The organism is Humibacter ginsengisoli (genome assembly GCF_054780095.1).
Window position 1 is genome coordinate 1 of record NZ_BAAGWZ010000006.1, and the last position, 114,483, is coordinate 114,483.

General features: G+C 67.2%; 105 protein-coding genes, 7 tRNA genes and 1 other RNA gene (1 of these 113 only partly in view). 49 read left to right on the forward strand and 64 right to left on the reverse strand.

The annotated features are described in order from the left end of the window. The first annotated feature begins 250 nt into the window (after positions 1-250). Together ACYVI5_RS08290 and pdxY are read left to right on the forward strand one after the other, a co-directional pair. Positions 251-1,516 (forward strand): IS110 family RNA-guided transposase, encoded by a 1,266-nt coding sequence (locus ACYVI5_RS08290; RefSeq protein WP_460579798.1) that lies wholly within the window; start codon positions 251-253, stop codon positions 1,514-1,516. A 218-nt stretch (positions 1,517-1,734) separates the two neighbouring features. Next, positions 1,735-2,586 carry a pyridoxal kinase PdxY gene (gene pdxY / locus ACYVI5_RS08295; protein WP_460579799.1) on the forward strand — a complete coding sequence of 284 codons (852 nt, stop codon included), beginning with the start codon at positions 1,735-1,737 and terminating at the stop codon, positions 2,584-2,586. Positions 2,587-2,602: 16 nt separating this feature from the next. Here the strand turns inward: pdxY and ACYVI5_RS08300 are convergent, their stop codons facing one another. The 6 genes from ACYVI5_RS08300 to ACYVI5_RS08325 form a co-directional block, all read right to left on the reverse strand. After that, positions 2,603-3,217 carry an HIT family protein gene (locus ACYVI5_RS08300; RefSeq protein ID WP_460579800.1) on the reverse strand — a complete coding sequence of 205 codons (615 nt, stop codon included), beginning with the start codon at positions 3,215-3,217 and terminating at the stop codon, positions 2,603-2,605. Then, the gene (thrS, locus tag ACYVI5_RS08305) at positions 3,205-5,139 is read right to left on the reverse strand and encodes a threonine--tRNA ligase (protein ID WP_460580564.1); all 1,935 of its coding nucleotides are present in this window, start codon (positions 5,137-5,139) and stop codon (positions 3,205-3,207) included. The genes ACYVI5_RS08300 and thrS overlap by 13 nt, the downstream gene beginning before the upstream one ends. 107 nt (positions 5,140-5,246) lie before the next feature. Next, complete coding sequence (locus ACYVI5_RS08310) at positions 5,247-6,566, reverse strand: alpha/beta hydrolase (protein ID WP_460579801.1); 1,320 nt, start codon at positions 6,564-6,566, stop codon at positions 5,247-5,249. A gap of 642 nt (positions 6,567-7,208) precedes the next feature. Next, a tRNA-Val gene (locus tag ACYVI5_RS08315) sits at positions 7,209-7,280 on the reverse strand. Between the two features lie 38 nt (positions 7,281-7,318). Next, positions 7,319-7,392: transfer RNA gene (locus tag ACYVI5_RS08320), tRNA-Cys, on the reverse strand. A gap of 62 nt (positions 7,393-7,454) precedes the next feature. Beyond that, a tRNA-Gly gene (locus ACYVI5_RS08325) sits at positions 7,455-7,527 on the reverse strand. A gap of 191 nt (positions 7,528-7,718) precedes the next feature. Between ACYVI5_RS08325 and ACYVI5_RS08330 the strand changes: the two genes are divergently transcribed. Continuing rightward, a tRNA-Val gene (locus ACYVI5_RS08330) sits at positions 7,719-7,791 on the forward strand. 75 nt (positions 7,792-7,866) lie between these two features. On the opposite strand, the gene ACYVI5_RS08335 is transcribed toward ACYVI5_RS08330, so the two are convergent. Together ACYVI5_RS08335 and zapE are read right to left on the reverse strand one after the other, a co-directional pair. Beyond that, on the reverse strand, positions 7,867-9,141 hold the full coding sequence (locus ACYVI5_RS08335; protein ID WP_460529334.1) for an ammonium transporter: 1,275 nt from the start codon (positions 9,139-9,141) through the stop codon (positions 7,867-7,869). Positions 9,142-9,328: 187 nt separating this feature from the next. Next, positions 9,329-10,381: a cell division protein ZapE gene (gene zapE / locus ACYVI5_RS08340; protein WP_460529337.1), complete on the reverse strand. Its 1,053-nt coding sequence runs from the start codon at positions 10,379-10,381 to the stop codon at positions 9,329-9,331. A 223-nt stretch (positions 10,382-10,604) separates the two neighbouring features. On the opposite strand from zapE, the gene ACYVI5_RS08345 reads away from it, so the two are divergent. Both ACYVI5_RS08345 and ACYVI5_RS08350 read left to right on the forward strand, forming a co-directional pair. Further along, a complete protein-coding gene (locus ACYVI5_RS08345) occupies positions 10,605-11,507 on the forward strand; it encodes a sulfurtransferase (protein WP_460579802.1) in 903 nt (300 codons plus the stop codon). A gap of 43 nt (positions 11,508-11,550) precedes the next feature. After that, positions 11,551-11,991, forward strand: a complete 441-nt coding sequence (locus ACYVI5_RS08350) for a SufE family protein (RefSeq protein WP_460529343.1) — start codon at positions 11,551-11,553, stop codon at positions 11,989-11,991. Positions 11,992-12,006: 15 nt separating this feature from the next. Here ACYVI5_RS08350 and ACYVI5_RS08355 read toward each other — a convergent pair whose 3' ends face one another. After that, on the reverse strand, positions 12,007-13,254 hold the full coding sequence (locus tag ACYVI5_RS08355; RefSeq protein WP_460579803.1) for an alpha/beta hydrolase family protein: 1,248 nt from the start codon (positions 13,252-13,254) through the stop codon (positions 12,007-12,009). Positions 13,255-13,283: 29 nt separating this feature from the next. Between ACYVI5_RS08355 and ACYVI5_RS08360 the strand changes: the two genes are divergently transcribed. The 5 genes from ACYVI5_RS08360 (at position 13,284) to ACYVI5_RS08380 (ending at position 19,147) form a co-directional block, all read left to right on the forward strand. Further along, on the forward strand, positions 13,284-13,880 hold the full coding sequence (locus ACYVI5_RS08360; RefSeq protein ID WP_460529349.1) for a DUF3000 domain-containing protein: 597 nt from the start codon (positions 13,284-13,286) through the stop codon (positions 13,878-13,880). Further along, complete coding sequence (locus ACYVI5_RS08365; protein WP_460579804.1) at positions 13,873-15,069, forward strand: ribonuclease D; 1,197 nt, start codon at positions 13,873-13,875, stop codon at positions 15,067-15,069. The genes ACYVI5_RS08360 and ACYVI5_RS08365 overlap by 8 nt, the downstream gene beginning before the upstream one ends. Positions 15,070-15,184: 115 nt before the next feature. Beyond that, positions 15,185-16,384 (forward strand): thiolase family protein, encoded by a 1,200-nt coding sequence (locus ACYVI5_RS08370; RefSeq protein WP_460579805.1) that lies wholly within the window; start codon positions 15,185-15,187, stop codon positions 16,382-16,384. Positions 16,385-16,392: 8 nt separating this feature from the next. Beyond that, a complete protein-coding gene (locus ACYVI5_RS08375; protein ID WP_460580565.1) occupies positions 16,393-18,534 on the forward strand; it encodes a 3-hydroxyacyl-CoA dehydrogenase NAD-binding domain-containing protein in 2,142 nt (713 codons plus the stop codon). A gap of 79 nt (positions 18,535-18,613) precedes the next feature. Beyond that, positions 18,614-19,147, forward strand: coding sequence for a dihydrofolate reductase family protein (locus ACYVI5_RS08380; protein WP_460579806.1), 534 nt, complete (start codon positions 18,614-18,616; stop codon positions 19,145-19,147). Between the two features lie 18 nt (positions 19,148-19,165). On the opposite strand, the gene dxs is transcribed toward ACYVI5_RS08380, so the two are convergent. The 5 genes from dxs to dut form a co-directional block, all read right to left on the reverse strand. Then, on the reverse strand, positions 19,166-21,112 hold the full coding sequence (gene dxs / locus ACYVI5_RS08385; protein ID WP_460579807.1) for a 1-deoxy-D-xylulose-5-phosphate synthase: 1,947 nt from the start codon (positions 21,110-21,112) through the stop codon (positions 19,166-19,168). A gap of 119 nt (positions 21,113-21,231) precedes the next feature. Next, positions 21,232-24,054: an aconitate hydratase gene (gene acnA / locus ACYVI5_RS08390; RefSeq protein WP_460579808.1), complete on the reverse strand. Its 2,823-nt coding sequence runs from the start codon at positions 24,052-24,054 to the stop codon at positions 21,232-21,234. 113 nt (positions 24,055-24,167) lie between these two features. Beyond that, complete coding sequence (locus tag ACYVI5_RS08395) at positions 24,168-24,932, reverse strand: DUF3159 domain-containing protein (RefSeq protein WP_460579809.1); 765 nt, start codon at positions 24,930-24,932, stop codon at positions 24,168-24,170. 2 nt (positions 24,933-24,934) lie between these two features. Then, positions 24,935-25,537, reverse strand: coding sequence for a DUF3710 domain-containing protein (locus ACYVI5_RS08400; protein ID WP_460579810.1), 603 nt, complete (start codon positions 25,535-25,537; stop codon positions 24,935-24,937). After that, positions 25,534-25,992 carry a dUTP diphosphatase gene (gene dut, locus ACYVI5_RS08405; RefSeq protein WP_460579811.1) on the reverse strand — a complete coding sequence of 153 codons (459 nt, stop codon included), beginning with the start codon at positions 25,990-25,992 and terminating at the stop codon, positions 25,534-25,536. The genes ACYVI5_RS08400 and dut overlap by 4 nt, the downstream gene beginning before the upstream one ends. 38 nt (positions 25,993-26,030) lie before the next feature. Here dut and ACYVI5_RS08410 point away from each other — a divergent pair, with 38 nt between their 5' ends. Continuing rightward, positions 26,031-26,498: a DUF3093 domain-containing protein gene (locus ACYVI5_RS08410; protein ID WP_460579812.1), complete on the forward strand. Its 468-nt coding sequence runs from the start codon at positions 26,031-26,033 to the stop codon at positions 26,496-26,498. Between the two features lie 7 nt (positions 26,499-26,505). Here ACYVI5_RS08410 and ACYVI5_RS08415 read toward each other — a convergent pair whose 3' ends face one another. After that, positions 26,506-26,799: a DUF4193 domain-containing protein gene (locus ACYVI5_RS08415; RefSeq protein ID WP_146322659.1), complete on the reverse strand. Its 294-nt coding sequence runs from the start codon at positions 26,797-26,799 to the stop codon at positions 26,506-26,508. A gap of 213 nt (positions 26,800-27,012) precedes the next feature. Here ACYVI5_RS08415 and sepH point away from each other — a divergent pair, with 213 nt between their 5' ends. Further along, entirely contained in the window at positions 27,013-28,059 is a 1,047-nt protein-coding gene (sepH, locus tag ACYVI5_RS08420; protein ID WP_460529379.1) for a septation protein SepH, read from the forward strand. Between the two features lie 5 nt (positions 28,060-28,064). Here the strand turns inward: sepH and ACYVI5_RS08425 are convergent, their stop codons facing one another. Continuing rightward, positions 28,065-29,201 carry an alkaline phosphatase family protein gene (locus tag ACYVI5_RS08425; RefSeq protein ID WP_460580566.1) on the reverse strand — a complete coding sequence of 379 codons (1,137 nt, stop codon included), beginning with the start codon at positions 29,199-29,201 and terminating at the stop codon, positions 28,065-28,067. A 99-nt stretch (positions 29,202-29,300) separates the two neighbouring features. On the opposite strand from ACYVI5_RS08425, the gene ACYVI5_RS08430 reads away from it, so the two are divergent. Continuing rightward, positions 29,301-31,793 (forward strand): DNA gyrase/topoisomerase IV subunit A, encoded by a 2,493-nt coding sequence (locus ACYVI5_RS08430; RefSeq protein WP_460579813.1) that lies wholly within the window; start codon positions 29,301-29,303, stop codon positions 31,791-31,793. A gap of 6 nt (positions 31,794-31,799) precedes the next feature. Here ACYVI5_RS08430 and ACYVI5_RS08435 read toward each other — a convergent pair whose 3' ends face one another. Then, entirely contained in the window at positions 31,800-33,884 is a 2,085-nt protein-coding gene (locus ACYVI5_RS08435; RefSeq protein ID WP_460579814.1) for a DNA gyrase/topoisomerase IV subunit B, read from the reverse strand. 237 nt (positions 33,885-34,121) lie between these two features. On the opposite strand from ACYVI5_RS08435, the gene ACYVI5_RS08440 reads away from it, so the two are divergent. Then, on the forward strand, positions 34,122-34,364 hold the full coding sequence (locus ACYVI5_RS08440) for a DUF7455 domain-containing protein (protein WP_440293372.1): 243 nt from the start codon (positions 34,122-34,124) through the stop codon (positions 34,362-34,364). Positions 34,365-34,423: 59 nt separating this feature from the next. On the opposite strand, the gene ACYVI5_RS08445 is transcribed toward ACYVI5_RS08440, so the two are convergent. The 7 genes from ACYVI5_RS08445 to ACYVI5_RS08475 all read right to left on the reverse strand — a co-directional run bounded on the left by ACYVI5_RS08445 (position 34,424) and on the right by ACYVI5_RS08475 (position 42,680). Further along, positions 34,424-35,524, reverse strand: a complete 1,101-nt coding sequence (locus ACYVI5_RS08445) for an alanine racemase (RefSeq protein ID WP_460579815.1) — start codon at positions 35,522-35,524, stop codon at positions 34,424-34,426. After that, positions 35,521-36,552, reverse strand: a complete 1,032-nt coding sequence (locus ACYVI5_RS08450; protein WP_460579816.1) for an alanine racemase — start codon at positions 36,550-36,552, stop codon at positions 35,521-35,523. The genes ACYVI5_RS08445 and ACYVI5_RS08450 overlap by 4 nt, the downstream gene beginning before the upstream one ends. Positions 36,553-36,622: 70 nt before the next feature. Beyond that, positions 36,623-37,378, reverse strand: a complete 756-nt coding sequence (locus ACYVI5_RS08455; protein ID WP_460579817.1) for a hypothetical protein — start codon at positions 37,376-37,378, stop codon at positions 36,623-36,625. Next, positions 37,375-38,649 carry a MurT ligase domain-containing protein gene (locus ACYVI5_RS08460; RefSeq protein WP_460579818.1) on the reverse strand — a complete coding sequence of 425 codons (1,275 nt, stop codon included), beginning with the start codon at positions 38,647-38,649 and terminating at the stop codon, positions 37,375-37,377. The genes ACYVI5_RS08455 and ACYVI5_RS08460 overlap by 4 nt, the downstream gene beginning before the upstream one ends. Positions 38,650-38,656: 7 nt before the next feature. Continuing rightward, entirely contained in the window at positions 38,657-40,042 is a 1,386-nt protein-coding gene (locus tag ACYVI5_RS08465; protein WP_460579819.1) for an RNA polymerase sigma factor, read from the reverse strand. A gap of 331 nt (positions 40,043-40,373) precedes the next feature. Next, positions 40,374-41,624, reverse strand: coding sequence for an MFS transporter (locus tag ACYVI5_RS08470; protein WP_460580567.1), 1,251 nt, complete (start codon positions 41,622-41,624; stop codon positions 40,374-40,376). A 138-nt stretch (positions 41,625-41,762) separates the two neighbouring features. Then, the gene (locus ACYVI5_RS08475) at positions 41,763-42,680 is read right to left on the reverse strand and encodes a proteasome assembly chaperone family protein (RefSeq protein ID WP_460579820.1); all 918 of its coding nucleotides are present in this window, start codon (positions 42,678-42,680) and stop codon (positions 41,763-41,765) included. Between the two features lie 95 nt (positions 42,681-42,775). Between ACYVI5_RS08475 and ACYVI5_RS08480 the strand changes: the two genes are divergently transcribed. From ACYVI5_RS08480 to sucB, 3 genes are all read left to right on the forward strand, one after another. After that, the gene (locus tag ACYVI5_RS08480; RefSeq protein WP_460579821.1) at positions 42,776-44,359 is read left to right on the forward strand and encodes a leucyl aminopeptidase; all 1,584 of its coding nucleotides are present in this window, start codon (positions 42,776-42,778) and stop codon (positions 44,357-44,359) included. 102 nt (positions 44,360-44,461) lie between these two features. Next, a complete protein-coding gene (gene lpdA, locus ACYVI5_RS08485; RefSeq protein WP_460579822.1) occupies positions 44,462-45,835 on the forward strand; it encodes a dihydrolipoyl dehydrogenase in 1,374 nt (457 codons plus the stop codon). Between the two features lie 147 nt (positions 45,836-45,982). Then, complete coding sequence (sucB, locus tag ACYVI5_RS08490; RefSeq protein WP_460579823.1) at positions 45,983-47,560, forward strand: 2-oxo acid dehydrogenase subunit E2; 1,578 nt, start codon at positions 45,983-45,985, stop codon at positions 47,558-47,560. Positions 47,561-47,569: 9 nt separating this feature from the next. Here sucB and ACYVI5_RS08495 read toward each other — a convergent pair whose 3' ends face one another. Further along, complete coding sequence (locus ACYVI5_RS08495) at positions 47,570-49,123, reverse strand: protein kinase domain-containing protein (protein WP_460579824.1); 1,554 nt, start codon at positions 49,121-49,123, stop codon at positions 47,570-47,572. Positions 49,124-49,192: 69 nt separating this feature from the next. On the opposite strand from ACYVI5_RS08495, the gene lipB reads away from it, so the two are divergent. From lipB to ACYVI5_RS08510, 3 genes are all read left to right on the forward strand, one after another. Beyond that, positions 49,193-49,828 carry a lipoate-protein ligase B gene (lipB, locus tag ACYVI5_RS08500; protein WP_460579825.1) on the forward strand — a complete coding sequence of 212 codons (636 nt, stop codon included), beginning with the start codon at positions 49,193-49,195 and terminating at the stop codon, positions 49,826-49,828. Then, complete coding sequence (gene lipA / locus ACYVI5_RS08505) at positions 49,825-50,814, forward strand: lipoyl synthase (protein ID WP_460579826.1); 990 nt, start codon at positions 49,825-49,827, stop codon at positions 50,812-50,814. Before lipB ends, lipA begins: the two co-directional genes overlap by 4 nt. Positions 50,815-50,876: 62 nt before the next feature. Continuing rightward, on the forward strand, positions 50,877-51,578 hold the full coding sequence (locus ACYVI5_RS08510) for a DUF4191 domain-containing protein (RefSeq protein ID WP_460529425.1): 702 nt from the start codon (positions 50,877-50,879) through the stop codon (positions 51,576-51,578). A 52-nt stretch (positions 51,579-51,630) separates the two neighbouring features. Here ACYVI5_RS08510 and ACYVI5_RS08515 read toward each other — a convergent pair whose 3' ends face one another. Beyond that, positions 51,631-52,056 carry an RDD family protein gene (locus ACYVI5_RS08515; protein WP_460579827.1) on the reverse strand — a complete coding sequence of 142 codons (426 nt, stop codon included), beginning with the start codon at positions 52,054-52,056 and terminating at the stop codon, positions 51,631-51,633. A 137-nt stretch (positions 52,057-52,193) separates the two neighbouring features. Between ACYVI5_RS08515 and glnA (ACYVI5_RS08520) the strand changes: the two genes are divergently transcribed. Beyond that, positions 52,194-53,618, forward strand: coding sequence for a type I glutamate--ammonia ligase (gene glnA / locus ACYVI5_RS08520; protein WP_460529431.1), 1,425 nt, complete (start codon positions 52,194-52,196; stop codon positions 53,616-53,618). A 124-nt stretch (positions 53,619-53,742) separates the two neighbouring features. Here glnA (ACYVI5_RS08520) and ACYVI5_RS08525 read toward each other — a convergent pair whose 3' ends face one another. After that, a complete protein-coding gene (locus tag ACYVI5_RS08525) occupies positions 53,743-56,733 on the reverse strand; it encodes a bifunctional glutamine-synthetase adenylyltransferase/deadenyltransferase (RefSeq protein WP_460579828.1) in 2,991 nt (996 codons plus the stop codon). 2 nt (positions 56,734-56,735) lie between these two features. Continuing rightward, entirely contained in the window at positions 56,736-58,073 is a 1,338-nt protein-coding gene (glnA, locus tag ACYVI5_RS08530) for a glutamine synthetase family protein (protein ID WP_460529437.1), read from the reverse strand. 167 nt (positions 58,074-58,240) lie between these two features. Between glnA (ACYVI5_RS08530) and panB the strand changes: the two genes are divergently transcribed. After that, complete coding sequence (panB, locus tag ACYVI5_RS08535) at positions 58,241-59,113, forward strand: 3-methyl-2-oxobutanoate hydroxymethyltransferase (protein ID WP_460579829.1); 873 nt, start codon at positions 58,241-58,243, stop codon at positions 59,111-59,113. Positions 59,114-59,157: 44 nt separating this feature from the next. Here the strand turns inward: panB and ACYVI5_RS08540 are convergent, their stop codons facing one another. After that, a complete protein-coding gene (locus ACYVI5_RS08540) occupies positions 59,158-59,358 on the reverse strand; it encodes an SPOR domain-containing protein (RefSeq protein ID WP_440293556.1) in 201 nt (66 codons plus the stop codon). Between the two features lie 12 nt (positions 59,359-59,370). Between ACYVI5_RS08540 and map the strand changes: the two genes are divergently transcribed. Together map and ppgK are read left to right on the forward strand one after the other, a co-directional pair. Continuing rightward, positions 59,371-60,237: a type I methionyl aminopeptidase gene (gene map / locus ACYVI5_RS08545; protein WP_460579830.1), complete on the forward strand. Its 867-nt coding sequence runs from the start codon at positions 59,371-59,373 to the stop codon at positions 60,235-60,237. A 17-nt stretch (positions 60,238-60,254) separates the two neighbouring features. After that, on the forward strand, positions 60,255-61,034 hold the full coding sequence (ppgK, locus tag ACYVI5_RS08550) for a polyphosphate--glucose phosphotransferase (protein ID WP_460579831.1): 780 nt from the start codon (positions 60,255-60,257) through the stop codon (positions 61,032-61,034). A 13-nt stretch (positions 61,035-61,047) separates the two neighbouring features. Here the strand turns inward: ppgK and rnpB are convergent. The 4 genes from rnpB to ACYVI5_RS08570 form a co-directional block, all read right to left on the reverse strand. Continuing rightward, positions 61,048-61,430, reverse strand: an RNA gene (gene rnpB, locus ACYVI5_RS08555) — RNase P RNA component class A. A gap of 21 nt (positions 61,431-61,451) precedes the next feature. Then, on the reverse strand, positions 61,452-62,189 hold the full coding sequence (locus ACYVI5_RS08560; protein WP_460579832.1) for a zinc ribbon domain-containing protein: 738 nt from the start codon (positions 62,187-62,189) through the stop codon (positions 61,452-61,454). Positions 62,190-62,250: 61 nt separating this feature from the next. Next, entirely contained in the window at positions 62,251-63,066 is an 816-nt protein-coding gene (locus ACYVI5_RS08565) for a Nif3-like dinuclear metal center hexameric protein (protein ID WP_460579833.1), read from the reverse strand. A gap of 81 nt (positions 63,067-63,147) precedes the next feature. Then, a complete protein-coding gene (locus ACYVI5_RS08570; protein WP_460579834.1) occupies positions 63,148-63,690 on the reverse strand; it encodes a hypothetical protein in 543 nt (180 codons plus the stop codon). 121 nt (positions 63,691-63,811) lie between these two features. On the opposite strand from ACYVI5_RS08570, the gene ACYVI5_RS08575 reads away from it, so the two are divergent. Both ACYVI5_RS08575 and ACYVI5_RS08580 read left to right on the forward strand, forming a co-directional pair. Next, positions 63,812-64,621 (forward strand): thymidylate synthase, encoded by an 810-nt coding sequence (locus tag ACYVI5_RS08575; RefSeq protein ID WP_460579835.1) that lies wholly within the window; start codon positions 63,812-63,814, stop codon positions 64,619-64,621. Continuing rightward, complete coding sequence (locus ACYVI5_RS08580; RefSeq protein WP_460529463.1) at positions 64,618-65,109, forward strand: dihydrofolate reductase; 492 nt, start codon at positions 64,618-64,620, stop codon at positions 65,107-65,109. The genes ACYVI5_RS08575 and ACYVI5_RS08580 overlap by 4 nt, the downstream gene beginning before the upstream one ends. 37 nt (positions 65,110-65,146) lie before the next feature. On the opposite strand, the gene ACYVI5_RS08585 is transcribed toward ACYVI5_RS08580, so the two are convergent. Then, a complete protein-coding gene (locus tag ACYVI5_RS08585) occupies positions 65,147-65,788 on the reverse strand; it encodes a hypothetical protein (RefSeq protein WP_460579836.1) in 642 nt (213 codons plus the stop codon). On the opposite strand from ACYVI5_RS08585, the gene ACYVI5_RS08590 reads away from it, so the two are divergent. Beyond that, positions 65,772-66,779 (forward strand): M23 family metallopeptidase, encoded by a 1,008-nt coding sequence (locus tag ACYVI5_RS08590; protein ID WP_460579837.1) that lies wholly within the window; start codon positions 65,772-65,774, stop codon positions 66,777-66,779. The two genes, ACYVI5_RS08585 and ACYVI5_RS08590, sit on opposite strands and share 17 nt — an antisense overlap. Here the strand turns inward: ACYVI5_RS08590 and ACYVI5_RS08595 are convergent. The 4 genes from ACYVI5_RS08595 to ACYVI5_RS08610 form a co-directional block, all read right to left on the reverse strand. Continuing rightward, positions 66,763-67,242, reverse strand: a complete 480-nt coding sequence (locus tag ACYVI5_RS08595; RefSeq protein ID WP_460579838.1) for a GNAT family N-acetyltransferase — start codon at positions 67,240-67,242, stop codon at positions 66,763-66,765. The two genes, ACYVI5_RS08590 and ACYVI5_RS08595, sit on opposite strands and share 17 nt — an antisense overlap. A 26-nt stretch (positions 67,243-67,268) precedes the next feature. Further along, positions 67,269-67,751 (reverse strand): hypothetical protein, encoded by a 483-nt coding sequence (locus ACYVI5_RS08600; protein WP_460579839.1) that lies wholly within the window; start codon positions 67,749-67,751, stop codon positions 67,269-67,271. A gap of 122 nt (positions 67,752-67,873) precedes the next feature. Beyond that, positions 67,874-67,946: transfer RNA gene (locus ACYVI5_RS08605), tRNA-Val, on the reverse strand. 44 nt (positions 67,947-67,990) lie between these two features. Beyond that, a complete protein-coding gene (locus tag ACYVI5_RS08610; protein ID WP_460579840.1) occupies positions 67,991-68,971 on the reverse strand; it encodes a zinc-dependent alcohol dehydrogenase family protein in 981 nt (326 codons plus the stop codon). 88 nt (positions 68,972-69,059) lie between these two features. On the opposite strand from ACYVI5_RS08610, the gene ACYVI5_RS08615 reads away from it, so the two are divergent. After that, complete coding sequence (locus ACYVI5_RS08615; protein WP_460579841.1) at positions 69,060-69,437, forward strand: winged helix-turn-helix transcriptional regulator; 378 nt, start codon at positions 69,060-69,062, stop codon at positions 69,435-69,437. Positions 69,438-69,470: 33 nt separating this feature from the next. Here the strand turns inward: ACYVI5_RS08615 and ACYVI5_RS08620 are convergent, their stop codons facing one another. After that, a complete protein-coding gene (locus ACYVI5_RS08620; protein WP_460530494.1) occupies positions 69,471-69,938 on the reverse strand; it encodes a peroxiredoxin in 468 nt (155 codons plus the stop codon). A gap of 196 nt (positions 69,939-70,134) precedes the next feature. Between ACYVI5_RS08620 and aceE the strand changes: the two genes are divergently transcribed. The 6 genes from aceE (at position 70,135) to ACYVI5_RS08650 (ending at position 77,742) form a co-directional block, all read left to right on the forward strand. Beyond that, positions 70,135-72,861, forward strand: coding sequence for a pyruvate dehydrogenase (acetyl-transferring), homodimeric type (gene aceE, locus ACYVI5_RS08625; protein ID WP_460579842.1), 2,727 nt, complete (start codon positions 70,135-70,137; stop codon positions 72,859-72,861). Positions 72,862-72,870: 9 nt separating this feature from the next. Then, positions 72,871-74,073, forward strand: coding sequence for a PucR family transcriptional regulator (locus tag ACYVI5_RS08630; protein WP_460529487.1), 1,203 nt, complete (start codon positions 72,871-72,873; stop codon positions 74,071-74,073). Positions 74,074-74,160: 87 nt separating this feature from the next. After that, positions 74,161-75,087: an ACP S-malonyltransferase gene (locus tag ACYVI5_RS08635; protein ID WP_460579843.1), complete on the forward strand. Its 927-nt coding sequence runs from the start codon at positions 74,161-74,163 to the stop codon at positions 75,085-75,087. A gap of 4 nt (positions 75,088-75,091) precedes the next feature. Further along, positions 75,092-76,096 carry a beta-ketoacyl-ACP synthase III gene (locus ACYVI5_RS08640; RefSeq protein WP_460579844.1) on the forward strand — a complete coding sequence of 335 codons (1,005 nt, stop codon included), beginning with the start codon at positions 75,092-75,094 and terminating at the stop codon, positions 76,094-76,096. A 55-nt stretch (positions 76,097-76,151) separates the two neighbouring features. Further along, positions 76,152-76,400 carry an acyl carrier protein gene (locus ACYVI5_RS08645; RefSeq protein WP_460518922.1) on the forward strand — a complete coding sequence of 83 codons (249 nt, stop codon included), beginning with the start codon at positions 76,152-76,154 and terminating at the stop codon, positions 76,398-76,400. A 100-nt stretch (positions 76,401-76,500) separates the two neighbouring features. Beyond that, positions 76,501-77,742 carry a beta-ketoacyl-[acyl-carrier-protein] synthase family protein gene (locus ACYVI5_RS08650; RefSeq protein ID WP_460529496.1) on the forward strand — a complete coding sequence of 414 codons (1,242 nt, stop codon included), beginning with the start codon at positions 76,501-76,503 and terminating at the stop codon, positions 77,740-77,742. A 22-nt stretch (positions 77,743-77,764) separates the two neighbouring features. Here ACYVI5_RS08650 and ACYVI5_RS08655 read toward each other — a convergent pair whose 3' ends face one another. Next, on the reverse strand, positions 77,765-78,268 hold the full coding sequence (locus ACYVI5_RS08655) for a DUF3145 domain-containing protein (RefSeq protein ID WP_460579845.1): 504 nt from the start codon (positions 78,266-78,268) through the stop codon (positions 77,765-77,767). 220 nt (positions 78,269-78,488) lie between these two features. Here ACYVI5_RS08655 and ACYVI5_RS08660 point away from each other — a divergent pair, with 220 nt between their 5' ends. From ACYVI5_RS08660 to ACYVI5_RS08685, 6 genes are all read left to right on the forward strand, one after another. After that, a complete protein-coding gene (locus ACYVI5_RS08660; protein WP_460579846.1) occupies positions 78,489-79,154 on the forward strand; it encodes a PadR family transcriptional regulator in 666 nt (221 codons plus the stop codon). After that, positions 79,151-79,651 carry a metallophosphoesterase family protein gene (locus ACYVI5_RS08665; protein ID WP_460579847.1) on the forward strand — a complete coding sequence of 167 codons (501 nt, stop codon included), beginning with the start codon at positions 79,151-79,153 and terminating at the stop codon, positions 79,649-79,651. Before ACYVI5_RS08660 ends, ACYVI5_RS08665 begins: the two co-directional genes overlap by 4 nt. Positions 79,652-79,730: 79 nt before the next feature. Further along, positions 79,731-80,288 (forward strand): ArsR/SmtB family transcription factor, encoded by a 558-nt coding sequence (locus ACYVI5_RS08670; RefSeq protein WP_460579848.1) that lies wholly within the window; start codon positions 79,731-79,733, stop codon positions 80,286-80,288. After that, positions 80,285-81,604, forward strand: a complete 1,320-nt coding sequence (locus ACYVI5_RS08675; protein ID WP_460579849.1) for an MFS transporter — start codon at positions 80,285-80,287, stop codon at positions 81,602-81,604. Before ACYVI5_RS08670 ends, ACYVI5_RS08675 begins: the two co-directional genes overlap by 4 nt. A 58-nt stretch (positions 81,605-81,662) precedes the next feature. Next, positions 81,663-82,028 (forward strand): YciI family protein, encoded by a 366-nt coding sequence (locus tag ACYVI5_RS08680; RefSeq protein ID WP_460579850.1) that lies wholly within the window; start codon positions 81,663-81,665, stop codon positions 82,026-82,028. Between the two features lie 10 nt (positions 82,029-82,038). Next, positions 82,039-83,313: an RNA polymerase sigma factor gene (locus ACYVI5_RS08685; protein WP_460529517.1), complete on the forward strand. Its 1,275-nt coding sequence runs from the start codon at positions 82,039-82,041 to the stop codon at positions 83,311-83,313. A 51-nt stretch (positions 83,314-83,364) separates the two neighbouring features. Here ACYVI5_RS08685 and ACYVI5_RS08690 read toward each other — a convergent pair whose 3' ends face one another. The 5 genes from ACYVI5_RS08690 to ACYVI5_RS08710 form a co-directional block, all read right to left on the reverse strand. Next, positions 83,365-84,210 carry a DUF1684 domain-containing protein gene (locus ACYVI5_RS08690; RefSeq protein WP_460579851.1) on the reverse strand — a complete coding sequence of 282 codons (846 nt, stop codon included), beginning with the start codon at positions 84,208-84,210 and terminating at the stop codon, positions 83,365-83,367. 99 nt (positions 84,211-84,309) lie between these two features. Next, positions 84,310-86,010 (reverse strand): bifunctional 3'-5' exonuclease/DNA polymerase, encoded by a 1,701-nt coding sequence (locus tag ACYVI5_RS08695; RefSeq protein ID WP_460579852.1) that lies wholly within the window; start codon positions 86,008-86,010, stop codon positions 84,310-84,312. Beyond that, positions 86,010-88,556, reverse strand: coding sequence for a bifunctional lysylphosphatidylglycerol flippase/synthetase MprF (locus tag ACYVI5_RS08700; RefSeq protein WP_460579853.1), 2,547 nt, complete (start codon positions 88,554-88,556; stop codon positions 86,010-86,012). Before ACYVI5_RS08700 ends, ACYVI5_RS08695 begins: the two co-directional genes overlap by 1 nt. 503 nt (positions 88,557-89,059) lie before the next feature. Then, positions 89,060-89,437, reverse strand: coding sequence for a HepT-like ribonuclease domain-containing protein (locus ACYVI5_RS08705; RefSeq protein ID WP_460579854.1), 378 nt, complete (start codon positions 89,435-89,437; stop codon positions 89,060-89,062). After that, complete coding sequence (locus ACYVI5_RS08710) at positions 89,427-89,732, reverse strand: nucleotidyltransferase family protein (RefSeq protein WP_460579855.1); 306 nt, start codon at positions 89,730-89,732, stop codon at positions 89,427-89,429. The genes ACYVI5_RS08705 and ACYVI5_RS08710 overlap by 11 nt, the downstream gene beginning before the upstream one ends. 330 nt (positions 89,733-90,062) lie before the next feature. Here ACYVI5_RS08710 and ACYVI5_RS08715 point away from each other — a divergent pair, with 330 nt between their 5' ends. Next, on the forward strand, positions 90,063-90,668 hold the full coding sequence (locus ACYVI5_RS08715; RefSeq protein WP_460579856.1) for an RNA polymerase sigma factor: 606 nt from the start codon (positions 90,063-90,065) through the stop codon (positions 90,666-90,668). Beyond that, positions 90,643-91,596, forward strand: coding sequence for a hypothetical protein (locus ACYVI5_RS08720; protein WP_460579857.1), 954 nt, complete (start codon positions 90,643-90,645; stop codon positions 91,594-91,596). Before ACYVI5_RS08715 ends, ACYVI5_RS08720 begins: the two co-directional genes overlap by 26 nt. Positions 91,597-91,847: 251 nt before the next feature. Here the strand turns inward: ACYVI5_RS08720 and ACYVI5_RS08725 are convergent, their stop codons facing one another. Continuing rightward, the gene (locus ACYVI5_RS08725; RefSeq protein ID WP_460579858.1) at positions 91,848-93,215 is read right to left on the reverse strand and encodes an outer membrane protein assembly factor BamB family protein; all 1,368 of its coding nucleotides are present in this window, start codon (positions 93,213-93,215) and stop codon (positions 91,848-91,850) included. 163 nt (positions 93,216-93,378) lie between these two features. On the opposite strand from ACYVI5_RS08725, the gene ACYVI5_RS08730 reads away from it, so the two are divergent. From ACYVI5_RS08730 to ACYVI5_RS08745, 4 genes are all read left to right on the forward strand, one after another. Beyond that, a complete protein-coding gene (locus ACYVI5_RS08730; RefSeq protein WP_460579859.1) occupies positions 93,379-93,528 on the forward strand; it encodes a hypothetical protein in 150 nt (49 codons plus the stop codon). 35 nt (positions 93,529-93,563) lie between these two features. After that, the gene (locus tag ACYVI5_RS08735; protein ID WP_460579860.1) at positions 93,564-94,325 is read left to right on the forward strand and encodes a class I SAM-dependent methyltransferase; all 762 of its coding nucleotides are present in this window, start codon (positions 93,564-93,566) and stop codon (positions 94,323-94,325) included. Positions 94,326-94,465: 140 nt separating this feature from the next. Continuing rightward, on the forward strand, positions 94,466-95,146 hold the full coding sequence (locus ACYVI5_RS08740) for an HAD family hydrolase (protein ID WP_460579861.1): 681 nt from the start codon (positions 94,466-94,468) through the stop codon (positions 95,144-95,146). Between the two features lie 67 nt (positions 95,147-95,213). After that, positions 95,214-95,684, forward strand: coding sequence for a hypothetical protein (locus tag ACYVI5_RS08745; RefSeq protein WP_460579862.1), 471 nt, complete (start codon positions 95,214-95,216; stop codon positions 95,682-95,684). Between the two features lie 310 nt (positions 95,685-95,994). Here the strand turns inward: ACYVI5_RS08745 and ACYVI5_RS08750 are convergent. The 3 genes from ACYVI5_RS08750 to ACYVI5_RS08760 form a co-directional block, all read right to left on the reverse strand. Then, a tRNA-Ile gene (locus ACYVI5_RS08750) sits at positions 95,995-96,068 on the reverse strand. A gap of 16 nt (positions 96,069-96,084) precedes the next feature. Next, the gene (locus tag ACYVI5_RS08755; protein ID WP_460579863.1) at positions 96,085-97,341 is read right to left on the reverse strand and encodes a glycosyltransferase family protein; all 1,257 of its coding nucleotides are present in this window, start codon (positions 97,339-97,341) and stop codon (positions 96,085-96,087) included. A 101-nt stretch (positions 97,342-97,442) separates the two neighbouring features. Then, positions 97,443-98,408, reverse strand: coding sequence for a DMT family transporter (locus ACYVI5_RS08760; RefSeq protein ID WP_460580568.1), 966 nt, complete (start codon positions 98,406-98,408; stop codon positions 97,443-97,445). Between the two features lie 44 nt (positions 98,409-98,452). Between ACYVI5_RS08760 and def the strand changes: the two genes are divergently transcribed. Further along, positions 98,453-99,019 (forward strand): peptide deformylase, encoded by a 567-nt coding sequence (def, locus tag ACYVI5_RS08765; protein ID WP_460579864.1) that lies wholly within the window; start codon positions 98,453-98,455, stop codon positions 99,017-99,019. A 43-nt stretch (positions 99,020-99,062) separates the two neighbouring features. Here def and ACYVI5_RS08770 read toward each other — a convergent pair whose 3' ends face one another. The 10 genes from ACYVI5_RS08770 to dusB all read right to left on the reverse strand — a co-directional run bounded on the left by ACYVI5_RS08770 (position 99,063) and on the right by dusB (position 108,720). After that, the gene (locus ACYVI5_RS08770) at positions 99,063-99,416 is read right to left on the reverse strand and encodes an SHOCT domain-containing protein (RefSeq protein WP_460529534.1); all 354 of its coding nucleotides are present in this window, start codon (positions 99,414-99,416) and stop codon (positions 99,063-99,065) included. Between the two features lie 151 nt (positions 99,417-99,567). After that, positions 99,568-100,230, reverse strand: a complete 663-nt coding sequence (locus ACYVI5_RS08775; RefSeq protein WP_460529537.1) for a response regulator — start codon at positions 100,228-100,230, stop codon at positions 99,568-99,570. Then, positions 100,227-101,489, reverse strand: coding sequence for a sensor histidine kinase (locus tag ACYVI5_RS08780; RefSeq protein WP_460579865.1), 1,263 nt, complete (start codon positions 101,487-101,489; stop codon positions 100,227-100,229). Before ACYVI5_RS08780 ends, ACYVI5_RS08775 begins: the two co-directional genes overlap by 4 nt. A 55-nt stretch (positions 101,490-101,544) precedes the next feature. Next, positions 101,545-102,438: a sulfurtransferase gene (locus ACYVI5_RS08785; RefSeq protein WP_460579866.1), complete on the reverse strand. Its 894-nt coding sequence runs from the start codon at positions 102,436-102,438 to the stop codon at positions 101,545-101,547. 36 nt (positions 102,439-102,474) lie between these two features. Continuing rightward, complete coding sequence (locus tag ACYVI5_RS08790; RefSeq protein WP_460579867.1) at positions 102,475-103,179, reverse strand: MgtC/SapB family protein; 705 nt, start codon at positions 103,177-103,179, stop codon at positions 102,475-102,477. Positions 103,180-103,228: 49 nt separating this feature from the next. Next, positions 103,229-103,301 (reverse strand) — tRNA-Asn (locus ACYVI5_RS08795). 87 nt (positions 103,302-103,388) lie between these two features. Further along, positions 103,389-104,204: an ABC transporter ATP-binding protein gene (locus tag ACYVI5_RS08800; protein ID WP_460579868.1), complete on the reverse strand. Its 816-nt coding sequence runs from the start codon at positions 104,202-104,204 to the stop codon at positions 103,389-103,391. A 60-nt stretch (positions 104,205-104,264) separates the two neighbouring features. Further along, positions 104,265-106,190 carry a DNA primase gene (gene dnaG / locus ACYVI5_RS08805; protein ID WP_460579869.1) on the reverse strand — a complete coding sequence of 642 codons (1,926 nt, stop codon included), beginning with the start codon at positions 106,188-106,190 and terminating at the stop codon, positions 104,265-104,267. A gap of 45 nt (positions 106,191-106,235) precedes the next feature. Then, positions 106,236-107,510, reverse strand: a complete 1,275-nt coding sequence (locus ACYVI5_RS08810; RefSeq protein WP_460580569.1) for a deoxyguanosinetriphosphate triphosphohydrolase — start codon at positions 107,508-107,510, stop codon at positions 106,236-106,238. 22 nt (positions 107,511-107,532) lie between these two features. Continuing rightward, complete coding sequence (gene dusB / locus ACYVI5_RS08815) at positions 107,533-108,720, reverse strand: tRNA dihydrouridine synthase (RefSeq protein ID WP_460529555.1); 1,188 nt, start codon at positions 108,718-108,720, stop codon at positions 107,533-107,535. Between the two features lie 83 nt (positions 108,721-108,803). On the opposite strand from dusB, the gene ACYVI5_RS08820 reads away from it, so the two are divergent. Further along, positions 108,804-109,274, forward strand: a complete 471-nt coding sequence (locus ACYVI5_RS08820) for an aminoacyl-tRNA deacylase (RefSeq protein ID WP_460579870.1) — start codon at positions 108,804-108,806, stop codon at positions 109,272-109,274. A gap of 90 nt (positions 109,275-109,364) precedes the next feature. Here the strand turns inward: ACYVI5_RS08820 and ACYVI5_RS08825 are convergent, their stop codons facing one another. Genes ACYVI5_RS08825 through recO form a run of 3 tightly spaced genes read right to left on the reverse strand, consistent with a single transcriptional unit; the run spans position 109,365 to position 111,633 of the window. Then, complete coding sequence (locus ACYVI5_RS08825) at positions 109,365-110,054, reverse strand: DsbA family oxidoreductase (protein ID WP_460579871.1); 690 nt, start codon at positions 110,052-110,054, stop codon at positions 109,365-109,367. Positions 110,055-110,083: 29 nt separating this feature from the next. Then, positions 110,084-110,893, reverse strand: a complete 810-nt coding sequence (locus tag ACYVI5_RS08830; RefSeq protein ID WP_460579872.1) for an undecaprenyl diphosphate synthase family protein — start codon at positions 110,891-110,893, stop codon at positions 110,084-110,086. Then, positions 110,890-111,633: a DNA repair protein RecO gene (gene recO / locus ACYVI5_RS08835; RefSeq protein WP_460579873.1), complete on the reverse strand. Its 744-nt coding sequence runs from the start codon at positions 111,631-111,633 to the stop codon at positions 110,890-110,892. The genes ACYVI5_RS08830 and recO overlap by 4 nt, the downstream gene beginning before the upstream one ends. 68 nt (positions 111,634-111,701) lie before the next feature. Here recO and ACYVI5_RS08840 point away from each other — a divergent pair, with 68 nt between their 5' ends. After that, the gene (locus tag ACYVI5_RS08840) at positions 111,702-112,409 is read left to right on the forward strand and encodes a trimeric intracellular cation channel family protein (RefSeq protein ID WP_460579874.1); all 708 of its coding nucleotides are present in this window, start codon (positions 111,702-111,704) and stop codon (positions 112,407-112,409) included. Positions 112,410-112,411: 2 nt separating this feature from the next. Here ACYVI5_RS08840 and ACYVI5_RS08845 read toward each other — a convergent pair whose 3' ends face one another. Next, on the reverse strand, positions 112,412-113,242 hold the full coding sequence (locus tag ACYVI5_RS08845; RefSeq protein ID WP_460579875.1) for a phosphotransferase: 831 nt from the start codon (positions 113,240-113,242) through the stop codon (positions 112,412-112,414). Positions 113,243-113,261: 19 nt separating this feature from the next. Next, positions 113,262-114,483, reverse strand: partial view of a 2-isopropylmalate synthase gene (gene leuA / locus ACYVI5_RS08850; protein ID WP_460579876.1) — the 3' portion only. The gene runs 545 nt beyond the window's last position; 1,222 of the gene's 1,767 nt are visible here — the last part of the coding sequence; the start codon falls outside the window, past its right edge; the stop codon is at positions 113,262-113,264.

Genomic DNA, 114,483 nt, shown 5'->3' on the forward strand with positions numbered 1-114,483 from the left:
ACGATGGCTCGCCCACGTCCACGACGCCGGCCGCCCTGCCCAGAACTACACCACCCCAGGGGACGTCACCGATGCTGGCGGTGCCGGTTCGCGGATGACATCGGCTCGCCTTGGTGCTTCGAGCCTGTGATTGAGCGTGATGCGGGGGGCGCCACGGGAACCGTGGATTGTTGCTTTCAGCACGAGCGTCAGATTCCTGACTCACCCTGCCCCCTTCCGGGTCCGGTCTCAGTGTCAGGAGGGCAGAGGAATGGATCTGATCCATGAGCGTGCTGCGGGGATGGATATCTCCAAACGTGATGTCAAGGTCGCGGTTCGTGTTCCGGGGAAACGGTCGGGCACGTTCAGCACGAGGGTGTCGACCTGGGGGTCGACGGTGGCGCAGATTACCGAGTTGATCGTGTTCTTGCAGCAGCAGGCGGTGACCACGGTGGTGATGGAAGCCACGGGTGATTACTGGAAACCGTTCTACTACCTGATGGAGGAGCAGCTTCCGGTGATGCTCGTCAACGCGAAGCAGGCGCGGAACATCCCGGGACGCAAGACCGATGTGTCCGACGCGGCCTGGCTGGCGCAGCTGGGTGCACATGGGCTGCTGCGGGCCTCGTTCGTGCCACCAGCACCGATCCGGGAGCTGCGGGACCTCACCCGGGCGCGTCGGCAGGCAGCCACGGACCGGACCAGGATCGTGCAACGGTTGGAGAAGTTCCTGGAGTCGACCGGGATCAAGCTCTCCAGCGTGGTCTCCGACCTGACCGGGGTGTCCTCCCGTGCGATGTTGAACGCTTTGGTTGCCGGTGAACGTGACCCGCAGGTGCTCGCCTCGTACGCGAAGGGGTCGTTGTCGACCAAGACCCGTCAACTGGTTGAAGCGTTACGGGCTTCCCGGTTCAACGATCACCACGCGTTCATGATCGGTGAGCTTTTGACCCAGCTCGATGCCGCGGACGCGTTGCAGGACCGTCTGGATGAGCGTATCCAGCAGGTGATGTCCCCGTTTCGTGCCGCCTGCGACGCGTTGACCACGATCCCCGGCGTCTCCGACAAGGTCGCGCAGGTGATCCTGGCCGAAACCGGTGGCGACATGACCGTGTTCCCGACCCCGGAACAGCTGGCGTCCTGGGCCGGGATCTGTCCCGGCTCCAACGAGTCCGCCGGGCGCGTCAAGTCCACGCACACCAGGCCAGGGAACCGATATCTGAAAGGAGCGCTGGGTACCGCGGCGATGTCCGTCGTGCACGTCAACCACTCGTACCTCGCCGCGAAATACCGGCGTATCGCTGCCAGACGGGGACGGATGCGAGCACTCGTCGCGATCGAGCACACCATCCTCGTCGCCTGCTGGAGCATGCTCAACACCGGTGAAACCTGGCACGACCTCGGGGCCGACTACTACGCACACATGAACCCCGACAAGACCAAGAACAACGCCCTACGAAAACTCCGCAACCTCGGCTACACCTCACCCCAGCAGCCGCATAACCCACCACCGACTTTCGCGTCAGGCGAGAGTTGAGCGAGCTCGCTCGCTCGACCGAGCCGATGGAGCCTTTGAGTGGCGCAGCTGCGATAGAGGCGACTGAGGCGAGAGTTGAGCGAGCTCGCTCGCTCAACCGAGCCGATGGAGTCTTTGAGTGGCGCAGTTGCGAACGGGAACCGGCGCTGTCCGGCATCGAGGTCGTCGCCGTCGTGGCGGACGGGAAATCGGGATTCCCGACATGGCATGATCGACCGGTGAAGGTCCTCTCGATCCAGTCCGCCGTCGCATACGGGCACGTCGGCAACTCTGCCGCCGTCTTCCCCCTTGAACGCATCGGAGTCGAGGTTCTGCCGGTGTACACGGTGAACTTCTCCAACCACACCGGATACGGAGCGTGGCGTGGACCGCTGATCGCACCGGCCGACGTCGCCGAGGTCATCGCGGGCATCGAGGATCGCGGAGTCTTTCCCGAGATCGACGTTGTGCTCTCCGGCTACCAGGGCAGCGACGGGATCGGCGATGTGATCCTCGACGCCGTCTCTCGAGTGAAGGCAGCCAACCCGAACGCGATCTACGCGTGCGATCCCGTGATGGGCAACACGAAGTCCGGATGCTTCGTCGCGCCGGAGATTCCGGTTCTGCTGCGCGACCGCGTGGTGCCCTCGGCCGACATCGTGACGCCGAACCAGTTCGAACTCGGTTACCTCACCGACACGCAGCCCCGCACCCTGGAATCGACCCTCGCCGCCGTCGACGCGCTGCGAGCGGCGGGCCCGGACGTCGTGCTGGTCACCAGCGTCGAGCGCCCCGACCGGGAACCGGACACGATCGAGATGCTCGCGGTCGATGAGCATGGCGCCTGGATCGTTCAGACCCCGCTGATTCCGATGAAAGCCAACGGCTCTGGCGACGTCACGGCGGCACTGTTCACCGCCCACTACCGGTCGAGCGCCGACGCGGCCGATGCACTCGGCCGCACCGTCTCGAGCGTTTACGACCTGCTCGCCCTCACGAATGAGCGCCGGTCCCGGGAACTGCTGCTCGTGGAATCGCAGGAGTTCTACGCGCAGCCTCGACTGCAGTTCGCTGTTCGGCAGATTCGCTGACCCGAGCGCCGCGAAGTCAGGCCGGCCAGGCATCCGCGATCGCCTGGCGCACCTCCCCGAGAAGCTGCGGCAGTGCCTTCGTCTTGGCGATGATCGGCAGGAAGTTGGCGTCGGCACGCCACCTCGGCACGACGTGCTGGTGAAGATGCGAGGCGATGCCGGCGCCGGCGATCTCGCCCTGGTTCATACCGATGTTGAACCCATCGTTGCGTGACACCGAACGGATGACTCGCATCGCGGTCTGCGTGATCGTCGCGATCTCGTCGGTCTCCTCCGGCGTCGCCTCGTCGTACAACGACACGTGACGGTACGGACAAACCAGCAGATGGCCACTGTTGTACGGGAACAGGTTCAGCAGAGCGTATGCGTGCACGCCGCGATGCACGATCAGGGACTGCTCGTCCGACAGCGAAGGAGCCACGCAGAAAGGGCATTCGCCGGCGTGCGGTGCCTGCTGCCCCTGCTGGATGTACACCATGCGATGCGGCGTCCACAGCCGCTGGAACTCGTCGGGCACACCGGCGAGCAGCGACGGGTCGTCCAACTCAACCCGCTGAGCGTCATCCCCCTGTGCCTGCCGCGGCTCGTCGTCCTGGACCGGATCGTAAGAATCCAGCGTCAGGCGGGCCATGCCGTGACGACCTGCTCGTGATCGCGAATGGAGCGAAGGATGCGCTCGATCGCGTCGTCGATCGGAACCCCGTTGAGTTGCGAGCCGTCGCGGAAACGGAAGCTGACCGTACCGGCCGCTCGGTCCTGCTCCCCCACGATCAACTGGAACGGCACCTTCTGCGTCGTCGCATTGCGGATCTTCTTCTGCATGCGGTCGTCCGAGCGATCCACCTCGACACGCACGTCGTGCTCGCGAAGCCGCCGTGCGACCTCTTCAAGGTACGGCGCGTACTCCTCGGCGACGGGGATGCCGACGACCTGCACCGGCGACAGCCAGACCGGGAAGGCGCCGGCATAGTGCTCGAGCAGGATGGCGAAGAACCGTTCGATCGACCCGAGAAGGGCACGGTGAATCATCACCGGCCGCTTGCGTGTGCCGTCGGCCGCCGTGTACTCCAGCTCGAACAGCTCAGGCTCGAAGAAGTCGAGCTGCACGGTGGAGAGCTGCCAGGTGCGGCCGATGGCATCTCGCGCCTGCACCGAGATCTTGGGGCCGTAGAACGCAGCTCCGCCCGGGTCGTCCACGAGTTCTAGCCCCGACTCCAGCGCGACTTGACGCAGGGTCTCGGTCGCCTCCTCCCAGACGGCGTCGTCTCCGACGTACTTCTCCGGGTCCTTCGTCGACAGCTCGAGATAGAAGTCGCTGAGGCCGTATCCGCGCAGGGTCTCCAGCACCAGCTCGAGCTGCGTGGCGATCTCGGCCTTGACCTGCTCGGGCGCGACGTAGGCGTGCGCGTCGTCCTGCGTCAGCCCGCGCACCCGGGTGAGGCCGGAGAGTGTTCCGCTTTTCTCGTACCGGTACACGGTTCCGAACTCGGCAAGGCGCAGTGGCAGTTCGCGATAGCTGCGGCCGCGCGCCCGGAAGATCAGGTTGTGCATCGGGCAGTTCATCGGCTTCAGGTAGTAGTCCTGCCCGGGTTTGACGACGATGCCGTCGGCATCCGTCTCCTCGTCCACATGCATGGGAGGGAACATGCCGTCCGCGTACCACTCGAGGTGCTTGCTGATCTCGTACAGGTGCGCCTTGGTGATGTGCGGAGTGTTGACCAGTTCATAGCCGTTGCGCAGCAGCTGCTTCCGGAGGTAGTCCTCGATCTCGTAGCGGACGATCCCGCCCTTCGGATGGAACACCGACAGCCCGGAGCCGATCTCGTCGGGGAACGAGAACAGGTCGAGCTCGGCACCGAGCTTGCGGTGGTCGCGTCGCGCCGCCTCTGCCATGCGCTCCTGGTAAGCGCGCAGCTCGTCCTTGGTGGGCCATGCGGTGCCGTAGATGCGCTGCAGCTGCGGGTTCTTCTCACTCCCCCGCCAGTAAGCGGCCGCGACTCGGGTGAGCGCGAAGCCATTTCCGATCAGCCGGGTGTTCGGCAGATGCGGACCCCGACAGAGGTCTTTCCAGATCACCTCGCCCGTCTTCGGGTCGACGTTGTCGTAGATGGTCAGCTCTCCGTGGCCGACCTCGACTTCTTCGTTGTCCTGCCCGAGCGCGTCAGCGGATGCCGACCCGCCCTTCAGTCCGATGAGTTCGAGCTTGTAGGGCTCGTCGGCCAGCTCCCCTCGCGCCTCATCATCGGTGACGACCCGGCGCACGAATCGCTGGCCCTGCCGCACGATGCGATCCATCGCCTTCTGGAGCGACTTCAGATCCTCCGGCGTGAACGACTCCGCGACGTCGAAGTCGTAATAGAAGCCGTCGGTCACAGGGGGACCGATGCCCAGCTTCGCCTCCGGGTTGATCGACTGCACCGCCTGCGCGAGCACGTGCGCCGTCGAGTGCCGAAGGATGTTCAGGCCATCCGGTGAATCGATGTCCACCGGGACGACATCGTCGTCCGTAGTCACCGTGGTCGCGAGATCCTTCAACTCACCGTTGACGCGCATGGCGACAACGGAACGGTCGGGGAAGAGCTCGAAACCGTCCGGCACTGTCCACTCCTGAGTCGGTGGGGCGAAAAGGGATGCCTTCTACTCTAGGGGCGATCCCGATATCACCCTGCCGCTTGGGAGCATCCCTCGCAGGGTGCCGCGAGGCCCAGTGCCGGGGCGAGACGCGCGAACCCGGCCGTGAGTCCGTCGGCGAGGTTCTTTCCGACGTGAGCGACGCCGGGAAGCGTCAGCAGTGTCACGTGCATGCCGGCAGCCGCAGCCGACGTCGCTAGGGAGCGTGTCGCCGGTCCGAACGCCGTGTCGAGCGCTCCGGTCGTGATCACCGCGTCGACGCCCGAGTACGAACCCGTATGCGCGGCGAGGATGGCCTCCGGCTTGTCCGCCGCCCATGCGCTGCGGTCACCGGCGTACACCGACTGGATGACCGTCTGCGAGTAGTGCATTCCCGGGTATTCCTCGGGCGAGACCGAGAGCACGTTGCGGAAGACATCCGGATCTTGCGCCGCGAACTTGACGGCGCAGGTCGCACCGTTGGAGTATCCGGCGATCACCCAGTACCGGGGGTCCTGGATGATGTGCAGGTGCGACTTCGCCCAGTCGAGGACATCCGTCTTGACGTAGGTGGCCGCGTCTCCACGAGCCGCGGAATCGGCGCAGGCCGGGTCGCCGTCCGTCCCGACCTGGTCTGCGACGACGACGATCGGTGCGAGTCCTTCATGCTGGCTCGCGAATCGGTTCATGACGGCCGAGATCGGGTCCGGATTCGGTGTGCCCGGGTATCCCATCATCATGATGACGAGCGGCAGGGCCGGCGCGTCCTTCACAAGGGCTGCCGGGGGCAGGTAGAGGCCTGCCGGACGTGCATGGAACCTCGACACCGGCGCCGGGATGGTGACCGTGCCCACCCGTCCGATGGTCGGCATGTCGTGTGGTGCAACCCACGTGGCCGCCAGAGGCTCCCCGGTGGTGGGCGAAGAGGTCGCATGCGCCTTGGGAAGTTTGATCGGATGCCGAACGACGACGCCGAGCAGGTCGCCGATCGTTGGATTGAGACCGAACACGGCGTTCACCTGCACGGTGCCGGTGATCACGAAGACGGCGATGCCCACGATCGCAATCGCCCGTCTCCGCCACCGCGTCCTCCAAAGACTGACGATGGCGAGTCCCACCGCTGCGAACGTCGCTACGCACCAGATGGCAACCTCGGCCGGAAGCGGTATCTCGAACATCCCCGTCGCGTCTGCGATGAGCACGAACACGAACGCGATGAGTGCTCCCGCGAGGATGCCCGCCGCCGCAAGGACCATCCATCGCGGGCTCGGCCGCCGGAGAACCAGCAGCAGCACGAAGACGGCCGACAGGACGCACAAGATCCACGGAACGGGGCCGCCGATGATCTGCGTCGTCAGCAGTGCGTCCATGGCTTTCCCCCTCGTGGTCGGGGTCAACCGTATGTGTCGAGGGTCGCGGTCACCTGCGCGGCGCAGCTGGCGGGGCTGAGAGTTCCATCATCGGCGCCTATCCGGACTCCGAGTGAATGCCGGGTTACAGACCCTGGAGCGCTCAGCCCTGACCTAGCGCGTGTCGGTGGTCGATGGCATGATTGCCGCCGTGCCGACCCGTCGATGCCCTGTCTGTGGCTCTGAGCGCATCGCGCGCGCCGTCTACGGCCAGTTGGAGCGCCCTGGAGATGTTTTCTACGCCGGATGCGTGGTCGAGCCCGACGGGCCGCGCCGGTTCGGGTGCCACGAGTGCGAAGCGCTCTTCGATCAGCCCTCCACCGGAGCACCTGCAGCTACGGCTTGAGCAGTCCGCGACCCGCGCGACTTGCGCATCCGTCGGCGGCTCCCGCGACGGTCGGCCCCGTCGCTGTCTCCTCCGGTCAGATCAATTCCCAAGCATCACGCACGGGGCATGGCAGAAGTCGGCCAGTCCAGATCTCGCCAGTCGAACCCGTCACTTTCGTTGGACGGACTGCGCGGAATGGCACGCGAAAGGAACGGCCCGGAGATCAGAACAGCCTCTGACCGGATAATTCCCGATCAGAGGCTGTTTCTGCTCTGTGCGCGATACTGGGATCGAACCAGTGACCTCTTCCGTGTCAGGGAAGCGCGCTACCGCTGCGCCAATCGCGCCTGTAAAGGCTGTTGCTTTGTCCGACCGAAGTCGAGAGTGGAGGTGGCGACGGGATTCGAACCCGTGTATACGGCTTTGCAGGCCGCTGCCTCGCCTCTCGGCCACGCCACCGTGTGTGGGTTCGTGTGTGGCTTCCCACATCCATGCATCGGCCGGCGGCCGACTCACACTCGAGCGGATGACGAGACTCGAACTCGCGACCCTCACCTTGGCAAGGTGATGCGCTACCAACTGCGCCACATCCGCATTTGCTCGCATTTCTGCGTGCCTTGAAACTGTAGCCGATCATCCTTCCGATGTTCAAACCGACGGCAGGTGCGTGTCGCCCCTCGCGCGTGTCGCGAAGAAGGACTCGCCCGGACCGCTCCGCGATGTGCGTGGCCGGCTCAACGTCGGCTAGTATCGGTACCCGCGGCAGTCGAGATATCGATGCTCGCGGGCGATTGGCGCAGTTGGTAGCGCGCTTCCTTCACACGGAAGAGGTCATCAGTTCGAGTCTGGTATCGCCCACAAACGGAGCACCAAAAGAAGAAGGACCCGGAACCTGCCGGGTCCTTCTTCTGTATCAGGCGGAGTATCTGCCGGTCAGACGTTCTCGAGCACGTAGCCTTCCTCGCCGTGCACGATGGTGTCGACGCCGGCGATCTCATCCTCGGTCTTGACCCGGAAGCCCATGGTCTTCTGAATGGCCCAGCCGATCGCGAACGCCAGGGCGAACGAATAGATCATCACGCTGAACGCGCCGATCGCTTGCGCGCCGAGCTGCAGGAAGCTGCCGCCGTAAAGCAGGCTCGAGTACGGCTTCGTCGGATCGCCGTCGACGTGCGTCAGGCCGAAGATGCCGATGTACAGCGTTCCGATGAGGCCGCCGATGAGGTGGATGCCGACGACGTCGAGCGAGTCGTCGAAGCCCAGCTTGAACTTCAGCTCGATCGTGAAGGCGCACACCGCACCTACCAGCAGTCCGAGCACAATCGCCCAGAACGGCGTCAGGATGTTGCAGGCCGGGGTGATCGCGACGAGGCCGGCGACGGCGCCGGAAGCGGCACCGATCGAGGTGGGCTTGCCGTCCTTGATGCGCTCTACGACGAGCCAGCCGATCGTGGCGGCGGCGGGAGCGGCGAGGGTGTTGATCCACGCGAGTGCGGCGATTCCATCGACCGCGGCCTCCGAGCCCGCGTTGAACCCGAACCATCCGAACCACAGGAGTGCTGCGCCGAGCAGCGTGAGGGGCACGTTGTGCGGCTTGCTCATGCCCTTCTGGAACCCGACACGCTTGCCCAGCACGAGGGCCAATGCGAGCCCCGCAGCACCGGCGTTGATGTGCACGGCCGTGCCGCCCGCGAAGTCGTTGACGTGCAGAGTGTGCGCGATCCAGCCGTTCTGCAGATTGAACACCCAGAACGCGACTGGGAAGTAGACGAGCGTGACCCAGATGCCGGCGAAGATCATCCACGAGCCGAAGCGAGCACGGTCGGCGATGGCGCCGGAGATCAGCGCCACCGTGATGATGGCGAACGTCGCCTGGAATCCGGCGAACGCGAGGCCGTTCAGGTCCGGTGTGGTGCCGTCCTTGCCGAGCAGGCTCGCCAGGCCCCAGTCCGGGGTTCCCAGCCATCCCGGAATGAGCGGCTTGCCGAACGCGAGCCCGTAGCCATACAGCACCCAGAGAACACCGACGATGGCGATGGCACCGAAGCTCATCATCATCATGCTGATGACGCTCTTCGCCTTGACCATCCCCCCGTAGAAGAACGCCACGCCCGGCGTCATGAGCAGTACGAGTGCTGCTGCGACGAGCAGCCACAGCGAGTTGACGCTCGTCTGCGCATCGTAGGCGGCCGCTGCGTGCAACAACATGGGGTCTCCCTCTAACGAATGCCGGTGTCTCCATCACCGCGGCTCGGGTGCCGTATGCCCGGTGAGGTGTCGTCAGTCTGCTGCCGGGAGATTTCGTGAGAGAGGTTCGTGTGTTTCGCGCCGGTTACAGGGAAAGCGCGGTTGTAAACAGCGTGTTTCGGGGGCCCCGCGTCGTGGTGATGCGGGCTCAGTCGTGCGGCGGGAGTTCGCCCGACGTCAGCGCGATGAGCCGGGACACCGCGCGCAGGTACTTCTTGCGGTAACCGCCCTGAAGCATCTCGGCGTCGAAGACGTCGTTCAACGGCACGCCGCTGGCGACGATCGGGATCTCCGCGTCGTATACCCGGTCCACGAACGCGACGAACCGCAGTGCCTCCATCTGATCGTGCAGCTGCTCGACGCCGGCGAGCGCGATCACGTCGACGTCCGCTACGAGCTTGATGTACTTCGACGGATGCACGGTGGCAAGGTGATCGACGACGTCGCGGAACCGGTCCGCCGTCACGTGCTCTCCCCTGGCGGCGATCGCGTCGACGACCCGGGCGAGCGTCTCGTCGTCGACCGTCGCCGCCACGCCGGACACGTCGCGTCTGCGGTAGTCGAGGCCGTCGATGCGCACGGTCTCGAAATGCGACGACAAAGACTGGATCTCCCTGAGGAAGTCCGAAGCCGCGAATCGCCCTTCCCCGAGAGCCTGGGGAGGCGTGTTCGACGTCGCAGCGATGCGGGTGCCGCTGTCGACGAGCGCACCGAGCAGCCGGGTCATCATCATGGTGTCGCCCGGATCGTCCAACTCGAACTCGTCAATGCAGATCAGCTTCGAGCCCCGCAGCAGATCGATCGTCGGCTGAAAGCCGAGCGCTCCGACGAGGGCCGTGTACTCGATGAACGTGCCGAAGTACTTCGGCGCCGGTGCGACGTGCCACAAGGCGGCAAGCAGGTGCGTCTTGCCCACACCGAAGCCACCGTCGAGGTAGACGCCCGGCTTGTGCTCCTCAAGCTTCTTGCGGCCCCAGCCGAAAAAGCCGCCCGGTTGCGGCGGCTCCCAGGTGCGCGCGAACGACGTGAGGGTCTGCACCGCCGCGGCCTGAGACGGGAAATCCCGGTCGGGACGATACGACTCGAACGTGGCAGTGTGGAACTGCGGCGGTGGAACGAGCTCGGCAGCGATCTCGCGGCCCGTGATCGACGGCGTCACTTCGGTGAGGCGATCGGCGGTGGGAAGCGCGTGCGCGGCCATCCAGGTCCTAACGTGTCGAAGTCTTACAGTGCCCCTGCGGTTGCCAGGCGGTGGCGCGTAAGTTCGCGTGAGGGACTTGGCAACAAGGATAGAGGCGATTGAGGTGAGCGTGATGGGAGCTTGCTCGCATCACCGAGCCGATTGAGCCTTTGAGTAGCGCAGCCGCGATATCCGAGGCGCTTCTGCCCAGAACGAGCAGCACCCCTACTACGAGGAGGAAACCATGACCGTGGGATTCGACGATTCCGCGAAGTTCGCCGAGTACGCACATCCCGAGAGGCTGGTGAGCACGGAATGGCTCGCCGAACACCTCGGCGATGAGGGTCTCGCGGTAGTGGAATCCGACGAAGACGTGCTGCTGTACGAGACCGGTCACATCCCGACTGCGGTCAAGATCGACTGGCACACCGACCTGAACGACCCTGTGCTTCGTGATTTCGTCTCGGGTGAGCGCTTCGCGCAGCTTCTCAGTGAGAAGGGCATCTCCCGCGACACCACCGTCGTGATCTACGGAGACAAGAACAACTGGTGGGCCGCGTACGCGCTGTGGATCTTCACGCTGTTCGGACACGAGGATGTCCGTCTTCTCGACGGCGGTCGCGACAAGTGGATCGCGGAGGGCCGCGAGATCACGACCGATGTGCCGACGCCGAAGGCTGCCGAGTACCCGGTTGTGGAGCGCGACGACTCCAAGGTGCGCGCGTTCAAAGAGGACGTGCTCTCACATCTTGGAAGCGGCCCCCTCATCGACGTGCGCTCGCCCGAGGAGTACACCGGAGAGCGCACCGAGATCCCCGGTTATCCCACCGAGAGCGCGCTTCGCCCCGGTCACATCCCGTCCGCCGCATCCGTCCCGTGGGCACGGGCTGCCGCTCCGGATGCCACGTTCAAGAACCGTGACGAGCTCGAGGCGATCTACAAGGGCGAAGCCGGCTTGCAGGACGGCGACGACGTGATCGCGTACTGCCGGATCGGCGAGCGCTCGAGCCACACCTGGTTCGTGCTCACGCACCTGCTCGGCTTCACCAATGTGCGCAACTACGACGGTTCCTGGACCGAGTGGGGCAGCGCCGTGCGGGTTCCGATCGTGAAGGGCGCCGAGCGCGGAGAGGTCCCGGCCGCCTGACCCGCCTGAGAGATTCGGACCGGTCTGAGACAATAGAAACCTGATGACGAACGCCACGCTCCCCGCCACACTGCAGGAGATCAAGGAGGAGTTCCTTGCGCTGGAACTCCGTGACCGCCTGCAGCTGCTGCTGGAGTTCTCCAATGAACTGCCGGAGCTTCCGGAGCGCTATCGCGATCATCCGGACCTCTTCGAGCGCGTCGTCGAGTGTCAGTCCCCGGTCTTCATCTTCGTGGAGGTCGACGACGACGGGATTGTGCAGCTCTACGCCACGGCTCCGAAGGAGTCGCCGACCACGAGGGGCTTCGCGTCGATTCTCGCGCAAGGGCTCGCGGGACTCACGGCGGACGAGGTGTTGGCGGTTCCAGACGACTACCCGCAGGAGCTCGGGCTCACCGAAGCCGTCTCACCGCTGCGGGTGCGCGGTATGACCGCCCTGCTCGGTCGCACCAAGCACCAGGTTCGGCTGAAGCGCGGTGCGTGACGCGGGAACCGGCGACTACGCCGGTTCCCGCGTCTGCTCGAGAGAGTCGATGAGTTCGTTGAGCCATGACGAGACGGCCGAGGTCCAGCGATCCCGGTCGTAGTTCCAGAGCTTGGTGTGCTTGGCCTGGCGGAACGACACGAGCGTGACGATGTCCGGGCGGCTTGCTGCCAGCCTGTGCGAGGCATCCGCCGGAACGTACCCATCGTCATCGCTGTGCATCAGGAGCACTGGAACGTCCAGTTCGTGGGCGCGCATCGTGAAGTCGAGCCCGGCGAGGCCCACGGGAGCGTCCTGCCCGATCACTCCGGTCGCCCACGCCGAGTCGAGCAGCAGGAGCGCACCTTGGGCCACGCCACGCGGCAACCGCATCAGCCCGGCCTGGTAGTCGAGCGTCTCCAGCCAGTCCACGACCGGCGAGTCCAGCACGATTCCCCGCACGCTGTCGGCATGCGCGGACCGAACGGATGCCTGCAGCACGATCGCGCCGCCCATCGACCATCCCATCAGAACGACGTGCCGTGCGCCGTGAGCGAGCGCGTACGCGATGGCCGAGTCGACATCCCGCCACTCCGTCGATCCCAGGCCGTAACGGCCGTCGGAGCTGGACGGCGCGTCACCGTCGTTGCGGTAGCTCGCGACGAGCGACGTGAATCCCTTCTCGTGGAAGACCGGAACCCCTCTGAGCGTCTCCTGGCGTTGAGTCCCTCGCCCGTGAATGTGGACGGCCCAACGATCCGTCGGACGCTCAGCCGGGAAGAGCCAGGCCGGAGCCACTCCGTCGTCGACGGGCACATCGACGCTCTCGACCGGTAGACCGAGGTCGCTGGGCGACGTGTAGTACCAGCTGCTGAGGCGGCCATGCCGTGCGGAGCGCAGATCGCCCCAGACGACGGACTCGACCTCGCGGGTGACCGATCCGTCGTCCGCAAGCTCGAGGATGTCGCCGATGCGCGCATAGCCGCGATCGTTCGAGAACCAGAGCCCGTACCGTCCGGGTACGCGGAGGGCGTCGGCGTTGCCGCCCAGGGTGACCGTGGACAGATCGGCTGCGACCGACCGGATGCCGGCATCCTCCCGTTTGCGCCTGGCCGGCGTCACCACCATCTTGGCGACGACCGTCGCCGCCGTGACGTAGCCTGCCGCGAGCGCGACACCGACGGCGCCGAGGACGGCGAACGGAACGAGAACCTTGGTCAGCCGGCCCACCGACACTCCCCTCCGGGCGAAGGCGGCCGCAGGACGCGGCGTGCCTTCGGTCAACTCCCGAGCCGAAACTCTAGTCTGCCAACGTGTCCCCTACACCCGCGGCCCCCGGCATCCCTGCGGAGTTCGCCGCGGCCGCCGACTCCGTGCGCCGCTTCGATGCTCGCAAGGAGTTGAGCATCGATGAGATCCCGGCACCGACGGGATTGGCGCCGTACGCGATCGCGCTGGCCGCCGACATCGCGCCCGTGAGACACGGACGGGATTCCGACCTGGGCACCGGACGGTTCGTGCTGCTCTACGATCCATCCGCGCCCGAGGAGTGGGGCGGGACGTTCCGCGTCGTGTGCTTCGCGCAGGCTCCGCTGGAGACGGACATCGGTCTCGATCCGTTCCTCGCCGACGTCACCTGGTCGTGGCTGATCGACGCGCTCGACGAGCGCGGCGCCGATTACACCTCCGCCTCGGGTACGGCGACCAAGGTGATCTCGACCGGATTCGGGGAGCTGGCCAGGCAGGGCGACGGTGCACAGATCGAACTGCGCGCATCCTGGACGCCCGGCGACTTCGACATGCGCGCCCACGTCGAGGCGTGGGGCGACCTGTTGTGCATGCTCGCAGGCATCCCTCCGCTGCCCGACGGGGTTCGGCTCCTCACCCAGCGGAGAACATCGCGTGACTGAGTACCACGTCGTCGACTCCGTTTCCGAATTCAGCCGGGCAGTCGACGCGCTGCGGGCTGGCACGGGTCCCGTGGGAGTGGATGCCGAACGCGCGTCCGGTTTCCGGTACTCGCAGCGAGCGTATTTGATCCAGATGTTCCGGCGAGACGCAGGGGTCTTCCTGTTCGACCCGCCTGCACTGGGCGACTTCTCTGCGCTGCAGGACGCGGTGGGCGACGTGCCGTGGATCCTGCATGCCGCCAGTCAGGACCTCGCCTGCCTGCGCGAGGTGGGCCTCGATCCTGCCACCATCTTCGATACGGAGCTCGGCGCCCGCCTGCTCGGATTTCCGCGGGTCGGGCTGGCCACGATCGTGCAGGAACTGCTCGGCATCCATCTGGCGAAGGAGCACTCGGCCGCCGACTGGTCGACACGACCGCTTCCCGCCCCGTGGCTCACGTATGCCGCGCTCGATGTGGAGCTCCTGGTCGACCTGATGGAGGCCGAGCAGGAGCTTCTGCAGAAAGACGAGAAGCTTCAGATCGCTGCCCAGGAGTTCGCCTACGAGCTCGCACGCAGCCCCAAGCCGGCACGCAACGAGCCCTGGCGGCGGCTGTCGGGCGTGCACTCGATACGCGGGCTTCGCAACCTCGCCGTGGCCAGGGAACTCTGGCATGCCAGGGACGAACTCGCTCGGAGCAAAGACATCGCGCCGGGACGGCTGCTCCCGGACGCCTCGATCACCGCTGTGGCCAAAGCCATGCCGGAGAGCAAGCGCGAACTCGTCGGTATGCGCGAGTTCACGGGGCGTGCCAGCCGCACGGAGATCGACAGGTGGTGGGATGCCGTGAGTCGCGGCCGCACCACCGACGACCTTCCCGTGCTGCGATCCAGCGGGGAGAGCATCCCGCCGCCGCGCGCGTGGGCTGATCGCAACCCGGAGGCGAACGAGCGGCTACGGTCGGCGCGTGCCGCCGTCATTGCACGTGCCGAGGAACTGCACATGCCGGTGGAGAACCTCCTCTCCCCCGAGACCCTGCGTCGTCTGGCGTGGTCACCACCCGAGACCGTCGACGAGGCGACGATCGCCGCAGCGATGCACGACGCGGATGCCCGCCCGTGGCAGGTTGAGGCGACTGCAGGCATCGTCGCCGCAGCGTTTGTCGAAGCGGGCCAATCCCCTGTCGAGCCGTCCGAATCCGCTTCGTAGGAACACCCAATCGATTCTCGGCGGCCGGGCGCGGTTTCTAGGATCTGCATAAGAGGTTCCGGATGCGGGTGCCGCCTGCCTTCGGGCCTCTGATGACTGCGAAATGGGAGGCGAAGTGGCCGAAAGAGCTGACGTGCTGTTCGTGGACGGGGTACGAACCCCGTTCGGACGGGCGGGCGACAAGGGCATCTACTGGAACACCCGGGCCGACGACCTGGCGGTGAAGTCGATCGTCGGACTGCTCGAGCGCAATCCGGGACTGCCCAAGGACAGGGTGGATGACGTCGCCATTGCGGCCACGACGCAACAGGGCGATCAGGGCCTGACCCTCGGACGCTCGGCGGCGATCCTCGCAGGCCTGCCGACGACGGTGCCCGGTTTCGCGATCGACCGCATGTGTGCCGGCGCCATGACGGCCGTCACGACGACCGGATCCGGCATCGCGTTCGGGCAGTACGACGTGGTCATCGCCGGCGGCGTCGAGCACATGGGGCACCACCCGATGGGTCAGGGCGTCGACCCGAACCCGCGGTTCGTGGCGGAGAAACTCGTCGATCCGGCTGCGCTCAACATGGGCAACACCGCCGAACGTCTGCACGACCGCTTCCCTCAGCTGACGAAGGAACGGTCAGACCGGTTCGGCATGCGCAGCCAGCAGAAGCTCGCCGCGGCGTACGCGACAGGCGACATCCAGGCGGACCTGGTGCCGGTCTCGTACCGGAGCGAGACCGGTTGGGGCCTCGCCACAGAAGACCAAGGCATGCGTCCGGATACCACCATGGAGGGCCTCGCCACCCTGAAGACGCCGTTCCGTCCGCACGGGCGCGTGACGGCCGGAAACGCGTCTCCTCTTACCGACGGCGCCACCGCGTCGCTGCTGGCCTCCTCGCGCGCAGCGAAGGAGTTCGGCCTCACCCCGAAGATGCGGATGGTGTCGTTCGCGTTCGCGGGCGTCGAGCCCGAGGTGATGGGCATCGGGCCGATCCCGTCGACGGAGCGCGCTCTGAAGAACGCAGGCCTCGGTATTGACGAAATCGGCCTGTTCGAGTTGAACGAGGCGTTCGCTGTTCAGGTCCTGAGCTTCCTCGACCACTTCGGCATCGACGACGACGACCCGCGGGTCAACCAGTGGGGTGGTGCGATCGCGATCGGGCATCCGCTGGCCGCGAGCGGGGTGCGGCTGATGATCCAGCTCGCGGGTCAGTTCGAACAGCACCCCGAGGTGCGCTATGGCCTGACCGCCATGTGCGTTGGCCTCGGCCAGGGCGGCTCGGTGATCTGGGAAAACCCGCACCACAAGAAGTACGGAAAGTGAGCACGGGCGTGACCGACTATTCGAAGATCGACTTCTCCGACCTGCTGGCGTTCGCGGATGACGAGGTGGTGACGCACAACTACGTGCGCGACGTCAAACTGGCATCAGGAAAGGTGCTCGCGCTCGTCACCATCGACAATGGACGCGACCACACCCGCCCGAACACATTCGGTCCGGTCGGGCTGCTCGAGCTCGGCAAGACATATGACGAGCTGAAGCAGCGCGCCTCGCGTGGTGAGATTCACGCGGTGGCGACGACCGGAAAGCCGTTCATCCTGGCCGCCGGCGCCGACCTTTCGAAGGTCGCCGAAGTGCCGAGCCGTGACATCGCGAAACGGCTGGCACAGCTCGGCCACTTCGTGCTGAGCAAGCAGGCGTCGTTCGGCGTGCCGAGCTTCGTGTTCATCAATGGGCTCGCGCTGGGCGGCGGACTCGAGCTGCCTCTCAACGCGGACTACCGCACGATCGACGCCTCCGCCGCTGCGATCGGCCTTCCCGAGGTCTTCCTCGGCCTGGTGCCAGGCTGGGGCGGCACGTTCCTCCTGCCCAACCTGATCGGCATTGAGAACGCACTTAGGGTCGTGATCGAGAACCCGCTCAAGCAGAACCGCATGCTGAAGGCGCAGGATGCCTACGAGCTCGGTATCGCGGACCGCTTGTTCGCCCCAGTGAATTTCTTGGAAGACTCCATCAAGTTCGTCGACGGCGTACTGAACGGCACCGAGAAGGTGGAGCGCAAGAACGCGCCGGGCAAGCTGGAGCGCCTCGCGAAGTGGGACATCGCCATCAAGATCGCGCGCGACCAGGTGGCATCCAAGCTGGGCACTGTCCCGTTGTCGCCGTTCAAGGCGCTCGATCTGCTGAAGGCGGCCAAGAGCGGCGACAAGGAGGCGTGCTTCGCACTGGAGGACGACGCGCTCGCCGATCTCATCGCCGGGGACCAGCTGCAGGCATCCATCTACGCCTTCAACCTGGTGCAGAAGCGAGCGAAGCGGCCGGCAGGTGCGCCCGACAAGGAGCTCGCCAAGAAGGTGACGAAGATCGGCGTGCTCGGCGCCGGGTACATGGCGAGCCAGTTCGCGCTGCTGTTCCTGCGCAGGCTGCAGGTGCCCGTAATCATCACGGACATCGACCAGGAACGCGTCGACAAGGGCGTCGCTTACATCAACGACGAGATCGAGAAGCTGCTCGGCAAGGGACGCATCGGCTCCGACGAAGCGAACCGGTTGCGCGCGCTCATCCGCGGCACGACGGACAAGGGCGAGTTCGCCGACTGCGATTGGGTCATCGAGGCGGTCTTCGAGGAGCTCGGCGTCAAGCAGGACGTCTTCGCCGAGATCGAGAAGATCGTGTCGTCGGAGGCGGTGCTGGCGACCAACACGTCGAGTCTCTCCGTCGACCGGATCGGTGCGAAGCTCGAGCATCCCGAACGACTCGTTGGCTTCCACTTCTTCACACCGGTCGCGGTGATGCCTTTGATCGAGGTCGTCAAGGCGACGAAGACAGATGACGCGACGCTGTCGACCGCGATGGTCACGGCTGCCAAGCTCAAGAAGAACGCCGTGATCACGGCCGATACCCCCGGGTTCGTCGTGAACCGGGTGCTTGCCAAGCTGCTCGGGGAGGCGATGTACGCGGTCGACAGCGGAACGCCGTTCGAGACCGTCGACAAGGCGATCGCGCCGCTCGGGCTCCCGATGGCTCCTTCCGTGCTGCTCGATCTGGTGGGACTGAAGGTGGGCGCGCATGTGCTGGACACGCACCACGCCGCTTTCCCCGAGCGCTTCCACCGGAGCGAGAACCTGCACAAGCTCGCGGACTACGGCAAGCTGCTCGAAAAGGACGGCAAGGGCAACGTCAAGGGTTTCGACAAGGGTGCGCTGAAGGTCATGACCGTCGGCAAGAACCCGCTTACCGAAGAAGAGATCCTGACCCGGCTGCAGGACGGCCTGGCCGACGAGATCTACCGCATGCTCGACGACGATCACGTCGTGGCCGCCGCCGAAGACATCGATCTCTGCATGATCCTCGGCGCCGGCTTCCCGTTCCAGATGGGCGGCATCACGCCGTATCTCGACCGGGTAGGCGCCAGCGAGCGCGTCTTCGGCGACACCTTCCACCACCCGGTGCTGAAGGGCGTAGGCGCATAAGGCATCGGCGAGTCCGGTAACGCGGGCTCCCGGCAGGACCGCTTCGTCGGATGTCGGGAGCCCGCGTTACGTTGTGCGGATGACCCGCTTCCGCTACTACGTCGCCTCCAGCCTCGACGGGTACATCGCCGACCGTGAGAACGCGATCGACTGGCTCACCGCATTCGGCTTCGCAGAGTTCACGCCCGACTACGAGCGATTCATCGCCGAGGTCGGCGCAATAGTGATGGGTGCCTCCACGTACGAGTTCATCCTCGGCGAGGGGCCGGATGCGTACACGTACGAGGTTCCGGCCTGGGTGCTCACGCACAGGGACCTGCCTCGGGTGCGGGGACGCGACGTGCGATTCCATGCCGGCGATGTGGCATCCGTCATCGATGATGTCCCGGCTGCCGCGGGCGACCGCGACGTCTGGCTGGTCGGGGGCGGCGACGTCGTCGCGCAGTTCGCCAGGCTCGGCAGGCTCGACGAGCTCATCGTGACGATCATGCCGGTGGTGCTGGGCGGCGGTGCTCCGTTGCTGCCTGTCGACAGCGACCTGAGGCTGCGGCTCACGGCGCGGCACGACTTTCCGAGCGGAGCGGTCGGACTGCGCTACGACGTCGTTCGCTGACCGGCATCCCCGGCGCGGTCACTCCTTCGCGCGCACCACGATGGGCTGTGCTCCCGTGTCGCCGCTCACGCCGCGCGCGTAGGGAAGCTTCGAGCCGAGCACCATCCCCATCACGTCGTGGGCGATGTGCTGCGGCGTCATTCGAGCGCGGTCCAGGATGTCGGCTCGGGCTCCGTGCTCCAGGAACTCGTCGGGCAGACCGACTTCGGTGACCGCCGTGTCGACGCCGGCCTCGCGCAGATCCTGCCGGATGCGCGTGCCGATGCCGCCCACCCGGATGCCGTCCTCGATGCACACGACCAGGCGATGACGCGCCGAGAACTCGATGACGCTCGCCGGAACCGGCACCACCCAGCGGGGATCGATCACCGAGCAGCCGATTCCCTGGGCTGCCAGCCGTCGTGCCACGTCGAGTCCCGTCGATGCCATCGCGCCGACCGCGACGATGAGCACATCGCGGGCATCATCCTCGCGCAGAACGTCGACACCGTCGGACGTTCGGCGCACGGCCTCGATCGCCTCCGGCACCTCCCCCTTGGGGTAGCGCACCACGGTGGGCCCGTCTTGGACGGCCACGGCCTCGCCGAGCTCTTCACGCAGCCTCTCGCCGTCGCGGGGCGCGGCGATGCGGATGCCCGGTACGACCTGGAGCGTTGCGAGGTCCCAGATGCCGTGATGGCTGGGACCATCGGGTCCCGTCACGCCAGCACTGCTCAGCACGAAGGTGACCCCCGCCTTATGCAGGCCGACGTCCATCAGCACTTGGTCGAACGCGCGGTTCATGAACGTGGCGTACAGCGCGACGACGGGGTGCAGGCCGCCGAACGCCATACCGGCCGCGCTCGTCGCCGCGTGCTGTTCGGCGATTCCGACGTCGATGACGCGTTCCGGGAACCGTTCGGCGAAGCGGTGCAGGCCGACGGGACGCAGCATCGCGGCCGTGATGCCGACGAGCCGGGAATCCGTCTCCCCCAGCCGCACGATCTCGTCCGCGAAGACGGACGGCCATGACGTGCCGTTTGCCTGGGCTATCGGTTCACCGGTCTCCGGATCGATCGGTGCGACGCTGTGGAACTGGTCGGCCGCGTCGCGCAGCGCGGGCTCGTATCCGCGCCCCTTCTGTGTGATCGCGTGCACGATGACGGGAGCGTCGTAGTTCTTCGCCTGCTCCAGCGCCTCCATGAGGGCGGCGATGTCGTGGCCCTGCACCGGCCCGATGTACTTGATGTCGAGGTTTGAGTAGAGCGCCTCATTGTTGGTGAAGCGTGAGAGGAAGCCGTGCAATCCCCCGCGCATGCCCCGGTAGACCGCACGACCGGGAGCGCCCAGTTTGTCGAACGCCGCCCGGCTGGTGAGGTAGAGGCTCTTGTAGCCGCGGCGGGTGCGAACGGTGTTGAGGAAGCGCGCCATGCCACCGATCGTGGGGGCGTACGACCGGCCGTTGTCGTTCACGACGATGATCAGACGGCGGTCGTTGTCGTCGCTGATGTTGTTCAGCGCCTCCCAGGTCATCCCACCGGTGAGCGCGCCGTCACCTACCACGGCGATCACGTAACGCTCTCGCTGGCCGGTCATCGTGAAGGCTCTGGAGATGCCGTCCGCCCACGAGAGCGAGCTGGACGCGTGCGACGACTCGACGATGTCGTGCTCCGATTCGGACCGCTGCGGATACCCGGCGAGCCCGCCGGTCTGGCGCAGGGTGGAGAAGTCCTGACGCCCGGTGAGCAGCTTGTGCACGTACGCCTGATGTCCGGTGTCGAAGACGATCGCGTCGTGCGGCGACTGGAAGACGCGGTGCAGCGCGATCGTCAGCTCGACGACGCCGAGATTGGGCCCAAGGTGGCCACCCGTCTTGGCGACGTTGGAGACGAGGAACTCGCGAACCTCCGCAGCCACCTGCTCGAGCTGTTCCTTCGAGAGAGCGTCGAGGTCGCGGGGGCCCCGGATCGTCTCGAGAAGGGTCATACCGGCCGCCTTTCGTTCCTGAGCCACGAGTCTACGCATCCCGTCCTCAAGAGAGGCCGGAGGCAGAGGGGCCGGAATCGAATGATCCCGGCCCCTCTCAGATGCTCACCGACGAACGGTCACACCAGACTGCGCAGCACGTACTGGAGGATGCCGCCGTTGCGGTAGTAGTCGGCCTCACCGGGCGTGTCGATGCGTACGACCGCGTCGAACTCCACTGGCTCCTTGCCCTCCGCGGAATGCTCGGTCGGAGTGGCCGTCACATGCACCGTCTTCGGCGTTGATCCTTCGTTGAGCTTGGTCAGTCCGCTGATCGCGATCTCCTCGGTCCCGTCGAGGCCCAGGCTCTCGGCGGACTCGCCGGCCGGGAACTGGAGCGGCACGACACCCATGCCGATCAGGTTCGACCGGTGGATGCGCTCGAAGCTCTCAGCGATGACGGCCTGCACGCCGAGCAGCGTCGTGCCCTTCGCCGCCCAGTCGCGCGAGGATCCCGATCCGTACTCCTTGCCCGCCAGGATCACGAGAGGAGTTCCCGCCTTCTGGTAGTTCACCGAAGCGTCGTAGATGAACGCCTGCGGACCATCCTGCTGTGTGAAGTCGCGGGTGTAGCCGCCCTCCACTCCGTCCAGCAGCTGATTCTTCAGACGGATGTTCGCGAAGGTTCCGCGGATCATCACCTCGTGGTTGCCGCGCCGCGACCCGTACGAGTTGAAGTCCTTGCGTTCGACCCCGTGCTCGCTCAGATAGTGGCCAGCCGGGCTGTCCGCCTTGATCGAGCCTGCCGGGCTGATGTGGTCGGTCGTGACGGAGTCGCCGAGCTTGGCGAGAACGCGTGCGCCGGCGATGTCGACGACCGGCGTGGTCTCTACGGTCATCCCCTCGAAGTACGGAGGCTTGCGCACGTAAGTGGACTCGGCATCCCACTCGAACGTCGAGCCGGTCGGGGTGGGCAGCGAACGCCAGCGCTCGTCACCGTTGAACACGCTCGCGTACTCGCGCGTGAACATGTCCTGGTTGATGGACTCGTCGATGGTCTTCTGCACCTCGGCGGCGTCGGGCCAGATGTCCTTGAGATAGACGTCATTGCCGTCCTGGTCGGCGCCGAGGGCATCCGACTCGAAGTCGAAGTTCATCGATCCGGCAAGCGCATAGGCGATCACCAGCGGAGGGCTGGCCAGGTAGTTCATCTTCACATCGGGATTGATGCGACCCTCGAAGTTGCGGTTGCCGGAGAGCACGGCCGTCACCGCGAGGTCGTTGCCGTTGACCGCCGCGGAGATCTCCTCGGGCAGCGGGCCGGAGTTGCCGATGCAGGTCGTGCAGCCATAGCCGACGAGGTAGAAGCCGAGGTCCTCGAGGTATCCGGTGAGGCCCGCCTTCTCGTAGTACTCGGTGACGACCTTGGAGCCCGGCGCGAGGGTGGTCTTCACCCACGGCTTCGCCTTGAGGCCCTTGCGGGCGGCATTGCGGGCGAGGAGGCCTGCGGCGAGCATCACCTCCGGGTTCGAGGTGTTCGTGCACGACGTGATGGCTGCGATCGCGACCGCACCGTGGTCGATGGTGAAGTCGCCGTCGCTCATCGTCACGTGCGTCGGCTTGGACGCGGTGAGCGGAGCGTGGCTGTGGTGATGATGCTGGTGGATGCTGCGGGCATCCTCTGGGCTCAGCTCACCGGGGTCGGAGGCCGGGAACGACTCGGAGATCGTGAGGTCGACGAGATCGTGGTCGATCTCGGCGTAGTCGTTCAGGTCGGAGTTGAACTGCTCCTTGGCGCGGCTCAACTCGATGCGGTCCTGGGGGCGACGGGGGCCGGCGATGGACGGCACCACGGTTCCGAGGTCGAGCTCCAGATATTCGCTGTACACCGGCTCGATCTCCGGCTCGTGCCAGAGGTGCTGCGCCTTCGAGTACTCCTCGACGAGGCGCACCTGCGCCTCGGAACGGCCGGTGAGCCGCAGGTACTCGAGCGTGACGTCGTCGATCGGGAAGATCGCTGCCGTCGAGCCGAACTCCGGGCTCATATTGCCGATCGTCGCCCGGTTCGCGAGCGGCACCTGTGCGACACCGGCTCCGTAGAACTCGACGAACTTGCCGACGACCCCGTGCTTGCGCAGCATCTGCGTGATGGTGAGCACGACATCCGTCGCGGTCACTCCCGCGGGGATGGACCCGGTGAGCTTGAAGCCGACCACCTTCGGGATGAGCATCGAGACCGGCTGCCCGAGCATTGCGGCTTCGGCCTCGATGCCGCCGACACCCCAGCCGAGCACGCCGAGACCGTTGACCATGGTGGTGTGCGAGTCGGTCCCGACGAGCGTGTCGGGGTATGCCTGGAGCTTCCCGTTCACCTCACGGGTGAACGTGACTCGGGCGAGGTGCTCGATGTTGACCTGGTGCACGATGCCGGTCCCCGGGGGCACCACCTTGAAGTCGTCGAACGCCGACTGGCCCCAGCGAAGGAACTGGTACCGCTCGCCGTTGCGCTCGTACTCCAGCTCGACATTGCGCTCGAAGGAGTCGAGCGTGCCGAAGACGTCGGCGATCACGGAGTGATCGATCACGAGCTCGGCCGGAGCGAGCGGGTTGATCTTCTCGGGGTCGCCGCCCAGCTCGCTGACGGCCTCGCGCATGGTGGCCAGGTCGACGATGCAGGGAACACCGGTGAAGTCCTGCATCACGACGCGCGCCGGCGTGAACTGGATCTCGGTGTCTGGCTCCGCCTCCGGCTGCCAGTTGCTAAGAGCGCTGATCTGGCTCTTCGTGACGTTGAGGCCGTCTTCGGTGCGCAGCAGGTTCTCCAGAAGCACCTTGAGGCTGAACGGGAGCTTCTCGTAGCCGGGAACCGCCTCGATCTTGAAGATCTCGTAGTCCGTCGAATCCACCGTGATGGTGTCTCGTGCTCCAAAGCTGTTCGTTGCGGAAACGCTGTCGGCTGACACGCTGCCCTCTCCTTCGTCGGCAGAAATTTATCTTGATGTCGAGATAACTCTAACACCCGCTCGGAAGCGGATGCAGGGCCGGTGGACGCCTCGCGCGGCTCCAGACCGAAGCATCACTCCTCGGTATCCGGGGCCTGCTTCGGCGGGTATACGGCACGTGTTACGAGCCAAGAGACGAGCACTAGCGAGGCGTACAGCGGAACGCCCATGAGCAACTTGGTGAAGCCCAGCGCCACGGTGAGACCCGCGAAATAGAGCGGCAGCTGCACGGCGAGGCGTCCCGCGAACAGGGCCAGCCAGCACGCGGTGAGGATCTGCATCACGCGGCGTTTGCTCCTGCTCGCCCGCCAGGCGACACCGTCGCCCATCAGATAGCCGATCACCAGACCCAGCAGTGGCCATCCCACGAGCATCGACACGAGCATCGCGATGCCGTATCCGGCGTCGATGACGAAGCCCAGCAGGAAGTTGTTCGCCGCGTTGCCGCTGATCAACGCCAGGATCGCCGATGCGGCGACGCCGAGCAGTCCGGCGACCGCCTGGGCGACGTGCGACTTCGTGACGATGCGGGTCAGCGTGAAGGCGCCGGCCACGAGCACCGATGCCCCGAGCGAGACGGGCATGGCCAACTGCTGCGCCCACGGTTCCCGGATGCTCGTGAGCACGGTGAACGGCACCAGGAAGAGGAGCCCAGGGAGGATGGTCTCGCACAGCCCCCGCACGCCGCCCATCGCGTCGAACAGCGCGCGTCCAGTCGGCGCCTCGCCCGCCGCGATGGCACCGATGCCGCCGCCGGCCGCCTGCGCTATCGCTTTGCCGAGTCCGGCCGCTGTCGTCTCGTCGTCCCGCTCGGAGTGGGGATCGTCGCGTTCGGGCACGATCAGGCGTCGCTCGGAGTGGCCGGCATGCGCAGCGGGATCAGATCGCGGGGCGGCATCGGCTGGTTGCCCCGCACGACGACCACGCTGCGGAACAGGTCCTCGATCTCGGCCGCGGCCGTCGGGTCGATCGCCGCATCGCCGGCGATCACGCCGCGCAGGAACCACCGTGGGCCGTCGACACCGATGAACCGCGCGATGCGCGTCTCTCCGGGAACACCGGGCTGGGCGACGGGAATCTCGGCCACCAGCTCCGGACCGAAAACGCCGTCGCGTTCGCTGATACGGCCTCCCTGGTGCTGGATCTGGTCCGCGATCTGCGCGCGGATCTCGTGCCACAGCCCGCTGGATCTCGGTGCGGCGAACGGTTGCACCTGGAGCGTAGAGCCGGAGTAGTCGAGCCCGACGGCCACCACTCTTCCGGTCTCCTCCTCGACCTCCAGCCGCAGTTGCAGGCCCTCGCGCGGCAGCACCTTCACGCCGCCGAGGTCGATGTACGGGCGTACCGGGTTGGCCTCGCTGTCGTCGAACGGACCCTCGATCTCACGGTCTTCGGGCGCTGACTTCTCCCATTCGTCGGGGGCGATGTCCCCTGTGTCGCTCACGCGTTCTCTCCTGACTGAAGTGCGGTGTATCCGGTGGAGCCGAATCCGTTCGCGCCGCGCGCGCTCTCCGGCAGGTCGTCGACGCTGATGAACGTGGCCCGCGTCACCGGCATCAGAACGAGTTGTGCGATGCGGTCGCCAGGAGCGATCGTGTACGCCGTCCTGGCGTCCGTGTTGAGCAAGGTGACGCGGATCTCGCCGCGATAGCCGGCATCCACCGTTCCGGGGGCGTTCACGATCGTGATGCCGTGTCTCGCTGCGAGTCCACTACGAGGGACCACGAACGCCACATATCCGTCTGGAAGCGCGATCGCGACCCCGGTGCCCACCGTCGCCCGTTCACCCGGGTTCAGCGTCACGGCGTCCGTGGAGCAGAGATCGGCGCCCGCATCGTCGTGGTGCGCGTACCGCGGTGGCTCCAGCGCCGTTGTCAGCACGTCGACGGATTCGATCACGTGTCGAGGGTAGTGCAGAACTCTGGTCGAATAGACGTATGACCGTGTACCGAGAGCGGCTTTGGGCCGCCCCCTGGCTTTTCATCGCGACAGCGCTCGTGATCCCCGCCAGCATCATCGTGTTCGCGCCGATCAACATGACCGTCGGGATCGTGTGCGCCGTGCTGCTCTATGCGGGATGCGTGGCCGGCCTCATCGCCGGATCACCCACGATCGAGGTGACGACCGGCGAGTTGAAGGCGGGGCGCGCCCACATCGAACGGCGTTACCTCGGAGCTGCCGAGACGTTCGAGGGCACCGAAGCCACCATGCAGCGCGGAAGGCTTCTGGATGCTCGTGCCTGGCTGCTCATCAGGGGCTGGGTCAGCGGCGTGGTGCGTATCCCCATCCTCGACGAAGACGACCCGGCGCCCTACTGGCTGCTGTCCACTCGACGCCCGAACGAGCTCGCCCGGGCACTCAACGACAGAGCCGGCGACAACCTGCCGCCGGCTCCTCATTCTTGATGAAGTCTCAGGCCGCGCACTCCACGCAGATCGGCCCCAGCTTCGTCTCGTGATCGATCTGCGAGCGGTGCTTCACCAGGAAGCAGCTCACGCACGTGAACTCGTCGGCCTGCGGGGGCAGGACGACGACATCGAGATCGATATCGGAGAGGTCTGCTCCGGGAAGCTCGAATCCGCCTGGGTTGTCGGCATCGTCGACGTCGACCACCCCGGACATCTTGTCGGGAACCCGCTCTTTGAGGGCCTCGATCGACTCGGAGTCGTCGTCGGTCTTCCGCGGCGCGTCGTAATCGGTTGCCATTCCCATCCACTTCTTGTTCATGCGATCCGAAGAAATCGGCGGGCATAGTTTGCATCAGGAGCCCTGGAATAGCAAACGCGCCGCGACCGGTTCTTTCGGCCTTCGGTTGTGCGTTCCGATCAACTCGCGGCGCGCCCCGGTTATTCCCCGGAAATACCGCCATTCCATGGCAAGGTTGCCTCGAACGCAACGAGGTCGAAAGAGGCGTTTCGCATGCAGGATTTGAAGGTCATCGGGATCGAGAACGGCGCTCTGCTCGCCGCGAACGACAGCGGTGAGCGGTTCCGCATCGCCATCGACGAGATGCTGCAGTCTCGGCTGCGTCAGATCAAGCCCGATCCCGTGACGGGGCCCAAGGTTTCGCCACGGGAGATCCAGGCGCACATCCGCTCAGGTCTGTCGGCAGAAGAGGTCGCTTCGCTGACCGGTGCCGCCATCGGCTACGTCGAGCGCTTCGAGGGTCCGATCGTGGCCGAGCGCGAGCACATAGTCGCGTCTGCTCTGGCCGTTCCCGTGCGCACCGGCGCCGACATCGACCCCCTCAGCGAGGGCGACACGTTCGGTGCGGTCATCCGGGATCGCCTCGCTTCTGTCGGGGCAACGGGCGAGCGCTGGACGAGCTGGAAGGAGCCCGAGGGCGGCTGGATCGTCAAGCTCACGTTCGTGGCCGACGATGTCGATCACGATGCCCGCTGGACATTCGAGCCGCGCAAGATGGCGCTCGCGCCGTCCAATGCCGACGCGCACACCCTTTCGCAGCAGGGAGAACTGCAGACGGGCCTCATTCCCCGGTTGCGCGCCGTCTCGCCGGTGCTGCCGGTTCCTGACGAATCCCGTTTCGACAGCGGCGCCTTCACCTTCGACGATGCACCCGCCGGAGCGCGCCAAGAGCAGTCCAGCGGACGAGCGCCGCAGAACGTGAACAACGCGATCACCATCCAGGCGATCAAGCGCGCCGACGACGACGAGCCGAGAGACGTTCACCAGACTGCTGACCTGCTCGAGGCACTGCGCAAGCGGCGCGGCGAACGTGAGGCGGCGGGACTCCGTGACTCCGGACCGCAGGCGGTCGACATCCCGCTCGACACATTCGACTCCACGGACGTGCCGACGCCTGCCGAGCCACCCGTCGCACCGCTGCCGCAGGCGTCGGATCGATCGGGAACCGGTCCGGTGCGCGGCGCGAAGCGCGGTCGCAAGTCGATGCCCAGCTGGGACGAGATCGTCTTCGGTGCGCGCACGGACGACGACCTGGCGTAAGCCCGCTACTCGAAAGCACCGAGGCGGATCAGCGGAACTCGTCGCTCCTCCGGTGTGAACGAGCCGTGTTGGCCCACCATGCGCCGGCTCTTCGCTCCTTCGGGTGTTGAGTCGTAGTACGCGATGCGTCCCCGAGCGGCGACGAGCACGTTGCCGATGCGGGGTGCTACGTCGGCGTCCACGGCCGGGCCGAACCATCCCGCATCGATCGCCTCCGATCGGGTGGCGATCCAGGCCCGGTGCTCCTCCGCTTCTCGCCAGGCCGCCGCCAGTTCGTGTTCGTCGGACTCCGTGGCATCCGGACCCAGGTAGAGCTGCAGCAGTCTCGGGTCTCCGCCGACCCGTGTCACCGACTCGGTGAGGCGAGGAACCGCGTCGTAGAGCACGTGAGACGTCTGGGGTACGTCGAGGATCCCGTGGTCTGCGGTCACGAATGCCCCTTCGCCGGTGCGGAGCGACCGGGCGAGCCGCGCCATGGCCGAGTCGAGCTCCTCGAGCGCGACGAGCCAGGCATCCGATTCCCAGCCGCTGGCGTGTGCGGCGACGTCCAGCTCGGGGACGTAGAGGTATGCCAGCCGCTTGCCACCGCGATCGAAGAGGTCGCGCACGACCTCCACGCGGCGTTCCATGCTGTCGGCGGCGACGTATTCCGCTCCCCGGAGCACCGCCGCGGTATATGAGGACGAGCGGTAGCGCTCGGGACCGACCGCGTAGGAGGGGATGCCCTGACGCGCCGCTGCCTGGAACACGGTCTCGCAACGCTGCCAGCGCTCAGGTGCCGGCACGCCGTTCCATCCGCTGAGGTGATTGAACACGCGTGAGGTCGTCGGATCGTAACCGCGGTAGCCGACGATGCCGTGCTCGCCTGGCATCCTTCCCGTGCACAGTGTGGCGATCGCCGCGGCAGTGGTCGTCGGGGACCCGCTGTCCAGCGTTGATGCACGAGTGAGCCGCGGACCGAGGAAGCGTGCGTGTCCCGAACGGGCCCGCAGCGACTGGGCTCCCAGTCCATCGACGAGTACCACGACAGCCCTTGCGACCCGCGGAATCGGGATGGTCGGACTCGCTCCGGAGATGGTGGACAGGCAACTGGTCAGAACGTCGGCAAGGCTCGTCGATGACGGGAATCCGGCCGGTAGCATTGAGCCCACCCGGCCAGTCTGGCAGACCCGCGCGGACTGGGATCCCTCCCCGCCGGCGGCGTGTGAGTACCCCGTTTCCGCCCGCACGAGATTGCACGAATGAGCCCAGCAGACAACCGCAGACCACCTCGAACCGCCGCGGCGGAGACCGCCACGCCTGAGCGCATCGAAGACATCGACGTCTCCACCGAGATGCAGAGTTCGTATCTCGAGTACGCGTACTCGGTGATCTACTCCAGGGCGCTTCCGGATGCCCGCGACGGCTTGAAGCCGGTTCAGCGGCGCATCCTGTACCAGATGAGCGAGATGGGGCTGCGACCCGAGCGCGCTCACGTGAAATCCGCTCGAGTCACCGGCGAGGTGATGGGAAAGCTGCACCCGCACGGGGATGCCGCGATCTACGACGCGCTGGTGCGCATGGCGCAGGACTTCACGCTCCGCCTGCCACTCATCGACGGCCACGGCAATTTCGGGTCGCTCGACGACGGACCGGCCGCGGCCCGGTACACCGAGGTGCGTCTTGCACCGGCTGCGCTCACCATGACGGAGGGCATCGACGAGGACGAGGTCGACTTCGTCCCGAACTACGACAACCAGCTCATGCAGCCCGATGTGCTGCCGTCTGCCATCCCGAACCTGCTGGTCAACGGCGCGAGCGGCATCGCGGTCGGAATGGCCACCAACATGGCGCCGCACAACCTGGTGGAGGTCGTCGGCGCCGCCCGCCACCTGCTCGACAACCCCGATGCGTCACTGGACGAGCTGATGGAGTTCGTGCCTGGCCCGGACCTGCCCGGCGGCGGCATCATCGTCGGACTGGACGGGGTGAAGGATGCCTACGCCACCGGCCGGGGCACGTTCCGCACCAGGGCCAAGGTCTCGGTCGAACCCATCACGGCGCGCAAGACCGGACTCGTGGTCACCGAGTTGCCTTACCTCGTCGGGCCCGAGAAGGTGATCGAGAAGATCAAGGACGGCGTGAACTCGAAGAAGCTCGCCGGGATCTCCGACGTCACCGACCTGAGCGACCGCAGTCGAGGACTTCGCCTCGTGATCGGCATCAAGACCGGGTTCAGTCCGCAGGCGGTGCTCGACCAGCTCTACCGCTACACCCCGCTCGAAGACGGCTTCTCGATCAACAACGTCGCCCTCGTCGACGGCAACCCCCGCACCTTGGGGCTCCGCGAGCTGCTGCAGGTCTATCTGGACCACCGCGTCGAGGTGGTGACCCGGCGCTCCCGGTACCGGCTGGCCCGCAAGCGCGAACGGCTACACCTGGTGGAGGGCCTGCTGATCGCGATCCTCGACATCGACGAGGTCATCCAGGTCATCCGTACCAGCGACGACAGCGATCAGGCGCGCACCCGCCTCATGCAGGTGTTCGACCTCAGCCAGGTGCAGTCCGAGTACATCCTCGAGTTGAGACTGCGCCGGCTGACGAAGTTCTCGCGCATCGAGCTGGAGGCCGAACGCGACACGCTGCTCACCGAGATCGCCGAACTGGAGCAGATTCTCGCCTCCGACGACCGCATCAAGGAGGTCGTCTCCACGGAACTCGGCGACGTCGCCGAGCGGTTCGGCACGCCGCGACGCACCATGCTCACCTCGGCGGCTCCATCGAGGGCGACGGCGGGGGCGAAGGCGCAGGCTGTGCTTGAGGTCGCCGACGCGCCCTGCCGCGTATTCCTCTCCGCCACCGGCCGGCTCGTGCGGGTCGACCTGCAGCCCGATGCCGAGGGAGCCGCACCGCGCATCACTCCCCCCTCTCGGCGCAGCAAGCACGACGCTGTGCTGTCGTCGGTCGCAACAACGAGTCGCACTGAGATCGGCGCCGTCACGAACCGTGGTCGCATCGTGCGGTTCTCACCCATCGACCTTCCAGGGGTGCCGGCGAACTCGGTGCAGCTGGGTGCCGGCGTTCGGGCGTCCGACTACATCGGCCTCACCGATCGAGGCGAACGCGTTCTGGCCGTCGTGGCGGCGGACTCGACCATTCCGTTAGCACTGGGCACGGCGCAGGGCGTCGTCAAGCGTCTGACCCCCGGTGACTGGGCGAACAAGCCGGAGTTCGAGGTGATCGCGCTCAAACCCGGCGACTTCGTCGTCGGCGTCGGCGAGGCATCCGATTCCGACGAACTCGTGTTCGTGACGACGGATGCCCAGCTGCTGCGGTTCGCCGCTTCCTCCGTGCGCCCGCAGGGACGAGGTGCGGGCGGCATGGCCGGCATCAAGCTGTCGGCCGGCGCGAGTGCGATCTCGTTCGACGTCGTACCGCAACAGGCCGTGCACGGCGCCGTGGTCGTGACGACCGCGACAAGCGCCAGCACCCTGGCCGGCACGAACCCTGGAACCGGCAAGGTCTCATCTTTCGCGGAGTTCCCCGCGAAAGGCCGGGCAACCGGTGGGGTGCGCGTGCAGCGGTTCCTGAAGGGCGAGGATCAACTCGCCGTCGCCTGGGCGGGCGAAGCGCCCGCGCTGGCCGTCTCGGGCGACGGCACACCACGGACGCTTCCGGAGGGCGGAGCGAAGCGCGACGCCTCCGGCACGCCGCTCGACGGAGTGGTCGCAGCGATCGGCGCGCAGGTACGCTGACGCGGCCTACGCGTCGATGCGTTCCCGGCTCAGCTGGTCGCTGCTGGAGATGATGAACTCCTTGCGCGGTGCTACGTCGTTGCCCATCAGCATCTCGAACACGTCAGCGGCCCGTTCCGCGTCGTCCAGCCGAACCCGGCGCAGGAGGCGGTGCGTGCGGTCCATCGTGGTCGTCGCGAGCTGGTCGGCATCCATCTCGCCGAGGCCCTTATAGCGCTGCGGAGGCTCCTGCCAGCGCTTGCCGGCCTTCTTGAGACCCCCGAGCACGGCGTGCAGCTCCTGATCGGAGTAGGTGTAGATCGTCTCATTCGGCTTCGAACCAGGGTTCATCACGATCACGCGGTGCAGCGGAGGAACGGCCGCGAACACGCGGCCGGCCTCGATCATCGGTCGCATGTACCGGAAGAACAGAGTGAGCAGCAGCGTGCGGATGTGCGCGCCGTCGACATCCGCATCGCTCATGATGATGACCTTGCCGTAGCGGGCGGCGTCGAGGTCGAACGTGCGGCCGGAACCTGCACCGATCACCTGGATGATCGACGCGCACTCCTGGTTGGAGAGCATGTCGGAGATCGACGCCTTCTGCACGTTGAGGATCTTGCCCCGGATAGGCAGCAACGCCTGGTGCTCGCTGTCCCTGGCACGACGTGCCGTGCCCAGTGCCGAGTCGCCCTCGACGATGAACAATTCGCTGTGCGCTACGTCGGTGGAGCGGCAGTCAACGAGCTTGGCGGGCAGGGATGACGTTTCGAGCGCGTTCTTGCGGCGCTGCGTCTCTTTGTGCGCGCGCGCGGAGATGCGCGACTTCATCTCAGAGACGACCTTGTCGAGCAGCTGGGCCGACTGGGTCTTGTCGTCGCGCTTCGACGAGGAGAATCGGGCCGCCAGTCCGTCACTGACCACCTTCGCCACGATGGCGCGCACCGCGGGGGTTCCCAGTACCTCCTTGGTCTGTCCCTCGAACTGCGGCTCGGGCAGTCGCACGGTGAGCACTCCGGTGAGGCCGGCGAGGATGTCGTCCTTTTCCAGCTTCTCCGTCGCTGTGACCTTCAGACGTCGCGCGTTCTGCTCGACCTGCTGCCGGAAGAACTTCATCAGCCCCTGGTCAAATCCAGCTTGGTGACTGCCGCCCTTCGGAGTCGCGATGATGTTGACGAAGGTGCGGAACACGGTGTCGTATCCGGTGCCCCATCGCAGGGCGACGTCCACCTCGCACTCGCGCTCGACCTCGGTGGGCAGCATCGCGCCGTGGTCGTTCAGCACGGGGACGGTCTCGGTGAAGGTTCCCGACCCGACGAGGCGCCAGGTGTCGGTGATCGCGGTGTCGGGCGCGAGGTAGTCGGCGAACTCGCTGATGCCGCCTTCGTAGGTGAAGTCGGTGCGCTCGGGTGCCTCGGTGCGGGCATCCGTGATCCCGATCGTCAGGCCGGGGACCAGGAAGGCGGTCTGCCGTGCGCGGCCGACGAGGTCGTCGACACTGAACTCGACGTTCTTGCCGAAGATCTGCCGGTCGGCCCAGTAGCGGATGCGCGTGCCGGTCACGCCCTTCGCCACCTTGCCGACGACGCGCAGCTCGCTGCGCGACTCGAACGGCGTGAACGGCGAGTTCGGGCTCGGGTCGCCCGAGTCCGCGAACAGGCCGGGCTCGCCGCGATGGAACGACATGGCCCAGGTCTTGCCGTTGCGATCGACCTCGACATCGAGACGCTCTGACAGCGCGTTCACCACAGAGGCGCCAACACCGTGCAGGCCGCCCGAGGACGAGTACGACCCGGAGCCGAACTTGCCTCCCGCATGCAGCTTGGTGAAGACGACCTCAACGCCGGAGAGACCCGTCTTCGGTTCGATATCGACCGGGATGCCCCGCGCCTTGTCGCGCACCTCGACGCTCTCGTCAGGATGCAGGAGGACTTCGATGTCGGAGCCGTAGCCCGCAAGTGCTTCGTCGACCGAGTTGTCGATGATCTCCCAGAGGCAGTGCATGAGGCCCCGGGCGTCCGTCGACCCGATGTACATGCCGGGTCGTTTGCGAACGGCCTCCAGGCCCTCGAGTACCGAGAGGTGTCTGGCGGAGTAGTCGTTCGTCGCCACAGGATCTCCAGTTGTCGGGTTGCGCCCGGCTATCACAGGTGTAGCAATCGGGCCAACGTTCAGAATATCGGGCCCGCGCAGTGGCCCCGCCACCGACACCCCTTGTGGAAGAAGCGTTCGTCCAGCGCCTACGCGCACAGCGAAATGGGCCCGGATGGAGCGTGCTCACGGTGTCCGCGTGCTTGTATGGAGACAACCAACCGCTCAACGTTCGGGTTTTCCAGAAAGGAGCTCAGCATGTCGAACTACGCAGGCCATGTCGCCACCCCCGGTGCCGACGAGCTCCCCACGGGCCCGGCGCTGACCGCGGCAGATCGTTGCGACGCGTGCGGTGCTCAGGCGTACGTGCGCGTGACTGTCAACGGCAGCGAGCTGCTGTTCTGCGCTCACCACGCCAAGAAGCATCACGAGAAGCTCTCCAGCATCGCGACCAACTGGCACGACGAGACGTCGCGCCTGTTCGAAGACCAGAGGGCCTGACGACACACTGACATCGGGAGGCGCCCCTTCGCTACGGCGAGGGGCGCCTCCTTCGTCGTTCACTCGCAATATGTACGCGGGATGCGGCGATCCACTTTGAGCACGATCTCCTCGCCGATGGTGTCGATCGCCTCGGCCCATTCCGTGGCGGTCGGTTCGCCGTCGTCGCCCGGTCCGAACAGCACCGCTTCGTCGCCGACCGCCGCATCGTCCGCCAGCACGGACATCCAGTCGCGGCCGATGCGAAGCACAGGATGCCTGGTCCCTCGGATGCCGGCACCGACAGTGCTCCCCTGGGCGCCGGGGTCGGCACCGCGCCCGGCGATGCTCGAGGGCACGCCATGCCAGCCGCCGATCGGCAGGATGGCCTCGCCGTCTCGCACGTCGACGACACGGGTGCGCAGCGACATGACAGGGCTGATCCCGAGCTCCGGCTCGTGCGGGCCGCCGGCCGGCGAAATGCCGTAGACGAAAGCGCCGACGCGCACCAAGTCATACCGGAACTCCGCGCGCAGGAACGAGGCTGCACTGGCGGCCAGATGCCGGTACTCGGGCGCCAGGCCCGCCGCTTCTGCCGAAGAGAGCGCCGAGTCGAAGCGACTGCGGGCCTGATCGTCGTCTTCGTCGGACGCCTCGGAGATGTGGCTCCATACCCCCTCGACGCAGATGCGTCCCTCCGATTGAAGCTGCGCTGCCCTGGTGACGAACGGACGCCAGTCCTCGACGCGCACGCCGTTCCGGTTAAGGCCGGTGTCGATCTTGAGGTGCACGCGGATCGGCCGGGTCGTCGCGGCCGATGCTGCCGCTTCGAGCACACCGCGATCGCCCACACCGAGGTCGATTCCGGCGTCGTGCGCGGCGGCCAGGTCGTCCCTGCCGCTGAGCAGCCAGGCGAACACGCGTGGTCCCTCGCCGACGAGGGAACGCACACGGAGCGCCGTCTCCACGTCGAGCGCGCCGATCCAGTTGACGCCGTGCTCGACCGCGCGGGGAACCAGCACCTCCGCACCATGGCCGTACGCATCGTTCTTGACCACGAACATCGTCTCGGCGGGCGAAACCCGGGAACGCACGGTGCGCAAGTTGGCGTCGAACCGTTTGAGATCGACTCTGGCGTGCGTCAGCGGTTCGTGCGCGCCCGGTCTGCTCGCCGCGCTCATCGCGTGTAGCTCCGAACAACTCGGGGGCCCATGGCCGCAGCGATCTCCACCGGATCGAATCCGGTGATCGACGCCCACTCCGTCACGCCCGGCTCTCCCACCACCGGGTCGCCGAGGAAGACCACCTCGTCGCCGGCGTGAACGACTGCGTCGCCGACGTCGATCACGACCACGTCCATGGCAACGCGCCCTATGACTCTGGCGGGGCATCCGCCGACGAGAACGGTGGCAAGGTTGCCGATGCTCCTCGGCACACCATCGGCATAACCGCAGGTGACCAGTGCGATGGTGCCGTCCTCGGGTGCTCGGTAGATGTAGCCGTACGAGACGCCCTCCCCCGCGAGAATGCGTTTCACCGTCACGACTTGGCCGGTCAGGCGGGCGACCGGCACCCCCGTCGATGTGCCGCCCGGCAGTGGAATGCCGTACAGGCCGCGGCCCACCCGCACGTAGGCGTCGTCCGCGCCGTATCCGGCGAGCACGCCCGCGGTGCCGTGCACATGGCCGGGCAGGCCGGGTGCGAGTTCCGCAGCCTCGCGGAGACCGGTGGATGCAGCGGCGTGCGGCGTGCGCGCATCCGTGACGCCCATGAGCGCCACGGGAGGCAGCGAGTCGGCGATCTGATCGAAGGCGGTGCGGTCGGCCGGCCGGATGCCTCGCGGTGCGCCCCCGCAGTCGATCACGACGTGCGCACCGGATGCGCCGAGCGCGTCGGCATCCTCGGCCTCTCGATGCGTGCCGACCGCGGCCTGCACATCGAGGCCGTTCACGGCCGCACCCGTGGGCCGCAGCGCCAGCAGTGGCGCGGAGACGCCGGCGTCCCGTAGCCGAATCGCCTCGTCGAAGTCCGCGACGGCGAGCAGCTCCGCTCCACCTTCGAGGCACGCACGGGCCACCGGAACGAGTCCGTGGCCGAATCCGTCATGGTCGACACGGGCGATGAGACCGTGGACGTTCGCCCGGTAGCGGCGCACATTGGCAGCCAGCGAGTCGAGACGGACGGAGAGACGTCGCGAGTCGGCGGTCACAGCAGCGTGATCTTCGTCATGGTCTCGATACTCCCCGCTTCACTGGACGGATCGTTGCTGGGCGAACCGGCTACTGGATGGTCGTGAACACACTCGAAACGTGGGCACGCATACGTTCGGTGGCACGCTCGGCGAGCCGGTCGAACTCTGCGAGCGAGGCGTCCGGTGTGTACACGATCTCTGCGTGACGAGCGGCTGCAGCTGCGAGGCAGTCTGCCAGCCAGGGATTCAGCGGAAGCAACGGGCCCTGCAGCAGAGTTCCGGTGATTGTACGGGTCTGCACGCCGTCGGGGCGGGACACCGGACCAGTCACGTCGCGCACGATCGTCGCGAACGGCGTGGTCACACCAGACAGCTCGGTTGCCTGGTCCTCGAACCCGGTGAGCTGCCGTTTCGTTCCGTCGCCGTGCGTAGTCTCCGCGATCGCATAGCCGACCCGGCGCGCTCGTCCGCGATGCGCGATCGCAGGAATCAGGCCTACGCCCTCGAGCGAGCCGGTGGCGTCTTCGATACGGGAGCAGATGAGCTCCAGCCCTGCACCCACCGCGAAGAGCGGCACACGCTGCACCCACTCGGACAGCTTCGCCTGCTGCGCGAGGGCATCCGCGTGCACGTTGCGCAGCGCTGACAGCGGCCCGTTGCCGATCACGATCAGATCGGGTTCCGCACTCAGAGCGGACCCCGGTCGGTGCTCCTCGATGGTGACCGGCACGCCGGAGCGCTCCAGCCGTGTTCGAAGGACCTCGACGTTGCCGGCGTCGCCGGTCACGCCGAGCTCGTCGGGGTACAGCTGAAGAATCCGCACTCCGGCGGCGGCGTCCGTCACAGGCGGGTCTCCAAGTCCGGGAATCCGAGGTGTTTGCGAGCCAGCATCATCTGCTCGTAGTTCACGAACCACAGCTTGCGGTCGTGCTCGGGTGCGGGCAGGGCGCGCATGAGTTCGATCGCCTTCTCGAGATCCGGCTCGACGGTCGTGACCGGAACACCGGCGTAGGCGAGCCGCAACGCGACCTGCCATGCCTTCTCGCCGGCGACCACATCCACATGGTCGAGTACATCGAAATCGACGTCGTAGATCCAGGAGATATCAGGCGTTCCCTCGTCGAGGGCGAACATGACCTGCTGAGGCGGGGCGGTCAGGGAGTCGAGGTTGAGCTGAAGGCTGGGACCGTTCTTGAACATGACGAATTCGACCGATTCGTCGCCGAACGGTATGACCTCTCCCCTGCCGTATGCCGGGCGCATGCTGCCGAACGCCTGCACGACGCGCTGCGCGTCGAACGCCTCGCCGAGTACGAGACGCGCCGTTGCGGATGCCGCGGCGGCGTCCACCGCGTAGTGCAGCCCGCGTGCTGGCAACTCGACCGACATCGCGTCGCCGGCGACGGCGATGGTCGCCTCGCGTCCGGCGAACGACCGGACCTCGCCCAACGCGGCCGGTCGCGCTGCCGCTGCTGCGTCACGGAAATCCGGCGCATTCAACAGCCCGTGCTTGCTGCCGGCGAGCACGGAGTCGGATGCGCCGAAGTACGACACGTCCGGAACCGACCTCGATCCCAGGCGGCTCTGCACCCGGCTCAGCAGAGGGTCCTCGCGATTAGTGACGATGTGCTCGCTCGCCAGCACCGAGGCATCCAGCATCATGTCGGCGACACGCTCGGTCTCGTAGAAGCGGTACAACTGGTCGACCTGGCAGTTCAGCATGAGCACGGTGCGCGGGCTGAGCAGGCGGGCCAGGTCGACGGCGAACGCCTCGTCCACCTCGAGCACCGCCACATCGGCGGGCAGTTTGCCGCTCAGCGTCACCTCCGACAGCATTGCGGAGGCGATGCCCTGCGGCAGGTTCGCACCGCTCGGGTTCGTGAAGACGCGGAGGCCGTGGGCGCGCAGCAACTCCGAGACCATGTGTGTGGTCGTGGACTTGCCGTTGGAGCCGAGCACGAAGACGACGCCGTGGCTCCACTGCGCGGAGACGTCCTCGATGAAGCGCGGCCACACCTTTCGCACGAGGTATCCGGGGAAGGCGGAACCGCCTCCCCGGAGCCGTGTGGCGAACCGCGCGAGGCGGCCGAGCAGGATCCCGAAGAATCGCCTCACGCGTGGCCTACTCGAGGTAGTCGCGCAGCGACTGGGACCGCGACGGGTGCCGCAGCTTGGCCATGGTCTTCGACTCGATCTGACGGATGCGCTCGCGCGTCACCCCGAACGTGTCGCCGATCTGGTCGAGCGTCTTCGGCATTCCGTCGCCGAGTCCGAATCGCATGCGGATCACCCCGGCCTCGCGCTCGGAGAGCGAGTCGAGCAGGCTCTCCAGTTGCTTCTGCAGCATGGTGAAGCCGACGGCATCCGCTGGCACGACCGCCTCGGTGTCCTCGATGAGGTCGCCGAATTCGCTGTCGCCATCCTCTCCGAGCGGCGTGTGCAGCGAGATGGGCTCGCGACCGTACTTCTGCACCTCGATGACCTTCTCGGGGGTCATGTCGAGTTCTTTGGAGAGCTCCTCGGGCGTGGGTTCGCGGCCGAGGTCCTGCAGCATCTGGCGCTGAACGCGGGCGAGCTTGTTGATGACCTCGACCATGTGCACCGGGATGCGGATGGTGCGGGCCTGATCGGCCATCGCGCGGGTGATCGCCTGACGGATCCACCACGTTGCGTAGGTCGAGAACTTGAAGCCCTTCGTGTAGTCGAACTTCTCGACCGCACGGATGAGACCCAGGTTGCCCTCCTGGATCAGGTCCAGGAACTGCATGCCGCGACCCGTGTAGCGCTTGGCCAGCGACACCACCAGACGCAGGTTCGCGCCCAGCAGGTGACTCTTCGCGCGCTGACCGTCACGGGCGACCCATCCGAGGTCGCGGCCCAACTGCGACCGCTTCTCCTGGTCGGTCATCGCGCCGAGCTTCTCCTCGGCGAACAGACCGGCCTCGATGCGCATCGCCAGCTCGACCTCTTCGGCTGCGTTCAGCAGGGCGACCTTGCCGATCTGCTTCAGGTAGTCCTTGACCGGGTCGGCTGTCGCGCCGGTGATCTGTGCGGAATAGACGGGAATGTCGTCTTCCTCGTCGGCCGCGCGGAGCACGATGGCGCCGGTCGGCAGCGCCTCTTCGGCATCGTCCGTGGTCTCCGCGGTCGCTTTCGGCTTGACCGTCTCCTCGGAAGGCTCCTCGGATGCGTCGTCCGTCGCTTCCACGTCGGCCGACTCGTCGACCACCTCGGTGTCATCCAGCTCCGAGGGCTCGACGTCGTCGGGCTCCTCCTCATCGAGCTCGTCTTCGTCGGCGGCCTTCGCCGGTGACGCCTTGCTCGACGCCTTCGCGGGCGACGCCTTGCCCTTGCCCGCGGCCTTCGAAGTGGAAGCCTTCGTGGGCGTGGGCTTGGATGCCGTGTTCTTGGCCGACGCAGTCTTGGGCGTCGCGGCCTTGGTCGCCTTGGTGGCGGTCGTGGTCGTGGGCTCCTCTACCGTACGGGTGTCAGCGGTTTTGGCTGCCATGGAGTTCACCTTCCAGCCCTCTCGTGCGGCACGCAGTGCGGGTACTGATCGAGGGGGTGCGGGTCGCTTGCGGACACTATGAGGACCCATGTCAAGTCCGGAAGCGATACGCACCGCCTGACGTCGACCGCTGGCCGATCGCGCAAGTAGTGGTGTCCGAAGATGAACGGGTCCAATCATCGATTATTGCACGAATGCGAAGCGCTCAGCGCCGCTCTGCCATGACCATGCGGGAAGACTCGACGGAGCCGGGGTTTCGCGCCGTGCTCTGGTTGCAACAGTTCGCAGCACCCCGCTATTCCGCTTGACCGTGGAGACGGAGGCACAATCTTCAGCGCCTTCGGGTCCTGGGCTGGTCCATGCCGATGTGGATGCGCGTGTGCTTGCGCTCGCGCACGATGAAGAAGATGCCGATGAGCCAGAGCGGCACCTGGGTGAGGAAGGCGACGCGGAACGCGTCGAGGCTGTAGGTCGACGGCGTGCCTGCGCCCTGCACGTCCAGCGCGGCACCGATCAGGAAGATCGCGATGAGCCCGGCCAGGAATGCTCCGGTATTCGTGATGCCGGTAGCGGTACTGAGGCGATGACCGGGATTGAACGTGCGGGCGTGGTCGAACGCGATCATCGACGTCGGTCCGCCGGACCCGACCGCGATCGCGAGAAGCACCAGCAGCCACACCGGCGCCGGCGTCGGCCAGGCGATGACGACCAGCCAGACCACCAGCTGAGCGATGACCGACGGCAGCACCAGCGCGCGGGAACGCGAGTTCGGCAACCGACCGGAGAGGGCCCCGAGTACTGGGCCGAGCACCATCCCCACGACGACGTACACCGTTGTCACGCCGGCCGCGGCAGGTGCGCTGAGCCCCTCGCCCGCTGTCAGGAACGGAATGCCCCAGAGCAGGATGAACGCGTTTCCGGCGAACGCCGTGGTGAAATGCGACCAGAATGCCAACCGGGTGCCCGGATGCGACCATGCCGCCCGGAATCCCACCCGGGTGTCCGCGGCCGATGTCACGACGTGGATCGCGCCGGTACGGGTATCCACTGAGACGTCGCCTGCGACATCCGGCGGGTGGTTGCGGATGAGCGCGAACACGAGCACGGCGAACACGAGGCAGAGACCCGCGACCGAGCCGAATGCGATGGACCAGGTCGTCGCGTGGACCAGCGCCGCCAACGGTATGAGCGCCAGGAGCTGCCCGGACAGGCCCACCAGGCCGGTCAGCTGAACCATCAGCGAATTGCGTTGAGCGGGGAACCACGTGGCCACGAGCCGGACGACACTGGGGAAGACGGCCGCATCGCCTGCACCGATGACCATGCGGGCGAGGATGGCGATTCCCACGTTGGGCGAGAGCGCCATCAGCAGCTGGCCGGCGGCCATCAACACCATCCCGGCCGTGATGATGGGTCGGCTACCGAGTCGGTCGAGAAGGATGCCGATCGGCAGCTGCATGGCGCCGTAGACGGCGAGCTGCAGCACGGCGAACATCGACAGGGTCGACGCATCGGCCGAGAACCGGTGCGCGGCATCCGTGCCCACGGCCGCGAGCGAGGTGCGGTTCGCGACGGACAGCATGTAGGCGGTGACGCCGATGCCCCAGATCAGCCAGGCGCGCCACGGCTGGGCGCGGGATGGCGAGGAGGCGGGCAAGCAGAGATCCGATCGGCGAAACGAGCGCCATCCAGCCTACCCGCGCGCCGGATACGGCAGACTTCAGGCGTCCTCGTCGCCCCTGCGGCGATACGCGAGGAACTTCTCCAGCTCCGCCGCGATCTCGTCGGCCGATGGGAGAGCCCCGTCGACGTGGGTGAGCGGCGACTTGAGCGGGCTGTCCTGCATGTATGCGTCGTGCCGCTGCTCGAGCGCACCGACAAGGCGCTCCAGCTCGGGGTTGCCGGCGACCTGCTCGTCGATGTTCGCAACGAACTCCCGGTCGTCTTCGCGCAGCTTGTCGGTCGGGAAGATCAGGCCGGTCGCCGAGCTGATGTTCGAGATGGCCGCCACGGCGGCAGCGGGGTACTCGGTGTCTCCCAGGTAGTGCGGCACGAGGAGCACGAACCCGACCGTGGAGGCGCCGACCTCCTGCAGGCGGTACTCGATGAGGTGCATCGCCGTGGCCGGTGCCTGCGTCGTCGGACGCCACACGGACATCGCGTCGGCGAGTCCTTCACGATTGCCGCTCACCGTCACACCGATCGGCCTCGTGTGCGGCACCGGCATCGGAATGGAGTGCACCCAGATGGTGGAGCGCACCTTGAGAAGCGAGACGAGGTCGAGCACGGCGCTGCTGAACCGTTCCCATTGGAAGTCGGGCTCGTATCCGGTGAGAAGGAGGAACTGCTGTCCGACCTCGTCGCGCATGAGGTAGAGGCTCAGCTGCGCCGGCCGGTAGTCGGTCAGGTGGTCCTGCTCGAACGTGATGATGGGGCGGCGCGCGCGGTAGTCCAAAAGGGCATCCGAGTCGAACCGGGCGATCTCCTCCGAGTCGAGCGTTTCGAGCAGGTACGAGTTCAACTGCGAGACGGCGCTTCCGGCGTCGGCGAAGCCGGTGAGCGCGGCCACCAGATAAAGCCCGGTCGGCACGGTGTCGAGCGCCGTCCGGACGTCGTAGAGCTCACGCGGATCCTGCATGAAATCCATGCTAGTCAGCGGGTCCCGGCCGTCCCGCCCGGGTCACGCAAGCCCAGAGCGAACACGCGGCGCGTGCCGCCCGTACGATTCGTTCCATGTCTTCGTCCAGCACCTCGGCGCATACCTCGCGTTCCTCCATGCTCCCGTCTTCGACTTTCCGACTCCGCCTCGCCGACGAGCGACCGGTGGCCGCGGACGGCGATGTGCTCGTGCTCTTCGTGCGCGCTGGCAAGAACGGACCCGAGTTGCTCGGACACGACGGGCACGGCGAACTGCTCGCACAGCTGAAGGTCACCGGTGCGCCGGATCAGCTGGTGCGAGTTCCCTCCGGCGTGCTCGACGAGCTGCCGGCGGTTCTCGTGGGCCTGGGCTCCGAGGTCACGGAGACCGCGCTCCGTGGGACCGCGGGCACGGCGGCACGTTTATCGGCCGGGGACCGCAGGCTCATCATCGAGGCGCAGGCCGTTCGGCCCGGCACGATCGACGAGGCAGCGCCGGACGACCGTGAGCCGGCCGAAGCTGCGGCTGAGGGTCGCCTTGCCGCGCTCCTGGAGGGTGCCGCGCTCGGCGGTTACGTGTACGAGGGCCGGGCGCGAGGCGACGAAGACCGGTCCCCGGCGTCGGAGGCGGTCGTCGTTGGTTCCTCCCGGGCGTCCGATGCGCTCATGCACCGTGCGACGGTGATCACCGAAGCGGTGCGCCTGACGAGGGAGCTCGTGAACACACCGCCGTCCGCGCAGAGCCCGGAGGAGCTTGCGCGTGCGGCCGTGGAGGCGGCATCCGGCCTCCCCGTCGAGGTGCGGGTCTGGACAGAGACGGAGCTCGCGGACGACGGCTTCGGGGGCATCCTCGGTGTCGGCAGCGGGTCGACTCGCCCGCCGCGTCTGGTGCGCCTCGACTATGCCCCCGATGGTGCAACCTCGCATGTCGCGTTCGTGGGCAAGGGCATCACGTTCGACACCGGCGGGCTCTCGCTCAAGCCGCCGGCCTCGATGGTGGGAATGAAGTACGACATGGCGGGTGCGGCATCCGTGCTCGCGGTGGTCGTCGCGGCCGCGCGGCTGCAGCTGCGAGTCCGCGTCACCGGCTGGATGTGCATAGCCGAGAACATGCCGTCGGGTTCCGCCATCCGGCCGAACGACGTGCTGACGATCCGGGGCGGTACCCGTGTCGAGGTGCTCAACACGGATGCCGAGGGCAGGCTCGTGCTCGCGGACGGACTTCGTGCGGCGACGGAGGAGCATCCGGATGCCGTGATCGACATCGCGACGCTGACCGGTGCGGAGGTCGTCGCGCTGGGCACCAGGTACTCGGCCGCCATGGGCGACGAGCGGCTGGTGAAGCAGGTGACGGATGCCGCGGAACGCGCGGGCGAGCTCGTGTGGCCGATGCCCCTGCCCTCGGAACTCCGCGCACGGCTGCGGTCGGAGGTTGCAGACCTGACGAATGCGACGCCCGGGAACACCGCTGCAGGCATGCTGCTCGCAGGCGTCTTCCTCCGAGAGTTCGTCGGCAAGACGTCCGATGAGCCGGATGCGCCGACCGTGCCGTGGGCGCATCTGGACATCGCGGGCTCCGCTCAGAACGACGGCGCGCCGTACGGCTACAACCCCAAGGGGGCGACGGGTGTGCTCGTTCGCACGCTGGTCGGACTGACGGAAGACTTCGCAGCTCGGTAGTAGGGTCGTATGGGCAGGAACGCCTGCCGTACGACGGCGCCTTGCAACCGAAACACACGCTCGCACGGTGCCGTTCACCATCCCGACCCGAGGAGTAAATGGGTGTCTGAGCAGAACTTCGACATCGTTGTTCTGGGAGGCGGGAGCGGAGGCTACGCGGCGGCATTGCGCGCGAGCGAACTCGGCTTCTCCGTCGCCCTGATCGAAAAGGACAAGGTCGGAGGGACCTGCCTGCACAGGGGATGCATCCCCACCAAGGCGCTTCTGCACTCGGCCGAGGTCGCCGACTCCGCGCGCGACGCCGCCAAGTTCGGTGTCACTGCCGCTCTCGAGGGCATCGACATCGAGGCGGTGACGAAGTACCGCGAGGGCATCGTCGCGAAGAAGTACAAGGGTCTACAGGGACTCGTCAAGGCGCGCGGCATCACCCTGGTCGAGGGTGAGGGGCGACTGGCCGCGCCCAAGGCGGTGCGCGTCGGTGACGTGGACTACGTCGGCAAGTACGTGATCCTCGCCACGGGTTCCTACTCGCGGTCGCTGCCCGGCCTGGAGATCGGCGGCCGCGTCATCACGAGCGAGCAGGCGCTGCAGCTCGACTTCGTACCGAAGAAGGTCGCTGTGCTGGGCGGTGGCGTGATCGGCGTCGAGTTCGCGAGCGTGTGGAAGTCGTTCGGCGCCGACGTCACGATCATCGAGGCACTCCCCCACCTGGTGCCGAACGAGGATGAGTCCATCAGCAAGTCGCTCGAGCGCGCATTCCGCAGGCGGGGCATCGACTTCCGCCTGGGCGTTCGCTTCCAGAACGTGACGCAGAACGACGAGGGCGTCGTCGTCACGCTGGAGAACGGCGACACGGTGGATGCCGAACTGCTGCTCGTCGCCGTCGGTCGCGGACCGGTGACCGTCGGCCTTGGTTATGAAGAGGCGGGCATCACCATCGACCGCGGATTCGTCATCACCGACGAGCGGCTCCGCACCGGAGTGGAAGGCGTCTACGCCGTCGGCGACATCGTGCCGGGACTGCAGCTGGCCCACCGCGGATTCCAGCAAGGCATTTTCGTCGCCGAGGAGATCGCGGGCCTGAACCCCATCGTGGTGGACGACGTCAACATTCCGAAGGTCACCTACTGCGACCCGGAGGTCGCGTCCATCGGCCTCAGCCAGGCGAAGGCGGAGGCGGAGCACGGCAAGGAGAACATCACCTCCTACGACTACAGCCTGGCCGGCAACGGGAAGAGCGAGATCATCGGCACGAGCGGGTCCGTCAAGGTGGTGCGGGTGAACGACGGTCCGGTGGTGGGCGTTCACATGATCGGCGCCCGGGTAGGCGAGCTCATCGGCGAGGCGCAGCTGGCGGTGAACTGGGAGGCCTACCCCGAAGACATCGCGCCGTTCATCCACGCCCATCCCACGCAGAACGAGTCGCTTGGTGAGGCGTTCCTGTACCTGGCGGGCAAGCCGCTCCACACGCTTTAGAGGCGATTGAGGGGAGAGACGCGCCAGCTTGCTCGTGCGTCCGACCCGATTGAGCCAGTGAGTGGCGCAGCCACGATAATCCGCGGCACAGCCGAGTCACTGCAATAAGCTTTCGTAACGAATCGCATTCCTGAAGGAGACTTACCCATGAGCGAATCCGTCAGCCTCCCGGCACTCGGTGAGAGTGTCACGGAAGGCACGGTCACCCGCTGGCTCAAGCAGGTGGGCGACCGCGTCGAGGTCGACGAGCCCCTGCTCGAAGTATCGACCGACAAGGTCGACACCGAGATCCCGTCGCCCGTCGCCGGCGTCGTGGAGCAGATCCTCGTGCAGGAGGACGAGACCGTCGAGGTCGGAACCGCGCTCGTGACCATCGGAGACGGCTCAGGTGCGGGCGCTGAGACGCCGGCACCCGCCCAAGATGCGGCCGCATCGGCTGAGCAGCAGACCGCTCCCGCTGAACAGGCACCGGCTGAGCAAGCGGCTCCCGCCGAACAGGCAGCAGCCCCTGCCGAGCAACCTGCCGCTGCCCAGGAGCAGCCTGAGCCTGAGCCTGCGCAACAGCCGCAGGCCTCCCAGCAGGCGGAGGTGCCCTCGACCGCGGCGGAGACGCCCGAGCAGACTCCGGCTCCAGCACCCGTCGACCAGCCTCCGGCGCAGCAGCCGCCCGCCACCGAGGCGCCGGCCGCCGCCGCACCGGCTCCGGCGGTCGCCGCAACTCCCGCCGCCCCGTCTCCTGCCGCCGCGGCGCCTGCAACGCCGGCCCCCGCGCCTGCTGCACCCGCCTCGGCGCCCGCGGCGCCCGCAGCACAGGCATCCGGGTCGCACGCAGGCTCCGGCTACGTCACGCCGATCGTGCGCAAGCTCGCGAACGAGCAGGGCGTCGACCTGGCGACGGTCACCGGCACGGGAGTGGGCGGTCGTATTCGCAAGGAAGACATCCTGAGCGCCGGCAGCAGCGCATCCGCCGTTCCCGCTGCCGCCGCGAGCACGAAGCTCGAGACCTCGCCGCTGCGTGGAACCGTTCAGCCCATGTCGCGCCTGCGCAAGGTCGTGGCCGACCGTGCCGTCGTGTCGATGCAGAACTCGGCGCAGCTCACCACCGTGGTCGAGGTTGACGTGACCAAGGTCGCGGCTCTGCGGAGCCGCGTGAAGGGCGACTTCGAGAAGGCCACCGGCACCAAGCTGTCGTTCCTGCCGTTCTTCACGCTGGCGGCCGCCGAGGCTCTGAAGGCGTATCCGGTCATCAACGCTACGGTCGACGGTGAGAACATCGTCTACCCGGACCACGAGAACATCTCCATCGCCGTGGACACGGAGCGGGGCCTCCTGACCCCGGTCGTGCGCGGCGCCAGCGATCTCAACATCGCCCAGCTCTCGCAGCAGATCGCGGATCTCGCTCAGCGCACCCGCGACAACAAGCTGAAGCCCGACGAGCTCGCCGGAGGCACGTTCACCGTCACGAACACCGGATCCCGCGGTGCGCTGTTCGACACCCCGCTGGTCTTCCTCCCGCAGGTGGCGATTCTCGGCACGGGAATCGTCTCGAAGAAGCCGGTCGTGGTGCAGGCAGACGGCACCGATTCCATCGCCATCCGTTCGACCGTCTACCTCGCGCTGTCGTACGACCACCGCATCGTCGACGGTGCGGATGCCGCACGCTTCCTCATCGCGGTGAAGAACCGTCTCGAAGAGGGTGCCTTCGAGTCCGACCTCGGCATCTGAGGGCGGGATCTAGCTCTCGAACAACGCACGAAGACGCCAGCCGGCTTCGGTCCTGATCAGCAGGATCGAAGCCGGTTTCGTCGTCTCACCCGCCGGCGCCACCGAGATGACCGCCGCATCGCCTATGGTCTCGGTCAGCGACAGCTGGCCGAGCTCCGGTGCAGCCCGCCCCCTCTGTCCGGCCGCGATCAAGGCGCGATCGGCGGCGAAGAGAGGCGAGTCGGCCTGATCGACGTCGGAGAGGCATCCATCGTCGCCCTTCTCGAGGCACGAGCCGCGCGACCGGAGCAGCCGGAACGCCGCGTGAACCGGGTCGTCCTCAGGTTCCGCTGCCTGCGAATCGGTGGGCGGCGTGGCAGTGCTCATCGGATGCCGAGGCGACGGGATAGACGACGACCGCGCGTGACCCGCCACCGGTGCGGTGAGGGCAGGCGTCGGCGCCTCCGCGTGCCCTGCCTGGGTGCTCGGCAGGGCCAGCAGTGCGACGAGCGTCAGGGCGACCGCTCCCCCTGCGCCGATCAGAACTGGTCTCCTGCGGCCGCTCAGGAGGTGGCGCAACCGACCCGAGATCATGCGCGCAACGCCGTGCTCCATCGCGGCCGCCAGCGTTCCTATGGCGCGGCCGGCTGCACGGCGGCCACGTTCTGCTCGTTCGTCGGTCGTATCGCGAGGGTGTTGAGGCAGGTCTTCACGAGACCGCTGAGCCGTCTCGTCGTGGACCACGGCTCCGCCGGAGAGCGCGGTGTCGTTGTACGACCGCGCCGTCGTCGCGCGAGCGCCCGTTCCCATCGTGAGCGGCGCGGGCGGACCGAGCGCGAACAGTGCTCGTTCGACCTCATCCACGATCGCACCCTCGGCAGCGCCTTCGACCCTGAGACGGTCCATCGCGACGCGGACGCCTTCGACCTCGTGTGCTTCGACCGTCTCGGCGCGGGTGACGATCGCATCCATGATCGTGGCGCACCTGTCCCAGTCCTCGGCCACCCGGGCCGGTGTGACGGGCGTGACCGATCCGAAGCCGAGCAGCACCGGGCATCCGCTCTCGTCGAAGCGGATGCTCGCCGCTGCAACGTTCCCGTGCGCCCATCCAGCCGCATGGACGGCTCGTATCCCTCGCACCACCGACACGGCTGCGGTGACGACCTCGCCTGTGTCGAGGAGGATGCGGTCCCTCAGCCAGTCCGCCAGCGTGGGCCCGGACAACCGTTCCAGCACGATGCACACCGGTCGATCGGGTGCGCACGAGACATCGATGACCGAGACCACGTGCGAAGACGCGACCGCGGTGAGGCAGGCGACCTCGTTGTCGATCCGGGCGGCATCGACGTCATCCGCGTAGGCCTTCACGACGACCTGGCCGTCGTCGCCCGATGCGAGGTAGGCGACGCTGTGCTCGCCGCGGCCGATCGTGCGCAGCAATCGGTACCCGCCGAGCTCGCTCCGGACGGCAACGGCTCCGGGATCTCGTTCCTTCGTCGTGTCGGGCGAGGTGCCGCGGTGCTTGCGCTTCTTGCCTGCCATGGATGCCAGCGTGCCGCGGCACGACATTCGCGCGGACGTCATGTCGGCGTTCTGTGAGGCGGTGAGGACGGACGCGAGATGGGGAGGAAGAGAGCGCGATAGGCTCAAAGGGTGATCGACTACGTCGACACGGGGCTAAGCGCCAACTCCGTGCCGTATCTCGACGCTCTCGACCAGCAGCGTGCCGTGCACGCTGCCGTCGTCGACGGGCGGGCGCCAGACACAGTCATCCTTCTCGAGCACGAATCCGTGTACACCGCCGGTAAACGAACCGAGCCGGACGAACGGCCGTCGGACGGCACGCCGGTCATCGACGTGGACCGTGGGGGCAAGATCACCTGGCACGGCCCGGGTCAGCTTGTCGGGTATCCGATCCTCCGGCTTGCCGAGCCGATCGACGTCGTCGGGTACGTCCGGCGCCTGGAAGGGATGCTCATCCATGTGCTTGCCGACCTCGGCGTCGACTCGCACCGCGTCGACGGGCGGAGCGGGGTGTGGGTGTCGACAGACGGGCCGGACGCGAAGATCGCGGCCATCGGCATCCGTGTCGCCTCCGGCGTGACCATGCACGGGTTCGCCCTGAACTGCAGCAACGACCTGGAGCCGTACGAGCACATCGTGGCGTGCGGCATCCGCGATGCCGGAGTGACGACCATCTCCCGGGAGCTCGGCCGCATCGTGACGCCACAGGATGCCGCTCCCCTGGTGCGCGCGCACTTCGACTCCGTGATCGGGGTTGCCGCGTGACCGCCGCGCCGGACGGGCGCAGGCTGCTGCGCCTGGAGGCCCGGAACGCCGAGACGCCGATCGAGCGAAAGCCGGAGTGGATCAAGACCCGTGCTCGGATGGGCCCGGAGTACACGCAGCTGCAGGGCCTGGTGAAGTCCGAGGGGCTGCACACCGTCTGCCAGGAGGCCGGCTGTCCCAACATCTACGAGTGCTGGGAGGACCGAGAGGCCACCTTCCTCATCGGCGGAAGTCAGTGCACCCGGCGGTGCGATTTCTGCCAGATCGACACCGGCAAGCCTGCCGAGTTCGACGCCGACGAACCGCGCCGCGTTGGCGACACGGTGGCACAGATGGGACTGCGCTACGCGACCGTGACGGGCGTCGCCAGGGACGACTTGGCCGACGAGGGGTCATGGCTGTACGCCGAGACCATCCGGGAGATTCACCGGCAAGCACCGGGGACCGGGGTGGAGATCCTGGTGCCCGACTTCTCCGGGCAGCCCGAACACCTGCGTCGGGTGTTCGACGCCGAACCCGAAGTCTTCGCGCACAACGTGGAGACCGTGCCGCGACTGTTCAAGCGAATCCGGCCCGCCTTCCGCTACGAGCGGTCCCTGGACGTCATCACGCAGGCACGCGACGCCGGCATGATCACGAAGTCCAACCTCATCCTCGGCATGGGCGAGGAGCGTCACGAGGTGAGCGACGCGTTGCGGCACCTGCACGACGCAGGCACGGACATCCTGACGATCACGCAGTACCTTCGGCCCAGTCCCCGCCACCTGCCGGTGGCGCGGTGGGTCAAACCGGAGGAGTTCGTCGAGATCAAGGCGGAGGCTGAGGCGGTCGGATTCCTCGGCGTGCTCTCCGGTCCGCTGGTGCGCTCGTCGTACCGCGCCGGGCGTCTGTGGGCGCAGTCGATGACGGCGAAGGGGCGGCCGATCCCCGCACACCTGAGCGCGCTGGCGGATGCCTCGCTCGGCTTCGCTCAGGCTGTCGGCTGAGGTCGCCGAACCGCTGCCGTAGGCCGCATTCCGGCACGTGCTGAGCCGGTATCCTGGACACCATGGCACGCAAGGACACCGAAGCGACGAAGGAACCCGGCCGCATCAAGCAGATGTGGCAGGTCTTCCAGATGACCCGCCGCTACGACTCGCGCGCTCAGTGGTACATGCTGGGCACGCTTCTGCTCGGCGCCGCGATCGGCGTTGTGCTCGCGCTCACGCTCACCGGCGGCAACGTGTTCTCGCTGGTGCTGTGGATCGTGGCCGGTGTGCTGCTCGGTGCGCTCGGCGCCATCATCGTGCTCGGCCGACGGGCGGAACGCGCCGCCTACTCGCAGATCGAGGGCCAGCCCGGCGCCGTCGGCGCTGTGCTGCGCAGTTCGCTCAAGCGCTCCTGGCGCGGCAGCGAGATGCCGGTGGCTGTGAACGGACGCACTCGCGACGCGGTCTATCGCGCGGTGGGCCGCGGAGGGGTCGTGCTGATCGGCGAAGGCCCTGCGACGCGTACCCGGAAGATGGTGGAGGACGAGCGGCGCAAGATCGCCCGCATCGTGCCGAACGTGCCGATCAACGTGTTCAACGTCGGCCCCGATCCTGATGCGGTGCCGCTTCACAAGCTCGCCGGCCGCATGGCGAAGATCAAGGTGGCTCTGACGAAGCCCGAGGTTCTTGCGGTCGACAATCGGCTCGGTTCGCTGGGGAGCCAGATGCCCATTCCGAAGGGCGTCGACCCGTTGAAGGTGCGCCCGCAGCGCGCTCGCTGATTGCCGCCGGTTGAGCCCGTCGAAACCGCCGCGGGTTCAGCTGACGATCAGGTCAGGCGCGCAAGAGTGCCGTGCCCGCGACCTTGTCGTGGAACCCGCGCTGATCGGAGTCCCACACGAGAGCCGGGATCACGACGCACAGCAGCACGGTGCGCACGAGCGGACGCCACAGCCCCACCCAGGTGCCGTTCAAGGCCACCAGCCGGAGTCCGAGGATGCGGTGCCCGATGCTCCCGCCGATCGTCGGGATGAAGACATACTGCAGCAGAGCGAAGATGCCCAAAGTCGCCCAGCTGTCGTAGTGGAAGAACGCGAAAGAGAGCAGGCTCGCGATCGCCCAGTCGATGATCAGGGCGAGGATGCGCCGTCCCGGTCGCGCGATCGATCCGGATCCCGTCTCGGGAAGCCCGAGCCGTTCTCCGGGATAGCGACTGGGTGCGAGATCGCCGAACCGGCGCGGAGTGGTGGAGCTGGGCACCGGACCACCCTATCGATGGCTGCTGCGTAACATCCCCGAAACAATCGCGATACGGTGGGGAAATCGCCGCCCCCTAGCCTGTCACCGGCTGTTCGCGCAGCGCGATTCGCCTCCCGTCACCTTCTTGGAGAAACCACATGTTCAGTGATTCGTCCGAGGTGCTCAAGTTCATCAAGGACACGGACGTCAAGTTCCTCGACATCCGGTTCACCGATCTCCCCGGTGTGCAGCAGCACTTCAACATTCCCGCCTCCACCGTCGACGAGGAGTTCTTCTCCGTCGGGCAGCTCTTCGATGGCTCTTCGATCCGCGGCTTCGCGTCGATCCACGAGTCGGACATGCAGCTCATCCCCGATGTCTCCACGGCTTACGTCGACCCGTTCAGGGCGGAGCGCACGCTGGTCATGGTGTTCGACATCTTCAACCCGCGCAACGGCGAGGTGTACGGCAAGGACCCGCGCCAGGTCGCGAAGAAGGCCGAGAAGTACCTCGCCTCGACGGGCATCGCCGACACGGCGTTCTTCGCCCCTGAAGCCGAGTTCTACATCTTCGATGACGTGCGCTACGAAGTGAAGCAGAACACCGCCTACCACTTCGTGGACTCCGAGGAGGCGGCCTGGAACAGCGGCCGCGCCGAAGAGGGCGGAAACCTCGCGAACAAGACGCCGTACAAGGGCGGATACTTCCCTGTCTCCCCCGTCGACAAGCAGGCGGATCTGCGCGACGACATCTCGCTGAAGCTCATCGACGCCGGCCTGATCCTCGAGCGCGCCCACCATGAGGTCGGAACCGGTGGCCAGGCAGAGATCAACTACCGCTTCGACACCATGGTGCACGCGGCCGACGACATCCTGAAGTTCAAGTACATCGTCAAGAACACCGCGGAGCAGTGGGGCAAGACCGCCACGTTCATGCCGAAGCCGCTGTTCGGTGACAACGGTTCGGGCATGCACACGCACCAGTCTCTGTGGAATGAGGGCAAGCCGCTGTTCTACGACGAGGCGGGCTACGGCGGTCTCTCCGACATCGCACGCTGGTACATCGGCGGCCTGCTCAAGCACGCGGCGAGCGTGCTGGCGTTCACGAACCCGACGGTGAACTCGTACCACCGTCTGGTGCCGGGCTTCGAGGCTCCGGTCAACCTGGTGTACTCGGCGGGCAACCGCTCGGCCGCCATCCGCATCCCGATCACGGGCACGAACCCGAAGGCCAAGCGCATCGAGTTCCGTGCACCGGATGCCTCCGGCAACCCGTACCTGGCGTTCGCGGCGCAGCTGATGGCAGGCCTCGACGGCATTCGCAATCGCATTGAGCCGCACGAGCCCGTGGACAAGGACCTCTACGAGCTCCCGCCCGAGGAGGCCAAGGCCATCCCGCAGGTACCGGGAACCCTGGATGCCGTGCTCGACGCCCTTGAGGCGGATCACGACTTCCTCACCGCGGGCAACGTGTTCACGCCCGAACTCATCGAGACGTGGATCGACTACAAGCGCGAGAAGGAGATCAAGCCGCTCGCGCAGCGTCCGCACCCGTTCGAGTTCGAACTGTACTACGGAGTCTGATCGCAGAACGACAGGAAGCGGGCCGTCCCTCAGGGGGCCGGCCCGCTTCGTTGTATGTGCTTTCTCGCCCGTCGATTTCGACGAGCTCGACCGAGGGGAAAGTCTCGCCAATCGCGCGAGCGGCTCAGGAATCGTAGAAGTTGCGCTCGAACACGGCGCGCGCTCGCCTCGTGACCGCGAGGTACTCCTCCTCGAGCGCGCTCGCCGATCCGCGTGGGTAGCCGAGCAGGCGGGCGACGCCGTCCAGCGCCTTGCGCTCCGTCGGCAGCAGATCCGACGTCTTGTTGGTCCACAGCGTGACGGCACTGCGCGCCCTGGAGGCGAGCATCCACGCGTCACGCAGGCGATCGGCATCCCCCTGTTCCAGAAGTCCGAGGTCGACGCAAGCCGCGAGGGCTTCGAGGGTCGAGGTGGTGCGCAGAGCGGATGACGATGCGGCGTGCTGGAGCTGCTGTAGCTGTACGAGCCACTCCACGTCACTGAGCGAGCCCCGACCGAGCTTCAGGTGCCTTGCCGGGTCTGCGCCCTGCGGCAGCCGTTCGTTCTCCACGCGCGCCTTGATGCGCTTCACCTCGCGAACATCGCGTTCCGAGATGGAAGCCGGGTAGCGCACCGAGTCGGCGAGTTGCTCGAAGTCGGCGAGCAGTCGCTCGTCGCCCGCGATGCCGCGTGCCCGCAGGAGCGCCTGAGCCTCCCAGGTGAGGGACCACCGCCGGTAGTAGGCGCGATACGACTCGAGCGAGCGGGCCGGCGCGCCGTTCTTGCCCTCCGGGCGCAGATCGAGGTCGAGTTCGAAGGGCAGGCGGGCGTCGTCGGTGAGCCGGTTCAGCTCCGAGACGATGGATAGAGCCGCCGGGTGCACGGCCTCGGTTTCCACACCGTCGTGCGGGCGGAAGACATAGACCACGTCGGCGTCCGACCCGAAGCCCAGCTCTCTGCCTCCGAACCGCCCCATCGCGATCACGGCGAACTCCATCGGCGCAGGCGCCTCGGCGCGGATCGCAGAAAGGATGCCGTTGATCGTCACCTCGGAGATGTCGGAGAGGCCGGCGGCGAGTTCGGTGACGTTCGCAACACCGAGGATTCCCGCGAATGCAAGCCTCAGCACCTCTCTGCGCCGCACAGCACGGATGGCCTTCGCCGCCGCGTCCGGGGTCTCGTGACGGTCCAGGATCGCGGCGACCTCGTCGTCGAGCGCGCCCCGCGGCCTGGCGCGAAGGTCCGCGTCGTCATCGAGCCACGCCACGCTCTCCGGAATGAGCCCGAGGAGCTCGCCGGCGAACCGGGATCCCGACAGCACTCGGGTCAACCGCTGAGCGGCGCCCGACGAGTCGCGGAGCATGCGGAGGAACCAGTGCGTGCCGCCGAGGTCTTCGCTCAGCCGCCGGAACGTGAGCAGGCCATAGTCCGGGTCGGCGCCGTCGGCGAACCACTGCAGCAAGACAGGCAGCAGGGTGCGCTGGATGGCCGCCCGCCGCGAGACCCCCGACGTCAGCGCCGCGATGTGCTGCAGCGCCCCTTGCGGGTCGACGAATCCGATGGCGGCCAGGCGCGCCTGCGCCTGCTCACTGGTCAGCGCTTGTTCTCCGGCCAGTGCACCTTCGTCTCCGGGCAGCGCTGCCACCGCGGCGAGCAGCGGACGGTAGAAGAGCCGCTCGTGCAGTCCGCGCACCCGACGCTTGACAGCGACCCAGGCATCCGTGAGCTCGTCGGCGCCGCCGGCGAGGCCGGTCGCCCTGGCGAGCACGCGCAGCCGCTGCTCGTCGCGAGGCATGAGGTGGGTACGACGGAGCTCGGAGAGCTGGATGCGGTGTTCGAGTAGGCGCAGGACGCGATAGTCCCGCGCGAACTCGGCGGCCTCGGCGCGTCCGATGTAACCGGCGGCGGCAAGTGCCTCGAGCGCAGGCAACGTGCCGGCGACCCGAACCGTGGGATCAGTGTGCCCGTGCACGAGCTGCAGCAGTTGCACCGTGAACTCGATGTCGCGCAGCCCGCCCGGCCCGAGCTTCAGCTGCCGGTCGACCTCGTCGGCGGGGATGTTCGCGGTCACCCGCTCGCGCATACGCTGAACGGACTCGACGAAGTTCTCGCGTTCGGCGCTCGACCAGACGAATGGTGCGAGCGCATCCGTGTAGCGGCGTCCGAGTGCCGGGTCTCCCGCTATCGGTCGCGCCTTCAGCTGCGCCTGGAACTCCCAGCCCTGCGCCCAACGGTCGTAGTAGGCGAGATGGGATTCGAGGGTGCGCACCAGCGCGCCGTCCTTGCCCTCCGGGCGCAGGTTGGCATCCACCTCCCACAGCGGCGGCTCGATCGCGAACTCGTCGATTCCCCGCATCGTCAGCGTCGCGAGTCTGGTGCCGACGTCGACCGCCCTAGCCGAGGAGACGCCGGCCACCTCGTCGCCCTCCACCACGAAGATGACGTCGACGTCGCTCAGGTAGTTGAGTTCCTCGGCGCCGGTCTTTCCCATGCCGATCACCGCGAGCTTGGTGCCGGCGACGTCCGCGGCGGGGAACGTTCCCGGCCCTGTTCCGCTGGCGATCGCCCGGGCGACGGCCAGCGAGGCGTCGAGGGCGGCGCCGGCGAGAGCGGCTAGCGTTCGTGCGACCGCACCGATCCCTTCGACGGGGTCGCGCTGCTGCAGGTCGAACGCGGCGATCTCCGTGAGGCGCGTGCGGTAGCGGGCGCGCAGGGCGATCCAGGCATCCTCCCCCGAAATGGATGCCACGCCGTCCCGTACGCCGACCGAGTCCAGGAGATCGTCGCACAGCTCGGATTCCGCCGGCAGGCTCTCGAGCGCTTGGAAGAACACATCGAGGGCGTCCGGCCGGCGCATCAGGAACTCGGCGAGTCCGCTGGAGGCTCCGATCACCTGCAACAGCCGATGCAGCGCATCCTGATCCGCGAATAGCCGAACGGTCTCGTCTGGGCGGCGTCGCAGGAGGGCGAGCATCCGCTCGAGGGCGGCATCCGGGTCGGCCACATCGACGACGAGCTCGATGATCCGCTCCGGTGGCGGACCGCCGAGCGCGGCGAGCTCGTCGAGGCGGGAGCGGGCATCCGAGAGTCCCACGAAGCCCGCCCGTGCCAAGGCGGTCAACGTGATCGGCGGCATCGTCAGAGGATCTCGAGGTTCGTGCGCAGCTCGTATGGCGTCACCTGAGCGCGGTACTCCCGGAAGTCGCGCTGCTTGTTGGCCAGCACATAGTTGAAGACCTGCTCCCCCAGCGTCTCCGCGACCAGCTCGGACTCCTCCATGCGCTGCACCGCCTGGTCGAGGCTGGACGGCAGCGCGTGGTAACCCAGCGCACGCCGTTCGGCGTCGCTCAGCGCCCACACGTCGTCCTCTGCCTCCGGCGGAAGCTCGTACTCCTGCTCTATGCCCTTGAGTCCGGCCGCCAGCAGCAGTGAGAACGCGAGGTAGGGGTTTGCGGCGGAGTCGATGCCGCGGTACTCCACGCGCGCGCTCTGCCCCTTGCTCGGCTTGTACAGGGGAACGCGCACCAGCGCTGATCGGTTGTTGTGGCCCCAGCACACGTAGCTCGGCGCCTCGTCGCCACCCCACAGCCGCTTGTACGAGTTCACGAACTGGTTCGTCACGGCCGTGATCTCCGGAGCATGCTGCAGCACTCCGGCGATGAACTGACGGGCCACTTTGGAGAGCTGATACTCCGAACCCGGTGCGAAGAACGCGTTCGTGTCGCCCTCGAACAACGACAGGTGCGTGTGCATGCCGCTTCCCGGATGCCCGGTGAGCGGTTTCGGCATGAACGTCGCGTACACGCCCTGCTCGATCGCCACCTCCTTGATCACGGTGCGGAACGTCATGATGTTGTCGGCTGTGGTGAGGGCGTCCGCGTAGCGCAGGTCGATCTCGTTCTGCCCAGGACCGACCTCGTGGTGACTGAACTCCACCGAGATGCCGAGGTCCTCCAGCATCCGCACCGACCGGCGACGGAAGTCGTGCGCGGTGCCGCCCGGCACGTTGTCGAAGTATCCGGCGGAGTCGACCGGCTCGGGGCCGCTCTCGCCGAACTTCGACGACTTCAGCAGATAGAACTCGATCTCCGGATGCGTGTAGAACGTGAAACCGCGCTCCGCCGCCTTCTCGAGGGTGCGCTTGAGCACGTTGCGGGGGTCGGCCACCGCGGGCGCGCCGTCCGGTGTCGTGATGTCGCAGAACATGCGGGCGGTGGGATCCACCTCCCCGCGCCATGGCAGGATCTGGAACGTCGTGGGATCCGGATGGGCGAGCAGGTCGGACTCGAACGTGCGCGTGAGACCCTCGATGGCCGACCCGTCGAAGCCCAGGCCCTCCGTGAACGCGCCCTCCACCTCGGCGGGCGCGATCGCCACGGACTTCAGGGTTCCGACGACATCGGTGAACCACAGGCGGATGAACTTCACGCCGCGTTCCTCGATGGTACGGAGCACGAAGTCGCGCTGCTTGTCCATGAAGATCCCTTTCCTCGCGCTCGGTGATGGGACGGAATCGCTCGTCCCAGATTATCGGCGATTCAGACGAGAACCCACGCGTGCTACCTCGCGTGGCCGAGCCGAGTCAGCCGGTGAGCGGCGCAAGCCGCGATGTCGGGTGGAGCGGCGCGGATAGACTGACCGCCATGGCTGACCAGGCAAGCGAAACGTCGTCCACCGCTGCCGAGGAGCGGCCGTACGGCGGAGGTTCGGAAGGCGGCCCACGCCGGGTGCGTACCCGGCACTTCCAGAACGCGAAGGCCAGCGGAATCAAGATCACCGGGCTCACGAGCTACGACATGCTGAGCGCGCAGATCTTCGACGAGGCGGGCATCGACTTCCTGCTCGTGGGGGACTCCGCTGGCAACAACGTGTTCGGGTACGACACGACGTTGCCGGTGCGCGTGGACGACTTGATCCCACTCACCCGCGCCGTCGCGCACGCCGTGCGCCGGGCATTCGTGGTGGCCGACATGCCGTTCGGCTCATACGAGACCGACGTGCAAGACGCACTGCACACCGCTGTGCGGTTCATGAAGGAGACAGGAGCGCACGCCGTCAAGCTCGAGGGCGGCCGCAGGAGCGCCAAGCAGATCCGCCGCATCGTCGACGCAGGCATCCCTGTGATGGCCCACATCGGTTACACGCCGCAGAGCGAGCACCAGCTCGGCGGACACATCATCCAGGGACGCGGCGAGTCGGGTGTCGAGGCGCTTCTGGCAGACGCGCACGCGGTCGAGGAGGCCGGGGCGTTCGCCGTGGTGCTGGAGATGGTGCCGGCGGATGCCGCGGCGCAGGTCACGAAGGAGCTCGGTATCCCGACGATCGGCGTGGGCGCAGGGCCCCACGTCGACGGACAGCTGCTGGTCTGGACGGACTGGGCCGGCTTCACCACGGGGCGCGTTCCGCGCTTCGTGCGTCAGTATGCCGACCTGAAAGGTGTTCTGGGCGACGCGGCACGACGGTACCGGGAGGATGTCGAGCAGGGCGAGTACCCGGGACCCGAGCACAGCTACTGAGCCGGTCGCGGTGCCTCGCTACTCGGAGTCTGCGGGGACCTGACTCAGTTGCCCTCAGCCGCGTCTTCGTCGGCCCAGCGCTGGCTGTTCTCGCGAATCTTGTCCCACGCATGCTCGGCGCCCTCACGGGTGTCGAACGGTCCGAGCCGATCGGGTAACGGCGACTTGAGGCCCTGCTCGACCTGACCGGTCTTGGTGTTGTACCAGAACTTGTGCACCATGTCGTCGTCGTACGCCTCGGCCATAAGGTTGATCCTATGCCCAAGGATTCCTCCGGCCACCTGACTCCCGGCCGCGTCTCACCCCGGCGTCCCGTTCCCGCTTCCATTCCCCGACCGGAATACGTCGGGCGGCCCGGTCCGGCCCGCGACGACCGAGGTGACGTCTACTCCCCCGAAGAGATCGAGCTGATCCGTGAGTCCGGTCGCATCGCCGCGCAGGCGATCGCGCTCGTGGGCGACCATGTCCAGCCGGGCGTGACGACCGAGGAGCTCGACGCCGTCGCCCACGAGTTCCTCATCGCCCACGATGCCTACCCGTCCACGCTCGGCTACCGCGGCTATCCCAAGTCCAGCTGCACCTCGGTGAACGAGGTGATCTGTCACGGCATCCCCGACGACACCGCCCTCGAGGAGGGCGACATCGTCAACGTCGACATCACCGCGTTCAAGAACGGCTTTCACGGCGACAGCAACCAGACATTCATCGTGGGGCAGGCATCCGACGAGGTGACGCAACTGGTCGAGCGCACTCGTGAGGCGCTGAACCGCGGAATCAAGGCCGTCGCGCCGGGGCGACAGGTGAACGTGATCGGTCGCGCGATCGAGTCGTACGCGAAGCGATTCGGCTACGGCGTGGTGCGAGACTTCACCGGACACGGCGTCGGTCGCTCGTTCCACTCCGGGCTGATCATCCCGCACTACGACTCCGCCCCTGCTTACGACACCGAGATGGTGCCTGGCATGGTCTTCACGATCGAGCCGATGCTGACCCTCGGCAGCCACGACTGGGACATGTGGGCGGACGACTGGACGGTCACCACGAAGGACAAGTCCATCACCGCGCAGTTCGAGCACACGCTCGTCGTGACGGAGCGGGGAGCCGAGATCCTGACCCTCCCGTGAGCCGGTAGATTTCCCTCATGGCCTCCACAACGGCAATCGGGATCGACATCGGCGGAACGGGGATCAAGGGCGGCATCGTCGACCTGAAGTCCGGAGAGCTGGTCAGTGACCGGGTCAAGCTGGCGACGCCGAAGGGCGGCAAGCCCGACGACATCGTCGAGACCTCCCGGGAGGTGCTCGACGCACTCGCCGGCGACGACCCGAACGCGCCGGTCGGGGTGTGCTTCCCTGCCATCGTGAAGAACGGCCGCACGATGTCGGCGGCGAATGTCTCCAAGAAGTGGGTCGGGCTCGAAGCGGAGAAGCTCTTCGAGAAGACGCTCGAGCGCGACATCCTGTTCGTCAACGACGCGGACGCCGCCGGTTACGCCGAAACGGAGTTCGGTGCTGCGAAGGATGTCGACGGGCTCGTGATCCTGACCACTCTCGGCACCGGCATCGGCTCCGCTCTCATCTACGACGGCGTACTCGTGCCGAATGCGGAGCTCGGTCACCTGGAGATCGGCGGCCACGACGCGGAGAGCCGCGCCGCGTACTCTGCGAAGGAGCGCGAGGACCTGGACTGGGAGCACTGGAGCAAGCGCCTCACGAAGTACTACCGCACGGTCGAGTTCCTCTTCTCCCCCGACCTCTTCGTCGTCGGTGGCGGCGTATCCAAGCATTGGAACGAGTTCGGCGACCTGATCGACATCGAGACGAAGATCGTGCCAGCGGTGCACCGCAACAACGCAGGCATCCTGGGTGCGGCGGCACTCGCTTCGCGCGGCCACCACAAGCGGCCCGTCGCCACGGCTTGAAACGGCGACGGAGGGAACGGGCCGGCTGATACGCCGGGTTCTGTTCGGATGCACGCGCTCGCGCGAGGCATCCTGGACGGCCATCTATCTCGGGGCCGCGTTGCCGCGACCCTCTAGCGGTCTACCCGGGAACGAGACGAGCAGCCTCATGGTTCCCTGTCTGACCTTGCTCCGGACGAGGTTTGCCGAGCCGACCGGGTCACCCCGGCCGCTGGTGGTCTCTTACACCGCCGTTTCACCCTTACCTTTCGCTTGCGCGAAGGCGGTCTGTTTTCTGTGGCACTGTCTCGCGGGTTACCCCGGGTGGGCGTTACCCACCGTCCTGCTCTGCGGAGCCCGGACGTTCCTCGGCGACATCCGTCAGACGGATGCCGACGCGACCGTCTTGCCGGCCCGTTCGCACTCCAGCGTAGCCGGTCAGGAGTTCTCGTCGCGGATGAGGATGGCCCCGCTGTCGGGGCACAGCACGACCTCGTCGTCCGCCGCCGACCGCACCTCGGCGAGGTCTGAAGGCGACAGCTTCATGTTCGAGGCGAGCGATACCCCTCCGACGAGGCGGGCGGCGCCCACGCCGTACCGATCGCGTTGCTTCTCGTACAGGGCTACGAGGTCGGCAGGAAGACCGGATGCGATAGCGGTGCGGTCGGCGGAGGCATCCGTTCGCTTGCGCTCCAAGGTCTCGATTTCTGCGGTGCGCTCGGCCTCGAGTTGAGCCACCTTCCCCTCGATATCGGCGCCCTCGGCGTCGATCCCGGCCAGCTGTTGCTCGAGTGCCTCGATGCGCTCCATGATCGCCAGCTCGATGTCTTCGAGATCGCCGCGTCGCTTGCGCAACGACTGCAGCTCCGCCTCGAGGGCGGCGACGTCTTTCACCGATGCGGTGTGCTGAACGCGCTCGGAGTCGCGCGTCATGCGAGCCTCGACGATCTCGACATCCGACTCCAGACGGGAGAGCTCTGCTCGAGCGTCTTCCAGCTCGCCGGTCACGCTGAGCCGGCGCCCGCGGATCTCCGCCGCCTGCGGCTCGAGTTCGGCGAGCTGCTTCGCCTGCGGCGGGTTCGCGATCGACCGTGTCGCCTGCGCGATCGCGTTGTCGAGCTCCTGAACGCGCAAGAGTTCGCGTTGGTCGCGTGGATCAGCCTTCACAGCACTCATCTCGTCGTGGAAGTCCGGGTGTCGATCTGCTCTACGTTATTGCACGGCGTTCGCATGGGCGTCACTGCACGACCGTGAAGTCCCACGGATCCGTTCGCAGCTCGCTGACCACGACATGAAGACCGGGCAGGGCCTCCCGCAACTGCTCCGCGGCGACATCGAGCCAGAGCCATTCCGCTGCCCAGTGCGACACGTCGATCAGCGCTGGACCGCCGCCCACGCGGGCCTGCTCGATCGCCTCTGATGCCGGATGGTGACGCAGGTCGGAGGTGATGTAGACATCCGCCCCACGCACTGCAGGCTCGGCGAGGAACGCGTCGCCCGCTCCACCGCACAGTGCGACGGTGGTGACCGGCCGCGCGTACTCGCCGGCGACGCGAACTCCGGTTGCGGTGGGCGGAAGGATGCCTGCGATGCTCCGCGCGAGATGCCCGAGCGTCGTCGCTTCGGGCAGCGTTCCCACTCGGCCGAGTCCGGAACCGTCGTCGGTTCCCGTGACGATGGGTCGCGCATCCACGAGGCTCAGCCGCGACGCGAAGACGTCGGACACCCCGTCGGGCACGACGTCGGCGTTCGTGTGCGCCGTCACGAGCGCGCACCCGGATCGGATGAGCCGCGCCACGAGCGCACCCTTGTACCTGTCCTCGGCGACGCTGGTGACACCACGCAAGAGCAGCGGATGATGCGCGAGCAGCAGGTCGTACCCGCCCTCCACCGCCTCGTCGACCGTGTCGGAGACGGCATCGACGGAGAGAAGAACCCGGGAGACGGATGCTCGCGGGTCTCCGGTCACGAGCCCGGGAGCATCCCACTGCTCGGCTCCCGACACCGGCCACAGGCGCTCGGCTACGGACAGGAACTCGGCGATCGTCGGCACCGTTCGAGCCTACGGCGTCGACGAGCATCACGCCGGACGAGCATGGGATGCGCCCGATGGGCATCCCGTCTCGCACAGGGCTCAGTGCCAGAGCAGCCATGAGGCGGTGCCGACTCCGCCGGCGACCAGCACCGAGGCTCCGGCCGCGAACCAGAGCCAGAGTCGAGGCCTCCTCCCCGCGGGCCGCTGCTCGACGACCAACTGTGCGGTGCTCTGTGGTGAAGTGCTCTGCGGCTCAGCGCTCCTCTGGCCCGGCTCAGCCGCAGGCGTTTGCCGCCCTGCGAGCAGTTCTTCGAGTCGCTCGATGGCGGCGAGAGTGTCTCCCGATTCGGCCTGCGCCGCTATCTCGCGCTCTGCATCGGTACGCGGCTCGTATGCCGGCTCCGGCGGCCGAACCGGCAGGAAGAGCGACTGCGGACGGATGATCGGCAACGACGCCGTGAGCAGCGAAACCTCGTTCTCCAGCGCGCCGGCGAGCTCGTCATCGTCGTGCACTTCGGATGCCGCACCCCTGCCCTCATTGGCAGCCGCATCATGCTCCGACGGGCGAGGGACGAACGTGGTACGCCGTCGCGGAGGCTCGGCAAGCTCGACGCCTTCCGGCTCCCCCGCGTCGGTCCCCATAGCGCGAGTCTATTGTTCCGGGCCCCCCGCACACCCCGCGTTCTCCACACCGCTCGCATGCGGGCAGTCAGGCGGCGAGGCATCCACCTGCGGCGGGCCGACGACGTACGATCTTCGTATCATGGACGCGGCGATCCCCACTCCCTACGAAGACCTGCTCCGCGACGTTCTCGAGCACGGAACGCACAAGTCGGACCGTACCGGCACCGGCACTCGCAGCGTCTTCGGACGCCAACTCCGGTTCGACCTGGCGGAGGGCTTCCCGCTGATCACCACGAAGCGGGTGCACTTCAGATCCATCGCGTACGAGCTGCTCTGGTTCCTGCGCGGCGACTCGAACGTGCGCTGGCTCCAGGAGCACGGCGTCACCATCTGGGACGAGTGGGCGGATGCCGACGGCGACCTCGGCCCGGTGTACGGCGTTCAGTGGCGGTCGTGGCCGGCTCCCGACGGGCGCCACCTCGATCAGATCTCCGCGGTGCTCGAGACCCTTCGCAGCGATCCGGATTCGCGTCGGATGATCGTGTCGGCCTGGAACGTCGCGGAGATCCCGAACATGGCCCTCGCGCCGTGCCACGCCCTGTTCCAGTTCTACGTCGCCGACGGCAAGCTCTCCTGCCAGCTGTATCAGCGCAGCGCGGACCTCTTCCTCGGGGTTCCGTTCAACATCGCGAGCTATGCGCTGCTCACCCACCTCGTGGCCGATCAGGTCGGACTCGACGTCGGAGAATTCGTCTGGACCGGCGGCGACTGCCACATCTACGACAACCACATCGAGCAGGTCACGGAGCAGTTGTCCCGCGAGCCGTTCCCGGCACCTCGGCTGGCGATCACCAGGCATCCAGACAGCATCTTCGACTACCGGTTCGAGGACTTCGAGGCGATCGGATACCAGCACCACCCCGCCATTCGCGCGGCCGTGGCCGTATGACGATCGCACTGATCTGGGCGCAGGCGCACTCCGGCGTGATCGGTGCGGGAGGCGGCATCCCGTGGCGAGTGCCGGAGGACAGCAGGCGATTCCGAGCGCTGACGATGAGCGGCGACGTCGTCATGGGCCGCAAGACCTGGGACTCGCTGCCACCACGTTTCCGCCCGCTGCCCGGGAGGCGCAACATCGTCATAACCCGTGACGCGAACTGGTCGGCCGTCGGCGCCGAACGTGCAGGCTCGGTCGACGAGGCGCTCGGGATGCTCACGGGCGACGGCTGGGTGACCGGCGGCGGCGAGATCTACTCCGAGTCGATCGGGCGCGCCGATCGTCTCGAGGTGACGGAGATCGACGCCGAACTCGACGGTGACACCCGCGCACCAGTCATCGGAGACGAGTGGATGCTCACCCGCGCCGAACCGGAGAGCGGCTGGGCGACATCCGAATCGGGACTTCGCTACCGCTTCCTCACCTACGTGCGGCGCTGAACACGGTTGCTGCAGACCCTGCAGCAACCGCTGATGTTCAGTGCTGTCGGTACGCCGAGCGGCCGAGCTGGAACGCCGCTGCGAGGCCGAGAATCAGCCCGACGATGCCGACGGTGCCGATGAATCCCCAGAGCAGCGCTTCGATCATGTCGTCCATTATCCCAGAAAGCACGGCACACCGTTGCCGCTCTTCGGCAGGAGTGCGAGACTCGGAAACGGGTCGGGCGCTCCCCGGCACGGTGGCATGCATGGATCGCGAGAACATGACTGAAACGTCGGCGGCGAAGTCGGCGCGTCGTGCGAGCTTTCGGCGGGCCGCGGTTCTCTTCGCAGTGCTCCTGACGGCGTCGGCCGCCGGCATCGGTGCTGCTCCCGCCGACGATTGCGTCAGCGGATGCTCGACCGGCACACCCACTCCGACGCCTGACCCCGGTACCGGCACGCCGACCCCGACGAGCACCCCGACGAGCACCCCGACGACCCCGCCTCCCACGACGCCTCCGCCGACCGCACCGCCCCCTACGACGCCGCCCCCCACGACGCCTCCGCCGACCACGCCACCTCCGTCGACTCCGCCCGGCGACGGTTCGACGAGCGACACGCCATCCTCCACTCCGACCACCGACGGTGACAGCACGCCTGCCGCAGTCGATGGTTCCGGTTTGAGCGACGACGCCATGCAGAAGCTCCAAGCGGCGATCGACAAGGCGCAGGCCGCGCTCGATTCCGCCCAGTCCCTGCTCGACTCGGCCACATCCGAGTACGACGCAACGAAGACCGCATACGCGAACGCGAAGAACCTCGCGACCTCGGCGGACGCCATCGCGAAGTCCGCCCAGAGCGCCGCCAAGGCGGCAGTGGCCAAGCTCATGGTGGCGCTGCAGCAGACGCACGCTGATCAGACCACGACCACGATCGGCGCCATATTCGGCGGTGAGGCCGCCGGTGGGAACGCCGACCTATTGCAGCGTCTCACCGCCGCGAGTCAACTGGGCAGCATGCACGGTTCGCTCGACACTCTGACCAAGCGTGCGGAGTCGACAGCCAAGCATGCCAATGCGATGAAGGCGGCCGCGGCGAAAGCGGATGCCACGCTCGCGTCGATCCCCCTGGCGCAGAAGCGAGCAGCGCAGAAGGCGGCGCAATCCACGGTCGATGCCGCGCAGGCATCCCTCGACGCGGCCACCGAAGCCATGATTGCTGGGTCGAGCAACGGCGCCGATGGCGACTTCATCGACACCTTCACGCTCGCGCCCGGTACCTGGGTCGACCCGGTGAAAGGCCCGATCACGGATGTCTTCGGTCCAAGGCCGTCTCGGCCGGCCGACACCCCGGTCTTCCACCCGGGCGTAGACATCGGTGCGGCGTGCATGAGTGTGATCGTTGCGGCCGCGGACGGCACCGTGAGCTACGCAGGCCCTTACAGCGGCTATGGCAACTTCATCCTGATCGACCACGGCGATGGGGTGCAGACGGCTTACGGACACATCTCCGATGGAACGATCATGGTGGCACCGGGCGACCAGGTCACCGCCGGGCAACCGATCGCGCGGGTCGGCAGCACGGGCGAATCGACGGGGTGTCATCTGCACATCGAGGTGCGGGTGAACGGCACCGCGATCGATCCCATGCCGTTCTTCGCCGATCGTGGCGTCACGCTCGGGCAGTAGGTTCGGGTACGCGTTCACCGCGCAGGTCGAGAACGACATCGGTGTAGTCGACGCCTGAGACAACATGGTGGCGGCCGGGCACCGGATGCATGCCTCTTGCCATGTAGAAGCCGAGGCTTCGATCGCGCGACTCGGCCCACAACGTCGCCGCGTGCCGGGAGCGAAGACGCTCGAGCAGAGCGCCGAATATCGCCGTGCCCACGCCGCAGCCTTGCATGGCCGTTGCCACCGCCATCTGCCGTAACCGCCATGCGGGCATGGGAGCGGTGAACATCGGAGCGGCAGGCGTCGCGCTCGCGACGCCGATGATCGCGCCGCTGTCGTCGGTCACCGCCAGATGGAATGCGCCGGGAACGTCGTCTTCCGGCAGGTGAAGGTCGAGGTCCGTGCGGTCGCTGCGCAACAGCTCCGCACGGAGTGGATACGTCTCGGCAGCCGCGACCTCGAACACATCCCAGCCCATAGCGGCAATTGTGGACCCAAGGTCACTCAGACTCCGATGGCACCCTCTCCGATGGCACCCTCTCTGATCGCACGGAGCACTGTGAGCAATGGACGGAGCGCTTCTAGCTCCTGCGTGTCGGCACGATCGGCTGCCTCGACCACCTCGCCATGAGTGAGAGTTCGTGAGCCGATGACCGCAACGGGCACCTCCGACCAGATGTGGCTCTCGGCCACCTCCCGATCCGGGCCGGGTGAATCAGGGCGTGACGGCTTGGGAGCGGGGTCGCCCGAGAGCACCAGACCGATCCGTGTCGCGGCGAGCACGTCGATCACTTGGCTGACTGTGAGCATCGGCGGCAACAGGATTCGATCCCCCGGCCGATAGCCTTCGTGAAGGTAGCGCTCGGCCCTCACGATGGAGCGCCGGTTCAGCTCTGTGACGGTGAGGTGGTGCCGGAGTACCTGCACGACGGCATCGGGCGATGCCTCCGCAGCTGCGTCGAGGATGTACGGGATCGCCAGACTCACCGCTACCCCTCTCGCTCGATTCGTGGTCACAACGGCCCGCGGCGCCCCAACTCGATCGTGAACGTCACCCGTGGGACTGAGCGTCCAGCAGAGAATCCAGGGTTCACTGGAACCGCGTCGGGTGGGCCCTGCCGGGATCGAACCGACGACATCCACGGTGTAAACGTGGCGCTCTACCAACTGAGCTAAAGGCCCGCGGGCTGAGTCTAGCGAGCGAGAACGCCGGAGCGGGACAGTGGCTAGATCATGACGACGACCTTGCCGGTGCGGATGCCCTTCTCGAACCGTCGGTGAGCCTCAACGATGTCGTCGAAGGCGAACAGGTCACCGACCGCCGGCAGCAGTGTTCCCAGCCGCACACCGGCGTCGAGGAAAGCCGCCATGCGTCCGACGACGGCGAGATCCAGAAGGTAGTCGAAGCCGCGGTAGTCGATGACAGTGATCGCGGAGTCGGCGGGACGCGGGGTGGGGCGCGGATCGAGGAACCCTGCAGCGACAAGCTTTCCGCCTGGCCAGGTCGCGTTCAGCAGGTCTCGCTGACCCGGTCCCCTGACGAGATCGAGGGTCACATCGGCGCCGGTCCCACCTGTTCCATGGCGCACCGCATCGACGAGGTCCGCCGTCTCGGTGGCGATGACGGTGGCGGCACCGGCGGCGAGCAGTTCAGCGGTCTTCGCCGGGTTCCGCGTCACGGCAATGGGTGTCGCTCCGATCTGGCCCGCGATCTGCATGGCCGCGCGGCCGACACCACCGGACGCCCCTGAGATGAGGAGGCGTTCGCCCGGCCGCAGTCCGGCGACCTCCATGAGCGCGCCGTAGGCAGTGGAGTACGCGACCCAGATAGCTGCTACCTGAGGGATCTCCAGTCCGGCCGGGCGGGCTATGACCGACCCGGCTGGAAGGGTGATGTATTCCGCGTAGCTGCCTCGCACGGCGGCATCGGGGATGGCGGCGACGATAACCGGGTCACCGACTTCGAGCCCGGTGACCGCGGACCCGACCGAGTCGATGACCCCCGTGCCTTCGATGCCGAGGCGAGCGTGCGGCAACGGGACCGGAGCCGGCGAGGTGCCGGAACGCATCATCACATCGAGCGGATTGACGGCGAACGCCTCGATCCGAACCGTGACCTCCCCCGCCGCGGGTTGCACTGTCGGTGTCTCCACGATGTGCAACACCTCTGGTCCACCGAACCGATCGAACTCGACGACTCGTGACATGGTGCTCCTCTCTGCATCGGATGCGGGTTACGCACTCCGCTTCACCACGCTAGAGAGCCGCGTGTTACCTCGAAGTACCTTTGACCTCATGCAGAACGCTGCTGGACCGGTCTTTCTGGCGGACTGTCCCACCCGCCTGGCGATCGAGATCATCTCCGACAAGTGGGCGGTGCTCGTTCTGTTCGGGCTCAGCCAGAAGCCTCGCCGGCACGGGGAACTCGTCGAACTCATCGGAGGCATCTCGCGCAAGATGCTCACGCAGACGCTGCGTCGGCTCGGGGAATTCGGCCTTGTCGAACGACTCGATCAGAAGCCGGGTCGCGCCGAGTACCGGCTCACGGATCTCGGCAAGACCCTTATCGATCCCATCGAAGGCCTGACCGCCTGGGCACGAGATCACGGCGACGCTGTGGTCTCCTTCCGGGAGGCCGTGCAAGCGTATGCCTCCGACCGGCGGGTCTCTTAGCAGGGTGCGGCTGCGACGAGCGGACGGGCGGCGTCAGGCCGCCTTCAGCTCCTCGAGCGCGATGCGGTACGCCGCGAGCGTGCGCGCCTCTCCGGGAGCGGTGATGAAGCTCTCGCGGATGATGCCCGCCGAGTCGATGAGGAACGTCGCGCGGTTGGCGAAACCCTTGTCTTCCAGGAAGACGCCGTACTGCTTCGCCGTGTCGCCGTGCGGCCAGAAGTCGCTGAGCAGGGTGAACCGGTATCCCTCGTGCTCGGCCCAGGCGCGCAGCGTGAACTTGGAATCGACGGAGATCCCGATCAACTCGACACCTCCCGCGCGGAACAGCTCGAGGTTGTCCCTCAACTCACAGAGCTCGCCGGTGCAGGTGCCGGAGAAGGCCAGCGGGAAGAAGACGAGAGCGACAGCACTCCTGCCGCGGAAATCGCTGAGCCGAACGTGCTCGCCGAACTGGTTGGGCAGTTCGAAATCGGGCGCCTGGGTGTCGTTCTCCAGAGCCACCGTCTCTCCTCTCGCACCGGCGAAGGTCGTCGTCGTCATCCGTGTGCACGCGACGAGCGCGCACGGTACGACAGCATAGACCGCGGGCCACCGCGCGGCGCCTGCCACGCTATCCTTGCGTACGGCGCGCCGACTGTCGTAACCCGACAGCGCTGGGCGCAGCCCACGATCGATCCACACAAAGAAAGAGGTCGCGGTGACTGTCAACGACCAGGACCCGTATTCGGTGAACTACATCGACTCGGACCCTGAGGAGACCGCCGAATGGCAGGAGTCCCTCGACGCGCTCGTGGCGGCGGAGGGTCGGCAGCGCGCTCGCGAGATCATGCTGAACCTGCTGAAGCGGTCGAAGGAGCTCCACCTCGGCGTGCCGATGGTTCCGACGACGGACTACATCAACACGATCGCACCAGAGAACGAGCCCCACTTCCCCGGCGACGAGGACATCGAACGCCGTTACCGGGCATGGATCCGCTGGAACGCGGCCATCCTCGTGCACCGTGCGCAGCGTCCTGGAATAGCCGTCGGCGGTCACATCTCCACCTACGCATCCAGCGCAGCGCTCTACGAGGTGGGCTTCAACCACTTCTTCCGCGGCCAGGACCACCCGGGCGGCGGCGACCAGATCTTCATCCAGGGCCACGCATCGCCCGGCACCTATGCACGCGCATTTCTCGAGGGCCGGCTCACGGCCGACCAGCTCGACGGCTTCCGTCAAGAGAAGTCGCATGCGCCGAACGGCCTCTCGTCGTATCCGCACCCACGGTTGATGCCGGAGTTCTGGCAGTTCCCGACCGTCTCCATGGGCCTCGGCCCGATCAACGCGATCTACCAAGCGCAGGTCAACAAGTACCTGACGAACCGCGGCATCAAGGATGCCTCCGACCAGCACGTCTGGGCCTTCCTCGGCGACGGCGAGATGGACGAGGTGGAGAGCCGCGGCCAGCTCCAGGTGGCTGCGAACGAGGGCCTCGACAACCTCACATTCGTCATCAACGCGAACCTGCAGCGCCTGGACGGGCCGGTGCGCGGCAACGGCAAGATCATCCAGGAGCTGGAGAGCTTCTTCCGCGGTGCCGGCTGGAATGTGATCAAGGTCATCTGGGGCCGGGAGTGGGATGCGCTGCTCGCGCGCGACACCGAGGGCGCCCTGCTGAACGTCATGAACACGACGCCGGACGGCGATTACCAGACCTACAAGGCGGAGAACGGCGCGTACGTGCGCGAACAGTTCTTCGGCAAGGACCCGCGCGCCCTCGAACTCGTCAAGGACTACACCGACGAGCAGATCTGGAACCTCAAGCGCGGCGGCCACGACTACCGCAAGGTGTATGCGGCGTTCCAGGCGGCGCTGGAGCACAAGGGCCAGCCAACGGTCATCATCGCCAAGACCATCAAGGGTTACGGCCTCGGTCCGCACTTCGAGGGCCGCAATGCGACCCACCAGATGAAGAAGATGACGCTGGAGGACCTGAAGAAGTTCCGCGACTCCATGCACATCCCGATCACGGATGAGCAGCTCGCCGAGAACCCGTACCTCCCGCCGTACTACAACCCTGGCGAGAACGACGAGGCCATCCAGTACCTGCTCGAGCGTCGTCGCGCGCTCGGCGGATTCATTCCGGAGCGCCGCACCAAATACACGCAGATCCCGCTGCCCGACGACAACGCGTACGCGATCTCGAAGAAGGGGTCGGGAACGCAAGAGGTCGCCACGACGATGGCGTTCGTGCGTCTGCTGAAGGACCTGCTGCGGGCGAAGGACTTCGGGCACCGCATCGTGCCGATCATCCCCGACGAAGCCCGCACGTTCGGCATCGACGCGTTCTTCCCGAACGCGAAGATCTACAACCCCAACGGGCAGCACTACACGTCCGTGGACCGCGAGCTTCTTCTGTCGTACAAGGAGAGCGCACAGGGCCAGATCCTCCACGTCGGGATCAACGAGGCCGGTGCGATGGCCGCGTTCACGAACGTGGGTACCTCGTACTCCACGCACGGCGAGCCGCTGATCCCGATCTACGTGTTCTACTCGATGTTCGGCTTTCAGCGCACGGGTGACGCCATGTGGGCGGCCGGCGACCAGATGGCCAGAGGCTTCATCATGGGCGCGACCGCTGGACGCACCACGCTCACGGGCGAGGGTCTGCAGCACGCCGACGGCCACTCTCCGATGCTGGCCGCCACGAATCCCGCAGTGGTCTCGTACGACCCGGCATACGGATACGAGATCGGGCACATCGTGCGCAGTGGCATCGAGCGCATGTACGGCGGCAATCACCCCGACCCGAACGTCATGTACTACCTCACCGTGTACAACGAGCCGATGGTGCAGCCGGCGGAGCCGGAGAACCTCGACGTCGAAGGCGTTGTTCGCGGCATCTACAAGCTGAGCAGCGCCGAGGGCGACGGTCCGCGCGCACAGCTGCTGGCATCCGGTGTCGCGGTGCCGTGGGCGCTGGAGGCGCAGAAGCTGCTGGCAGACGACTGGGGTGTGCGCGCGGATGTCTGGAGCGTGACGAGCTGGAACGAGTTGCGTCGCGACGGGCTCGCCGCCGATGAGCACAACTTCCTTCACCCCGACGAGGAGAAGCGGGTCCCCTACGTGACGACCAAGCTCGCCGACGCGCAGGGGCCGTTCATCGCCACCACCGACTACGCGCACTCGGTGCCAGACCAGATCCGCGCGTATGTGCCCGGCGAGTTCGCGACGCTGGGCGCCGACGACTTCGGATTCTCGGACACCAGGGCAGCCGCGCGGCGCTTCTTCAAGATCGACGGACCGTCGATGGTGGTGCGAACTCTCGAGCTGCTCGCCGCACGCGGTGAGGTCGACCCGTCGGTGCCTGCCCAGGCGATCGAGCGCTACCGGCTCTACGACGTCAATGCGGGCACCACCGGAGTCGCCGGCGGCGAGAGCTAGGCGACGCGCGTGGCGAAGCCGAGGAGCAAAGAGGAGACACTCGCCTGGCTGCGCAAGATCTCGGGTGAGCTCGCGACGGCGACGCTGAAGCGACTCGATGACACACTGCCCTGGTACAGCGAGATGCCGCCGGGGCGGCGGTCCGCCGTCGGGCTCGTGGCGCAGGCGGGCATCACGTCGTTCATCTCGTGGTTCGACGATCCGCGTTCGACGCCGTGGATCGCCGCTGACGTGTTCGGGGCGGCGCCGCGCGAGCTGCTGCGGTCGGTCTCGCTGCAGCAGACCCTGCAGCTCATCCGGGTCGTCGTCGAGGTGGTCGAGGACCGCGTGCGAACGAGCGGCAACGAGGAGCTCGGCGAGGCGATCCTGCTCTACTCCCGGGAGATCGCGTTCGCCGCGGCGGATGTCTACGCCCGGGCAGCGGAGGCGCGTGGGCTGTGGGATGCGCGCCTCGAGGCCCTCGTCGTCGACTCGATCCTCACCGGTGAATATGACGACGAGCTGCCCAGCCGGATCGCCGCGCTCGGCTGGCACGGCCACGGCGAGGTCAGCGTGCTGGTCGGAACGGCACCGAAGCAGCTCGACGTGGACCAGCTGCGGCGCATTGCACGGCACATGAGCGCCGACGTGCTGATCGGCGTGCAGGGTTCCCGTCTCGTGCTCGTGATCGGGCGGGCGCAGCCGAGGGCGAGCGAATCCGAGGAGGTCGGCCCTTCGAACTCGATCGGCTTCATGGAGATAGCACGGCAGCTGGAGCCGCAGTTCGGCCCGGGGCATCTCGTGCTCGGTCACGAGGTGCCGGGGCTGGTGGATGCCTCCAAGAGTGCGCGCGCCGCATTGGCCGGTTTCGCGGTGGCCAAGGGCTGGCGTAACTGTCCACGGCCGGTGCACGCCAACGACCTGCTTCCAGAGCGCGCGTTCGCCGGGGATCCGCTGGCCAGGAGCACGCTCGTGAACCGCATCTACCGCCCGCTGCAGGCGCACTCCCCCGAACTTCTGAACACGTTGTGGAGCTACCTCGACAACGGCCGGTCGCTGGAGGCGACCGCGCGGGAGCTGTTCGTGCATCCGAACACGGTGCGCTATCGACTCAAGCGGGTCACGGATGTCATCGGCTGGGACGCGACGGGCGCGCGCGAGGCGCTCATCCTGCAGGCGGCGCTCATCGTGGGATCGATCAATGAACCGGATGCGCCCATCAGGCGGCGCTGACGTGCTGTACGACACCGACAAACGATTCCGCCCGAGTTCATGGAAGACCGACACGGGCGGCCCTCTCAGGATTGGCAGACTAGAACAGTGATTGTCGTCGCCTGCCCTGGACAGGGCTCGCAAACCCCCGGATTCCTCGCGCCTTGGCTGGAGGACTCCGCTTCGCGTGACCTCGTCGCGCGCTTCTCGGAGGTCGCGGGGGTCGATCTGGTGAAGCACGGCACCGAGTCCGATGCCGAGACGATCCGCGACACCGCTCTTGCTCAGCCCCTCATCGTGGCGGCCAGTCTGCTCGCCCTGCGCGCGCTCCGCGCCGCAGCACCCGATGCTGTGATCGGCGGCATTGCCGGCCACTCGGTGGGCGAGGCCGCAGCCGCCGCCGGTGCGGGCATCCTCTCCGAGGAAGATGCGCTGCGGTTCGTGCGCGCCCGCGCATTGCTCATGGCCGATGCGGCCGCCGCGGCCCCCACCGGTATGAGCGCGGTGCTGGGCGGTGACCCGGATGCCGTCGTCGAGTACGTCTCCGGGTTCGGCCTCGAACCGGCCAACTACAACGGCGGCGGTCAGATCGTGGTGGCAGGAGACCTGGACGCGCTCGCGCGGCTCGGCGAGGAGCCACTGCGCGGAACGCGGGTCGTGCCGCTTCAGGTCGCAGGCGCCTTCCACACCCGCTACATGCAGCCGGCACGCGACGGGCTGGCGAAGGAGGCCGCGGACTTCACCGCACACGACCCGGCACTGACCATCTGGACGAACCGCGACGGCTCGGTCGTCGGCTCCGGAACCGAGTTCCTCGAATTGATGGTGGGGCAGGTCGCGTCTCCGGTGCGCTGGGACCTGTGCATGGCATCCTTCGAGCAGGCAGGCATCACCGGGCTGATCGAGTTGACCCCGGGCGGCGCACTCACCGGCCTCGCCAGGCGTGGGCTGAAGGGCGTGCCCGCCGTCGCCATCAAGACTCCGGACGACCTCCCCGCTGCCCTGGAGCTGCTCGACGGCGGAAGCGACGCCTGACCCGATGAGTGCACCCCGTCTCCGTCAGTCGACCGGCGCCCAGTACACGCGCATCCTCGCGTTCGGTGCCGCACGCGGCAGCATGGTCGTACCGAACGACGACCTCGTCGGCCCGATCAACTCGTCCGACGAGTGGATCAGGCAGCGCACCGGGATCATCACGCGGACCAGGGCCCCGCGCGACGTGCTGGCGATCGACCTCGCGACGGAGGCTGCGCGTGAGGCGATCGAGAAGTCCGGCGTCGCGGCCGCCGAGATCGACCTCGTACTCATCGCCACGATCAGCAACGTTCAGCAGACCCCTTCGATGTCTGCCGTCGTCGCAGAACGCGTCGGCGCGAACCCCGCCGCGGCCTACGACGTGAACGCGGCGTGCGCCGGCTACGCCTACGCGATCGCACAGGCCGATGCGCTGGTCCGAGCCGGAGCCGGACACTACGCACTCGTGATCGGGGCTGAGAAGCTCTCCGACATCGTGGATCCGGCCGACCGCAGCATCTCGTTCCTGCTCGGCGACGGCGCCGGTGCCGCAGTGATCGGGCCGAGCGATGTGCCCGGCATCGCGCCCACCGTGTGGGGCTCGGACGGTTCGCGGGCGGATGCCGTGGGCATGGACCACACGCTGGTCGAGTTCCGCGACGGTGAGGCATCGTGGCCCACACTGTGGCAGGACGGCCCTTCCGTGTTCCGCTGGGCGGTGTGGGAGATGGCCAAGGTCGCCAGACGTGCGCTGGAGGCGGCCGGGATCACGTCCTCCGACCTAGGAGCATTCGTTCCCCACCAGGCCAACATGCGCATCATCGACGAGTTCGCGAAGCAGCTGAAGCTGCCAGAATCCGTCGTGATCGCGCGTGACATCGAGACGACCGGCAACACGTCGGCCGCCTCGATTCCGCTGGCGGCCCACCGGCTGCTGGCGGAGCATCCGGAACTGAGCGGCACGCTCGCTCTGCAAATCGGCTTCGGCGCGGGCCTCGTGTTCGGCGCCCAGGTCGTCTTGCTGCCCTGAACAGCCCACCTAGACTGTTCTGCTGTCACCCGACATCCCAAGGAGAAACGAAGAAATGGCACTTTCCCGCGAAGAGGTCCTGGCCGGCCTGGCCGAGCTCATCAACGACGAGACCGGCATCGCGACCGACACGGTCGAGCTGGACAAGTCCTTCACCGACGACCTCGACATCGACTCGATCTCGATGATGACGATCGTGGTCAACGCCGAGGACAAGTTCGACGTCAAGATCCCCGACGAAGAGGTCAAGAACCTCAAGACCGTCGGCGATGCCGTCGACTTCATCGTCAACGCCCAGGCCTGATCATCCGTCGGCGCGGCGGTACTCGCCGCGCCGACGTCACGTTACGTTCCATTCACCATCAAACGGCGCTTGTCGTGCGTTGCGAGGCTGAAGAAAACTCATGACCAAGAAGATCGTCGTCACCGGCATCGGTGCCAGTTCCCCCTTGGGCGGCACCGCCGTCGAAAGCTGGAGCGCACTGCTGGCGGGCGAGTCCGGAACGCACACGCTCGGCTACGACTGGGTCGCGAAGTACGAGTTGCCGATCACGTTCGCCGCGGAGGCGAAGGTGAGGCCGGAGACCGTGCTGGAGCGTCCCGTGGCCAAGCGTCTCGACCCGGCGTCGCAGTTCGCGCTCGTTTCGGCGAAGGAGGCGTGGGCCGACGCCGGAGCGCCGGATGTCGACCCGGACCGTCTCGGGGTGGACTACGCGACCGGGATCGGCGGCGTATGGACGTTGCTGGATGCCTGGGACACGCTCCGGGAGCGCGGTCCGCGGCGGGTCATGCCGCTGACCGTTCCGATGCTGATGCCGAACGCTCCCGCCGCCGCCGTCTCCATGCACTTCGAGGGCCGCGCGTTCGCGCGCACGACGGCATCCGCCTGCGCCTCCAGCACCGAGTCGATCGTCAACGCCTACGAGCACCTGCAGCTCGACCTTGCCGACGTGGTGATCGCGGGCGGTACCGAGTCAGCGATCCACCCGATCACGATGGCGGCGTTCGCGTCGGCTCAGGCGATGTCGAAGCGCAACGACGACCCTGAGCACGCGTCCCGGCCGTACAGCATCGACCGCGATGGCTTCGTTATGGGCGAAGGCGCAGCGAGCCTCGTTCTGGAGACCGAGGAGCACGCTCTGGCGCGTGGCGCCCGCATCTACGCGGAGCTGGCCGGCGGGGGCGTGAGCGCGGACGCCTACCACATCACGGCGAACGACCCTGAGGGCAAGGGCGCCAGGCGCGCGCTTCTTGCCGCGCTCGAGCGGGCAGAGGCCACTCCGGATCAGGTGACCCACATCAACGCGCATGCGACGAGCACGCCGGTGGGCGACATCGCCGAGTACGTCGCACTGCGGTCCGTGTTCGGCGACCGCGTCGATGAGATCCCCACGTCGGCGACCAAGGCATCCACGGGACACCTTCTGGGTGGCACTGGGGCGCTGGAGGCGTTGTTCACCGTGCTCGCCCTGCGCGACCGCGTGGCGCCCCCGACCATCAACATCACGGAGCAGGACCCGGAGATCCCGCTGTCGGTCTCCGGCGAGCCGCAGCCGCTCGGCGATGGGCCGCAACTGGCCGTGTCGAACTCGTTCGGGTTCGGTGGGCACAACGCTGTCGTCGCGTTCCGCAGCCACGAACACTGACGCGGCCGGGTTCGCGGCCGCGTCAGCCGACCTTGTGCAGCCAGATGACAGGTGCGTCGTCGCTGGCGTGCCGGAACGGCTCTAGCTCGTCGTCCCACGCCTGACCCAGGGCGAGTCTCAGCTCGTGCTGCAGGTCGTGGGCGCTCGAGCCGGCGAGTTCCATCGCGTAGCGCACGCGATCCTCGGGGATCACGGTGTTGCCTGCGGTGTCGGTCTGAGCGTGGAAGATGCCGAGAGAGGGCGTGTGGATCCATCGCCCGCCGTCGGCGCCGAGGCCGGCATCTTCCGTCACCTCGAATCGGAGGTGCTGCCAGCCGAGCAGGCCGGACGCGATGCGCGCCGCGGTGCCGCGTTCGCCCTCCCAGTAGAACTCAGTGCGCAATGCACCGGGCAGCACGGGCTGTTCCTGCCACTGGAAGTTGACCGGACGTTCGAGGGCACGACCGACCGACCATTCCAGGTGGGGGCAGAGCGCACGAGGAGAGGAGTGCACGTAGAGCACCCCTCTGGCCTTTATTGACGCCATGGTGTCCTCCGTTCGATGTGGTGCGTCTTCCCCTACGACCACAGAACGATGAACACTGACCGATGCATTATCCCCCGGTGAGCGGCGGAATCACAAGAGCGTGATTCGTGGGTCGCGGATCCCGGCGGGGTTCCGCGGCGCGTCGCATTGCTCGCAAACACATTCCAGGTATATCAATACCGCGTATGCATTCAGTCACCACTCATCGGAGGGAGCGCCGTTGTCCGTTCGCCAGAGCCTTCTCGCCATTCTCGATCAGGGGCCGTGCTACGGCTACCAGCTGCGGGCCGAGTTCGATCGGAGAACCGGGGCGACGTGGTCGCTGAACGTCGGCCAGATCTACAACACGCTGGACCGGCTGGAACGCGACGGACTCGCCCGCAGGGCCGGTGCCGATGAGCAGGGCCACGTCTTCTACGAGATCACGAGCGCCGGCAGTGCGGCCGTCTCGAACTGGCTGTCCTCGCCCGTCGCCCGGGATTCCGGCACCGCTCGCGACGAACTGGCGATCAAGCTGGCCCTCGCGGCAACGCTGCCGGGCGTCGAAGCGTCCGACGTCGTAGCACCGCAGCGGGTGGCGACGCAGCAGGCTCTCGGGCGGCTGGCAGCGGCACGCGAGGCGGCGTCGTCGCCGTCGAATCCCGAACAGCTCGCCGAGCTGCTCGTGCTCGATTCCCGCGTCGCTTCCGCCGAGGCAGAGCTGCGATGGCTAGAGCAGGTGGAATTCCGCCTGCAAAGCGCCAGGAAGGCCGGAATCGCCGATGGCATGCCGTTGGCAACGGATGCACCCAAGCGCGGGCGTCCCGCTGCGAAGGCGGCGACGGGCATCCTGATAGACGGTGCTCATCCGGCAGGCGATGTCGTTACGGAGTTCGATCTGACATGACGCGTCTCGTACTGCTCTCCGACACCCACATCCCGAAGCGGGCGAGAGATCTTCCGGCGAACCTCTGGCGGGAGATCGAGTCAGCGGATCTCGTCATCCACGCCGGCGATTGGGTCGACCTCGAGACCCTAGATACCCTGGAACGACGTTCTCGCAGTGTGCTCGCGGTGTACGGCAACAACGATGGGCCCGAGTTGCAGGCACGCCTGCCCGAGGTCGCACGCAAGACGGTGGACGGCGTGCGGATCGCCGTCGTTCACGAGACCGGCCCCGCCTCGAACCGGGAGCGTCGCATGGACGCCGCATTCGGTCACACAAACCTGCTCGTGTTCGGTCACAGCCACATTCCGTGGGACACCGTGACTCCTGAAGGCATGCGCCTGCTCAACCCCGGCTCGCCCACAGATCGGCGGCGCCAGCCGGTCGGCACATTCATGACGGTGGACATTGACGGCACGGAGGTCCGCGACGTGCGCCTCGCCGCCGTCTCGGCTTGAGCATCCGGAGTTCTGAAAGAGCATTGCAGGTCTGACCGCGGTCGCCTACTCTGAAATGGTCTTTCAGAACGGAGTGCCCATGGATGAGAAGAGGATCGCACTCGACGACCCGCGCACTCTCGAGGCCCTCGCTCATCCGGTGCGGCTCGATCTGCTAGGCCACCTGATGAACGAAGGGCCGGCCACCGCATCGCAGTGTGCGCGCGCGATCGGCGACAACCCGTCGAACTGCAGCTACCACCTGCGAGTGCTGGCCGGGCTCGGGCTGGTCCAGGACGACCCGTCCGCCGACGGTCGTGAACGCCGGTGGCGGGCCACGATCACCGGCTTCACCACGAACCCGCATTCGGCGGGATCGGAGGAGCTGTTCGCCGCATCGGTGCAAGCCGACTACCAGGCCGCGCGGCAGTATCTGCGCGAACGTGCGCGGCTCGACGAGGCTTGGCGTGAAGCGGACGCCCACGCACACTACGGCCTGCGGGTGACGCCGGACGAGCTGGCTGAGATAGTGAGCCGCATCGACGCCATCGTGCGCCCCTATATCGCCGCCGTTCGCACGGACGCGCCGGCCGAAGCGGGGACTGTGAACCTCTCGCTGCTGGCGCTTCCGCGCGTCAGGCACCGCGAACGCCCATGAGCTCGGATCTGCGCTCCCCCGCGTTCGTACGGGTGCTGCTCGCGGGATTCGTGTCGGACACCGGCGACTGGATGCTCTTCGTCGCCCTCCCCCTCGTGGTCTACCGGCTGACGGGCTCCGCTTTGGGCACCTCGGTCGCGTTCGTGCTCGAACTGGTGCCGATCGTGCTGCTCGCCCCGTTGACGGCACGGCTAGTCGGACGATTCGACCGCAGGCGCCTGCTGGTCGTCGTTTCCCTCGTGCAGGCGGCCGCCGTGGCTCCGCTGCTGTTCGTACGGAGTGCTGAGCAGATCCCGGTGCTGTATGCGGTGATCGTGCTGCAGGCATCCTGCTCTGCGATCTTCGAGCCGGCGAAAGACTCGTGGATGCCCGATCTCGTCTCCGCCGACCGTCTGGTGGGCGCCAACGCGCTCATCGGGCTCGCACAGAACGTCGGGCGCCTGGTCGGCGGACCGTTGGGCGGCGCGCTGCTCGCGTTCGGGAGGATGGACGTGATCGTCGCAGCAGACGTCGCGAGCTTCATACTCGCGGCCGTGCTGTTGTGGAGCGCGCCGCGCGACCGGGTCCGTCGGGCGATGGATGCCACCGTCGGCGGTGGGGCTCACATTCCAGCTCCGGGCGCCCTGGCGACACCGAATGGCACGGCGCCCGTGCGCGTCGGGGTGTTCCCTGCACTGCGGCAGCGTGGGATGTGTGCGACCTACGTCTCCGCCGGTCTCGCTGCGATGGCGCAGGGCCTGTTCCTGGTGCTGTTCGTGCTGTTCGTCACCGACAGCCTGAACGGCACCGATGCCGAGGTCGGGCTCTTGCGCGGCATCCAGGCGGTCGGCTCGATCGCCGCGGGAGCGGCACTGGGCCTCTTCTCCGTCGCGGCCCGGCCGCAAAGGCTCGCCGTGATCGGCGCAATCACATTCGGCATCATCTCGTTGACGGTGTGGAACCTGCCGGCGATCAGCACAGCGACCTGGCCCTACGTCGTCTTGTTCATGCTCGTCGGCGCGCCCGGCGTGCTGCTCGCCACCGGGTACATCAGCCTCATCCAGACCACGGCCGCTGACCGCGGATCGGCGTTCGCTGCATACGGGCTGGTGAGCGCGATCGGTCAGGGCATCGGCCTGCTCGCCGCGGGTGTGCTGCAGCCGATGACCGGGCTGCTTCCGCTACTGGAGGCGCAGGGCGCGCTCTATCTGCTGGCGGGCGTCGTCTTGATCACGCGGCGCGCTGGGAATCGCACGATCCAGCTGTGGAAGCGCGAGCCGAATCCGGGCAGCGGCACTCGTGAAGTCGAAACCGGCGGCATCCGTTCGACGTCATGACGAGTGCTGATGTATGCGCGAAGGTCGCGACGTTGACGCACGAGGCAGGGATGCGGGAATGAAGTACATGCTGATGTTGCGGGCGTCCGCACGGGACGACGGCGACTCTGGGGCCGAGCCGGCACGAAAGGCCATGGCGGCTTACGACGAGCAGCTCATCAGGGCCGGCGTTCTGCTGGCGGGTGAACGCCTCGATCTGGATGCAGGCGCGCGCGTCTCGTGCGACGGCGAACGACGCTACGTCAGCGACGCGCAGGATTCCGAGCCACCGATCGCGATGTGGATGCTGCAGGTCGCGTCGCGCGACGAGGCCGTCGAATGGGCCAGACGGTGCCCGGCGACCGACGGATGCATCGAAGTGCGAGGAATCGTGGAACGATCCGAAACAGACGTGCGAAGCGACGCGATCGCGAATGCGCGATGAAGGAGGCACGGTGGCATCGGACGAGGTGACGACGGACACGGCGACGGTCGCCCGGGAGATCGAGACGGTGTGGCGCCTGGAGGCGGCCAAGGTGGTCGCGACGCTGGCAAGAATGGTGGGCGATCTCGGCCGGGCCGAGGATCTCGCCCAGGACGCGTTGGTGGAGGCGATGCAGTCGTGGCCACGCACGGGCATCCCGCGCAATCCCGCCGCCTGGCTCACGTCGGTGGCCAAGCGACGCGCAATCGACGCGTGGCGGCGTGACGAGCGTGCAGCCGAGAAGTACGCGATGATCGCGGCTGCCGAGGCGGGCGACGAAGAGGCCGTCGAGCCGGACGAGACCCGCATCGACGACGACCTGCTGCGCCTGGTGTTCGTCTGCTGTCACCCCGTGCTGCCCGCGTCCTCGCGGGTCGCGCTGGCACTACGCGTGCTCTGCGGGCTCACGACAGAGGAGATCGCTCACGCCTACCTCGTGCCGCCGGCCACGATCGGGCAGCGCATCACGCGGGCGAAACGAGCGCTCGCGGCGGCGAACGTGCCGTTCGAGGTGCCGGATCGCGACGAGTTCGACGAGCGGCTCGGATCGGTGCTCGAGGTCGTCTACCTCGTGTTCAACGAGGGCTACGCGGCGACGTTCGGCGACGAATGGATGCGTCCCACTCTGGCCGAGGAGGCGATGCGGCTCGGTCGTGTGCTCGCCGAACTGGTGCCGGACCGAGCAGAGGCTCACGCGCTCGTCGCGCTGATGGAGCTGCACGCGTCCCGGTTCGCAGCCCGTCGTGCTTCGGACGGCGCGGCCGTGCCCTTGACGTCGCAGGACCGCACCGCGTGGGACCGGCTGCTGATCGCTCACGGCCTCGCCGCGCTGCGGCGGGCGGATGCGCTCGGCGGTCCGCGCGGCCCGTACGCACTGCAGGCCGCGATCGCCGCGTGCCACGCCACCGCGCCCACTGCCGACGACACCGACTGGCCACAGATCGCCGGACTCTACGACGCGCTCGTGGAGCGGATGCCGTCACCCGTCGTCGGACTGAATCGCGCCGTCGCAGTGGGCATGGCGTACGGCCCGCAGGCGGGCCTGGACGCGCTCGAGCCGCTCAGCTCGGAGAAGTCGCTGTCCAGGTACGCGCTGCTGCCTGCCGTGCGCGGCGATCTCCTGGAGCGGCTCGGGCGGCTCTCCGAAGCACGCAGAGCATTCTTGAGCGCGGCGTCCCTGACCGCGAACGAACGTGAGCGCGACGAGCTGCTGCGCAGGGCGAGCGAGGCCGATCCTCTCGGTTGACCGCGGGCACCCGCTGCCGGCGTCCGTCAGCCGCGAGCGCTCCCAGCCCGATCAGAATTCGTGCAGCAGGGAGCCGTCCTTCTTCAGCACGTTCTTCTCCCCCGCCTCGATGCGCACGGCGAACCGGTTCTGCTTCGGCGGCATCGGGCAGTTGAACGCGTAGCTGAAGGCGCACGGCGGCAGGATGGCCCGGTTGAAGTCGAGAGTGATCGTGCCGTCCGGGTTCGGCGCGACGAACAGGAACCGGCCGACGGAGTACGTGTCGTCGCCGCTCGTGGCATCCGAGAAGACCAGCTGGAGGGCGCGGCCCGCCTTGAACGCGGCGAGGTTGTAATCGGCGCCGTCTTTGCTGAACGTGATCTCGCCGGGGATCGCCAGCTCGCGGGTGGCTCCCTCGTCTTTCAGGTGCTCGAAGCCGACGGACAAGCCCTCGACCGGGGTGAACGTCGCCTGGATGACCCACTCCGGGTTGTACGGGAAGACGTCGATCGAGCCGAACTCCTGGATGCCCTCGGACCGGATGTCCCACACCCGGAGCGCGTACTCGCGTGCTTCGTTGCCGATGACGGTTCCCGTGACCGTGTCGCTGAAGGCAATCGTGCTCGGATCGTCGGTGTCCTTGCCGCGAACGATCGCCTCACCGTCGACCGTTTTGCCGTCGACGACGACCCCGTCTGCCGCGGTCGCCGTCACCTTGAGCCCTGACTCGCCAGCGGGCAGCGGCGACCAGAGACCCGCGGCGCCCCACACCGGCTGGGGTGCGGCATCCGTGATCCACTGCGTGTTCACGAGAGCGAGATTGCCGTTCGGCTGCACCACCGAGTACTCCCTGCGCTCGTGGAAGTTCTTCAGGAGCTGGGCGGGATCGGTCGTGGATGCTGCGGCGGTGTCGGTCATGAATCCATCCTCTGCTATCGACTGCGTTCGTGTATTGCGACTCGTCGGTGCTCTTGCTGCGCTAGGGACTGCAACGCGTGGAGACGGCCGGATATTGCGTCACTTCGCCTGGTCGTAACTGTCCACCACGGCGACGCTGAGCGGGAACTCGACCGGGAAATCGCCGAACAAGAGACGCCCGGCCGCTCGCGCCGAATCCCGGACGGCGGTGGCGGCCTGCTCAGCAAAGGCTGCGGGAGCGTGCACCACCACCTCGTCGTGCAGGAAATAGACGAGGTGAGGGCTGCGGTCGAACGGGGGCGCCGCACGAGAAGGCACATCGCCGACGACCTCGACGAGCCGGTTGCGCAGCTCGGCCATCCAGCACAGCGCCCACTCCGCAGCGGTGCCCTGCACGACGAAGTTGCGGGTGAAGCGACCCCAGTCGCGCGCGCGGGAGCGCGCACGGCGCTCCTGGTCGGCCGTCGCACCGGGGAGCGACGCGGCGCGCTGGCCCGCGAACCACTCCTCCGAAGGCAGAGGGGATGTGCGGCCGAGCAGGGTGCTCACCCGTTCGCCGCGCTCTCCGGCGGCTGCCGCTTCGGCGACCAGCGATACCGCCTGCGGATAGGCTCGCGCGAGTCGCGGCAGAACTCGCGCGCCGTCACCGGTCGTGCCGCCGTACATGGCCGCCAGCATGCCGACCTTGGCATGCTGCCTGCTGTCGACGACGCCGGATGCGACGAGGCCGTCGTAGAGGTCGCGCCCGCGCCCTGCGGCCGCCATCCGTTCGTCATGGGCGAGCCCGGCGAGGATGCGCGGCTCGAGCTGGGCGGCATCCGCGACGACGAGCTTCCAGCCCGGGTCCGCGACCACTGCGCCGCGCACCTGCTTCGGCAGCTGCAGGGCACCGCCCCCGCTGGTCGCCCAGCGCCCGGTCACCACGCCACCGGGCAGGTAGTCGGGACGGAAGCGCCCGTCGTGCACCCAGGCATCCAGCCATGCCCAGCCGTTCGCGGCGTACAGCCTGGAGAGCTTCTTGTACTCCAGCAGCGCGGGCATGGCAGGATGCTCGACCTCGCGCAGCTCCCAGGCTCGTGTGCTGGATGCGTTGATGCCGGCCCGTTGCAGTGCCTTCACCAGCTCACCGGGCGAGTCCGGGTTGAGCAGCGGGGCATCCAACCCGGTACGGATCTGCGCGACCAGTTCCTCCATGCGCTCGGGGCGCCCGCCGAGCCGGTCGCGGGGACCGAGCAGCTCGGTGAGCAGACGCTCGTGCACGTCGGCACGCCATGGAAGGCCGGCGTGCCGGAGCTCCGCGGCGACGAGCGAGCCGGCGGACTCGGCGGCCAGAAGAAGACGTATGCGGGATGCCGTGGGTCGATCGTCGATGGATGCGACGGCGCCCAGCTGGGCCCGCAGCTCTTCCACCTCATCCGTCTGAGTTTCGCTGGGGGCGGGGTCGTCGAGGCGGAAGAGCGCGTCGTCGGTTGCGGCCTCCGGTGCCGGTATGTGCCCGGGCCACGGCGGGGGCGCGTCGTGCAGCGCCGTGTGGGCGACTGCGGCTGCGCCCCGCAGGATCGTGCCGCACAGGGCAAGGTCGACGCATCGAGCCACCCGGATGCCTTCGGCGAGAAGTCGCGGGTACCACGAGCGCGTGCTGTTCCAGGCCCAGCGCGGCTGGGCCGACTCCGTGCGCCGCAGGTACTCCGGCCACTCGGCGGCGGCCAGTCTCGAGGTGGCGCCCTCCGCGCCGTCGGCGTCCATCTCGGTGACAGCGGTGCCGTCGGCAGTGCGACGTGCGACGAGATAGGAGGCCATCAGCGCGCTGCAGCGGGTTCGCTGCGCTGGCGTCCGAGCAGAGCCATGGCGTCGCGCACGGTAAGGCCTGGCAGATAGGCCCGGAGCAGGGCGAGGCCGATCGCAGGCAGCGCTACCGGGTCGGGGTAGGCAAGGATGAGCGGCCGGAGCTCCGGCTGGAACTTGCGCTTGAACGACAGGAGCGAGCGGAAGCCGTACATCGCCTCCAGAGAGGAGGCGAGCATTGTGAGCACGGCTTCCACCGCACTGTCGGGTGCGTCCGCGGTCGTCGTCCGCGCAAGAGGCGCAGCGGAGAGGCTGAGGTAGTCCATGCCGTCCTCGCGCGCACGTTCGGCGGCGCCGGCGATCACGTACTCCATCACGCCGTTCGGCCCGTCGATGCGACGCCGCATGAAGTCAAGCGTCAAGCCGTGCACCCGGCCATCGCGATAGCCGGGCATCCAGCTCGTCACCGCCTGAATGACGCCATCACCGTCCCTGGCCAGTAGGAGTGCGACGTCGCGATCGTGCAGTTCGTCGAGTCCGCCGAGCGTGAAGCCCATCTCGGGGAGCTCCTTCTGAGCGACCCATTGCTCGGAGAGGTCCGCGACCTGCCGCGTCGTCTCCCGCGACAGGTCGACGTGCCTCGTCCACTCCAGCGTGTAGCCGTCGCGTTTCGCCCGGTTGATGGCCGTGCGGATGTCCTGCCACTTCTTACCGGTCGTGCTCCAGGACTGCGGCGCGATCACGGCCTCCTCTGCCACGACGAGACGATCCCAGCCGATCGAGGCGAAATGGGCATCCCACTCCCCCGCATCAACGCTGTAGAACGCAGGCGTCCAACCTCGGTCGTCGCAGTAGCGTGCGAACCCGGCCATGGCATCCGCCACGCGACCCGGATCGCCGAACGCCGCTCCGATCGTGATCGCCACGCCCCCGACGACCCGGTAGCCGACGGCAGTGCGCCCCTCCGGTCCGAACCAGTACGAGGTGTACGGCCAGGTCGTCATGAACGACAGGTGGTCGCCACCGTACTGTTTGAGGATGCGCCTGGCCCGGTAAGCATCGTGAACCGACGACGCCGGACGGGCGAGCAGCGGAGGTATCGCGGCACCGATCGCGATGAGCCAGAACAGCGGCCCGACGCCGTGGTACAGGATGCGACCGGCCAGAGACGACGGCAGGAAGTCCGGTATCTCCCGGTGCAGGAACGCGACGGGTATGAAGCGCTCGACCGCGTCGAGCAGCAGATCGGCGATGCTGATCGGCCGGTCGAAGGCGATCGTGCGCAACGCCCAGCCGAGTCCCACGTACAGCATGATCAGTGCGCCGACGCTCACCACCACGATGGTGAGATAGCGTACGATCGAGCGTCTCGTCGGCACGACGGTGAAGCTTCGCCGAGTGGCGAACAGCAGTACCGCCGTCACTATCGGGGCGACCACCGTCGCGCCGAGGGTCGCGACCACGCCCCAGGAACCGTGATCCGGCAGACGCTGAACGCCGGGGATGCCGATGCGGGGCAGGAAACCGAGGTAGTACGCGGCGCAGAACGCGAGCAGCGCGTTCATCGCGATGCCGAGTCCGACGGCGAAGCGGCGACCCCTGGCGAGGCCCCAGGTCACAAGAACGAGCATGAGCAGGGGCAGCACGCTCAACACGATCGGGCCGAACGAGCCGATGCGTTCCAGCGTGATCGCGTGCACGCAGGAGCGGCTCACCGCGTATACCGTGCACGCGCGCAGCCCTTGCGGGTCGGAGGACGAGCCGTTGTCGAGCAGCAGTGCGAGCGGTGCGAGCAGGCCATGCGGATGCATCGACAACGCCGCAATGATCGGCCCGATCGCTCCGGTGGCAACGACCGACGCCATCAGCACGCGCACCTCGTGGTGGGAGCTCCACCCCCACTTGCGCGACCTGCCGGACGGGTTCAGGACCAGTCCCAGCGCGTATCCGATCAGCACCGCCAGCGCGCGATAAATGTCGACCGGGCCGCCACGGTAGAGCAGGAACATCAGCACGATCACGGTTGCGAGCACTCGGATGCGTCGCCTGGTGCGCACCGACGCGAACGCACTCGCCGTCATGACGGCGCCGGCCGCACCTGTCAGGGGGTCGAGCACGAGTGTGTCGAGAACGCCTTCGTTGAACATGCCGCCTGCCGAACCGATCACGGTCTGCACGGTGGCGCCGAGCACGTCGGCTGCGACGGCGGTGGCGAAGAACGCGAACACCGTGCGCCAGGTTCCCATGCGGCGTTCGCTGATCGCCAGGGCGATTCCGCCGAGCACCAGGGCGAACGCGAGGGCCACGTAGTCGGTGGCGATGATCAGCGAGGTGACAGGGCTCCACCAGTGGCCCCACAACCCGAGCGGGTCGAAGCCGGTGGCGAGCATCCGTCGAATCGGAGCACGCACACCGGAGGGGGTGCTCACGATGATGGTGACGACCGTGACGACCACCAGGTAGGCGATGGTGAACGGCACGGTGGAGGCACCGTCGAGTGCTCCGCGTAGCAGTCGTGAACCCGACGATCCGGTGCGTGTTTCAGTGCGTGAAGCTGTCATCCGACCGCCCACCCTAGGGCATGCGAGCGACACGGCGACGGCCGACATGGGCACGACCTGAACGGAGACGACGGCGGACGTCGGATGCCCATGTGTCGCCTCCGCTCCGGCATGCTTGTCGGCCGGACTCGATTCTTCCCCGCGTATCTGACTGCCCGGCACTACTGAGCGGCGTATTCAGAAATGTGACAGCAGCCGCACATGTCGCGGACGGCCATCACACGAACTGGATGCCCAGCGTGTGCGGTCTCACAGGTTGAGCCGGCGCCATGCAGCCGGCGCATGGCCCGTTCATCGGTACCAGTAGGGCGGACGGGACTTGAACCCGTGACCGGCGGATTATGAGTCCGATGCTCTAGTCAGGGCTACGGAGACACGGGTGAGGACTCCAAGAACCGCGGAATTCCGGGGATTTTGAGTCTTGTGGGATCACCGTGATCTCGGTGATTTTCGTTGAAGTGTGGGCAAAATGTGGGCAAACCACCTTCTGCCGAACCGCCGCACTACGGCAGCGTCGACCCGCTCGCTGCGCGATCGGCCTCTGCGAGCAGGTGCTCCAAAACTGGAACGAGTTCGGGTACGGATTGAGTCGCGGCAAGCCAGACGACGCGACTGTTGACGATGAGATACCCGTGGACCAGGACATTGCGCATCGCAATGATCCGGTGCATGTTGGGAATGCGTTCCGCCAGTGCCGGGTCGATGGTCCGGAGCTTCCCCAGTGCCTCGCCGATGAGTTCCATCTGTCGCTCGGTGGCCCAGGCGACCGGGCCACCGGCTAGATATGCCTCCAGTGGGGTGTCACCGACGGCCACCTGGACGTTGCGCGCGAAGTCGAGCGCGTCCCACAGGAGACCAGGAATTTCGCCGCTAGGCCGCATACAGTTCCTGCGCGCTTCCGAATGCGGACGCCTTGAAGTACGGATTGCGCACAGCACTTGCGTCGACCAGGTCTACCGGGCGGCCGAGGATGTGCTCCAGCTCGTCCTTCAGGTCGAAGTAGTCCTGGAACAGGTCGTCATTGTCAGGTAGAAAGTCGACGAGAAAATCAACGTCACTGTGTTGCGGGTCGAAGCGATCGGTGACAGCCGACCCGAAGACTCGCAGCCGCTGCACGTGATACCGCTCGCAGGCGCGCAGGATCGCCTCGTCATCGAGCAACCCCACAATGTCCATGCGTCCATTCTCCCCAGAAGGGCCGCGCTGCGGTACAAGCGCCTCGCTGGCCCGCTCAGAACGTCCAGGCCGTTGCGGCTCCTCGCTACCATTCACGCGTCGCGCGACGCGATACCTAGCGCCGGTGCGAGGTCGCCCGAGCACGACTTGAACCGCAGCTCGGCAGGTCTGAGCGACCCGCAGATCGAATCGGATGTTGCATAAGGGGATCCTTCTTCGTGCACTTTGAGCGTATGGCGCGCGGCTGTCGCCTGGATCGGAGGTCTCGTGGCCTGCGACTCGAGATGATGATTTCGTGAACCATTTCCCCGCGTCTGTGCAATAGACCGTATGAGCACGGATGCCGACATCATCCGCCGTTCGGTCGACGAGCCGAAGGCGTTTGCGGAGTTGTTCGATCTGCACGCTAGGGCGGTCGCGGCGTTCGCCGCGCGGCGTGTGGGTGCAGATGCCGCGCAAGACGTGCTGAGCGAAACGATGCTCGTCGCGTTCCGCCGCCGGGCCGACTTCGATGCCTCATGGGAGTCTGCCCGGCCCTGGCTCCTGGGCATCGCCTCCCGGATCGTCAAGAGACACCGGGCGCAGGAGGCCGCACAATGGCGGGCCTTCCAGGTATCAGTGGCCCGGGATGACCACGTCAGCAATGGCGAGATCGACGCAGTATCCGCGCGCACGGACGCCACTGCCGCTCTTCGGGCGTTGGCACCGCGTATTGCAGCGTTGTCGACCCGAGACCGCGAGACCCTGCTGCTGTATGCGTGGGGTGATCTCACCTACGAGGAAGTTGCGCTGGCCCTCGGGGTGCCGGTCGGGACGGTGCGCTCTCGACTTAACCGGGTGCGCAGAAAGCTCGCACCACCGGGTTCGCACGCGGCGCCCCGGCTGACCTGGATGGCGAAGGAGGAGACCGATGGACGTCTTGGAACAGGTGCGTGAGATCGGGCAGGACGTTCCCGCACTCACAGATGCGAAGCTCGACGAAGCACGGCGGACGTTGTTGCGCGAGGCTACTCGAAAGCAGCGGCCCGGTGTGCGGAAGCCGGTCCGCCGACGGTTGATCGGAGGATCCGTCGTGATCGCCGGGTTGGCGGTGGCGGCGCTTGTTGCTGGCATCGTCCTGGCCCCGCCACACCCGGAACCGGCGGCCGCTGCCGTGCTCCGGCAGACCGCGAACGTGACGATCAAAGCCGTGGACACCACGTTGACGGACGGCCAGTATCTGCGGATCGCGGATACGACTAGCTATTCGGGGGATCCGGATCCGAAGGCCGGAGGCGGGACCGGCACTGCCCCCGGTAGTTCCTTGCTCGTGCTCTACCTTCCAGCTGACCGCACGAAGGACTGGTTCCTTCAATTGGGTCCTGACTCCCGAGGGCCGGAGAAGGTAGAGCGGATGCCCGGCGGCAAGGACGGGCCCCTGACGCCGCCGCAACGCGACCGAGGCAAGTTCACCAATTCCATCGACCCATGGCGCCCCTACTACGCCGAGATGCCGCGCAATCCGAAGGCGCTGCTGAATTGGTTCCGTGCCCGAGGTGAAGCGAGCCAGGGGTACGACTGGGTGATGAGCATGTTCAGCAACCCGCTCACAACCGCTCTGATGCCCCCTGACCTTCGTGCGGCGACCTTCCGCGCCCTCGCACTGATCCCCGGCATCAAGGTCGTCGCGCAGAACGGATCGATCGTGACCCTAAAACGTGCCGACACCACCCACGCCAGGGTCGCGACAATCGTCGTCGACACTGCCACCGGATTCATCCGCTCATACACCGCCGAGAGCCAAGACCTGTTGGGCACCACGGTGACGGATGCCCAGAGCATTTCAATGTCCGTCGTCGACCAAGCGCCCACTCCAACGCCGTAAACCACGGAGCAACCACGGGTGCAAGACGAAACACGCTCGCGCCCCCTCAGCCGACAGCACGAGCGTGGTTTCGGCGCCTACACAATAAGAACGGATAACCGTTCGTCGCGCACGCACCCGGACGCCCGGTAGCCGATGGGCTTGCGGACGTCCGATCGGTTACAGTCCGATCATTCCATTCGCGACTCGCTCGCTCCCTGTGCGGATGCAGTGACATCCTCGTGAACGGTTCGGCGTAGTGCGTGTCCTTGTCAATTGCTGAATGCTTCTACGGTGGCGGTTTCTCTGAACTGCGGGCTGACGATGGTGTGGGTGCCCGTAACGGCGACGACGCCAGGCGGCGAGTCGACGGAGACGACGACCTGATTGGGACCGCCGTAGAAGGCTGGTAGGCGTGTTGCGTTGAGCAGGCGCCCGGTGGCGATGTCGAAGCCGACCAACGCGAAGGTTCCGGGCTGTGAACGGTAGATGGTCGACTCGCCGGGGATAGTGCCGGCCGCCACTGTGGGCTCGACGATGTGCAGCACCCGGTCGTCAGCCATCGCACTGAACATGTCCGATCCGCCATGGCTGGGCGGCACCAACGCGGCCCTGTTCCAGGATTGTGTTCCGGTTGCCGACTCAAAGCAGGTGCTTGCGAAGGCGGAGACCGTGCACAGCCGGCCCTGCCCGGCGTAGACGCCAGCAGTGGAGGAGATTCCGTCGACCTCCCATTGCGGTTCCCCGGTCACGTCGGAGACTGCGAGAAGGCTGTCCGTGTTGTACCCGTCCTGACCTTGCCCGGCAGGGGGGCGCTGTGTCGCGATCGGAACACCAGACCCGCTGACCAGGACTCCCAGCAGCCCCGAGTCGCTGCCCGCCGTCGTCTGCGCATCGACGGTGCGCCCAGGTGGGAGTGTCCACGACCATGACGCTGCCCCTGTTGCGGCACTGAGCTGGACGATGCGTTGCGCTGGTGCACACTGGTAGGCCACCATCGGCACCGGCGGGCCACGCAACAGATTCACTGTTGCGGAGACGCCTGACAAACCGCGGTTGTTCTGGCATCCTGCCACCATTGGCGCGGCCCATCGTCGGGTTCCGTGAGATGTGTCAATCCCCACGACCGAGCCATTGGCCTTCGCGACCACGGCGAGGCGTCCGTAGATGGCTGCCGGAACTCCCTGCCCGTCCTCGCCGAGGCCCAACGACCATCGCTGATGGCCTGACTTCGGGTCCAAGCCGGTGATCCGATCGGTCACCGGGTATACCGCTGCAGGGGCGTGGCCGTGATTCGTCCCGGTCGCAACGATGACGATGTCCTTTGATGCGACTGCGCCCATCACCGACGACGGTCCCGGTGTTGACCAGGACCAACCTGGCGCGCCCGTTGCTGCACTCAACTCATACAGGCAGCCGCCGCCGGCATCACTGAACAGGCGATCACCTTCAGCGGTCATGATCGAACCGACTTGCCCGGACCATGCCGGACGCGCAGAACCCTTTGCGTTCAGATCAGGGGACAGCTTCTTCGTCGAGGTAGACGGACGCGTACACGTCAGGCCAGAGTGGCTCGATCCGAGCAATGAGCACGAACACAGTGCCGCGATGGCGGCCCCCGTCGCGGCGAACCCAGCCACCCTTTTCCAGAACAAAGCCCGCCCCGTCCCCTACGACCCCGATGCGCCGCCGTCACCCTAGCCGGATTGAAGCCGGAGGACCCCCTTCCCCGAGGGAATGTGCACAAGATGTTGCAGAGAGCGATCCGCTTTCGGGACTCTTTGCTTGCCATAGTGTCGGCTCATGAAAACTTATGCCGTCGTCGCACTGTTCAATCCGCTCGACGTCGGCACAAGCTATCAGTCGCAAGGCATGGCCAGCGCACGTCACCCTCAGGAGAACAAGGGTTTCGAAGGGGGATCCGCTGCCAGACGCCGTTTCCGGCGCGGTTAGCTTTGGAGCATGTACGAGTTTGAGGTGATCAATCGATGAGTAGCGCTGGTGGGGAGACCGCTGAGGACGCGAGTCTGCCGTGGCAGGCGCTCTCGTCGGGTTTCGAGGAGGCGCGTTCCCGGGAGGACTCGTTGGATCGCCTCGTGGAGTGGCCGGCCGAGCGCTCTTTGCTCGGCGACGTGAGTGGTCTCGCCGTCCTCGATGCTGGGTGCGGTAACGGGGGCAAGGTCGCAGAGCTGGTTACCGACGGCGCCGCCGAGTCCGTTGGGGTCGACATCAGTGGGAACTTCATCACACCGCCGCCGGGTGTCGAGCTGATCGTGGGTGATCTCTCCGACCTGTCGGCCGTGCCCGGGCTGGCTGGCCGGTCGTTTGATCGGATCTTGTTCCTGCAGTCGTTCGGGTACGCCACCGATCCGGTGCGGGCGTTGCAGATCGCGCGCGACATGTTGACGGATGACGGCTTCATCCTGCTGACCCGCACTCAGCCGCTCCGCTACGCGATCGAGCGCGCTGAGCAGAACGGGACCTCTCTCGGAGAGGAATACTTCGCGACTGAGTCGTTCAGCTTCCGGCACCGGAACTGGGATGAGAGCGTGACTCTCACCAAGCGGCCCTACACGATGTCCGATCTGCTGAACACGTTCAGCGGCGCGGGCCTCTGGGTCGAGGCGGCAGTCGAGCCGCAGATGAGTGCTGAGACCGCCGAACGATATCCCCACAAGCAGCAGTGGATGAACAAGCACCTCGGCATCATCATGTTCAAACTCCGTGCCCTGCACGATCAACGGGAGTGACCGCGCGCGGCACGGCGACCCTGGGATGGCGCCGCTCGGCACGTCCGTTAGGTGATCGGTGATCGGACGGTGCCGGCCCTAAGCTCTAAAACGCTCGGCTCACACATTGGTCGTCGGCGGCTGGCTGATACCGTCGCCCTGTGTCCAGGATTCAGGCGGTGGGATTCGACCTCGATGGCACCCTGTTTGATCATCGCGGATCAGCCGCGGAGGGCGTCGATTCGTTCTTGGGCGACCTCGGCGTGCAGCCCTCGGCCGACGCTCGCTCTGCATGGTTCGCTGCGGAGGATGCCGGATTCCAGAAGTGGAGCAGCGGGGAAATCAGTTTCCAAGAGCAACGTCGTTACCGGCTGCGCACAGTTCTTCCCGCTCTCGGTGTTGAGCCTCCACGCGACGGTGAGGCATTGGATGCTCTCTTCGACAAATACTTGAGCGCCTATCGCGCCGCCTGGAAACCGTTCCCGGGCGCGGTGGAGGCGATACGAGCAATCAGAGCCGGGGGCCTCATTGTGGGTGTGCTCACGAACGGAAGTCACGAGCAACAGCTCGACAAGCTACGACGCACGAGCCTCTACGATCTGATCGATGTAGTGTGCACGGCGGAGGAACTTGGAGTCTGGAAGCTAGATGCTCGCGCCTTCCAAGAATTCACTCGTCGGCTCGGAGTGGCACCATCTGAATGCCTGTTCGTGGGCGACCACCCGGACCAGGACATCGCCGGGGCCGCCGCTGCCGGCATGCCCACATTGATCGTCGACCACTACACCGACGATTCCACTGGTTTTCTAACCCTGCTCAGCCACGCAATCCCCGCGCCGTAGCTGTGCCCGATAGACGATCCGCTAGCGGGCCGTCACCCGAGTCGCCGAGGTGGACTACGTTTGCGTCGTGGCGGATGGCACCCATGAGGACGATGACCGGTTCTCGTGGCGTCGTGGGGCCATTTCCTGGATGACAGTACGGCTCCTGGCTGCGGTCGTGATCGCTGCGACCGTCTTGAGCTGGGGATACAACTACGTTTATGAAACGTCACCGGAATTTGCAGACGTTGTCGTCACTTCGGATGAGCGCTTCGGCCAGTTCGAGGTGACCGCGATCGGGTTGGCGTTCTTTGGCTGCGTTCCTGCAATCCTGGCTATTCTCGTCGAACTTACCGGCAGTCGACGCACGTGGGTCCGCACAGTGATTGCCGCCACTGCGCCCAACGTTCTCGGCGCCATTGGATTCTGGTGCATCGTCTGGGCCGGTGGCCTTGGGCCGATAGCAGCGCTCCTCGCGTTGATCCTCGCCGCACTCGGCTCGACCACGTTCTTCGTCGCTCTGACGCCTCGCACACCGTTGCGGCGCTACGCGCCTTGAACAAGCGCGACGTCCACCGCACTGCCGGGAAGGGGATCCTTCAGCGGGCCTCGCGGGCGGTTGGCTTGCAACGTCGTGCGTGCAAAACTGTCGGTCGTGATCCTATAGCCGTTGATTCAATCCTCGCCGCGCTCGCGTGCGAGTTGATCGATCCCACCATGGCAAGGGGCACGCATTGTCTACGACGCTGTCGCCGACCGACTCAATGAAGTCGGCGAAACAAATGTGGGCAAAATGTGGGCAAACCGCTCCTGAAATGCAAGGACGGCAGCCGTTCAATGACTGCCGTTCCCAGTGTTTTCAACGGAAGTAGGGCGGACGGGACTTGAACCCGTGACCGGCGGATTATGAGTCCGATGCTCTAACCAGCTGAGCTACCGCCCCGTGAGGCGCGACGCGGTCACTCCGCGTCGGCCGGTGCGACGTCGTCGGTGACGAGGTCGGGCACCGCTTCACCACGATACAGGCACTCGAAAGTGTTCAGCGTTCGCTGGATGTCGTGGGCCGCGATGAGCCGGAGGGACTCCTTCTTCATTGCGGTGAGTTCGTCGTGCGGCATGCGCAGCACCTTTTCGAGCTTGTCGGCGAGATCCTGTACGTTTCCGGGCTTGAACAGGTACCCGTTCTGCCCGTCATGCACGAGGTGCGGCAACGCCATGGCGTCGGCGGCGACGACCGGCAGCGCGGAGGCCATGGCCTCCATCGTCACGATCGACTGGAGTTCCGCGACCGATGGCATGGCGAGGACGGTAGCGCGCGTATAGGCCTCACGTAGTTCGTCGTCCGAGACGTAGCCGGTGAAGGTGACCCTGTCGCGGAGGCCGAGCTGTTCGGCGAGCTGCTCGAGGTGCTTGCGCTGATCACCGTCGCCCACGATCTCCAGCTTCGCGTCCAGGTCATCGGGAAGCATGCTCATCGCACGCACCAGTACGTCGATCTGCTTCTCGCCCGTGACACGACCGACGAAGATGATGCGGTTCTCCGTGCGCGGCTGGAAGTTGGCTGTGTACTTGTGGGCATCCACACCGCACGACACGGCGTACACGTCATGAAGTCCCGTGTGCTCCTCGAGGAACTGCGCGGCCTTATGGGTGGGGGTCGTGACCGCTTCCGCCCGCCGGAACGTGCGCGCCGCGCCCTTCCATGCGATCCGCACGGACCACTTCTGCAGCCACGAGGGGATGAGCGAGAACTCGACCATGTTCTCCGGCATCAGGTGGTTGGTACCGATGAGGCGGATGCCCCGCTTCTGCGCCTCGATGGACAGCCCGCGGCCCACGATGACGGGCGACTGGAAGTGCACCACGTCGGGCCGCACCTCCTCGAGCACGCGCGCGCTGTTGCGCCTGATGGTCCACGGCATGGCGAACCGGAGCCAGGGGTGCGGGCGCCAGCGCAAGCTGTACAGCCGGTGCATGATCATCCGCTGGCCCTCATGCTCTTCGATCCAGGTGCCATGCCGGCGTCCAGCTGAAGGTCCCATCACGTGAACCTCGTGCCCGCGCTCGACAAGGCCGGCGGCCAGCCGCTCCGCGAACCGTGCCGCTCCGTTCACGTCCGGTGCGAACGTGTCGACACCGATCAGCACCTTCAAGGGCTTGCGCTGCGCCTCCGCGGGAGGCGAGGGCTCCGCAACCGGTTCGCGTGAATCCGTCAAGGAGTCGTCCTTCTCTTCATGCTCTCCATGCCGTAGGCGGGGGGCGTCGGCATGATCATCGCACCGGGAGTCGAGACCGGGCGGGATTACAACGCCCCAGTCTATGCAGAGCCCGCCCTGTGCGGGTTCTCCGGCTCCACCGCGTCGTCGTACGTGCGTACACCCGGATGCACGCGAGCGAGCAGGAAGACACCGACGATCGCGATGGCCCCACAAAGGAGGAAGGCGAGCATCTGCCACAGCTGCGCACCCGCGGCCTCGTTGAGGATGGCGATGCCGATCGTGACCGCGATGAGCGGATCGATCACCGTCAGACCGGCGATGACGAGGTCGGGCGGGCCGGAGGCGTACGCGTTCTGCACGAAGTAGGCGCCGAGCCCGACTGCGGCCAGAAGCGCCAGCACGCAGAACAGCGTGAGCACATCGAACTCCTGCTGCTCGATTCGCGAGATGACGGACTTCGCCAGTGTCGCCACGAAGCCGTAGAGCACACCGGCCCCCACCACGTACCCGATAGCGGGCAGTCGGGACCGGAAGACGCCGAACGCCACTCCGCACAGCACGAGCACGATGCCGAGCACGATGAGGATCTCGACGAGGTCGCTCTCGGTGACCGGAACCTCGCGTGCGGCGAACGCGGCCACGACCACGAACGCTCCGACACCGCCCACGCAGAGGCAGATCGCCAGAACCGTGCGTTTGTTCAACCTGTTACCGCTCACCCTGGCGTTGATGATCGCCGTGATCACAAGAGAGACCGCGCCGAGCGGTTGCACGACGATCAGCGGCGAGAACGCCAGGCTCGTCAGCTGGAGCACGATGGCCAGGCCCAGCATCACAGTGCCCAGCACCCAGGACGGCCTGGCCAGAAGCAAGGTCAACTGCTTCAGCTGAAGCCCGCCACGGCCGTCGTGCTCGGTGTGCCGCTCGACCTTCGTCACGCCTCGGTGCTGCAGTTGCGCGCCGAGGGAGAGGAAAACGGCGCCGACCAGGGCGATCGGGATGCCGATGAACTGGCGTGGCTGCAGAGCAGTGAGGTCGCCGGACGCTGCCGCCAGGTCGAAGATCACCACACGACCCTAACGTCAATGTGCGCCGATACCCTGGTCGAATGGCCGTTCTTCCCATCCGCATCTGCGGAGATCCCGTGCTGCACGCTCCGGCGACCGACGTGACGGAGTTCGACTCCGGGCTGCGCGAACTGGTGCAGGACATGTACGACACGATGGCGGCCGCCCCTGGTGTGGGGCTGGCCGGCCCGCAGATCGGTGTGGCGAGGCGGCTCTTCGTCTTCGACTGGACAGATGACTCCGACGAGCGGCACCGCGGGGTCGCCATCAACCCGACGCTCTGGATCGCCCCCGTGCCCGCCGGCGACGCGGACCCTGAGACGGAGTCCGAAGGATGCCTGTCTTTCCCGGGCGAGAGATTCCCGCTCCGACGAGCCCCGCGGGCGATCCTGCAGGCCGTCGACCTGGAGGAGAAGCCGTTCGAGGTGCGAGCGGACGGCTGGCTCGCGCGGATCTTCCAGCACGAGTACGACCATCTCGACGGACTTCTGTACGTTGACCGGCTCACCGACGGTCACGCACGCACCGCGGCGAAGGTGGAGCGCAAGCGAGGCTGGGGTGTTCCGGGCCAGAGCTGGCTTCCCGGTGTCGACCATCTCGAGGATTGAGCACCCGCCGGCGACAGCGGATGCTGCGCCGGCGGGCTGATCCTCAGCGGGGCGAGGGCCCTGGACGGTTCGCCCGCAGCACCTCGAGGCGCTTGCGGTACTCCACCTCGTCGATGTCGCCCTGCGCGAAGCGCTCGGCGAGAGTCGACTCTGCATTGCTGCTCGCCGCCCAGCTCCCGTACGGGCCGAACTGACCCGAAGGGCCGTGTTCGCGCCAGTACGCCCTGCGGCGCCTGGTGACGAGGAAGACGATCAGTGCGATCACGAGGATCCAGAAGATCGGAATGAGGAAGAACAGCGGGAAGAACGGGAAGAATCCCCCGGCCCACGGGCCGCCCCAGTGCGCCGCGACCGCGAGGGGTGCGGCGCTCGCAGTCGACAAGAGTGCGCTGACCATGATGAGAGAACCTTTCTGATACGTGAACGGGCCCGGTTCGAGCCGATTCCAGGTTCCTGCGCGGGCCAGGGTGGGCGCGTCCGCCGGCGGGAGGCATCCTCCTGCTCCCATGGGAGCACGAGCAGTGCACCACGGGAGCAGGCCGGACGGCTCAGAACCGGCCGGGTGCTACGAGTCCCGACTCGTAGGCGATGACCACGAGGTGCACGCGGTCGCGCGCGTCGAGTTTCGTCAGGATGCGCGACACGTGCGTCTTCGCCGTGAGCGGGCTCATGAAGAGCCGAACGCCGATCTCCGCATTGCTGAGGCCCTCTGCGACGAGGGCGAGCACCTCGCGCTCCCGCTCGGTGAGTGGCTCGAGCACGGCGGCGGTCACCTCGGGACGCACCGATCCGGCCAGGCGTGAGAGCAGGCGTTTGGTCACCCCGGGCGATAGAAGCGCGTCGCCGGCCGCCGCTACCCTCACCGAGCGGATGAGTTCGACAGGGTCGGTGTCTTTCACCAGGAAGCCGCTGGCTCCGGCCCTGATCGCTTCCGACACGTACTCATCGAGCTCGAACGTGGTGACGATGACGACGTGAACGTCCTGCAACGCTTCATCCCCCACGATCTCCGACGTCGCCCAGAGGCCGTCGCCGTCGGGCATCCGGATGTCCATGAGCACGACATCCGGACGCTCCCGTCGCACCAGGGCCACGGCGTCTCGCCCGGTGGATGCCTCCCCCACCACCTCGATGTCGGGCTCGTGGTCGAGCAGCGCACGGAATCCGGCGCGCACGAGCTGCTGATCATCGGCCAGTACGACGCGGATCACACTGTCTCCTCTTTCGGTGCGGCTGGGCCTCCCCCTCGTGGGATCACGGGCAGACGCGCGATCACCCTGAACCCGCCGGTCGCAGTCGGCCCGGCCTCCAGTGTGCCGCCGAGGGCTGCCGCTCGCTCTCGCATCCCCAGGATGCCCCGGCCGGGTGCCCTCCGGTCGTCGGCCTCGCTGGCGGCGGACTCCTGGGCCGGCCCGTTCTCGATACGGACGATCAGGGCGTCCGCTCGGATCGACACCTCGACCACGACGGAGGCGGTCGAGGCATGGCGGCGCACATTCGTCAGCGATTCCTGGACGATGCGGTATGCGGCGGTCTGGATGGCTGCCGACACGGACGGATCGCCGGTCCACGCACCGGTCGCGACCTCTCCGAGGGCTTCCACGCGTAGCCCGAGACGGCGGGTCTCCTCAAGCAGCGCAGGAAGCGCGTGCAGCGTCGGCTCTGGGCGCCGGGGAGCGGATGCCTCAGCCGGATCGTCGGACTGCCGGAGCATCCCGAGCACTCCGCGCACCTCGTCCAGGGCGGTCGCGCTCGTCTCTCGGATGGAGCGCAGGCTCTGCCTCGCGCTCTCCGGGTCATCGTCGAACAGGTGGAGGCCGACACCCGCCTGCACGCTGATCTGCGAGAGCGAGTGAGCGAGAACGTCGTGCAGTTCCCTGGCGATGCGCAGTCGCTCCTCCTCGGCGGCCGATCGCCGGCGGGAGGCTTCCTCGCGCGCCGCGGTTCGGAAACGCTCGCGCCTCCCGCTCGCACCGCTCGCAGCGGCCGCGACCACACAGAGCGCCACGGTGACGGCGAGCACCCGGATGCCCGCAGCACCGCCGCCCTGCGCCAGAATCCAGCCGATTCCGACCAGCCCGAGGCCGGCCAAAGTGCACCACGCCCACATCGACGCGCCGCCGAGCACGGCCCGCGCGACGGCGATCGCGACCGCGAGCGCGGCGGCCGGCGGACCCGGTGCCAGCGCGATGGCCGGAACCGCGAGGGCTGCGACGGCGATCACACCGGCCGTGCGCGATGGGAGCAGCAGAAGCGCCGCGGCCGCTATCCCGAGAACGACCGATCCGGCTGACACCAGATCGACCGATCCGCGGGCATGGTGCCAGGCGCCGCCGAATGCGAACGCGAGCCCTGGGAGCTGAACGAAGACGCTCAGGGCGGTGGCGAAGACCCGGGCACGCCATGAGCGGCGTGAGCGGATCTCAGGCGCCGGCTCGGGCCCGGTGCGCAGCCAGGGCGGGTACGGCATCTCCTCATGCTAGCCAGCGACCGCGTCCAGGCCGTCGGCCGCCGGGCGGTCGCGACTACTCCCCGCGGAGTACCGCCCGCACGCCTGCAGTCGGCTCATCGCCCGTCGCGATCGGACGGTCGGCGTGCTGCGACCACTGGCTCCACGATCCCGGATAGAGAGCGGGCCGGAACCCCGCGAGCATCAGAGCGGCGGCGTTGTGTGCGGCCGTCACGCCGGAGCCGCAGTACGTGGCAACCGCCTGGTCTCCGGTGACACCGGCCGCCTCGAACCGCTGCCGCAGCTCGTCCACGCTGAGGAATCGCCCCGAGGAGTCGACGTTGGCCGTCGTCGGCGTATTCCGCGCCCCAGGGATGTGGCCGGCGCGCGGGTCGATCGGTTCGGTCTCGCCCCGGTACCGTTCCGGGGCGCGGGCATCCAGCAGCACACCGTCATGTGCCACGCGCAGCGCTTCGTCCATCGAGACGACCGGGAGGCGGCCGTAGCTCAGCGACACGCTGCCGGGTGCCTGCTGTGCGGCTCCGGACTCGAGCTCGCGACCCGAGGCGAGCCATGCACGCAAGCCGCCGTCGAGCATCCGTACCTCGTCGAATCCGGCATACCGCAGGAGCCACCACGCGCGGGCAGCGGACATGTTGCCGAGATCGTCATAGACGACCACCAGGTCGCCGTCGTCGACTCCCCAGGAGCGGGCATCCGCCTCGAACTGCTCGATGGGTGGCAGCGGATGCCGGCCCTCCTTGGCATCCCCCTTCTTCGCCAACTGGGTGTCGAGGTCCACGTACACGGCGCCCGGAAGGTGCCCGGCGAGGTAGGCAGGGCGCCCGTCCGGCACGTCCAGCCGCCACCGAACGTCGAGTAGCCTCACCGGGCGGCCGCCGGACGCGGCGTTCTCCAGCGCACCTGCGAGATCGTCGGCGGTGATGAGCAGGTCGGAGGGATCGGACATGACGGCAACGCTACTCACTCCTGCGGTCCCCGACGGCTACTCCAGGTCGTCTTCGGAGACCAGCTGCACGCTGCTGACACCGTCGATGCCGGTGAGCGCGTCGATGAGCGGGGACGCGTCATCCGGGCCACGCAGCTCCAGCAGTACGGCGGCCAGACCGTCACCTGCCGGGTGATGGTCGGTGCGGCTGACCACCCAGCCGTTGCCGGTGATCGCGGTCAGCACGTCACGGAGAAGTCCTCTTCCGTCGCGGTAGACCACCTCCAGCTGCACCTGGGCGTTGCGGCCGCGCGGCAGAAGGCGCGTGACGGCCGTGAGCCCGTACGCGATCACGAAGTGCAAGGCGGTCACGGCCAATGCGAGCACCCAGAGTCCCGCTCCCGCGGCCATGCCGATCGCGGCGGTCTCCCACACGGACGCCGCCGTGGTCAGCCCGTGCACGGCACCGCGCCGGGTGAGGATGAGGCCTGCGCCGAGGAACCCGATGCCGGTGACGATCTGCGCCGCGACTCGTGACGGGTCGAGCGTGACGTGCGGACCCAGAACATCGGCGAAGCCGTACTTGCTCACCAGCAGGAAGAGTGCGGCGGATGTTCCGACGATCGCCTGAGTTCGAAGTCCTGCACTCTTGCCGCGCAGCTGCCGCTCGAGACCGACGAGTGCGCTGAGCACGAACGCGAGTAGCAGCTCGCCCACCTGGAGCCAACCCTGGCCCTGGAAGATGTCGACCGCGTGATTCATGACGCTTCGACCGTATGCCCGCCGCATTACCTGCGGCGAGGCCTTGACGCTCCCCCACTTGGACTCGAACCAAGAACCTGCCGGTTAACAGCCGGCTGCTCTGCCAATTGAGCTATGGAGGAATGCCCCCGCGGGGCTCACCTACTTTACCAAAGCGCGGCGCCTGGACAAATCGACAGCCAGTGTCGGGCGCAGCGCCGGAACCGCGGTCATTCGCTCAGGCGGAGCGCCTCGGCGAGCTGCGCCACGTAAGGGTGAGTCGGCGCGGTGAAGACGTCTTCCATGGTGCCGTATCCGACCAGCGATCCGGACTGGAGCACAGCCACTGTCGCGGTCGCGTGCCGCAGAACGCGCGCATCGTGGCTGACAATGACGGCAGCGAAATCGTGCTCACCGTGCAGCCGCGCCAGAAGGTCGACGACGGAGTCCCGCACGGTAACGTCGATGCCTGCCGTCGGCTCGTCGGCGACCAGCACGCTCGGCCCGAGCACGAGCGCTTGCGCGATCGCCACCCGCTGCCGCTGGCCACTGCTCAGCTCGTACGGGTACTTGTCGAGCACGCCGAGCGGCAACTGCACCGAATCGAGCAGCGAGGCGACACGCACGCCCGCCTCCCGCCTGCTGAAGTGCTTGTCCCGCTCGTAGATCGGCGCGGAGACCAGCTCGGAGACGGTCAGCGCCCGGTCGAGGCGAGTACCGGCGTCCTGTCGTAGATAGCCGACGTGGAATGTGAGCGTGCTGCGGTCGCGGGAGCGCAGCCTCCTGATCGAGTGGCCCATCACCGTGGCGTCGCCTCCGGTGATCCTCGGCGCCGCTCCGCCGTCGGCACCCGCTCGACCGGAGACGATGCGTGCCAGGGTGCTCTTGCCCGAGCCGCTCTCGCCGAGGATGCCCAGCACCTCGTCGGGCCGCACGTGCAGGCTGATGCCGCGCAGGGCGACGCATCCCGCGGACGCCCCGTGCGACGGGTACTCCGCCGAGAGGTCATCGAGCACGATCGGGTCGCGGTAGGTCTGTGCGGTCATTCGGTGACTCCGGCGGGCATGAGAATCAGCCTATTAGGGACACCGTTGGCGGTGAGGGCGTCACTCGCCGCGGAGCCGTACCCTGTCCGCGTCGATCTGCACGAGCTCGCGCTGGATGCCCGCCACCGCCTCACGGTCGCCCGGATCGGTTCGCTGGAGCCGGCCGAGGGCATTCGCCTTGCGTCGGAGCAGGTCGCGGTCAAGCAGCGATGCCGTCACCGAGGTCGCGAACGCCGCCGCCCCGGCTTCGTCGCGCGCCGGGATGGGCGCGACGCTGAGTTGTCTGACCAGGCCCGCGAACGGTGGCGGAACGTCGCGCGCGACGCGCTCCACCCAGGCGGATGCGCCGTACGCGTCGGCGTTCGCCGCGATCGCGTCGCGCACCACCGCGAGCGAGGCATTCGAGAAACCAGCGTGCGCGACCGCGCTCGCACGCTGCGCGCCGACGTGCTGCGGATATTGCAGCACCGCCATCAGCGCTTCGCGCTCGAGCCTGGTTGCCGGGTCGGAACCGATGCTCGCCAGCGACACGTCCGGCTCGCGCGAGCCGGGCTCATCTTGTCCACGGCGGTCGTACGGGTCGCGGTCGCCGGGGCGAGAGCGGGCATCCTCTCCGCGGCGCTCGTCCCGGCCTGCACCGCGCGCCGTCGGTGCTCCCGATGTGCGTCGCAGTGCAGCCTGCACAGCGGACTGCACCTCGCCGAGCTCGGCACCGAGCATCCGTGCCAGCTGCCTCGTGTAGCCGGGCCGCAGGGCTGCGTCACGGATTCCCGCCACGATCGGCGCGCACTCGCGTAGCGCGGCGACCCGGCCCTCGACGGTCTCCAGGTCGTACTTGCTCAGCGCCTGGCGGATGACGAACTCGAACATGGGACGCTTCGCATCCACCATGCGGCGCACGGCGGCGTCACCCTGCTTGAGCCGCAGATCGCACGGGTCGAGCCCATCGGGGCCCACGGCCACATAGGTCTGCGCGGCGAACCGCTGCTCCTCGCCGAAAGCCCGCAACGCGGCCTTCTGTCCCGCCTCGTCGGGATCGAATGTGAACACCACCTCACCGAGCCCGCTGTCGTCGCCGAGCACACGACGCAGCACCTTGATGTGGTCGACGCCGAATGCCGTGCCGCACGTGGCCACCGCCGTGTCGACGCCCGCGAGGTGGCACGCCATCACATCTGTGTAGCCCTCCACCACGACGACCCGGTGCGAGCGCGAGATCTCCCGCTTTGCCAAGTCGAGCCCGTACAGCACCTGCGCCTTGTGGTAGATCGCGGTCTCAGGCGTGTTCAGGTACTTCGGTCCCTTGTCGTCGTCGAGAAGCCTGCGCGCGCCGAACCCGACGGTCTGGCCGGTGACATCGCGGATGGGCCAGATCACCCGGCCGCGGAACCTGTCGTACGAACTGCCGCGCTCGCCCGTGGAGACGAGACCGGATGCCGCCAGCTCGTCGCCCGTGAAGCCGCGGCCGCGCAGGTGGGCGCCCAGGGCATCCCATGCGTTCGGGGCGAAGCCGACGCCGAAGCGCTCCGCCGCGATCGGATCGAAGCCCCGTTCCCCGAGGAAGCGACGGGCGGCCTCCGCATCGGGCGCGCCGAGTCGTTCTCGAAAGAACTCCTCGGCGGCCGCGTTCGCGGCGATGAGCCGTGCACGGTTGCCGGACTCCGCCGCTGCGGGCCCGCCGTCCTCGTAGTGCAGGCTGTAGCCGATGCGCGCGGCGAGACGTTCAACGGCCTCGGTGAACGTGACGTGGTCCATCTTCATCAGGAACTCGTACACGTCGCCGCCCTCGCCGCAGCCGAAGCAGTGGTAGAGGCCGACCTGCGGGCGCACCTGGAAGCTCGGGCTGCGCTCGTCGTGGAACGGGCAGAGGCCCTTCAGGGAGCCCACACCGGCGGACTTGAGGGTGACGTAGTCGCCGACGATGTCGGCGAGGTTCGTTCTGGCCTTGACCTCTTCGACATCGCTCTGTCGAATACGGCCCGCCATGGCGTTGAGTTTAGAGTGTTCGCGCGGACGACACCGGCCTGTGCACTACTTGTGTGCGAGGCGCTCGTACCAGGAGATCGCCGACTGGTCGGTCAGGCTCGCGACCTGGTCGACGACCACGCGCTTGCGCGCGGCATCATCGGGTGCCCGCCGCCAGTCCTCGGCGAATCCGGGATCGAGGTTCGCCTCACCGGTGGTCAGCAGCACGTCAGCAAGCTCGGCGAGCATCGTGCGCTGCCTGGCGTAGATCGGCTGGCGCGTGTTGCGCGACATCACGAACGTCGCGACGATGCCTTTCAGAACGGCGATCTCCGCCTGAATCTCCCGCGGCACGACCACGTCGGCTCCGAAGCGGATGAGGCTCGACTGCGGGAAAGCCTCCTTCGTGGCACGTGCCGAGGAGACCGCGAAACGGCCGATGAGCTGGCTCGTCAGGTTCTTCAGCCGCGCCTGCGCGCGACGCGAGCCGTCCCAGTCGTCGAGCCAGACATCCAGGCTGTCCAGCCGATCGAAGGCGGCGATGAGCTCATCGTGCCCGATCTCTCCGCCGATCCATTCGTACATGGAGCTGACAAGCGCGTCGTGGTCGACCCGCCGGCCGAGCGCGGCGACGTCGATGTACCCGTTCACGACAGCGTCTTCGAAGTCGTGCACCGAGTACGCGATGTCGTCGGAGAGGTCCATCACCTGGGCCTCGATGCACTTCACGCGCTCCGGTGCCCCCTCGCGCAGCCAGTGGAACGCCGGCTCGTCGTCGGCGTAGAAACCGAACTTGGCGCGTCCGCTGGGGTCGGCAACGGAGGATGACGCCGGCCACGGATACTTGCAGCTCGCGTCGAGGCTGGCACGGGTCAGGTTGAGGCCGTACGGATGCCCGTCGCCGCCGAACACCTTCGGCTCGAGTCGCGTGAGCAGCCGCAGGGTCTGAGCGTTGCCTTCGAACCCGCCGATATCGCTCGACCACTCGGCCAGGGCCCGCTCGCCGTTGTGCCCGAACGGCGGGTGTCCGATGTCATGCGCCAGGCACGCCGTGTCGACCACGTCCGGGTCAAGACCGAGGCTCGAGGCGAGCTCGCGGCCGACCTGAGCAACCTCGAGGGAGTGCGTCAGCCGGTTGCGCGCGAAGTCGAGCCCGGCCGTCGGGCTGAGCACCTGGGTCTTGGCGGCCAGCCTGCGCAACGCGCTCGAGTGCAGCAGTCGCGCGCGGTCGCGAGCGAAGTCGCTGCGCCGGGTCGAGTGCTGCTCGGGCAACCACCGCTCCCGGTCGAAAGCGCCGTAACCGGTCGAACGGTCAGGAACGACGGGCTGAGTGGTGCCCACAGCATCGGCGGCGGTGCCGGGGTCAGCCGCCACTCGTGTTCACCTCTGCCTCAGCAAGCTGCTCATGCTCGTCCGCCGCGATGGAGCGCGATTCCAGCCAGCGGTCCGGCAACGCGGGATTCTTCGGCGTGCCCGCGCGCCCACGCGGACCCTCCGCGTCATCACCCGGGTACGGCTGCGCCGGGTCGAGCGTGCCCAGCAGGTCGTCGAGTTGCTGGAGCGACTCGACCGTGGCGAGACGCGCCCGGAGGTCGCCACCCACCGGGTAACCCTTGAAGTACCAGGCGACGTGCTTGCGGATGTCGCGGCATCCGCGCTCCTCGCTCTCGAAGAACTCGACCAGAAGCTCGGCGTGCCGGCGGAACGCGGCCATCACCTCACCCAGGCCAGGACGCGCGGTCGCAGCCTCGGCCTCCTCTGCACTGATCTGGCCGGCGTGCGCCTTGAACGCCGCAGCAAGGTCGCCGAACAACCACGGACGGCCGAGGCAGCCGCGGCCGACCACAACGCCGTCGCACCCGGTCTGCTCGACCATGCGGATGGCATCCTGACCCGTCCAGATGTCGCCGTTGCCGAGCACCGGAACGCTCGTCACGGTCTCCTTGAGCTTCGCGATGGCCGACCAGTCGGAGTGGCCGGAGTAGAACTCGGACGCCGTGCGCGCGTGGAGCGCGATCGATGAGACTCCGGCATCTTCGGCAATGCGACCGGCCTCAAGATACGTGAGGTGGTCCGCGTCGATGCCCTTGCGCATCTTGATGGTAAGAGGACGATCGCCGGATGCCTGCACCGCGGCGGTCACGATGTCGCGGAACAGGTCGAGCTTCCACGGCAGCGCGGCTCCGCCGCCCTTGCGGGTGACCTTGGGCACCGGGCATCCGAAGTTCAGGTCGATGTGGTCGGCGCGATCCTCGGCCACCAGCATCGTGACGGCCTCGCGCACGGTCTTCGGGTCGACGCCGTACAGCTGGATGGACCGAGGCGTCTCGCTCTCGTGGTGACGGATCAGCCGCATCGACTCGGGTGTGCGTTCGACGAGCGCACGGGAGGTGATCATCTCGCTCACGTAGAGACCGGCGCCGAATTCTCGGCACAGGCGGCGGAACGCGGTGTTGGTGATGCCGGCCATCGGCGCGAGCACGACGGGTGCGTCGAGCCGCAACGGACCGATGGCCAGTTGCGAGGGGCTTAGTGTTGCGAGAGGAGACATCGCTCACGATTCTCCCAGATGGCACCTGAAAGACCAGGTAAGACGTGAAAGAACAGGTATCGGCCGAGAGGAACGGGACGCGTATGTCGCAGGGACGCGAACGAGTCGTCGAGGATGCCGCAGCACGCGGAGTCGACGTACGGATCGTCGAGCGCCCGGCGGCCCGGTCCCTGCACGAGGCCGCTTCGCTGCTCGGCATCGAGCCATCGGACATCGTCAAGACGCTCGTCGTGAAGCGGCACGACGGCGACTACCTGTTCGCACTCGTGCCCGGCGGCCGTAAGATCTCGTGGGCGAAGCTGCGCGCTCTGGTCGGTGTGAACAAGCTGTCGCTTCCGGATGCCTCGCTTGCCCTCGCCGCGACGGGATACGACCGCGGGACCATCACGCCGTTCGGCTCGACGACCCCGTGGCCGGTCGTCGCCGACGCCGGGGTCGCCGGCCGCACAGTCGCCATGGGTGCCGGCGAGCACGGCTACAGTGCGTTCGTCGACGGCGACGCGCTGATCCGCGCGTTCGACGCCACGGTCGCCGACATCACCGAACCGGAGTAGCCCCCGGCGCCTCGTCCACCGGCTGCGGGACGATGCAGACATCGCCGTCGCACACGACCGCGGTCGGGTCGCCAAGCGGCTTCAGCTCGGTCATGCCGACACCGCCTCCGACTCGTCGGCCTGGTCGCGCTCGTTCCACACCTGCTCCAGCACCTGCGCGAACGTCGCCGCCTCCTGGGCGCCAGAGACACCGTACTTGCCGTCGATGACGAAGAACGGCACGCCGGAGATGCCATACTCCTGCGCCGTCGCCTGGTCCTCGCGCACCGCGGAGAGATAGTCGCCGTGCTCGAGCGCGGCACGCGCATCCTCGCCGTCAAGTCCTATCTCGGACGCGTAGCCGGCGAGATCGTCGATGCGGCCGACGTGCCCGCCCTCGACGAAGTACGCCTTCAGCAGACGCTCTTTCATCTCGGCCTGCTTGCCGTGCGCCTTGGCGTAGTGGATGAGCTCGTGGGCCTTGACCGTGTTGGTGTGCTGCATGGCGGCGAAGTCGTAGTCGAGCCCGACCTGCGCAGCGATACCGCTCACGCGCTCCAGCATCTGTGACGCCTGCTCCGGGCTGATCCCCTTGTGCTGGGCGAGGTAGTCCGCCTCGTTGCCCTCGAAGTCGACCGGCGTGTCTGGTGAGAGTTCGAACGAGTGATACTCGACCTCGACGCCGCGGCCGTCGCCGGCGCCGGCGAACAAGCCGGACCCTGCCTCGAACTTACGTTTGCCGATGTAGCACCACGGGCACGCCACGTCGGACCAGATGTCAACCTTGATGGGATCGCTCACGTGCAGGTGCAACTGGCAGCGGGCGGCCGCTATTCCGCAGCGGTGGGCACGTCCACCGCTCCGCCGAAGCGGCGGTTGCGCGCCGCGTACAACTCGATCGCGCGCCACAGGTCCTGTCGTGTGAAGTCCGGCCACAGCGTGTCGAGGAACACCATCTCTGCGTACGCGCTCTGCCACAGCATGAAGTTGCTCGTGCGCTGCTCGCCTGAACTGCGCACGAACAGGTCGACATCGGGCAGCTCCGGCGCATACAGGTGACGCTGGATCGTCTTCTCGGTGACGGCGGAAGGACGCATCCTGCCCGCAGCGACCTCGTCGGCGATGCTGCGCACGGCATCCGCGATCTCGGTGCGGCCGCCGTAGTTGACGCACATCGTGAGCGTGAGCACGTCGTTGCCTGCCGTGAGTCGCTCAGCGAACTGGAGCTCCTTGATGACGGATGTCCACAGCCGCGGCTTCCTGCCAGCCCACCGCACGCGCACGCCCCACTCGTTCAGCTGATCGCGTCGCCGGTGCAGCACCTCACGGTTGAACCCCATCAGGAACCGCACCTCGTCGGGCGAACGCCGCCAGTTCTCCGTGGAGAACGCGTACACGCTCAGCTGCTTCACTCCGATCTGGATGGCGCCGGCGACGACGTCGAGCAGCGACGCCTCCCCCGCCTTGTGGCCCTCGATGCGGGTGAGGCCCTGCCGGTTCGCCCAGCGGCCGTTGCCGTCCATGACGAGCGCAACGTGCCCCGGTACGGCGGATGCCGGCAACCGCGGCGGGTACTCGCCCGTCCAATCCACGGGGCGGTAGGCGACAGCATCCTGGTGCGTGTACGGCTTCGGAGTCACGCCGTCTCCCCTGCAACTGCCCTGGAGACATGCGGAAGCGACCGTAGACCGCGCTCCAGATGCCACTGCGTGTAGGCGGAGACGATGCCGCTCGCCTTGGCGCGAGTGCCGGCATCTGTGGACTCCGCCGCCGCCCATTCACCCCTCATGAGCGCGGCCAGCAGGTCGATGACGACGCGGCCGACGCGCGGCGCCCCCGGCGGAGCACAGTCGTCGCAGACCACGCCGCCCAGCTGCACGACGACGCTGGTGTGCTCCCCCGGCCTGCCGCACCGCGCGCACGCGTCGAAGCTCGGCGCCCATCCGGCCAACGACAGCGCCCGCAGCAGGTAGGAGTCGAGCGTGAGCGACGCGTCGTGCTCGTGCCGCGACAACGACCGCAGCGCACCGACGAGCAGCAGGTACTGCTGCGGCGATCCCTCCGACTCGGTCAGCCGGTCGGCCGTCTCGACCATGGCGTTCGCCGCGGTGAAGCTCGAGTAGTCTCCGGCGATCTCTGCACCGTATGCGCCGAGCGACTCCGCCTGGTTCACGATGTCGAGGCTGCGTCCCTCGTAGAGCTGCACGTCGGCGACCATGAACGGCTCGAGGCGCGCACCGAACTTCGAGGCCGTGCGACGAACCCCCTTGGCGACAGCACGCACCTTGCCGTGAGCCCTGGTCAGCATCGTGACGATGCGGTCGGCCTCGCCCAGCTTGTGGGTGCGTAGCACGACGGCTTCATCACGGTAGGTGGGCACCGGTCCATTATCGCCGCGGCGCTCGTGCACGGTGCGAACGCCCGCCGTCGCTGACGAAGAATAGTGGTGTGACCGAGTCCGCCTTCGTCATCCCGCTCTGGGCGGATCTGACCGCCGTCGCACTCGGCGGCATCCAGGGCGCGCTGTTCGCTTCGGGATTCCGCGGACAGCGCCGGCTGGACCTGCTCGGGGTGGCCGTGATCGGAACCGTGGTGGGCCTCGGCGGCGGCCTCATCCGAGACCTGCTGCTCGTCGTGCGGCCCGCAATGCTGTCGAACGATTGGTATCTCATCACGGTCATCGCCGCGTCTCTGCTGGGGATGCTGCTGGCGGGTCCGCTGCGCAGGGTGAACGCGCTGATCGTGGTGCTCGATGCGCTCGTGATCGGCATGTTCGGCGCGTTCGGCACGGCAAAGGCCCTGGGGCTCGGCGTTCCGGTCGTTCCCGCCGTCTTCGTCGGCGTGTTCGCGGCAGTGGGCGGCAGCGTGCTGCGGGACGTGATCATGGGCCTGCCGGTGGCGATCATGCACGTCGGGTCGCTCTACGCCGTCGCCGCAGCGGCCGGATGCGTGCTGCTCGTCGTGCTGCACGCGTTCGGCGTCGGCCTTTTCGTCGCCGGTGTCGCCGGATTCGCGCTCACCGCGGTGATCCGCATTCTGGCCGTCGTGTTCGACCTGTCGCTTCCGGAGCAACGGATGCTCTACCGCCGCAAAGTGGCCGCGGAGACCTCCGCGATCCCGATCGTGAAGCCAGACAAGGGCAGCTCCGCCGGCTGAGCTCAGGTGGCGTCCCACAGCGCCCGATAGAACGCGATCCGCTCCTCGTCGGGCTCCACCCCGTACGCCTCGTAGTACAGGCGGTCATAGCCGGGGCCGTAGTTCCACTCGGTGCTCCACGCGCCGATCGCGATGTCGGCCCAGCGGTCTGCGATGCCCATCCGGCCCAGATCGATATGACCGGCGACCGAACCGTCGCCGTTCAACAGCGTGTTGGGAGCGCATGCGTCGCCGTGGCAGACCACAAGCGTGTCGACGGCCGGGGCGTCTCCCAGCCGCTCGAGGGCGGCCGCACGCTCCGGGATGCCAGACATCCGGCCCCGCTGAACGCGCTCGCCGACCGACCAGTCGAACGGGCATCCGGCCACTGGCAGGGCTTCGTGCAGAGCGCGCAGTCCCTCGCCCAGCGCAATGACCGCCGTTCGCGGCTCGGAGCGCCACCGATCCGTGACCGCGTTCGTGCCCGGCAACGCGCGCGTGACGAGCACCTCGCCGTCCTGGTCGGAGGAATAGCCGACGACCTCGGGAACGCGCGTGTGTGCCGCCGCCCACTGCAGACGTTCCGCCTCTGCGGCCAAGTCGAGTTCAGCCCTGCTCCCGGGCGGCGCCCACTTCGCGAACACGCGGTCGCCGTCGGCCCGGCCCCGCACCGTGACGCCGCCCACCTCGTTGACCCACACGACGGCGTCGATGCCGTTCCCGAGCCGCCTTCTGAGCGGCTCGGGAACGGCGAACGACGCATCCGGTTCGCTCGCAAGGGAACGCGCGCCGTGCGACCCGGCCGGCACACCGCTGTCGGGCGCGACCGCGCCGGGAAGACCAGGACTCAGCATCGAGCAGGATGTGGTGCGATCAGGCCGAGGTCAGCTGAGGCTCGGTCACGCCGTCGTCGACGCGCACGGCACGGTTGACGGCCGACACGATAGCTTTCAGCGACGCCGAGACGGTGTCCGAGTCGATGCCGACTCCCCACAGCCGCCGCTCGCCGACCTGCAACTCGACATAGGAGGCGGCCTGGGCGTCGCCGCCCTCCGACATGGTGTGCTCCACGTAGTCGTAGAGAGACACCTGGATGCCGCGTGCGGCCAGCAGCGCGAGGAACGCGTCGATCGGGCCGTTACCGGCCGCCTCGGTCCACTCCACGTCGTGGCCGTCGCGCAGCTTCACCCGAAGTGAGAGGGTGCCCGACTCGTCCTTCGCCGTCGCCGTGGACTGCACCTCGAAGCGGCCCCACTTCGCCGTCTCGTCGACGCTCGGCAGGTACTCGTCGCTGAAGATGCGCCAGAGCTGGTCGCTCGTGACCTCGCCGCCCTCGGCATCCGTCTTCGCCTGCACCACCCCGGAGAACTCGATCTGCAGTTTGCGAGGCAGGTCGAGCGCGTGATCGTTCTTCAGCAGATAGGCAACTCCGCCCTTGCCGGACTGCGAGTTGACGCGGATGACCGCCTCGTAGCTGCGACCCAGATCTTTGGGGTCCACCGGCAGGTAAGGCACTGCCCACACGAGGTCGTCGATCTCGACTCCCTGCTCCGCGGCGTTCGCGGCCATCGCCTCGAAGCCCTTCTTGATGGCGTCCTGGTGCGAACCGCTGAAGGCGGTGAACACCAGGTCGCCCACCCACGGGTGCCGCTCGTTCACGGGAAGCTGGTTGCAGTACTCCACCGTGTGCTTGATGCCGTCGATGTCGCTGAAGTCGATCTGCGGGTCGATGCCCTGGGTGAACAGGTTCACGCCGAGCGCAACGATGTCGACGTTGCCCGTGCGCTCGCCGTTGCCGAACAGGCATCCCTCGATGCGGTCGGCGCCGGCCAGGTAACCCAGCTCGGCGGCAGCGATCGCTGTGCCACGGTCGTTGTGCGGGTGCAGCGACAGAATGACGTTCTCGCGGTGGTTCAGGTGCCGGGACATCCACTCGATCGAGTCCGCGTACACGTTCGGGGTCGCCATCTCCACCGTCGCCGGCAGATTGATGATCACATTGCGCTCCGGCGTGGGCTCGAACACCTCGAGCACCTGGTTGCAGATGTCGGCGGCGAAATCGAGCTCGGTGCCGGTGTAGCTCTCCGGCGAGTAC

Excerpts from the sequence above, each read along its gene's own strand:
- ACYVI5_RS08290 (WP_460579798.1), top strand. The coding sequence starts at position 251 with ATGGATCTGATCCATGAGCGTGCTGCGGGGATGGATATCTCCAAACGT.
- ACYVI5_RS08300 (WP_460579800.1), bottom strand. The coding sequence starts at position 3,217 with ATGGCCCGCCTGACGCTGGATTCTTACGATCCGGTCCAGGACGACGAG.
- thrS (WP_460580564.1), bottom strand. The coding sequence starts at position 5,139 with ATGCGCGTCAACGGTGAGTTGAAGGATCTCGCGACCACGGTGACTACG.
- ACYVI5_RS08310 (WP_460579801.1), bottom strand. The coding sequence starts at position 6,566 with ATGGACGCACTGCTGACGACGCAGATCATCGGCGGCCCCGTTCCGTGG.
- ACYVI5_RS08335 (WP_460529334.1), bottom strand. The coding sequence starts at position 9,141 with ATGTTGTTGCACGCAGCGGCCGCCTACGATGCGCAGACGAGCGTCAAC.
- zapE (WP_460529337.1), bottom strand. The coding sequence starts at position 10,381 with ATGGCCGCGCACGCGCTTCCCACCGCCGATCGCCTCACCGAAGTGACG.
- ACYVI5_RS08345 (WP_460579802.1), top strand. The coding sequence starts at position 10,605 with ATGACCGTGGGATTCGACGATTCCGCGAAGTTCGCCGAGTACGCACAT.
- ACYVI5_RS08350 (WP_460529343.1), top strand. The coding sequence starts at position 11,551 with ATGACGAACGCCACGCTCCCCGCCACACTGCAGGAGATCAAGGAGGAG.
- ACYVI5_RS08380 (WP_460579806.1), top strand. The coding sequence starts at position 18,614 with ATGACCCGCTTCCGCTACTACGTCGCCTCCAGCCTCGACGGGTACATC.
- dxs (WP_460579807.1), bottom strand. The coding sequence starts at position 21,112 with ATGACCCTTCTCGAGACGATCCGGGGCCCCCGCGACCTCGACGCTCTC.
- ACYVI5_RS08410 (WP_460579812.1), top strand. The coding sequence starts at position 26,031 with ATGACCGTGTACCGAGAGCGGCTTTGGGCCGCCCCCTGGCTTTTCATC.
- ACYVI5_RS08415 (WP_146322659.1), bottom strand. The coding sequence starts at position 26,799 with ATGGCAACCGATTACGACGCGCCGCGGAAGACCGACGACGACTCCGAG.
- sepH (WP_460529379.1), top strand. The coding sequence starts at position 27,013 with ATGCAGGATTTGAAGGTCATCGGGATCGAGAACGGCGCTCTGCTCGCC.
- ACYVI5_RS08425 (WP_460580566.1), bottom strand. The coding sequence starts at position 29,201 with ATGCTACCGGCCGGATTCCCGTCATCGACGAGCCTTGCCGACGTTCTG.
- ACYVI5_RS08430 (WP_460579813.1), top strand. The coding sequence starts at position 29,301 with ATGAGCCCAGCAGACAACCGCAGACCACCTCGAACCGCCGCGGCGGAG.
- ACYVI5_RS08440 (WP_440293372.1), top strand. The coding sequence starts at position 34,122 with ATGTCGAACTACGCAGGCCATGTCGCCACCCCCGGTGCCGACGAGCTC.
- ACYVI5_RS08445 (WP_460579815.1), bottom strand. The coding sequence starts at position 35,524 with ATGAGCGCGGCGAGCAGACCGGGCGCGCACGAACCGCTGACGCACGCC.
- ACYVI5_RS08465 (WP_460579819.1), bottom strand. The coding sequence starts at position 40,042 with ATGGCAGCCAAAACCGCTGACACCCGTACGGTAGAGGAGCCCACGACC.
- ACYVI5_RS08470 (WP_460580567.1), bottom strand. The coding sequence starts at position 41,624 with ATGCTGTCCGTCGCGAACCGCACCTCGCTCGCGGCCGTGGGCACGGAT.
- ACYVI5_RS08475 (WP_460579820.1), bottom strand. The coding sequence starts at position 42,680 with ATGCAGGATCCGCGTGAGCTCTACGACGTCCGGACGGCGCTCGACACC.
- ACYVI5_RS08480 (WP_460579821.1), top strand. The coding sequence starts at position 42,776 with ATGTCTTCGTCCAGCACCTCGGCGCATACCTCGCGTTCCTCCATGCTC.
- sucB (WP_460579823.1), top strand. The coding sequence starts at position 45,983 with ATGAGCGAATCCGTCAGCCTCCCGGCACTCGGTGAGAGTGTCACGGAA.
- ACYVI5_RS08495 (WP_460579824.1), bottom strand. The coding sequence starts at position 49,123 with ATGACGTCCGCGCGAATGTCGTGCCGCGGCACGCTGGCATCCATGGCA.
- ACYVI5_RS08510 (WP_460529425.1), top strand. The coding sequence starts at position 50,877 with ATGGCACGCAAGGACACCGAAGCGACGAAGGAACCCGGCCGCATCAAG.
- glnA (WP_460529431.1), top strand. The coding sequence starts at position 52,194 with ATGTTCAGTGATTCGTCCGAGGTGCTCAAGTTCATCAAGGACACGGAC.
- ACYVI5_RS08525 (WP_460579828.1), bottom strand. The coding sequence starts at position 56,733 with ATGCCGCCGATCACGTTGACCGCCTTGGCACGGGCGGGCTTCGTGGGA.
- glnA (WP_460529437.1), bottom strand. The coding sequence starts at position 58,073 with ATGGACAAGCAGCGCGACTTCGTGCTCCGTACCATCGAGGAACGCGGC.
- panB (WP_460579829.1), top strand. The coding sequence starts at position 58,241 with ATGGCTGACCAGGCAAGCGAAACGTCGTCCACCGCTGCCGAGGAGCGG.
- ACYVI5_RS08540 (WP_440293556.1), bottom strand. The coding sequence starts at position 59,358 with ATGGCCGAGGCGTACGACGACGACATGGTGCACAAGTTCTGGTACAAC.
- map (WP_460579830.1), top strand. The coding sequence starts at position 59,371 with ATGCCCAAGGATTCCTCCGGCCACCTGACTCCCGGCCGCGTCTCACCC.
- ppgK (WP_460579831.1), top strand. The coding sequence starts at position 60,255 with ATGGCCTCCACAACGGCAATCGGGATCGACATCGGCGGAACGGGGATC.
- ACYVI5_RS08560 (WP_460579832.1), bottom strand. The coding sequence starts at position 62,189 with ATGAGTGCTGTGAAGGCTGATCCACGCGACCAACGCGAACTCTTGCGC.
- ACYVI5_RS08570 (WP_460579834.1), bottom strand. The coding sequence starts at position 63,690 with ATGGGGACCGACGCGGGGGAGCCGGAAGGCGTCGAGCTTGCCGAGCCT.
- ACYVI5_RS08575 (WP_460579835.1), top strand. The coding sequence starts at position 63,812 with ATGGACGCGGCGATCCCCACTCCCTACGAAGACCTGCTCCGCGACGTT.
- ACYVI5_RS08580 (WP_460529463.1), top strand. The coding sequence starts at position 64,618 with ATGACGATCGCACTGATCTGGGCGCAGGCGCACTCCGGCGTGATCGGT.
- ACYVI5_RS08585 (WP_460579836.1), bottom strand. The coding sequence starts at position 65,788 with ATGGCGTCGTCGCTCAAACCGGAACCATCGACTGCGGCAGGCGTGCTG.
- ACYVI5_RS08595 (WP_460579838.1), bottom strand. The coding sequence starts at position 67,242 with ATGGGCTGGGATGTGTTCGAGGTCGCGGCTGCCGAGACGTATCCACTC.
- ACYVI5_RS08610 (WP_460579840.1), bottom strand. The coding sequence starts at position 68,971 with ATGTCACGAGTCGTCGAGTTCGATCGGTTCGGTGGACCAGAGGTGTTG.
- ACYVI5_RS08615 (WP_460579841.1), top strand. The coding sequence starts at position 69,060 with ATGCAGAACGCTGCTGGACCGGTCTTTCTGGCGGACTGTCCCACCCGC.
- ACYVI5_RS08640 (WP_460579844.1), top strand. The coding sequence starts at position 75,092 with ATGAGTGCACCCCGTCTCCGTCAGTCGACCGGCGCCCAGTACACGCGC.
- ACYVI5_RS08645 (WP_460518922.1), top strand. The coding sequence starts at position 76,152 with ATGGCACTTTCCCGCGAAGAGGTCCTGGCCGGCCTGGCCGAGCTCATC.
- ACYVI5_RS08650 (WP_460529496.1), top strand. The coding sequence starts at position 76,501 with ATGACCAAGAAGATCGTCGTCACCGGCATCGGTGCCAGTTCCCCCTTG.
- ACYVI5_RS08655 (WP_460579845.1), bottom strand. The coding sequence starts at position 78,268 with ATGGCGTCAATAAAGGCCAGAGGGGTGCTCTACGTGCACTCCTCTCCT.
- ACYVI5_RS08665 (WP_460579847.1), top strand. The coding sequence starts at position 79,151 with ATGACGCGTCTCGTACTGCTCTCCGACACCCACATCCCGAAGCGGGCG.
- ACYVI5_RS08670 (WP_460579848.1), top strand. The coding sequence starts at position 79,731 with ATGGATGAGAAGAGGATCGCACTCGACGACCCGCGCACTCTCGAGGCC.
- ACYVI5_RS08675 (WP_460579849.1), top strand. The coding sequence starts at position 80,285 with ATGAGCTCGGATCTGCGCTCCCCCGCGTTCGTACGGGTGCTGCTCGCG.
- ACYVI5_RS08680 (WP_460579850.1), top strand. The coding sequence starts at position 81,663 with ATGAAGTACATGCTGATGTTGCGGGCGTCCGCACGGGACGACGGCGAC.
- ACYVI5_RS08690 (WP_460579851.1), bottom strand. The coding sequence starts at position 84,210 with ATGACCGACACCGCCGCAGCATCCACGACCGATCCCGCCCAGCTCCTG.
- ACYVI5_RS08695 (WP_460579852.1), bottom strand. The coding sequence starts at position 86,010 with ATGGCCTCCTATCTCGTCGCACGTCGCACTGCCGACGGCACCGCTGTC.
- ACYVI5_RS08700 (WP_460579853.1), bottom strand. The coding sequence starts at position 88,556 with ATGACAGCTTCACGCACTGAAACACGCACCGGATCGTCGGGTTCACGA.
- ACYVI5_RS08705 (WP_460579854.1), bottom strand. The coding sequence starts at position 89,437 with ATGCGGCCTAGCGGCGAAATTCCTGGTCTCCTGTGGGACGCGCTCGAC.
- ACYVI5_RS08710 (WP_460579855.1), bottom strand. The coding sequence starts at position 89,732 with ATGGACATTGTGGGGTTGCTCGATGACGAGGCGATCCTGCGCGCCTGC.
- ACYVI5_RS08715 (WP_460579856.1), top strand. The coding sequence starts at position 90,063 with ATGAGCACGGATGCCGACATCATCCGCCGTTCGGTCGACGAGCCGAAG.
- ACYVI5_RS08720 (WP_460579857.1), top strand. The coding sequence starts at position 90,643 with ATGGACGTCTTGGAACAGGTGCGTGAGATCGGGCAGGACGTTCCCGCA.
- ACYVI5_RS08730 (WP_460579859.1), top strand. The coding sequence starts at position 93,379 with ATGAAAACTTATGCCGTCGTCGCACTGTTCAATCCGCTCGACGTCGGC.
- ACYVI5_RS08735 (WP_460579860.1), top strand. The coding sequence starts at position 93,564 with ATGAGTAGCGCTGGTGGGGAGACCGCTGAGGACGCGAGTCTGCCGTGG.
- def (WP_460579864.1), top strand. The coding sequence starts at position 98,453 with ATGGCCGTTCTTCCCATCCGCATCTGCGGAGATCCCGTGCTGCACGCT.
- ACYVI5_RS08770 (WP_460529534.1), bottom strand. The coding sequence starts at position 99,416 with ATGGTCAGCGCACTCTTGTCGACTGCGAGCGCCGCACCCCTCGCGGTC.
- ACYVI5_RS08780 (WP_460579865.1), bottom strand. The coding sequence starts at position 101,489 with ATGCCGTACCCGCCCTGGCTGCGCACCGGGCCCGAGCCGGCGCCTGAG.
- ACYVI5_RS08785 (WP_460579866.1), bottom strand. The coding sequence starts at position 102,438 with ATGTCCGATCCCTCCGACCTGCTCATCACCGCCGACGATCTCGCAGGT.
- ACYVI5_RS08790 (WP_460579867.1), bottom strand. The coding sequence starts at position 103,179 with ATGAATCACGCGGTCGACATCTTCCAGGGCCAGGGTTGGCTCCAGGTG.
- ACYVI5_RS08800 (WP_460579868.1), bottom strand. The coding sequence starts at position 104,204 with ATGACCGCACAGACCTACCGCGACCCGATCGTGCTCGATGACCTCTCG.
- dnaG (WP_460579869.1), bottom strand. The coding sequence starts at position 106,190 with ATGGCGGGCCGTATTCGACAGAGCGATGTCGAAGAGGTCAAGGCCAGA.
- dusB (WP_460529555.1), bottom strand. The coding sequence starts at position 108,720 with ATGTCTCCTCTCGCAACACTAAGCCCCTCGCAACTGGCCATCGGTCCG.
- ACYVI5_RS08820 (WP_460579870.1), top strand. The coding sequence starts at position 108,804 with ATGTCGCAGGGACGCGAACGAGTCGTCGAGGATGCCGCAGCACGCGGA.
- ACYVI5_RS08845 (WP_460579875.1), bottom strand. The coding sequence starts at position 113,242 with ATGCTGAGTCCTGGTCTTCCCGGCGCGGTCGCGCCCGACAGCGGTGTG.